This is a genomic window from Pseudomonas sp. B22(2017), from assembly GCF_002113105.1.
Taxonomy (GTDB): domain Bacteria; phylum Pseudomonadota; class Gammaproteobacteria; order Pseudomonadales; family Pseudomonadaceae; genus Aquipseudomonas; species Aquipseudomonas asiatica.
Genome location: NZ_NEJN01000001.1, coordinates 55,252 through 167,072 on the forward strand (window position 1 = coordinate 55,252; position 111,821 = coordinate 167,072).

Below are 111,821 nucleotides of genomic sequence, written 5' to 3' on the forward strand. Positions count from 1 at the left end.
ACAGCAGCCGCTTGCGCCTGCAGGTGGCCCACCCGATGGACAACGGCCTGGTCAGCGGCATTCCCGAATTCTTCCTCAACCATGCCGAGTTGCAAGGCGCGGACGGCCAGCGCCTGGCCAGCCTGGAACTGTACCCGGCGGTCAGCGAAAACCCCAACCTGGGCTTCGACATCCAGGGCCCCGGGCCGACCCGGTTGGTGTTGCAGGACAACAGCGGCAACCAGTTCGAGGCGGCAGTGCCCTGAACGCGTTGCCCGACTCCATCCCTGACCAGAGGCGCCCGTCATGCGTTGCATTCTGCTGTTGCTGCTGTGCCTGGGCCTGCCGGCCTGGGCAGACCTGGACTATCGGCTCAAGCCCCGGCAGATCGCCGAAGGCACCTGGCTGCTGGAGGGCAGCACCGACAATTTCGCCAAGGATAACGGCGGCAATATCGTCAACACCGCGTTCATCGTCACCGACAACGGGGTGGTGGTGATCGACAGCGGGCCGTCGAAGCGCTACGGCGAAGCATTGCGCCAGGCCATTGCCGCCACCACCGACAAGCCGGTGGTCGAAGTGCTGCTGACCCATCATCACCCCGACCATGTGCTGGGCAACCAGGCCTTTGCCGATGTGCCCATCGGCGCCCTGGCCGGTACCGGCGAGCTGTTGCGCCAGCAGGGGGAGGCCATGGCCGAGAACATGTACCGCCTGGTTGGCGACTGGATGCGCGGTACCGAGGTGGTGCTGCCGACCCGTGTGCTGGAGCCAGGTATTCACGAGGTGGGCGGGCACCGCCTGCGGCTGCTGGCGCTGGGCGGGCACACAGGTGCCGACCTGGCGATTCTGGATGAAAGCACCGGTGTGCTGTTCGCCGGTGACCTGGTGTTCTACGAGCGCGCATTGACCACGCCCAACAGCCCGGGGCTGGAGGTGTGGCTGAAGGACCTGGACACCTTGCAAGCGCTGCCCTGGAAGCAGCTGGTGCCTGGTCATGGCCCGCTGGCCAGCGATGCCCGGCCGTTTGCCCAGATGCGTGATTACCTGGGCTGGCTGGACGGGCTGATGCGCGACGGCGCGGCGCGTGGCGATGACATGGCCGAGATGATCCGCAGCCCCATACCCGAACGGTTTGCTGCTATCAGCCTGACCCGTTACGAGCTGATTCGCAGTGTCAGCCACTTGTACCCACGTTACGAACGCCAGCAGCTGCGGCGTGTCGACGCCAAGCCCCCAATCTGAGGGTGTAACGCGGCCCCCTGTGGGACCGCGCAAGTTCACTGCTACCAAGGAACTAGAAAACTCAGCACTGCGGGCAATTGTTGGCAAGCAGGTCGGGACCAAGAATTCCCGACACACCGGGAAGTTTTCCCGGATACAACAAAAAAACCAAAGGTAGCCGTCATGACCCGATCCACACGTCGTCCCGTGTTCGCCTTGAGCCTGGTGCTCAGCGCCATGCTGCTTGCCGGTGCAGCCCACGCCGCTGTCAGCAATGAAGAAATTCTCCAGGACCCGAAGAACCCGCAGCAGATCGTGACCAATGGCCTGGGCGTGCAGGGCCAGCGCTACAGCCCGCTGAACCTGCTCAATACCGACAACGTCAAGGACCTGCGGCCGGTCTGGGCATTTTCCTTCGGTGGTGAGAAGCAGCGCGGCCAGCAGGCCCAGCCGCTGGTCAAGGACGGGGTGATGTACCTGACCGGCTCCTACTCACGGGTGTTCGCCGTGGACGCCCGTACCGGCAAGAAACTGTGGCAATACGATGCGCGCCTGCCCGATGACATCCGCCCGTGCTGCGACGTGATCAACCGCGGCGTGGCGCTGTACGGCAACCTGGTGTTCTTCGGCACCCTCGATGCCAAGCTGGTGGCGCTGAACAAGGACACCGGCAAGGTGGTATGGAGCAAGAAAGTGGCCGACCACAAGGAAGGCTACTCCATCAGCGCCGCGCCGATGATCGTCAACGGCAAGCTGATCACCGGCGTCGCCGGCGGGGAGTTTGGCGTGGTGGGCAAGATCCAGGCCTACAACCCGGAAAACGGCGAGCTGCTGTGGATGCGCCCGACCGTGGAAGGGCACATGGGCTACGTGTACAAGGACGGCAAGGCGATCGAAAACGGCATTTCTGGCGGCGAGGCGGGCAAGACCTGGCCCGGCGACCTGTGGAAGACCGGTGGTGCGGCGCCTTGGCTGGGCGGCTACTACGACCCGGAAACCAACCTGATCCTGTTCGGCACCGGCAACCCGGCGCCGTGGAACTCGCACCTGCGCCCGGGCGACAACCTGTATTCCTCGTCGCGCCTGGCCCTGAACCCCGACGATGGCACCATCAAGTGGCACTTCCAGAGCACGCCGCATGACGGCTGGGATTTCGACGGCGTCAACGAGCTGATCTCGTTCAACTACAAGGACGGCGGCAAGGAGGTCAAGGCCGCCGCTACCGCTGACCGCAACGGCTTCTTCTACGTGCTGGACCGCACCAACGGCAAGTTCATCCGCGGCTTCCCCTTCGTCGACAAGATCACCTGGGCCACCGGCCTGGACAAGGACGGCCGGCCAATCTACAACGAGGCCAGCCGGCCGGGGGCGCCGGGTAGCGAGGCCAAGGGCAGCTCGGTGTTCGTCGCCCCGGCGTTCCTCGGGGCCAAGAACTGGATGCCGATGGCCTACAACAAGGACACCGGGCTGTTCTATGTGCCGTCCAACGAGTGGGGCATGGACATCTGGAACGAAGGCATCGCCTACAAGAAGGGCGCGGCGTTCCTCGGTGCCGGCTTCACCATCAAGCCGCTCAACGAAGACTACATTGGCGTGTTGCGCGCCATCGACCCGGTCAGCGGCAAGGAAGTGTGGCGCCACAAGAACTATGCGCCGCTGTGGGGCGGGGTGCTGACCACCAAGGGCAACCTGGTGTTCACCGGCACGCCGGAAGGCTTCCTGCAGGCCTTCAACGCCAAGACCGGCGACAAGGTCTGGGAGTTCCAGACCGGTTCCGGTGTGCTCGGTTCGCCAGTGACCTGGGAAATGGACGGCGAGCAGTACGTTTCGGTGGTTTCCGGTTGGGGCGGCGCGGTGCCGCTGTGGGGCGGTGAAGTGGCCAAGCGGGTCAAGGACTTCAACCAGGGCGGCATGCTCTGGACCTTCAAGCTGCCCAAGCAACTGCAAACGGCAAGCGCCAGTCGCTAAGCCTGCAACCTGCCGCTTGCTGCCAGGGACCCTGTGGCAAGCGGCCCTACTACCAAATGACGAGAGCCCCGCTGCCAACGATGCATTCGCCCGGCAGGCGGGGCTTTTTACCATCGGCTCATCGCCTGTCGCCGGACAGGCATCGACCCACAGAGGCTCAGCATGATCTACGCACAACCCGGAACCCCAGGCGCCGTCGTGTCCTTCAAACCACGCTACGGCAACTTCATCAACGGTGAATTCGTGCCGCCGCTGGGCGGCCAGTACTTCACCAACAGCTCGCCGGTCAATGGCCAGCCGATTGCCGAGTTCCCGCGCTCCGGCGCCCAGGACATCGAGCAGGCCCTGGACGCTGCGCATGCCGCTGCCGAGGCCTGGGGCAAGACCTCGGTGCAGGACCGCGCCCTGGTACTGCTGAAGATCGCCGACCGCATCGAACAGAATCTCGAAGTACTGGCCGTTACCGAGAGCTGGGACAACGGCAAGGCCGTGCGCGAAACCCTCAACGCCGACGTGCCGCTGGCGGCGGACCACTTCCGCTACTTCGCCGGCTGCATCCGTGCCCAGGAAGGCGGCGCCGCCGAGATCAACGAAGGCACCGTGGCCTACCATATCCATGAGCCGCTGGGCGTGGTCGGGCAAATCATCCCGTGGAACTTCCCGCTGCTGATGGCCGCCTGGAAGCTCGCCCCGGCCCTGGCCGCCGGCAACTGTGTGGTTCTCAAGCCGGCGGAGCAAACGCCACTGTCGATCACCATTTTCGCCGAGCTGATCGCCGACCTGCTGCCGGCAGGCGTGCTGAACATCGTCCAGGGCTTTGGCCGCGAAGCCGGCGAAGCCCTGGCCACCAGCAAGCGCATCGCCAAGATCGCCTTCACCGGTTCCACCCCGGTGGGCTCGCACATCATGAAGTGCGCGGCCGAGAACATCATCCCGTCCACCGTCGAACTGGGCGGCAAGTCGCCGAACATCTTCTTCGAAGACATCATGCAGGCCGAGCCCGCGTTCATCGAAAAGGCAGCCGAAGGCCTGGTGCTGGCGTTCTTCAACCAGGGTGAAGTGTGCACCTGCCCGTCGCGGGCGCTGATCCAGGAATCGATCTACGAGCCGTTCATGGCCGAGGTGATGAAGAAGATCGCCAAGATCACCCGTGGCAACCCGCTGGACACCGCGACCATGGTCGGCGCCCAGGCCTCGGAGCAGCAATACGACAAGATTCTTTCCTACTTGCAGATTGCCCGGGAGGAGGGCGCGCAGCTGCTCACCGGTGGCGCTGCCGAGCGGCTCGACGGCGACCTGGCCAGCGGTTACTACATCCAGCCGACCCTGCTCAAGGGCAACAACAAGATGCGCGTGTTCCAGGAGGAGATCTTCGGCCCGGTGGTGGGCGTGACCACCTTCAAGGACGAAGCCGAAGCGCTGGCGATCGCCAACGACAGCGAGTTTGGCCTGGGCGCGGGGCTGTGGACCCGTGACATCAACCGTGCCTACCGCATGGGCCGCGGGATCAAGGCCGGGCGCGTGTGGACCAACTGCTACCACCTGTACCCGGCGCATGCCGCGTTCGGTGGCTACAAGAAGTCCGGGGTGGGCCGCGAGACGCACAAGATGATGCTCGATCACTACCAGCAGACCAAGAACCTGCTGGTGAGCTACGACATCAACCCGCTGGGCTTCTTCTAAAGCCTGAGCTGGCCTCGGGGGCTGCCTTGCAGCCCATCGCCGGCAAGCCAGCTCCCACAGGTACTGCACAAGGTTCAAGGCCCATGCAGTACCTGTGGGAGCTGGCTTGCCGGCGATGAGGCCAGCACAGCAACACATTACTCCTCGGCTTGTCGCTGCCTTCCTACCAACGCACCCCGCAAACCTGTCCCAAAGTAGCATTCGGCCCCGCCGCCGCTCGTGCATTAATGCCTCTACCGGAATCGCCCGGCACCAAGAAGAGGAATGCCCCATGTGGACTAAACCCGCCTTTACCGACCTGCGCATCGGCTTCGAAGTGACGATGTACTTCGCCAATCGTTGATGCCTGTCCGGCCATCAGCGCGATGGCCGGTTCTTCATTGAGCATGCCCGTTGTGAACCTGATCGATCGCGAACAAGCCCTGGCCTTGCGCAAGGGCTTCCGCCTGCGCTGGGAGCCGCGCCAGGCCTGCCATGTGCTGCTGTACCCGGAGGGCACCATCGAACTCAATGCCAGTGCCGGCTGGGTGCTCGAGTTGCTGGACGGCCGGCGCAGCGTGGCGGCGGTCATCGACCGCCTTGCACAGCGCTTCCCCGGGGTGCCGGGGCTGGACGAGGACATCCTGGCGTTCCTGGAGGTGGCCCGTGCCAAGTACTGGATCGAATGAGCCGTGGCCAGGCTTTGGTCTGGTTGCTTTCGCTGCGGGATGCTTTACGCTGGCGGTTACCTTCCAGAACAATAAGAACAGGCTTCCCGATGAGCCAGAGTTTCAGCCCGCTTCGCAAGTTCGTTTCGCCCGAGATCATCTTTGGTGCCGGCTGCCGGCATAATGTCGCCAATTACGCCAAGACCTTCGGTGCGCGCAAGGTGCTGGTGGTCAGCGACCCCGGTGTGATTGCCGCCGGTTGGGTGGCGGACGTGGAGGCCAGCCTGCAGGCCCAGGGCATCGACTACTGCCTGTACAGCGCCGTATCGCCCAACCCGCGTGTGGAAGAGGTGATGCTTGGCGCCGAGATCTACCGGCAAAACCACTGTGATGTGATCGTCGCGGTCGGCGGCGGCAGCCCGATGGATTGCGGCAAGGCCATCGGCATCGTGGTCGCCCACGGGCGCAGCATCCTCGAATTCGAAGGCGTTGACATGATCCGCGTGCCCAGCCCGCCGCTGATCCTGATCCCGACCACGGCCGGCACCTCGGCGGACGTGTCGCAGTTCGTGATCATTTCCAACCAGCAGGAGCGCATGAAGTTCTCCATTGTCAGCAAGGCGGTGGTGCCGGACGTGTCGCTGATCGACCCGCAGACCACCCTGAGCATGGACCCGTTCCTGTCGGCCTGTACCGGTATCGATGCGCTGGTGCATGCCATCGAAGCCTTCGTTTCCACCGGCCACGGCCCGCTGACCGACCCCCATGCGCTGGAGGCCATGCGCCTGATCAACGGCAACCTGGTGGAAATGATCGCCAACCCCACCGATATCGCCCTGCGCGAGAAGATCATGCTGGGCAGCATGCAGGCAGGGCTGGCGTTTTCCAATGCGATCCTGGGTGCGGTCCACGCCATGTCGCACAGCCTGGGCGGGTTCCTCGACCTGCCGCATGGCCTGTGCAATGCGGTGCTGGTGGAGCACGTGGTGGCGTTCAACTACAGCTCGGCACCGGAGCGTTTCAAGGTGATTGCCGAAGTGCTAGGTATCGACTGCCGCGGCCTCAACCACCGGCAGATCTGCGCACGCCTGGTGGAGCACCTGATCGCGCTCAAGCGTGCCATCGGCTTCCATGAAACCCTGGGCCTGCACGGCGTGCGCACGGCCGATATCCCGTTCCTGTCGCAACATGCGATGGATGACCCGTGCATCCTCACCAACCCGCGTGCGTCGAGCCAGCGTGATGTCGAGGTGGTCTATGGCGAGGCCCTCTGACGAGCAGCAACGGGCGCTGGCCGGGCTGCTGGGGCTGGGCGACCACTCGGCGCGCAAGAGCCATTACCCGGAGCTGGCGGCGCGCCTGGACGAACTGGAGGCCGAACGCAACCGCTACAAATGGTTGTTCGAAAACGCCGTGCACGGGATTTTCCAGGCCAGCCTGCAAGACGGCATGCGTGCCGCCAACCCGGCGTTGGCACGCATGCTCGGTTACGACAACCCGCAAGCGTTGCTGTTTCCGCTGACGGACCTTGCCGCCAACCTGTTTGTCGGCGGGGCTGAAGAACTGCACGCCATCACCGCGACCCTCGCCCGTGAACGCAGCCTGCACGGTTATGAAACCCGCTTGCGGCGCAAGGACGGCAGCCACCTCGATGTGTTGATGAACCTGTTGCTCAAGCCAGGTCAGGAAGGGCTGGTGGAAGGGTTTGTCGCCGACATCACCGAACGCAAGCTGGCCCAGCAGCGCCTGCAGCAACTGAATGACGAGCTCGAGCAACGGGTGGCTGCCCGTACCGATGAGCTGCTGGAGGCCAACCGCAATCTGCAACAGCAGATCGCCGAGCGCAAACAGATCGCCCGCGCCCTGCGCGATGCCCGCGACGCCGCGGAAACCGCCAACCGCAGCAAGGACAAGTACCTCGCTGCCGCCAGCCATGACCTGCTGCAACCGCTGAATGCCGCGCGGCTGCTGATCTCGACTTTGCGCGAAAGACCGCTGCCAGAAGCGGAAAAAGTGCTGGTGGAGCGTACCCATCAGGCGCTGGAGGGCGCTGAAGACCTGCTGACCGACCTGCTGGACATTTCCCGGCTCGACCAGGCGGCGGTCAAGCCGGACGTAGCGCTGTACCGCCTCGACGAGCTGTTCGGGCCACTGGTCTCGGAGTTCCGCACGGTGGCCGATGCGGCAGGCCTGAAGTTGCGTGCGCGCATTGCCGACTACGCCATCAGCACCGACCTGCGGCTGATGACGCGTATCCTGCGCAACTTTCTCAGCAACGCCTGCCGTTATACCGATGAGGGCAGGATTCTGCTGGGCGCCAGGCGCCGCGGCGATCACTTGCGCCTGGAGGTGTGGGATACCGGGCGGGGCATCGCGGCCGATCGGCTGCAGGCCATTTTCCTCGAGTTCAACCAACTTGACGTAGGCCGTGCCGCCGATCGCAAGGGTGTGGGCCTGGGGCTGGCCATCGTCGAGCGGATCGCCAAGATTCTCGGCTATCGCGTCGAGGTGCGTTCATGGCCGGGGCGTGGCTCGATGTTCAGTATCGACGTGCCGATCGGCGAAGCCATGCCGTTGCCTATCCACCAGGCCGCGCCGCAGCCTGGCGCCGGCAACCCGTTGCCGGGCCGCCGCCTGCTGGTACTGGACAACGAAGTGAGCATCCTCGAGAGCATGGGCGCGCTGCTCGGGCAGTGGGGCTGCGAAGTGGTTACCGCGACCGACCAGGCCGGGGCCTTGCTGGCCTTGCAGGGGCGGGCACCGGAATTGATCCTGGCGGACTTTCACCTGGACCACGGTGTTGTCGGCTGCGAGGTGGTCAGGCACTTGCGTGAACATTTCGGCGCCGCCATTCCTGCGGTGATCATCACTGCCGACCGCAGCGATCAGTGCCGACGCTCCTTGAACAAGCTCGGTGCGCCGCTGCTGAACAAGCCCGTCAAACCGGGGAAGTTGCGTGCGGTGTTGAGCCAGTTGCTGGGCTGAAGTCTCAACCCCATGGCCTTGCGCGTACCTCTGTAGGAGCAGCCTTGTGCTGCGAAGAGGCCCGTACTGATTATGCATATCTGTTGCTTGTACCGGCCTCTTCGCAGCACAAGGCTGCTCCTACAGGGGGGGGCCGCGCAGTGCCAGGTGGCTGTTCCTGAAATGGGACTCTGTATGGCCTTTCAATACAAGCGACTGGACAAGAATAACGCCGCTTTACTGCTGGTGGATCACAAATCAGTTGTGTGCCGCCGGTGCCTTTGCCTCCAGCAGGGCGGTACCGAGCGTTTGGTGATAGTGCCCGGGGCCAAGCAGGCGCAAGATTCCGGCCTTTTCGAGCTTGCCAAGCACCTTGCCGTTGGCTTCGCACAGTTTCACAACGATCTGGCGTTCATGCAGTTGCTGGATCACTTCCTCCAGGGTCTGCAGCCCGGTGATATCCATGAAGGGCACCCGCTTCAGGCAAATTACCAGCAGTTCAGGGTCGGTATGCGTTTGTGACAGGGCGCGCTCGAAGGTTTCAGCGGCGCCAAAGAACAGCGGGCCTTCGATGGTGTACACCAGCACGCCGGGGGGCAGCGATTTCTGGCCGTTGCTGTGCAGTTGATTGGCCAGTTCCTCTTCGACCACCTGCTGGACTTCAACGGACGATGCCATGCGGCGCATGAACTGAAGCATGGCGAGGATGACGCCGATATTCACGGCGATTACCAGGTCGCTGAACACCGTCAAGGTGAAGGTGACGAGCAGGATGGCGATGTCGGCTCTCGGTGCGCGCTGCAGCATGCGCTTGAAATGCTTCAGCTCGCTCATGTTGTAGGCGACGACGAACAGAATCGCCGCCAGTGCGCAGAGTGGAATGTTCGACGCCAGTGGCGCCAGGAACAGGATGATCAGTACCAGTGTCAGCGCATGGATGATGCCGGCCAACGGCCCGGTAGCACCATTGCGGATGTTGGTTGCTGTCCGGGCAATGGCACCTGTGGCGGCAAAGCCCCCGAACAGCGGCACTACCAGGTTGGCGATCCCTTGGCCGATCAGTTCCTGGTTCGAGTCGTGCCTGGTCCCTGCCATGCCGTCGGCGACGACAGCCGAGAGCAATGATTCGATGGCCCCCAGCATGGCGATCGCAAACGCTGGCCCGATCAGTTCGATCACCCGCGCCAGGGAGACTTCGGGCCAGGTCAGTGACGGCAAACCTTGTGGGATCGCCCCGAAGGCGGTGCCGATGGTAGCCACACCGTCAAAATGGAACAGGGATTGGACGAGCGTCGCGAACACCATGGCTACCAGTGGCCCGGGCAGGCGTTTCAGCACGGGCAGCCTTGGCGCCAGGATCAGCAAAGCAAGGCTGCATGTCGCGAGCAGCGTCGTGGCAATGTGGAGGTCCGGCAGGGCTAGCAACAGATGCCACAGTTTTTCGTGGAAGTGCCCACCTTCGATTACGGGCAGGCCGAAGAAGTCACGCCATTGCCCAACCCAGATGATGATGCCGATGCCGGCGGTGAAACCCACGATCACCGGGTCGGGAATGAACTTGATGACTGCACCCAGGCGGGTAATGCCAAGCACCAGCAGTATGGCGCCAGCCATCATCGTGGCCAGTTGAAGGCCTTCCACTCCGTACTTCGCCGTCACCCCTGCGAGGATCACGATGAAGGCCCCGGTCGGTCCGGCGATCTGCAATCGACTGCCGCCCAGCAAGGAAACCAGCAGCCCGCCTATGATCGCCGTGTAGATGCCTTGCTCCGGCTTGACCCCGGAAGCGATGGCGAAGGCCATGGCGAGGGGCAGCGCAACAACCCCGACGATGAGGCCGGAGACAAGGTTGCGCATCCAGTGTTCACGCTTGAACAGGCCGGCGTTCCAGGCTTCGCGAACCGCGATCATTGCAGGCTCCTTGATAAGGTGCATGCACATAGTATTTAGCATGCCATGGGCCTGTTGTGCCTCTGAACGAACTGATCGAGCTGAACGAGGCGGAGCAGGGCAGGCGCGGCATCTGCACCCTCAAATGTGAAGGCGTTGTGCGGGTCCAGATTCACGATGTCTCGCACGCTTCCTTCCGACCGCCCGTGATGATCGGAATGTAGCTTGCCGGGCCTGACTGATGGCACTTCAGGCACGGTCACCTGCAAAGCGATAACTGCGAAACAGCGGGATAGAGCTTCCAAAGACACTTGCGAAGTTTGGATCCAGTTGTCGATAAAACTTTCCATTCGGTCAAATTACAACAACTTAGCAAACTAACTAACTTGGTTTGGCGTGCCGCCTGTCGGTCGTTTTGCTCGAGAAATGAACGATTTGGATGACGCTGACTCCTATTTGCCAGCAGGTGCCTTCAATGTGATTGCACTTCGCGCCTTTCCCCAGAACTTATGGACGTTCAACCTCATCGGCATTGCAGGGATGCTCATGGGGCTTTTTTATTCCTGAATAGTGGAGTATTGCCATGCCCAACCGAGGCTCTTCGGGTGAGCCACCGCGTGTATTGAGTGACAATCTGCTTTTTCATTTAACGATTCGAATTTGGCTCTGTCGTTGCGATTAAATCGTTCGCACACCTATTTCAAAGCCATCTAGCGCTAACGCATTGCGTGGAGAAAATGTCGTGGAGATTAATACAATTATTAGCCTGTTCGGGCAGAAAGAATCCATGGAGCTGGTGCGGTTGTCTGTTATTTACGTTCATTTATTGGCCTGTTGCATTGCCATCGGCATGGTATTCGCCAGTGACGCCGAGATGGTCAGGAACTTGTTGAAAGGTCATAAAGAAACCGGGCATGACAGTAAGCATATGACGAGCTTGCAGAAGTCCGTGGCCAATGCCCTGATATTCCTGTGGCTCACGGGTGCCGCAGTGATTGGAATTGACTACCTTGATAAAGGTATGAACTATTTTGCCAATCCTAAACTTCAAGCGAAGGTCATTATTGTCATGTTGCTGACCTTTAACGGCATGTTGTTGCATCGCTATGTATTGCCGGCCCTGCTCAAAGCAGGCAACTTGCTGGACCTTAATTTTGGCGTGCGGATGTTCGCACTGTTCTCCGGCGCACTGTCGGGTGTGTCCTGGTTGTATGCGGCGATGCTGGGTGTTGGCCGCCCACTGGCCTGGAAATACTCGCTGACCGAGTTGCTGCTGGCCTATCCGGTACTGATCCTGCTGGGCTTTGCCATGATGGCTGCCCTGACCCAGTGGGCACGCAAACGCAGCCAGGCCGAACCGGCTCCAGCGCCTGTCTGGCGACTGGCAGGCATTCCTACCTGATTGCCTGAGTAACGCTTCGGTTGCGCCGCGAACCGGGAAACCTGGTTCGCGGCGAGCTCGTTTCATGCGCAGCCTCTGGGCGGTTCGACTGGCGGCATTGAATTTGAACGTCGCCCAATGGTGGGGCTCTTAATGCAAAGGACACCGTGAGGGTTCCATCATGAGCATTGAACGCAGCATCCCCGAGCTCGAAGCCTGGTACGCCCAATACGACGACATCAGTTACCGCCGTGAGTCGCCGGATGCCTACCACCATGAACTGCTACGCACGGCCGAGGCGCTGCGTGACGATGGTGCCATTGACTGGGACGACTGGCTCGCACTCAAGGCATTGGCCGATGACGCCCATGTGCGCGCCCTGGAAGATGCCGTGCAGGCCCACGTCAGCGACCCCGACGCATGAAAGCGCTTAAGATTGCCACGTTCAACATCAACGGCATTCGTAGCCGACTGCCGGCACTGCTGGCCTGGCTGGAGCGGGAAAGGCCTGACATTGCCTGCCTGCAGGAGCTCAAGGCGGCGGATCAGCAGTTTCCTCACCAGGCGCTGGAAGCGGCGGGGTACGGCAGCCTCTATCAAGGGCAGCCTTCGTGGAACGGTGTGGCCATTCTGTCGCGAGGCAGCGAACCACTGGAAGTACGGCGTGGCCTGCCTGGCATGGAGGACGACAACCACAGCCGCTACCTCGAAGCCGCGGTGCACGGGGTGCTGGTGGCTTGCCTGTACCTGCCGAACGGCAACCCGCAACCGGGGCCGAAATTCGATTACAAGCTCCGCTGGTTCGAGAGCCTGATCGAGCATGTCAAAGGGCTGCATGACGGTGGCCATCCCGCGGTGCTGGCGGGCGATTTCAATGTGGTGCCAACCGATATGGATATCTACGACACACGCTCCTGGATGAAGGACGCGCTGCTGCAGCCCGAATCACGTGCGTGCTACCAGAAACTGCTGAATCAAGGCTGGCTCGACGCCATTCGCCATCTGTATCCGGACGAGCGCATTTACACCTTCTGGGATTATTTCCGCAACCACTGGGCACGCAACGCCGGGTTGCGTATCGACCACCTGCTGCTCAACCCCGAGCTCGCGCCTTACCTGAAGCGGGCTGGTGTCGATGCCTGGGTGCGTAACGAACCCAAGGCCAGCGACCATGCGCCCGTCTGGATCGAGCTGGGCACGCGTCGCCGGCCATAGGGCAGTTCGAGTGAACCTTCAACTACCGGAACCACCGCTGGAGCCCGAACCACCAGAGCCTCCGGTCCCGGTGCCCGTCCCGGTGCCGCGTTCCGATCCACTGCGGTCACTACCGGATCGGTCGGTGGTGCCATCGCCACCGGTATTGTCAGTGTCATTGCCATCGGTTCCGCCGGAACCTGTCCCCATGGCATCCGCAGGCGTGCCGGAGCCGGTCGCTCCGCCTTGGTTGTTCATGTGCCCGCTGTCATGCGGCTGCGTGCCAGGAGCACGCTGATCGTTCAGGTCGGTGGCTGCCAGCACCACAGGTGCGCTGAGCCCCAGGCACAGCGCGAGCAGTAACGAATGAGGCTTCATGATCTTCATGGCGATACTCCGTTGCGGGTTGGTCACCTTCTGTTCGGCCTGCGTCACCCACGGGCGTGCCGTGAAATCGACGGAATGCATGGAGCGCTGACATGCACGGGGGCGGGTTACCCCACGTGAATACTTTGAGGCCCGCGCTTCGATTCCTCTGGCAAGGCCGTGACCTTGATCGCGCGTACCGGTACGGCGAATTTTGCACCTGCCTTCGAAAAGCGCTCGAGCAGGTGGAAATTGATGGCTTGCTGGATGTCCATGTACAGGTTGTAGCCCGGGTCCTTGACGATATACACGCACTCGAATTCCAGCGCCTCCTTGCCGAAGCCGCGCAGGTGGGCACGGTCGAAGCGCACCTGCTGTTGTGCCTTGATCGCTTCCTCGACGATGGCGGGTGCCTTTTTCACGGCCTCGGTTGGCGTGTCATACGACAGGCCGAACTCGAACACGATCCGTCGTTCCTGCAGGCGCTTGTAGTTCTGGATGGTGCTGCTGATCATGCTGGCATTGGCCATGACGATCTGCTCGCCGCCCAGGCTGCGGATGCGTGTGGTCTTCAGCCCCACGTGCTCCACCGTGCCGGCCAGCGGGCCGATGACGATGAAGTCGCCCACCTCGAACGGCTTGTCGACGGCGATGGACAACGAGGCGAACAGGTCGCCGAGGATGTTCTGCACGGCCAGTGCAACAGCGATACCGCCTACCCCCAGGCTGGCGACGAAGGCGGTGATATTCACGCCCAGGTTGGACAGCATCGCCAGCAGCACCACTGACCACAACAGTACCCGCGCACCCCATGCCGACAGCGTGGCCAGCGCGCTGCCCTGGTTCAAGCCGTCGGTGCGATGCCGGGCGAAGTAGCGACTCAGGCCCAGGCCGATGGCGCGGTTGGCCCACAGCCCGATCTGCAATGCCGCGACCACGAACCACAGGCTACCGACCCGGGTCAGCCAGCGCTCGGGCAGGTCGAGCATGCTCAGGCCCACCAGCAGCGAGGCAAGGAACAGCAGAAAATTGCTGGTCCCGGCGAGCACCTTGGCCAGCACCTGGCTGAGCGCGCCGTCATGCTCGGACCAGCGCCTGACCCGATGCAGCATGAAACTGATGGCCGCCCGCGCCACGACGAATGTCAGCAGCGCTACCGTCAGTGCCAGCAACAAATTGAGAACGGAAACTCCGAACAGTGTGGTATCGGTGAACAAGGCGATGATGCGATCACTCATGAGACACTTGCCTCCTTCCATAGGATTGGGTGACTGGTGGAGCGGCATTGCCGGCGAAGCAGGCAATGCCGCTCGCCAGGTGAGCCTCAGCCGTCGGACTGCTCCTCTGGCGGCACCTGGCCTTCGGGCCAGTCGGGTGCTTCCTTCTCCTGTTCCTGTTCAGGCACAGGCTCGCCCGGGTTGTGGGGTACTTCGTCCACGTACGGGTCGGGTTGGTTGGGGTCGATCATGGTCTGGCTCCTCGCCGTTGGGCTTTCAGGCATGTGTCCGGGCGTTCAGCCCGACTCCACGGCAGTGTTTTTCTTCCAGCCCCGCAGGTTCATGGCGCACAGGCAACCCTGCAGGATGATCAGCGCCCAGGCTTGCGCCTGCCACCCCCAGGCGGCCCACAGCACGTTGCTGGCAATGAAGCAGCAGAAACCCAGCTTGCGCCGGCCTGGGCGCCGTGAGCCGATGCACCAGGCGGCAAGTACCGTCAGGGCCATGGCAGGCCATTCAAGAAAGTCGATCCAGGCTTCCATCACGCAGCACGCTGTTCGCCCTTGAGCAGTTTTTTCTGCGCTTCCATGGCCTGGCCGAGCTCATCCAGTTGCTGCTTGCCCAGCAACTTGCGGGCGGTCGGAAACAGCTCGCTTTCTTCTTCCTCGATATGGTGTTCCAGCAGTTCCTTCATCACTTTGACCCGCCCGGCGAACTCGACGGTGCCGGTTTCGGTTTGCAGCAGGTCCGGCAGCACCAGGGAGTCGACGGTGCGGTGTTCCTCCTTGGCTTCGTAGTACATCTTCGCTTCTTCCTTGCCGCCGGCCTGCTTGATGGCCGGGTACAGGATTTCTTCTTCCAGGGCAGTATGGATGCTTACCTCCTGCTTGATGCGTTCGAGCAACTCGGCGCGCTTTTTCACCGCGCGCTCAGTGGTGGAGGAGAGTTCCTCCAGCAGCTTCTTCACCAGCTCATGGTCCTGGATCAACAAATCGATAGCGTTCATGCGACACCTCTTCGGGGCTGAAAAAATCACGATTGCCTTCGATGGAGTAGGGGCCGCGCGCCAAGGTTCAAAGCGGATGATCAGCGTACTGCTGTCGCGAAAGGCGGCTCTCACCGGAATCCGTGCAGGTTGCGCCGGCCAGGCAGGGTCACTCCTGCGGAATGAAAATGCACTGCGCTGCCTGGGCCGGCGCAACACCTTCGAGAGTGCCGACATGTTCGCTGCGCAGGGTCAGGTATGAGCGGACCGTTGCCGAACAGCCCGGCCAGGCCCAGCAGCACCACCAGCACCAGCGCGTACCATCCGACCCGTTCGAATCGCCAGACCCGCTGCTGCATGCGCATGTCTTCCTCGACGGGGTAATGCCTTGAAGCCAGCTCGTCTTCGTCCATGCTCGCAGCCTCTCACGCAGCCCCTTACGTTGCCCCTCAGGCGCGCTCACCGCGCAGCCAGCGTTGGTGGTAATGGGCCAGGTGCGACAACCCGTACAGCGCGCCCTGGCGGATTACATCCGCGCGCTCGCCAAAAAAGCGCTGGCTGCGTGTGAATACCGCCAAAGGCTCGCCGGCAAAGGCCCAGGCAAAGCACACAGTGCCCGGGGCGATGCCATCCTGCGGCTGTGGCCCGGCGACACCCGTGCTGGCGATGGCGACGGTGGCGTCGCTGTCTTTCAATGCGCCGAGGGCCATCTCCCAGGCTACCGCCTCGCTGGTCAGGCCGTAGCGTTCGATAGTCTGTGGGCTGACGCCGAGCAGGCGTTTCTTGGCGCTTGGCGAGTACACCACGTAGCCGCTTTCCAGAACCTCGCCGGTCCCCGGCACTGCTGCCAACAGCGCAACCATGGCACCTGCCGTGCAGGATTCTGCGGTGGTCAGTACCAGCTTGTGGGCCTTGAGGTAATCAAGGGCCTCGAGTACGGGGTCGGTCGTCATGGCCGGTCACTCGTGCGTTGTTTTTTGGTGGACGTGTTTCCTGCGGGATTGGTTCATTGCTTGTGTGCCACCCATCAAGGGTGGGGAAAGCTTCCTGAACTTTGTTCCGTTTGCCGGCTTCCTCTAGGTAGGAGGGCGGCGGTGCGGGCCTCGCGCTGCGGCCGGACTAACAGAGGAGAAGCGATCATGACCGAGCCTGTGACATATTTCTGGATCGCTGTTGCAGCGATCATCGTGTTGCTCGATCTGTGGGCCATCGTCAGTGTTTTCCGCAGTGACAAGAGCGACGTGACGAAGGCGATGTGGGCACTGTTGCTGTTGGCGTTGCCCATTGTCGGCCTGGCCATCTGGGGCGTACTTGGGCCGCGTGGGATCAAACGCGGTACCGGGCCGTCGTCGCCTGAACATAGCAAGGGGTAGGAGGGGAGATGAAGAAAGGATCGGAGGCACCTCGCAGCGGAACCCGAGGTGAAGAGGAACGGGACAATGATGCGCAGCGTCCTGATGGGTCAACTGGCACGTCCCATGATTCCACTGCGCAGAAAACAGCTCGTGATGAAACGCGACGCAAGCGCTGAGCAGGTCGGTGTGAAGAACTGAATTCGCAAGCGGTCCGCATAGCCTGTGGGAGCGGCTTTAGCCGCGAAGAATCCAACGCGGTGCATGGCACCGGCTGCGCCGGTGTTCGCGGCTAAAGCCGCTCCCACAGGGTCCCTGCTAATGGTCAGGTCCCAATGTACCGGCAGCAGCGCCCGGCACGAGGATGACCTTGCGACAGTCGTCCTGTTTCTGGTCGAACAACTTGTAACCCAAAGCCGCTTCTTCCAGGGCCAGGCGGTGGGTGACGATGAGCTCCGGTTCCAGACGTCCGGCCTCGATATGTTCGAGCAGTTCAGGAAGGAACTTCTGCACGTGGGTCTGGCCCATCTTGAACGTCAGGCCCTTGTCGAAGGCATCACCAAACATGAAGGCGTGGATAAAACCCGCATAGACCCCAGGCACGCTGACCACGCCGCCCCGGCGCACCGCGGCGATACTCTGGCGCAGCGCCTTGCCGCTGCTGCTCTCGATCTTCAGAGTGGTCAGTACCGTTTCGGTGGTACTGCCCTTGGCCTCGAAACCGACCGCATCGATGACGGCGTCCACGCCGCGCATGCCGGGGGTCAAGCGGATGATGGTGTCGGCCGGGTCGTCATCCTGCTCGAAGTTGATCGGCACCACGCCGTAGGCATCGCGGGCAAACGCCAGGCGGTAGTCATTGTCGTCGACCATGAAGATCGTCTGGGCGCCCAGCATGCGCGCGCAGGCTGCGCTCAGCAGGCCGACCGGCCCGGCGCCATAAATCGCAACTGTCGAGCCTGAGCCGACCTGCGCATTGGTGACGGCCTGCCAGGCTGTGGGCAGGATATCCGAGAGGAACAGCACCTTGTCGTCCGGCAGGGCGGTAGGCACCTTGAACGGGCCGACGTTGGCCTTGGGCACCCGCACGAAATCCGCCTGGCCACCGGGCACGCCGCCATACAGATGGCTATAGCCGAATAGCGCGGCCCCTGGCGGGATGCCCTTCTTGTTGATGATTGCACCACGGCCGGTGTTGGTCGTTTCGCAAGCGGCGAACTGGTCGAGTTGGCAGAAGAAACAGCTGCCGCAGGCGATCACGAAGGGAATCACCACGCGGTCACCGACCTGCAGGTTGGTTACCCCGCGGCCGGTATCCTCGACGATACCCATGAACTCGTGGCCGAAGATATCTCCCGGCTCGGTCTGTGGAATCTTGCCATGGTAGAGGTGCAGGTCGGAGCCGCAGATGGCGGTAGCGGTGACCCGGAGGATTATATCGTCGTCGTCCTGGATGAGTGGGTCGGGGACATTGTCGACCCTGACGTCCTGGGTTCCGTGGTATGTCAGTGCTCTCATTGGTTCATCTCCTGCAGAGGCGGGTCCGGGTGGTCTATGCAGGGGAAGCCAAGGAGGGAGGTAAAGTTCAGGTGGAATCATCCATCGGTAATTTTCAGTGCTACTGGCCCCACCAACATCATGAAGAACTGTCGTTGAGGTGGCATGGCATCAGGTGAAGCCGGCGCCCGGAGGAAACTTTAGCTGCCCTGCGAGGCTCAACCGTGCTCAAGCCGAGCGTAAAACCATGAACAGGAATCCAGCATTGCAAACAAGCTTTGCCCCTTCGGCCACGCCACGCCAAGCCGCGGGCTTGCTGACATCGGCCATGTTGCTGATGCTTGCCTCGGGGGTTGCGCCGCTTGATCGTGCGGATTGGTGGCTCGAAAACGTTTTGCCGCTGGCGCTTCTGCTCACCTTGGCTGCGACCAGCCGTTATTGGCGCTTTTCTCGGCATGCTTACCTGGCAATCGTGGTGATGCTGGCGATTCACGAGCTAGGAGCGCATTTTACCTATGCCAAAGTCCCCTATGACGCTTGGCTGCGTGCGCTTACCGACCACTCTCTGAATGCCTGGATGGGCTGGCAGCGCAACCAGTTCGATCGTCTGGTGCATCTGAGTTACGGCCTTTTGTTCGTCCTGCCGATCAGGGAGCTGCTCCAGCGCCAGGCCCGGTTGCGAGGCGGTTGGTTGGCGTTGTGTACTGTTTCCTTCGTCCTCGCCACATCGGCGCTTTACGAGCTGCTGGAGTGGATAGGTGGCCAATACCTGGGTGATGACCAGGCACAAGCCTTTGTCGCGACCCAGCAAGACCCTTGGGATGCACAAAAGGACATGGCCCTGGCTTTGCTTGGTGCACTTGTCACCTTGTTGATCCAGCGGTTTGGGGCAAGCAAGGTCTGGGGCAGAAGGGTAGTGAGTTTGGAGGGGGAGCACGGGTGACGGGTAGAAATAAAAGGCTTCTCCACCACTGGAAAAGCTTTTTGCAATCAGCCTGTGACCGTTGAAAATCCCTTAAGTTTCCATCGGGAAAACAATAACTTGGAGAATTTTTCCAAGTCGTGTCACTCGTCGGATTTCCATTGTAAGCCCCTGTCCAGAGCCTCAGGATCGCCTCCGTATCCCTCTGAGGCTTTCACAAATGAAGTACTCCTCGATTCTGTTGTTGTCACTTGGCCTGCTGAGCGGCGTTGCGTCGGCAGGCGGCAATACCGGAGCAGGTATAGGTGGCGCATTGGGTGGAGTATTGGGCTCGGTAGTCGGCCAGTCGATCGGCGGCAGCACCGGCTCGGCAATCGGCGCCGGCCTGGGTGGCGCGGCCGGTGGTGCGGTGGGTGCCGACAAGCACAGCCGTGGCGAGGCGGCCATTGGCGGCGCACTGGGTGCAGCTGGCGGCAACGTGGTGGGTCGCAAGATGGGCGGCACCACTGGCAGCATGATCGGCGCAGCAGCCGGTGGCGGTGTGGGTGGTGCCTTGGGCAACCACATGGGCAGGGAATACGATGACGAGAGCGGGCATCGCTACCGTGATTATGATGACGATGACGACGACCGGGGCTGGCGCCGTCACCGCCACGACCGTGGCCATCATTATGGCTGGCGCAACAATCACCGCTACGACGACTGATCCCCGCGTTACTGGCCCATCGCCGGGCTGGCCGCAGCTGTCTCTCGGCTAGGCATCATGCGTGCTCTGCTGTAGCCACTCCCTCGGGCTTGCACCCACCTTGCGGCGAAAGGTGCGGGCCAACGCAGACGGGCTTTCGTAGCCGACCTCATCGGCAATCAGGGCGATGGGGCGGCCTTCGCGCAGCCGTTTCTGGGCAAGGCTGATTCGCCAGTTCGCCAGGTAATCGGCAGGAGTGATACCCACGGTCTCGCGAAAGTGCGCAGCAAAGCTCGCGCGCGACATGCCTGAGCGGTCAGCCAACTCTGCCACGGTCCAATTGTGCTGTGGCTCGTTATGGATACCCACGAGCGCACGGGACAGCTGTGCATTGGCCAGCCCGGCCATCATCCCCGAAGCAATGCTGCGGCTGGCGATCAGATGGCGAAGTAGCTGAATCACCATCAACTCGAACAGCCGATTGAGAATGACATCCCGTCCACACTCGTCGCCGAAGGCTTCTTCGAACAGCCATTCGAGGGTGCCATCGAGGCCCTGCAATTCGCCCAACGGCTTGATGATGAAGTCCGGCAAGGCCTGGGTCAGCGGATTGTTGGCGCCACCATCGAACTGCAAGGTGGCGCACACCAACTCCGCTTCGTCTGCTTCGATCGCCAGCAACTGATGCTCCTGCGGACGTACCGCAAGTATCAGGCTTGGCTCCGCCAGCTCCATGAGCTGACCACGTTTGTCACTGAAGGTCAGGCGACCCGAACGAAGCAGGTGCGCGTGGCCGGAACTTTGCTGCCCATGAAAGCGGGTCGTTCCACAAAAACCACCGTGGTGGAAGGTGGACGCATGCAGGTTGAAGTGCTTGAGCAGTGTCGATAGTCGGTCCATTGGGCGCTCAGGTTTGGACGATCGGTTGCATAGATTCGACGATCTGAAGCCGAAAGGATAGTCGTCTTCCCTAGTATTGACTCCAGGCTTGATCGACAAGCTGGTTAATCACCCTACTGGAGAAACTACCATGACTCGTATCGCTGCTCTCTCGCTGGACCAGGCCCCTGCTGGCTCGCGCACTGCCCTTGAAGGCATTCAGAAAGGCCTTGGTTTCATACCCAACGCCTTCAAGACCCTGGCTCACTCCCCAGCCGCTCTCAATGGATACCTGGGCCTCGCCCAGGCTCTGGGCAAGAGCTCACTGAGCGCCGCGGAGCGTGAAGTGGTTGCGCTTGCCACCTCGGAAATCAATGGTTGCGACTATTGCCTGGCCGCACACAGCTTTTTTGGTGCCAAAGCCGGCTTGAGCGATGAGGCCATTAGCCAGGCGCGTAGTGGCACGCTCAGCGCGGTCGCCGCGCTGGCGCATCAGATCACCGAAAGCCGCGGCCAATTGAATGACGATCAGGTCGCCGCAGCACGCGAGGCTGGTCTCAGCGATGGCAAGATCGTGGAGGTGGTGGCACAGGTCACGCTGTTGACCCTGACCAACTACCTGAACAACATCGCCACCACCGATATCGACTTCCCGCCGTCGGCACACTAGGAGGGCAACCGACATGAGCCAAGTGACAATCTATACCACCCAACACTGCCCTTACTGCGTAAGCGCCAAGCGACTGCTGGCGCACAAGGGGGTCAGTGCCGTGGAAATCGATATCGAGGCTTCGCCGAACCATCTGGCCGAGATGCTGCTGCGATCCAGGCGCAGGACCGTGCCGCAGGTCTTTGTGGGGAGTGTCCATGTGGGCGGTTTTGATGATCTGAAACGCCTCGATCAAAAGGGCGAGCTCGAAGCACTGCTCAGTGCCTGAAGGGCTGATTCAGCGATATTTGCCTTTGGCCGTTAGCCGCCCTTGGCAAGGGCAGCTAACGGTTCAAAGCGGTCACTTGCGATCCCTGTTTCACCGACGCTTCGTTGCACTCGTCGATGATCAGCACTGAGCCGCGGCAACCTGCTTGCGTTCACCCATGGGAGAGACGCCGAAGAAACGGCTGTAGCATTTGGAGAAATGCGCCGGCGAAACGAAACCACAGGCAAGGGCGATATCCCGTACTTGCGATTCGCTGTGCAGTAACAGTTGTCGGGCGCGCGACAGGCGTAATTCAAGGTAGTACTGGCTAGGGGTACTTTGCAGGTGCTTGTGGAACAGGCGCTCCAACTGCCGAACTGAGATGTCGTTCAATTGCGCCAGTTCCTCCAGGGTCACAGGGTCTTCGAGATTGGCCTCCATGATGCTGACTACCTGGCTGAGCTTGGGTTGGGACGTCCCTAGCCGCTGTCGCAGGGGCACGCGCTGGCGCTCTTGCGAACTGCGAACGCGGTCGCACAACAGCAATTCGGCCGCATGTTCGGCAATCTCTCGCCCGCCGGGTTCGCGTGCGATCAGTTGCAGGAACATGTCCATTGATGCCACTCCACCCGAGCTGGTGTACCGGTCACGGTCAAGTTCAAACAACTGGCTGGAAATGATGATCCCGGGAAAGCGCTCTTTCAGCGCTTCGATATCTTCCCAGTGGATGGTGCAACGGTAACCCGTGAGCAGATTGGCACGCGCCAACAAATGGCTACCCGTGCAAATGCCACCCAATGCCACTTGGTCATGGGCGAGCTTGCGCAGCCAGTTCAGGATGGCGCGGGTATTGTGGTCGGAGACGATGGGGTTTGGCCCTACCACAAACAGCATGTCCAGCTTGGGCGCATCCTTGATGGTGTATTCAGGCAGGATGCGCATGCCGTTGCTGGCGCTCACCGGCTCCATGTCGGCGGCGATGATCAGTGTCTGGAACATGGCCCTGCGCGCAGCCAGGTTAGCCATGCGCAAGGTCTCCACCGCAGAGGCGAACCCGATGGTGGTGAAATTGGGGATCACCAGAAACCCGACGATCTTGGGTGTGGGGGCATCGACAGGGTAACCCGTGGCCAGCGGGGAGGATCTCGGCGTAGCCATCAATACGACTCCTACAATGCAAGATGACGTGTTCAGCGCCTGTCTCCCGATACAGGCAATTTTTTGTGAAAAAGGGCTCCAAGCCTGCGGCGGCATACTACACGCAGCAATCAGTCTACAGGGTGCGCACTGGCCGATATTCGCCCCCTGTTTTCGGTTTGACGCAAAAAGGCGACACCCTGCGAACGCATAGCCTTCGCAGGGCGAAGCGGCTGAGCCAGCCTCAGGCCGATTTGGTTGCGACACGGGGCAGTGGGCGCTTCCTGGGCGAGAAGATCGAACTCATGCACACGATGGCAATTGCCAGCGCGCCGGTTGTCATTACTTCCATGCGGTGGCCGGGCATGATCAGCATCATTGCCAGAATCCCGATGATGGAGGCGACGACCAAGTAGCTCAGCCAGGGGAACAACCACATCTTGAAGGCCATGACCTCACCTCGACGAGCCATCTGCTTGCGCAGGATCAGTTGCGATACCGCGATGGCCAGGTAGACCAGCAGTGCCACGGCACCGGAACTCGCCAGCAGGAAGGAGAACACCTCGTCCGGCGCAAAGTAGTTCAACGCGGTGGTAAGGAAGCCTACAGCAGTGCTGGCCATGACCGCGACGAATGGCACACCGGCCGATGAGGTGCGCTGGAGAACGGCAGGGCCGTCGCCACGTCTGCTCAGCGAGTAGACCATGCGCGATGCGGTGTAGATTGCCGAGTTGAGGCAGCTGGCCACGGCAATCAGCACGACGACATCCACGATCATCTTGGCGTGAGGGATGTTCATCAGCTCAAGGGCCCTCTGATAGGAGCCGACCTGCACCAGCATGGGGTCGTTCCAGGGCACGATCGAGACGATCAGGAACACCGAGACGATGTAGAAGATGCCCATGCGCCACACGACCGAGTTGGTAGCGCGGGTGATCTGTCTGGAGGGGTTCTTGGATTCTGCGGCGGCGATGGTGACGATTTCGGTGCCCATGAAACTGAACACCGTGGTCAGCATGGCGCCAATCACCGCTGCCATGCCGTTGGGCATGAAACCGCCGAAGTCGTTGCTCAGCTTGGCCACGCCACTGACGCTGAGGTTTGGCACCACGCCGGTCAGGGCCAGCGCACCCAAGGCGATGAAGGCCAGTACGGCGATAACCTTGAGCATGGCGAACCAGAACTCGAACTCCCCGTAGCGCGCAACGCTGAACAAGTTGGTCAAGGTCAGCAGGGCAGTAACGGCCAGTGCGAATTCCCAGGTTTCGATCGCGGGGAACCAGGCATGCAGAATTGCCGCTGCGGCAATTGCCTCGATGGGAATGACCAGCACCCAGAACCACCAGTACAACCATCCAATGGTAAAACCGGCCGAACGACCCATTGCGCGTTCGGCATAGGTGGAAAACGAACCGGTATCAGGGGAAGCAACTGCCATTTCACCGAGCATGCGCATGACCAGCACAACCAGTGTGCCGGACATGATGTAGGCCAGGATGGCCGCTGGGCCGGCCGCTGCAATTGCATGCCCCGATCCGATGAAAAGGCCGGCACCGATAGCGCCGGCTATCGAGAGCATGGTGACGTGGCGCTGCTTGAGGCCGGGGGCCAGAGTTGAATGGCTGGACATTATCATTACCCTTGTTGTTATAGATGGCGGGTTAACAGCTAATGCGAATCGTGCTCTGGTAGATCAATGCGGTGTTGTGGCGCTTAACTGAATGCCTCGCGGACAGCGTTGCTGATGCCTTCGGTGCAGACACGCAGAATCAGTTCGCCTTTCTCGCGGCTGGCGCCTTTTGGCGATGACAAGGTTCCACACGCCGGCGTGCGCTCGGCAATGATCGGGAACACATCGTAGGGGGGGAAGGTGGCTGGCGGATGATCGATGGCACGGGCCAGGTCGACTTTCTCGGGGTGCAGGGCCAGCATCAACGAAGTCTCGAAGACGCCACCGTGTTCAATGTCCCAGCCGAGGAATCCGTCAGGGTAGAGTTCCTGGATGACCTCAGGTGCATTGACGAAGTCCCAGTAGGACAGGACCACGACCTTGAAATCGGTGATGCCGGCATAACGGAGTTCGCGCAGCGCCAGGTCGATGCCTTCCACGATGAACATGGAGTTCTCGTAGTGCCCGTTCATCATCACCAGCTGACGCGCGCCGTGCCGGGCCAGCTCCCTGATGATGTCCTGGATGGTATGTGTCAGTGTTGCGCCATCCAGGCTGGTGGTGCCGGGAAAGTGGTTTCCGCCGCCCGATTTTTGCTGCGACTTGTAGCCGTAGGCCAATGCGGGGAGCACCAGGCCGTCGACATTGCGCGCTACGGCCTTGCACAGCGCGGTCGGTAGCAGTACATCCACTTCCATGCACATGTGGTGGCCGTGTTGCTCCAGGGCGCCTACAGGCAAGAATATCGGGCTGCCGGATGCAACACGCCGGGCGTACTCGGGCCAGGTGAGTTCGCCAATTACAACGCTATCGTTCATCGGGTGGTCTCTCTATGTTCTTGTAATTGCAAAAGCTCGTCCGGTTTGCAGCAGTAGCAGATGTCCCAATTTGATCAGATCGCCATCGGCTGGAATTGTCAGTTTCCGACCTGGAATTGACAAAAGCTGCCGTGGCTCTATCCCGTAGGTCACGGCATGCGTTGATTCACGAGTTCAGGGGCGGCGGAAACGTTCATGTCGGACGAACTGATTTGCTTGCCCATTCTGCCTGGCAATTAGGGGTCGAAATCTGACATATCTGGCCAATCAACTACCGGGACAATATTACTGTTCGCAGTAGACGCTGCGTGGGTAAAGTTGGAGGTAGTACATGCAGCAATTGACCGAAGTGGGCCAGCCATTGGCAAGCACAGTGCGCATTGGTTTCCTGTTGAGTGAAGGGTTTGATTTCTATGCGTTGGCCGCCGCATTGGAGCCGTTGCGCATCGCCAATGAAATTGCCCGGTGCGAAGTGTGCCAGTGGCAGATCATCAGCCTTGGCGGCCGGCCGTTGAGGGCCAGCAACGGCATTTCCACGGCCACCGTGGAACTGAGCCAGGCAAAACCGCTGGATATACTCATTGTCTGCCCGGGTGATGAAATGCGTTCACGCACAGGCACCCAGCATCTGCGCCACCGTGTATCGGGGCCGAAGGTGCGGTGTGCGGCAAAACAGATGACGTGGTGGTTGCCCACCGTTGACGATCACGCAGACCTGCCTGTCGGCCAGATCAAATGTGTGCATGCACCGGCCAGTGTTTCGGAACAGGTCAAGAAGACCCTGGCTTTGTTCCCGCCGTCTACATCCCACCTGCTTGGAATCAGCGAACTGGCAACGCTGATCGGCGTTTCGCGGCAGCTTCTCGAGCGCTTGTTCGCGCACCGACCCCACTGAATCCTCACTATCGGTTGATTGCGCTGGCGCCTCGGATTCTGCGTCGCCTTTGCGGTGTTTGGCCTCGTTTACATGGCGACGGATCTGGTCATTTACGGGTCGGGTTCGCGCAAAAAAACATTCGGCTTATCTGGTCGAATGGTCACCAGTGGCACCGATAAACAAGTTTCTCCGCTGTTAACTACAAGGAATAAAAAACATGCAAATGCCAAAAACCATTCAGATCAAGAACGGCGAAAAAGTCAAACCGACGTTCTCGCAACAGGAATATGCCAACCGTCAGTCCAAGTTGCGCACTTACTTGGCACAAAACAATATCGATGCTGCGGTCTTTACCTCCTACCACAATATCAACTACTACAGCGACTTCCTGTACTGCTCGTTTGGCCGCCCCTATGCACTGGTTGTCACTCAGGAAGCCGTCGTGTCGATCAGTGCCAACATCGATGGTGGCCAGCCATGGCGCCGTACGGTCGGTACCGACAACATCATCTACACCGACTGGCAGCGTGATAACTATTTCGTCGCGATTCAGCAGGCACTGCCCAAGGCCGGGCGCATCGGCATCGAGTTCGACCACCTGAACCTGATGAACCGGGACAAACTGGCCAGCCGTTACCCGCAGGCCGAGCTGGTGGACATCGCCGCGCCGTGCATGCGCATGCGCATGATCAAGTCGGCTGAAGAACACGCGATCATCCGCCAGGGCGCCCGGGTAGCCGACATCGGTGGCGCTGCGGTGGTGGAGGCCCTGCGTGACCAGGTACCTGAGTACGAAGTGGCATTGCACGCTACCCAGGCGATGGTGCGTGAGATCGCCCGCACCTACCCGGACTCCGAGCTGATGGATACCTGGACCTGGTTCCAGTCGGGCATCAATACCGACGGCGCCCACAACCCGGTGACCTCGCGCAAGGTCAACAAGGGCGACATCCTCAGCCTCAACTGCTTCCCGATGATCGCGGGTTACTACACCGCACTGGAGCGTACGCTTTTCCTGGACCACTGTTCCGATGAGCACCTGCGCCTGTGGGAGGTCAACGTCAAGGTGCATGAGGCTGGCCTTGAACTGGTCAAGCCCGGCATGCGTTGCAGCGACATCGCGCTGCAGCTGAACGAGATCTTCCTGGAGCACGATCTGCTGCAATACCGTACGTTCGGTTACGGCCACTCGTTCGGTACGCTTAGCCATTACTATGGTCGCGAGGCAGGCCTGGAGTTGCGTGAGGACATCGACACCGTACTCGAGCCGGGTATGGTGGTGTCGATCGAGCCGATGATCATGCTGCCCGAAGGCCTGCCGGGAGCTGGCGGTTACCGTGAACACGACATCCTGATCGTCAATGAGCACGGTAGTGAAAACATCACCAAGTTCCCGTACGGTCCGGAACACAACATCATCAAAAAGTGACTGAACCCGCCGCACAGTCACCCTGTGCGGCTTTCTCCCTGCACCGGCGATTTGCGCGGTGCGCCTGAAGGCGTGAACCGCGGTTGACTGAGTTACGCCGGATATAACTGCTCATCTATCGAAACCGTGAGTGATGAAGTCTCTGCACCGGTGTGGAGGGTGGTATCCGTTTCGATCAGCATGACCGCACATTCTTCCTCGGCAATCGGCCGGTGTCGCATTTGCTTTGGAATCACGCAGAATTCTCCTGCGTTCAGGACAATGGTGCGGCTTTCGAGCTCGATGCGAAGCGTGCCAGAGACCACCGTAAACATTTCGTCTTCATGTTCATGGGCATGCCAGACGAACGCGCCTTTCAATTTCGCAATCTTGATGAAATGGTTGTTGACGCGGCCGATGACCTTGGGCTTCCAGTATCCGGTCAGCGTATCCAGTTCATGTTGCAGGTTGATGCTGTCTACCGTGTTGATCATGCGCGTACTCCCTTCTGCAAGTCAGTCTGAGGCTTGCAATCTAGAGCGGCGCGTGGCTTTTGCGTAGCGACGAATTACAATACCGGTATTAACACTGCTAATGGCCTGGCATGAACAAGAACCACACCCTTGATCTGGCGCTGCTCAGGGCCTTTGTCGAAGTGGCGGATACCGGAAGCATGAGTGTTGCATCGGTAGGGCTGCACCTGACACAAGGGGCTGTCAGCCAGCGAATCAAGCGACTAGAGGCATTCCTCGGCTGCCCATTGCTGATGCGTGACACTCAAGGCAGTAGCCTGACCTGGCAGGGGAGGTCGTTGTTGCCTGACGCTCGTCGCCTGCTGCGGATGCATGATGCATTTTGCTCCAGTGTCGGGGCCAGGGAATCAGACGCCCCGGTGCGTCTCGGGCTCCCGTTCGATATGGCCGGCGCGCCGCTTGCTCCCGTGCTGAAGGCGTTCGGTGATGCCTTCCCCAAGGCCGAGGTAAAGATCTTCAGTGCTTCGTCCGTGGACCTCGACCAGGTGTTCGCCACGGGCGAACTCGATCTGGTGCTCAGCCAAGGCCCGGTTGATGTCGAGTTGGGCGAACGCCTGGCTGTTGATCAGCTGGTGTGGCTGGGCAACGAGACCGCATCGGCACGGCGCCCATTGGCTCTGTGCTTCCTGACGGCGAATTGCGCCTTTCGCGACACCGTTTTCCGGTGTCTTGGCAAAGCAGGTATCGAGGCAAAGGCGGTATTTGAAAATGCGTCGGTCGATACCACGTTGACCATGGTTCGCAACGGGCTGGCGGTTACGCCATGGCTGCAAAGTCTCGTTCCTGAAGATATCAGCCTGGCTGCCCCCGAATGTGGGTTACCGACACTGCCCGCGTTCGCCGTGCGGTTGCAGACGGTCGAGGATGCCAGTCGTTCCGTTTCTGGCCTCGCGGACATTATCCGGGAACATTTCAAGCGCTGAGACGGCTGCGTTTCTCATCACTGCGAAGCCGGTCCAAAATGAGCAGGGCCAGATTGTTTGTTGACGTTGCTCCACGCCTGTGTACCCGACTGACGCAGGCCTACGGCTCTTGCGCAAGACCGTGCAGGTGCTCGCGCAGAAAGTCGATGAAGGCCATCGCCCGTGCCGAATGTCGCCGCTCGCGGCTGAACACCGCGCTGACGGGCAGTGCCGTGGCTTTGTAATCGTCAAGCACGCTTAGCACGCTGCCGCGTTCAACGTCTGCTTTGAAAAGCCATTGTGGCGAGAGGGAGATGCCCAAACCGCACCGTCTTGCGCCGCTCTCGTTCAGAAGCGCCACTTATTCGGGGGTGTTCACCCTGGCCCCGTTGCTCACGGGCCAGGGCCGCGAACACCATGGCGCAATCCTGCGCGAGGCGGCCGAGCTGGCAGATGCGGGGCAACTGACGATACGGGTGGACCGGCAACGGTTCGCACTGGACGAGGTAAACGACGCCTTCCGCCAGGTCGCAGAAGGCCGCGCCGAGGGCAAGACGATCATCCAGTTGTTGAGCGAATAGAATCGAGAACGTTGAACGCCAAGGTATCCGCCGATGGGGGCCGCTTTACCGAGCGGCCCCCTGACTTTGTCGTGCTGGAGAGCAGATTTCGGGGGCGCGATTCTATGGCACACGCTGAGTGGGTCAATTGCAATCGCTGGCATGCCTTGGCAATGCACTCGATATCAGTGCTGCCAGCAGAACAAATACCGTGGAGATCCACAGGCAGGCCTCCAACCCGTAAGCCTGGAATACCCAGCCGGAAAGCAGCGTACCGACCAGCCGTCCTAGCGCGTTGGACATGTAGTAGAAGCCCACATCCAGCGATACGCCGTCTTCCTTGGCATAGCTGACGATCAGGTAGCTATGCAGCGACGAATTCACGGCGAACAGCACGCCGAACAGCATCAGCCCGCCAAGCACCATCACCTGGGCCGACCAGCCTGCCGACAGGCCCACGGCGATGAGCGCCGGCAGCCCGGCAAGGGCGATCGCCCAGATGAAAGCCGCGCGACCGTCGGGCACATGGCCGCGTTTCTTGCCAGTGATGTGGGGGGCAAGCGACTGGACGATGCCGTAGCCGATTATCCATGCAGCCAGGAAACCGCCGACCACCCAGAAGTCCCAGCCAAAAGCCGTGCTCAGGTACACAGGCAAAGCCACGACGAACCAGACGTCACGGGCGCCAAAGAGAAACAGCCGTGCGGCCGAGAGAATGTTGATGGCCCGGCTCTTGGACAGCATGTCGCGGAACTTCGGCTTGGCCTTGGCCTTGCCCAGGTCCTTCTTCAGCAGGATCAGGCTGCCGACCCAGATCAACGCCAGTACCGTCGCCATGGCCAGCACCGCCAGGGTGAAGCCGAGCAGGGCGAGCAGGGCGCCACCAAGGAAGAAGCCCACACCCTTTAGCGCGTTTTTCGAACCGGTGAGAATGGCTACCCACTTGTACAGGGTGCCTTGCTGGCTGTCCGGCACCAGGAGCTTGATGGAGCTCTTGGCGCTCATCTTGTTCAGGTCCTTGGCGATGCCGGACAGCGCCTGTGCCGCCATCACCCAGGGCACTGTCAGCAAGGCTGCCGGCACCGTGAGCATCAGCAGGGCCAGAACCTGCAGGCCCAGGCCTATGTTCATGGTGCGATTCAGCCCCAGGCGGGCGCCGAGGTAGCCGCCCACCAGGTTGGTGATCACGCCGAACACTTCGTAGAACAGGAACAGCGCCGCGATTTGCAACGGCGTGTAGCCCAGTGAATGGAAGTGCAGTACTACCAACATGCGCAATGCGCCGTCGGTGAGGGTGAAGGCCCAGTAGTTGCCGGTAACCAGCAGGTACTGACGCACTTCCATGGACAGGGCTGACAACGCCTTCATGATTGCCGTCTACTCCGCCATGCCGACCATTCGGGCCAGTTCCGCCGCACGGTTGGCGTAGCCCCACTCGTTGTCGTACCAGGCATAGATTTTTACCTGGGTGCCATTGACCACCAGGGTCGACAGCGCATCGATGATCGAGGACCGTGGGTCGGTTCGGTAGTCGATGGACACCAGTGGCCGTTCTTCGTAGCCGAGGATTCCGTTCAACGGGCCTTCGGCAGCAACCTTCAACAACGCATTTACCTCTTCGGCCGTGGTCTCGCGTGCCACTTCGAACACGCAGTCGGTCAGCGAGGCGTTGGCCAGCGGTACACGTACGGCGTGCCCATTCAGCTTGCCGCGCAGTTCAGGAAAGATCTCGGCGATTGCGGTAGCCGAGCCCGTGGTGGTCGGGATCAGGCTCATGCCCGAGGCGCGGGCGCGACGCAGGTCCTTGTGCGGTGTATCGAGGATGCTCTGGGTATTGGTCAGGTCGTGGATGGTGGTGATCGAGCCGTGGCGGATGCCCAGGTTCTCGTGAATCACCTTGACCACTGGGGCCAGGCAGTTGGTGGTGCAGGAAGCGGCGGTGACGATACGGTGCTGCGCCGGGTCGAACAGGTGCTGGTTGACGCCCATCACCACGTTCAGCGCGCCTTTCTCCTTCACTGGCGCGCAGACCACCACGCGTTTGACGCCCTGGTCCAGGTAGGCCTGGAGCACGGCTACCGACTTCATCTTGCCGCTGGCTTCGATGACCAGGTCGCAGCCCGACCAGTCGGTGTCCGCAATGTTCTTGTTCGCGGTGACCTTGATGCGCTTGCCCTCGATCACCACCGAGTCGCCTTCTGCCCCGGCTTCACGCTGCCAGCGGCCGTGGACCGAATCGAAGTTGATCAGGTGGGCGTGGGTCTCGGCGTCGCCGGCCGGGTCATTGATCTGGACGAATTCGAATTCCGGCCAGCCCCAGGACGCGCGCAGCGCCAGGCGACCGATACGGCCAAACCCATTGATGCCTACTTTGATTGCCATGGTCTTGTTCTCGAGTTGTGACTTCAGATGGATCGTTGATTGACACGCCTGGACAGTTCCTCGGCCGACTCCTTGCGCTCGGAGTAGCGGTCGACAAGGTAGTCGGCGCGGTCGCGCAACAGCAGGGTGAACTTCACCAGTTCTTCCATGACGTCGACGACACGGTCGTAGTACGGGGACGGTTTCATGCGGCCCGTTTCGTCGAACTCCAGGTAGGCCTTGGGCACGGACGACTGGTTAGGGATGGTGAACATGCGCATCCAGCGGCCAAGCACGCGCAACTGGTTGACCACGTTGAACGACTGCGAACCACCGCATACCTGCATGACCGCAAGGGTCTTTCCCTGGGTCGGCCGTACGGCGCCCATGCTCAGGGGGATCCAGTCGATCTGCGACTTGAACACGCCGGTCATTGCACCGTGGCGTTCCGGCGAGCACCAGACCATGCCTTCGGACCACAACACCAGATCGCGCAGTTCCTTGACCATGGGGTGGTCATCGGGCACGTCATCCGCCAGTGGCAGGCCGGACGGGTTGAAGATGCGCGTCTCGGCACCGAAATGCTCCAGCAGGCGGGCGGCTTCTTCGGTCAGCAGGCGGCTGAAGGAGCGTTCGCGGGTCGATCCGTACAGCAGCAGGATGCGAGGCTTGTGGGTGGACTGTTGCGCGATTGCCAGTTTCTCGGCTGTCGGCAGATCGACCAGGTCGTTGTCGATGTTGGGAATGTGGTGTTCGGTCATGGTTTCACTCTGCAGGGTAGTGATGGATCGTGGCGCACTTCGCTCTATAGCTGGCTGCCGCCACTGAAGGCCTTCATCTCGACCGGTGCCTGGTGATTGAAATTGGCATGGGACAGGATGCTGCGGCAGCGATTGGCGGTGCAGAGGAACAGGGCTTTCAGCGTATTTCCTCGCAATGATCAGCAGCAGGCAGCGACGCGCTGAGGGCGGTCACCCATGGTGTCCAGTCGTTTGGCGCTGGTGCTCAACCATTCGCGATTGGCTTCCAGCGTGGTTACCAGGACATCGCGTACCCAGGCGGGCAGTTCTGGATGCAGGCGGTAGTAAACCCATTGGCCCTGCCTGCGGTCTTCAAGCAGGCCGCAGGTGCGCAGTTGTGCGAGGTGGCGAGAAACCTTGGGTTGGCTTTCTTCCAGGGCGCAGATCAGTTCACAGACGCACAGCTCTTCCTCACGAGTGATCAGCAGCATCATCCGAATGCGGTTCTCGTCGGCGAGGCATTTGAAGACCTGGGTCGGGGTCAGCGAGTCAGTCATGGCAGTTCTCGGTGTTTGCTTTTCATGCTTGATATATATGGTTTTTCAAATATACGATTTTTCGCATGTATTGCAAGGCCTGCCAGATTGATTCCTGCAGACGAAAAGAAGGCCTTGCAGGAGATCGCCCAGCCCTTTGGGCTGCGCTGTCGCGCAGAGAACTCAATTCGCAAGCGCGACGCGGCCTCTGCGGGAGCGGGCGTGCCCGCGAAAAATTCAACGCGGTGGTTGGCACCGGCTGCGCCGGTGTTCGCGGCGGTTCGACGCCTCGACACGCCCGCTCCCACAGAGGCCCTGCTCAATCATCCAGCTATATGCAGTTCCATGAGGGCGGGCCAGTCCGTTCCACCGTAGCGTCCTGTCGATCAAGGCTTGACCGCCCACGCTGTGCAAATACGTTTAACATGCTCCAGGCCTGCCCCCATCGTTGAAGAGATCTGTATGGAGTTACGTCAGCTTCGCTATTTCCTGAGTGTTCTGGAGTACGGCAGCCTTGGCAGGGCTGCGCTCGAGCTAGGGGTTGGCGCCTCGGCTTTGAGCCAGCAGTTGTCGAAGCTGGAGAGCGAGGTGAGTACCCGGCTTTTGACGCGTTCGAGCACCGGCGTAGCGCCGACCGCAGCCGGACTGGCCTTCGAATACCATGCGCGTCTTGCGCTTCGTCAGGCGGAACATGCTGTCCTGGCGGCACAAAGTGGTCGCATGAGCGGCTATGCCAGCGTGGGGCTGGCACCGACCACTGCATCGATCCTTGGCTTGGCGTTGATCGACAGGATGCGCGAACGCTATCCCGACATCCGGCTGCACCTGGTGGAGATGCTGTCTGGTTACCTGATGAACCAGCTCAATGCCAGGCACCTTGACCTGGCGGTGCTGTTCCAGGCTGAGACGGGGCCGCGCCTGGAGGTGCGGGGGCTGCTGACGGAGCGGCTGTTCGTGCTGGTTCCCGCACCGCTGGTCAAGGACGGCTGGGGCGAGTCGCTCACGTTGCAACAGATCGCGACGTTGCCGTTGGTGATGCCCAGCAACCAGCATGGATTGCGCACGACGTTGCGCTCGATTTTCGAGCGGGCAGGGCTGGAGGCCAGCATCGTCATGGAAGTCGATGGCCTGTCGCTGTTGATGGATTGCGTGTGTGCGGGCCATGCCGCCACCATCCAGCCCGGCGCGACGGTGGCCCGGGCGCATCAGGCGGGCCTGCGCGTGTTTGCTGTCGACGAAGCCCTGGCGCAGCGTCGCAATGTGATTGTCAGCCTGACTGATGACGAGCTCTCACCGGCGGCGCTGGCTACGCGGATCGTACTGCAGGACGTTGCCCGGGAGCTGGTGGAGCAGGGCCGATGGCCAGGCGCACGGCTGCTTTGACCCAGGCGCCGGGGGCGCTTGTTCCGACCCTTTAGAAAAACTGAATGCCTCCCCCCGACCATCGCGTTTCGCGGTCTGCGGGCGCTCATTAAAGTCCCCGGTCACGAGGAGCAGCCGAACATTCGGCTCTTCGTGATCTGGAGGCGAAATGATCGATGTGCTAGTCATCGGAGGGGGCAATGCCGCCCTCTGTGCCGCGCTGATGGCGCGAGAGGCCGGAGCCAGCGTGCTGCTGCTCGAGGCCGCACCCCGCGCCTGGCGTGGTGGCAACTCACAACACACGCGCAACCTGAGGTGCATGCATGATGGACCGCAGGATGTGCTGGTCGAGGCGTACCCGGAAGAAGAATTCTGGCAGGACCTGCTGAAGGTTACCGGTGGCCAGACCGACGAAAAGCTTGCGCGGCTGGTGATTCGCGCGTCCTCCAGTTGTCGCGGGTGGATGCGCCGCCATGGCGTGCATTTTCAGCCCTCATTGTCGGGTGCGCTGCACACAGCAAGGACCAACGCCTTCTTCATGGGCGGCGGCAAGGCACTGGTCAATGCCTACTTTCGCAGCGCCGAAAACCTTGGCGTACAGATACGCTACGACACGCCAGTAGCCGACATCGAACTGCAGGGCGGACGCTTCGTCGCGGCCCATGTGCCGGCGCGTGAGGTTCAGGGGCGACACCTGCCTGCCGAGCGCATCGAGGCGCGTACCTGTGTGCTTGCCGCCGGCGGCTTCGAGTCCAACCGTGAGTGGTTGCGCGAGGCGTGGGGGCAGAACGAGCGAGGGGAGTGGCCTTCGGACAATTTCCTGATCCGTGGCACGCGCTTCAATGACGGGGTGCTGTTGCGCCGCATGATCGAACAGGGCGCCGACACGATTGGCGACCCGACCCAGGCGCACATGGTGGCGATCGATGCTCGTGCGCCGTTGTACGACGGCGGCATCTGCACGCGCATCGATTGTGTGTCGCTGGGCGTGGTGGTCAACCGCGACGGCCAGCGCTTCTACGATGAAGGCGAGGATTTCTGGCCCAAGCGCTATGCCATCTGGGGGCGCCTGGTGGCGCATCAGCCTGGGCAGGTGGGGTTCTCTATCATCGACCAGAAAGCCCTCGGGCGCTTCATGCCACCGGTTTTTCCGGGCGCTACTGCCGATAGCCTGGAGGCGTTGGCCGGCCTGCTCGGTTTGCCTGTGCAGGCCTTCCTCGAAACCGTGCATGCCTACAACCGAGCCTGCCAGGTGGGCACTTTCGACCACACCCGGCTGGACGACTGCCACACCGCAGGCCTGGAGCCGGCGAAAAGCCACTGGGCGCGCCCGATCGATACGCCGCCTTACTACGGCTACCCGCTGCGCCCTGGCGTGACTTTCACCTACCTGGGGCTGCGCACCGATGAAACCGCCGCCGTCCATTTCGACGGGCGTCCCAGCCCGAACCTGTTCGTTGCCGGTGAAATGATGGCGGGCAATGTACTGGGCAAGGGCTACACCGCAGGCGTCGGCATGTCCATCGGCACCGCCTTCGGCCGTATCGCCGGGACCAGCGCTGCTGCGGCGGCGGGTTACGAACATCCAGAAAAAGAGAAGAGCCATGACTGCGCAACTGCCTGAGCCACGCCAGCCTGACACCGCCGGGCCGGCCCTCGAACTGATCCCGGTGTTGAACGTCGAGGAGCAGGAAGTGGACCGGCAAATGCGGATCTGCAATGCCTGCCGTTACTGCGAGGGCTTTTGCGCGGTTTTCCCGGCGATGACCCGCAGGCTGGAGTTCGGCAAGGCCGATATCCATTACCTGGCCAACCTGTGCCACAACTGCGGCGCCTGCCTGCATGCCTGCCAGTACGCGCAGCCCCACGAATTCGCGGTGAACGTGCCCCAGGCGATGGCCAAGGTGCGCGGGCAGACATACGCCGAGTACGCCTGGCCGGCCCTCTTCGGGCGGCTGTACAGGCACAACGGCACCTATGTCGCCAGTGCATTGGCCGTAGCCTTGTCGCTGTTCCTGCTGCTGACCTTGTTCGTCAACGGCACGCTGCTGCCCGGGCGGTTGGCTGGGAATTTCTATGCGGTCTTCCCGCACAACACCCTGGCACTGATGTTCGGTAGCGTCTTTGCCGCTGCAGCGCTGGCCCTGGCGGTGGCGGTACGTCGCTTCTGGCGCTCGGTCTCGCCTGCCGAGGCGCTGGCGCAACCGGCCAAAGGGGCGGTGTTCGAGGCATCAAGCGCGGTGTTGACCCTGAAATACCTCGACGGTGGGCACGGCCAAGGTTGCAACAATGCCGATGATCGCTACACGCTCTGGCGCCGTCGCTTCCATCACTTCACCTTCTACGGCTTCATGCTGTGCTTTGCCGCCACGGTGGTCGCCACCGGTTATCACTACCTGCTGGGCCAGCAGGCGCCGTACCCGCTGCTGAGTGCACCGGTGTTGCTCGGAACCCTGGGCGGAATTGGCTTGATTGTCGGGCCGGCCGGGTTGCTGGCGCTGAACCTGCGCAGGGCGCCGGAGCAGGGCGATGTGGCCCAGCGCCCCATGGACCGGGCCTTCATTCTGCTTCTGCTGTTGGTCAGCGCCACAGGCCTCGCCTTGCTGGGCCTGCGTGATACCGCAGCGATGGCGATCGTGCTGGCGCTTCACCTGGGGACGGTGATGGCGCTGTTCATCACGCTGCCCTATGGCAAGTTTGCCCATGGCCTGTTCCGCAGCGCGGCACTGCTCAAGTTTGCAATCGAGAAGCGCCGGCCCAACAAGCTGGGCCTGGGCGGGGAGTGAACCATGAACTCAGCCCGTATTTCCCCTGCGCCGTGCCGAGCCGGAAGCAAGGCATTTCGTTCAACGGTTGGGCCACTTGTCCAGCAGGATCGACACGAACTTCTCCGCTGCCGGCGACAGCGACGCCCCTCTGCGGTAGACCAACCCCAGGGTGCGGGTTACCTGGGGCTCGATCAGCGGCACGCTGACCAGGGTCGGGTGGTCGGCGCTGGGCATGGCCAGGCTGGGCATGGCCGACACGCCCAGCCCGGCCTCGACCATGCCCAGCGAGGTCGACAGGTGCTGAACCTCATAGAACCACTTGGGCCGCAGGTTGAGCCCGGACAGGGCATGGTCCAGCAGCATCCGGTTACCGCTAAGCCGGCCTACGCCGATCAGGCGGTAGTCGGCCAGTTCTGTCCAGGTGACGGCCTCACGGTTCGCCAGCTTGTGGTCCCTGCGGCAGGCCAGCACGAAGTGCTCCTGTACCAGGGAGACGAACTCGATGTCCGGGTGCTGGCCACTCATCATGTTGATGCCGAAATCGGCTTCACCCCGCAGCACGGCTTCGAGCCCGTCGTTGGCACTGAGGTCCAGCAGACGAATGCGGATCTTGGGGTATTGCTCGTTGTAGTCGCGGATCACCGATGGCAGGAAATAAAACGCTGCGGTCGGAATACAGGCGAGGGTTACCTGGCCGGTCTGTCGTTCTGCGAGTTCGCGAATGCTCAGGATCGAGTCTTCGAAGTCATCCAGCAGGCGCCTGGCCTTGGGCAGGAAGTCACGCCCGACGCTGGTCAGGCTGACCCGACGAGTAGTGCGTTCCAGCAACGAAGTGCCCAAGCCTTCCTCGAGCTTCTTGATCCGTCGGCTCAAGGCGGGCTGGGACAGGTGCAGCGCTTCTGCGGCTTCGTGGAAGCTGCCGAGTTCGGCGATTTTCACGAAAGATCGTATGTCTTGCAGCTCATATTCCATCTCGGATCGCTCTTGGCATTGGGTTCGGTATTGATGCTCAAATCGGAACAATAACTACGATATTTGCATTGGATTGATTTATCCATCCCTGTCAATCTTTTGTCCACAGCATCAATGATGTCCATTGATCAACAAGAGTGCGAAATCATGCAACGAATTCCTTGCGTACTCATGCGCGGTGGCACCTCCAAGGGCCCCTTTTTCCATGCATGGGACCTTCCTGCCAATGTGGTCGAACGCGACGAATTGCTGATCAACCTGATGGGTTCCGGGCATGAACTGGAAATCGACGGCATCGGTGGCGGTAGCCCGCAGACCAGCAAGGTAGCGATTGTCAGCCCCTCGCTGCATGCCGACGCCGATGTCGACTACCTGTTCGTGCAGGTCATGGTCGCCCAGCGCCGGGTCGATACCGCGCCCAACTGCGGCAACATGCTGTGCGCCGTTGGCCCGTTCGCCATCGAGCAAGGTCTTGTCAAAGGCCAGGACGGCAAGACGCTGGTGCGTATTCGCAACCTGAACACCGGCACTTTCGTCAATTCGCTGGTGGAAACCCCCGGCGGCATCGTGCGCTATGAAGGCCGCACGGCGATCGATGGCGTACCGGGCACTGCCGCCCCCGTACACCTGACCTTCCTCGATGCGGTCGGCAGCAAGACCGGCAAACTGTTCCCGACTGGCAAGGCCAAGGATGTGATCGACGGCGTTGCAGTCACCTGCATCGACATGGCCATGCCGATGATGGTGGTGGAGGCCAGCCAGCTGGGCGTCACCGGCTCGGAATCCCCGGCCGAACTCGACGCCAACGGCGAGCTGCTCGAGCGCCTCGAGGCGTTGCGCCTGAAGGCCGGCAAGGCCATGGGCCTGGGTGATGTCAGCGGCATGGTCATCCCCAAGCCTGTTCTGGTGTCCAAGCCCCGTTATGACGGCACGTTGCAGGTTCGCTACTTCATGCCACACAACTGCCACCGCGCCTTGGCCATCACCGGAGCGATAGGGCTGGCGACTGCCTGCGTCAGCCCAGGTACGGTGATCGGCGATCTGCTGGGCGAGGGCGCCGTGCAGTTGACCGAAGTGCGTCTGGAACATCCAAGCGGCGGTATCGATGTCGCGCTGTCGCGCAGTGGCGCAGATGGCAAGACGATCCAGGCCTCTGTGGTGCGAACTGCCCGGCGGTTGTTCTCAGGCTTCGTTTACGCGCCTACATTCCGCAGGTTGGCGGGGTAGGCCCAGGCGGTAGTCCAGACCTGTACATTCGCAACAAGCGCATCCGCACAATTTCAACAATGGGTGATGCCTCATGAGACTCGCCAAATCGCTGTACTTCCAGATCCTCTGCGCCGTCCTGCTGGGCGTGGTGGTCGGTCACTTCTGGGCGCAACAGGCCGTTGCGCTCAAGCCCCTGGGTGATGCGTTCATCAAGCTGATCAAGATGATGATCGCGCCGGTGGTCTTCTGCACCATCGTCACCGGTATCGCCGGGATGACCGACAAGCGCTCCCTCGGGCGTTTGATGAGCAAGACCTTGCTGCTGTTCCTGGTATTGACTGTCATCAGCCTGATGATCGGCCTGGCAGCGGTATACCTGTTCCGTCCTGGTGTCGGCATGAACATCGACCCTGCCACTCTCAGCACTGCGGGGCTCGGCCAGTACGCCGCATCTGCGGCGAAGCTCAGCGTGGTCGACTTCTTCATGCATATCATTCCCGACACGTTCATCGGGGCGTTCAACAAGGGTGAAGTGTTGCCGGTGCTGTTCATCGCGGTGCTCAGCGGCTTCGCCTTGTCTTCGATGGGCGAGAAGGGCAAGCCGGTACTCGATGTGCTGGAGTCTGCCTCGACCATGGTGTTTCGCATCTTTGGCTACCTGATGCGCTTCGCCCCGGTCGGCGCCTTCGGTGCGCTGGCCTTTACCGTCGGGCAGTACGGCGTGACGTCCCTGGGGGCACTGGCCAAGCTGGTCGGTACGCTCTACATCGCCTGTGCGTTTTTCGTGCTGGTGGTGCTTGGCGGCATCTGCCGTGCCCATGGCTTCAGCTTGTGGAAGCTGCTGCGCTATTTCCGCGAGGAGTTTCTGGTGGTGCTCGGCACCTCGTCCACCGAGCCTGTACTGCCGCGCATGCTGGAAAAGCTGGAGAAACTGGGCTGCAAGAAAGGTGTGGTCGGGCTGGTACTGCCAACCGGTTACTCCTTCAACCTCGACGGTACTGCCATCTACCTGTCGTTGGCGGCGGTCTTCATCGCTCAAGCTTGCAACATCGACCTGAGCCTTGGCCAGACGGTGACGATGCTGGCGATCATGCTGTTGTCGTCAAAAGGCGCGGCGGGTGTGACCGGTAGTGGTTTCGTTGCGCTGGCTTCGACCTTGACCGTCATTCACGACATCCCGTTGGCAGGGCTTGCCTTGCTGATCGGCATCGATCGCTTCATGTCCGAGGCGCGTGCCCTGACCAGCCTGGCCAGCAATGCCGTGGCCACGGTGGTCATCTCGCTGTCGGAGAATGCCTGTGAGCGGGAAACCTTGCTGCGCCGCCTGAACGGCATTCCGGCTGCACCGGACGAGGCGGATATTGCGCAGGCCGACTGGTCTGCCGAGCCCCGGCATCACGGCTGAAAAGCCTCTTCACCTTCCCTAGTTGACTTAGAATCCCACTCAGCATCCCAGCGATGCCGAGTGGGGTAGGGGGCCGTCTGCCTTGCCGATGGCCGCAATAGAATAAAAACAAGAGAAAAGACCATGCTCGCACTCCTGGGCCTGATCATGGTGGTGACCTTCACCTACCTGATCATGAGCAAACGCCTGTCGCCAATCGTTGCGCTCACCGTGGTACCCATTGTCTTTGCAGTGATCGGCGGCTTCGCCCCCGAGTTGGGCAAGATGATGCTCGATGGCTTGAAAATGGTGGCGCCCTCGGCGGCCCTGTTGTTGTTCGCCATCCTGTTCTTCGGCCTGATGATCGATGCCGGCCTGTTCGACCCGCTGATCCGCAAGATCCTCAAGCGCGTCAATGGCGACCCGGTCAAGATCGCCATCGGTACCGCGCTGCTCTCGCTGTTGGTGGCGCTCGACGGTGATGGCACCACCACCTACATGATTACCTGTGCGGCCATGCTGCCGCTGTACAAGCGCATCGGCATGAACCCGATGATCCTGGCCACGGTATCCATGCTGTCGCTGAGCATCATGAGTGGCATGAGCCCTTGGGGTGGGCCGGCCACCCGGGCCATTGCCGCGCTCGGGCTGGATGCGACCGAGTATTTCATCCCGATGCTGCCCACCGTGATCGGCGGTGCGGCCTGGGTGGTGTTTACCGCGTTCCTGCTGGGCCGCGCCGAGCGCCGACGCATCGGCAACATCGCCCTGGAGTCGGGTGGCGGCAACTGCTACATCAAGGAAATCCTCGGCGAGAGCCCACATAAGCGCCCACGCCTGGCGTATGTGAACCTGGTGCTGGTGATTGCCGTCATGGCAGCGCTGGTGATGGGCGTGATGCATTCCGCACTGTTGTTCATGATCGGTTTCGTCGCGGCGCTGATGATCAACTACCCGCAGCTGGATCTGCAGAAAGAGCGCATCCTCGCCCATTCTGGCAATGCCATGACAGTGGTACTGTTGGTATTCGCCGCAGGCATCTTCGCGGGGATCTTCTCGGGTACCAAGATGGTCGATGCGCTGGCTCAGACCCTGGTCGACTGGATTCCCGAGGCGTGGAGCCACTGGTTCCCGCTGGTGGTGGCGCTGACCAGCATGCCGCTGACCTTCGTACTTTCCAACGACGCTTACTACTTTGGCGTGGTGCCGATCCTTGCCAACGCTGCGGCCGCCTACGGCATCGACCCGGTTGAAATCGCCCGCGCCTCGGTGCTGGGGCAGCCAGTGCACCTGATGAGCCCGCTGGTGGCCTCGACCTTGCTGCTGGTGGGCATGGTCGATCGCGACATCGGCGACTTCCAGAAGGCCACCGTGAAATGGGCGGTGCTGACATCACTGGTCATCACCGCACTGGCCTTGGTCACGGGTGCCTTGTCCTTCTTCGTCTGATCTGCTTCGGGCGCCGCTGGCGCCCACCTCATCCAAGAACAACAACAGAGTATCGAAAATGTCCCGAATTGTTTTCCGCCGGGCCACCTGTGGCCTGCTTTGCGGCTGGCTGCCTGTGGCCGGCGCTGCCGGATTCATCGACGACGGCAAGCTCAAGCTGCAGCTGCGCAACGTTTACTTCAACGAAAACTTCCGCGACGAACAAGGCATGAGCGCCCGCGCTGCTGCAACTGCAAAGAGCGAGCGGGTGGAATGGGCGCAGGGTTTTCTGCTCGACTACCAATCAGGGTTCACCCAAGGCCCGCTGGGCCTGGGGCTCGATGCCTTGGGGCTTGTAGGCGTACGGCTCGATTCGGGCCGCGGCCGCAGCGGTACCGGCTTGCTGCCGGTGCATGACGATGGCCGTGCCGCGGACGAGTTCGCCAGTGCCGGGGTAACCGCCAAGGCGCGACTGGGGCAGACCATCGTCAAGCATGGCACCTTGCTGCCCAAGACACCGGTGCTGGTGTACAACGATGCACGATTGTTGCCTCAGACCTACCAGGGTACGCAGCTGACCAGTACCGATGTCGATGGCCTGACCCTGACCGCCGGCCACCTGGACCGCTTCAAGCAGCGGGACTCCTCGGACAGCACCGGTCTGTTCCTGGATGGTTATGGTGGCGGCGAGTCTGGCGATTTCAACTTTGCCGGTGCCGACTATGCCGTCAGCAAGCAGCTGCGCCTGAGCTATTTCCACGGCCAGCTCGAACACTTCTATCGCCAGGACTATGCCGGCCTGGTACACGACCTGCCGTTGGGTGGAGGGGTGTTCACCACCGACTTGCGCTATTTCAAGAGCCGCGACAGCGGAGCCGCTCATGGCGGCCAGATCGACAATGACATGTTCAGCGGGCAGTTGTCCTATACCCACTCCGGGCACACTGTCGGTGCCGGTTACCAGGTGCTCGACGGCGAGGCAGGGCTGCCGTACATCAGCGGCGCGACGGTTTACTCGTTCAGTAACGTTGGCATAGGCAAGTTCATCGAGGAGGAAGAGAAAACCTGGATGGCGAGCTACGCCTACAACTTTGCAGCGGCCGGTGTGCCCGGGCTGACCTTCATGGCGCGTTACCTGAGCGGGGACAACGGTCGTTCCGGTGAAGCCGGGCTCAGCGAGTGGGAGCGTGATGTGGAGCTTGCCTACGTGGTGCAATCCGGGCCTGTGAAAGGTCTGGGTGTGAAGCTTCGCAACTACGTCTACCGCTCTGACTTTTCCCGAGGGCGCGACAGCAACCGGATCTACCTGACCTACGATATTGCGATCTGGTAATGCGGCCGTGCGAGCATGCATGCCTCGAGGTGCTTGCTCGCACGCGTTTCATGCTTTGGACGGCTGTGGCGCTTTCCTGCCCAGTCGGATCAGCTCATTGGAGAAGCACAGGCCGAAGAGAATTAGCCCGGCCCCCAGGTACAACGTGTCCCGCGGTACTTCATTGAGCACCACGAACGCCAGCAGTGCGGCAAACAGCGGCTCGGTCAGCTCCAGCGCCTGGACTTGCGAGGGTTTCAGGTACTCGATGGCCTTGGTGGTACAGAAGAAGCCGAGGATAGTCGGCAACGCAGCCAGCGCCAGCAATGCCAGGACCGCTCCCAGCGACAGTTCACCAATGATGAACCCATCGGTTGCAGCCGGCATCAGCAGGTAGAGGCTGCCGAAAAACAAGAGTTGCCGAGTGAAATGCAGCCCCCCGGAAACGCCCATGCGCTTCATGGCAACTGAAAATGCACCGTAGCCGCAGCCCCCAGTCGCAGCGAGCATTGCGCCTTGCAGCGTGAAGCCTTGTTCCAGATCGGCTCCAAAAATCACGGCAATACCAGCTATGGTCAAACCGGCGCCTACTGTCGCATTGGCGGTGATTGGATCCTTGAGGACTATCCGTCCCAGTAATATCGAAGAAATGGAGGCGCTTGCCATCAGGATCACCACGACGCCTGCCGCGGCGTAATGGCTATAGGCCGAAGTCTCAAAGTGGAACAGCACAAAAATGCCAAGAAAGGCGCAAACGGCGGCATGGAACCATTTGGCTGTATGCAGTGGCCGCTTGAGGAACAGTAGCAGTGCTGACAGCAACAGGCAGCCGAGGACTGTTTTTATCAGGGCGATGCTGCTGGAGCTGAATCCACTGTTCATCAATACCTTGCTGAGTACACCGATCGTTGCATTCAGTGCAGCGGCGCAGAGTGCAAAGAGCAAGCCTTTGCTGAAATGAGATTGCATTTATACATTCCTTGTTATTTGGCTTTATGTCTTCGCCCGGTCGACATGCAGGCGATTGCGGCCGGCCTGCTTGGCGATATAGAGCGCCCGGTCGGCGCGCTCAATCAGTGATGGCGCGCTGTCCAGGGCCGTACCATCGGAGCAGGCGATACCGATACTGGCGGTTATGTGTCCGAATGGGCTGCCTTTGTGAGGGATGGCTTGCAAGGCCAGGCGCTCGAGCATCAGCCTGGCGACGACGGCCGCTCCATCGTTGTCGGTATCGGGCAGGATTACCGCCATTTCCTCACCCCCGTAGCGTGCCAGCAGGTCGCGAGGGCGGCGAATGCAGGAGGAGAGCAGGGAGGCTATCTGCTGCAGGCAGGCATCGCCCGCCGGATGCCCGTAGGTGTCGTTGTAGGGTTTGAAATGATCGATGTCGATCATCAGCAAAGCCAGCGTGGTGCCATTGCGATGGGCCGTGCGGATTTCCTGAGTCAGCGCTTCGTCAAAGCAGCGCCGGTTGGCAAGCCCCGTGAGCGCATCGTGCATCGCCAGGCTCTCGAGCTGCTGGTTGCTGTCGAGTAGCCGTTGCTGGGTCAGTCGAAGCTCGCTTTCGATCGCATTTCGCCGGCTCATGGCGCGAATCAACAGCCAGCCAATGGCCCCGGTCAGTGCCAGCAGCACAGCGACCACCAGCGTTGACAGCAGCGCCTCGAGCCGCCAGGCCGAGAGTGCCTCCTGCTTGCCCAGCGCGACCGTTGTCACCAAAGGTAGCTTGTCGCTCTTGCGAAACGCATAGAGGCGCTCCACGCCGTCCAGGCTGGAGGTGAACGATGCAGTGCCTGCTGACTGGTCGACGAGATACTTGGTAAAGATGGGCGACTTCGAAAAGTTGCGACCCATGTCCTGTTCCCGAAACGGGTAGCGCACCAGCATGGAACCGTCGGTATAGGCCAGCCCGATGGCACCCTCATGGCCGACATCGAGTTTGCCGAATAGCTGCAGGAAGTTCTCCACGCCAAGCGTCATGGCGACAACGCCGGCGAATTCGCCATGGTCATCGTTGAACCGTCGGCTGATGGTGATCACCCATTCCTGGTTGACGCGGCTACGGATTGGCAGGCCGATGAAAGGCTCGCGGGACGGGTCGTCACGATGGTGTATGAAAAAGGCGCGGTCGCTGCTGTTGGCACCGACGGGGGTCGGCTGGTTGGACGACATCAGCCAGCGTCCGTCCCTGGCGTAGATCATGATGCCGCTCATTGGCGGCATCAATGGTTGCTGGCGCTTGACCAGTTGATCCAGCCGCTCGATCTGCGCAGGTCCGGAGCCTTCGGTTTCCAGGCGCTCGACCAGCCCGAGCAGTAGCATTGAGCTCTGACGGACAATACCTTCCGAATAGGTGGACAATGCCTGGGTCAGGTTAAGGCCATGGACATTGACGTCTTCCAGGGCACGCTCGCGAGAAGCCATGACCTTCCACAGCGTTAGCGAGGCGAGAGAGCAACCGATGACCGATAGCAGTAGCACAACGAGGTGGATGTCACGCTTCACGTCAATTCACACGCCTTTTTCCCTAAAGACCAAGTTGAGCGTCGGCACGCTTTAACTAACCAGACGGTCAGGAAGTAACCATCCGGTTCATGTGCAACAATATAACACCGAAGTTGCTGGAATGTTCGACAGAATCACGCGTTCTATCAGAACCCGTTTGTTATCTTCCGGCAGGGTATGCAGAAGTATCAACATGACGATTGGGCAAGTAACCCTCAACGTAGCGCACCGTCTTTTCCAAAGTTCGCGTCATGTCGGGATGGGCCAACTGATACTTTCGTTCCAGTTGCTGGCTGTCGTTCATGTCGAACCGCTGCGTCTGGATGAAGTTCAGTGACTCCGCGCTGATCGATAATCGGTTGGCCAGTCCTGGAATCGCCAACAGCCACTTCAGCAACCCTATGGGTACATGGCGGCGGGGGGGCTCTATATCCAGCGTTTGTGCCATTTGCTCAAGCATACCCTGCAGGTTCGGCGTGTGCTCATACAGCGCCAGGACCTGCCGGTTGACCATTGATGGGTCGAACGCCACGCAGGTCATCATCTTTACCAGGTAATCAACGCTGACCAGCGGCAACCAGTGCCTGGCGGAGCCGGGGACAGCCTTGAACCGGCCCAGTGCCAGGTTTCTGATGAGGTCCACCAGAGGTTGACCTTCAGGGATATGCCCACTCTCGCTGTGACCACATACCGTAGCAGGATGAACGATCGAGTAATCTGCGCCTACCTCCTGCATGTAACGGACGACCGAGAAATGGGACTCCAGCTTGCTGCCTTCGTAGCCCCCGACACGGCCGTATACTGCAGGCCAATTGGTGTTTTCAGGGTGCGCGTTATCAACCCCGATACTTGCAAGATGGGTAAGGTTCTGCAGCATATAACCGCCAGCCATCAGCAAGCGGATACGCTGGCTCGCCGCAAGCCTGGCGACCCTCAGCGCCCCGTGTACGTTGACTGCGCGGGCCTGTTCCATTGTAAGGCCCCAGGTAAACTGCGCCGCGAGGTGAAAGACCACGGCGGCCGAAGTTACGCATTGCCTGTCTGCTTCGCTGAGTCCAAGCCCATCCCTGCTGATGTCTCCTTCAACTGCGTTTAAATACGCGGGATTACCTCCCAGTTGGCCTACCTGCTCTTTGAGGCGTTCGATGTTTGCAGGGTTGCGCATGAGCACCCAGGTCTTGTGCCCTGTCGCGGTAAGATGGGCCAGCAGATGTTGACCCACAAACCCACTGCCGCCAGTGACGAAGCATTCCACGCTCATATCTGAATCCTTGTCTGGATGATCGGCGCAGGCTAAGGTGTAGAGCCTACTCTACAGTCAAGGAATTTTTATCGTGAATGTCGGAGAGTTGGAGCGCCGGAGTGGGGTGGGCCGCCATACATTGCGTTATTACGAGCAACTCGGGCTTATCGTGGCCCATCGCCAAGCCAACAATTACCGCAGCTACAGCGACCAGACCGTTGTCGATCTGGCCTTTATTCAAAGTGCCCAGAGCGGCGGTTTTTCGCTCGCCGAGATTGGCGAAATCCTTGCGGCCAAGCGCGGTAACACGATCGATTGCGCCCAAGGCGCGATGTTGGTAGCCGGCAAGATGGCCGAAATTCAAGCGAAGATCACCACGCTGCAAGCCGCCTATGTGTTTCTGGATGCGGAGCGTGCAAAGCTGGAAGCCAGTGCCATTGCCAACGGTCTGACCATTCCTCGCCCTCTCTCGGTTTAGCATGGCTCGATGCTGTAGCTTGTTTATTCGCAATTATTTCTCATTTACACTTGTGTCTTGTTTTCGAGGCCTACCTCTTATCCAGGATGCATCGTGTCGTTCGATCCCGCCAAACCGTCGCTGCTGTCTACATTGGTCCGTCACTATGACGAGCTGGTGGACCACATTCGCCGACGCTTCGGCGACAGAAGCGTGGCGCGCGATGTAGTGCATGACGTGTGTGTGCAGTTGCTTGAGCGCGGTGAGAAAGAAGACGTCAGAACCCCACTGGCCCTGCTACGAAAAATCTCCCACGACACCGCCGTGAGCCGCTATCGTAGCGATCGCCGCCGAGGCGCCTGGGTAGAGGCAATTTCCGAGCTGCCAGAGGTGGCCTGCCCGGCAGCCACCCCGGTGACCAGGTATGACAGCGCGCGCGAGTTTCAACTGCTCGTCAACGCTATCGCAGACCTCCCACCACGCTGCCAGGCTGTTTTCGTCATGCACAAGATTCACGAAATCCCCCAGGCAGAAGTAGCTGCGCGCCTCGGTATTTCCCTGAAGACTGTGGAAAAGCATCTGCGCCTGGGGTTGGCGGCGTGCAGGCAACGGCTTGGGCGCGATGAGGTGCATCCATGACCAAGCAGCCCGAACAGGCGCCATTGGACGAGGCACTGGGGCGACATCGTGAAGAGCTCAAGCAGCTGTTCCCCATGCCGCCGTTCAGGCCAGCGCCCTCCAAAGCGGTGAAGTCGGCCGGCATTACACTAGCGGTTGCGATCGCCTTTGCGGCCCTGGCGTGGCTGAACCCTGCCTACAAGAGCGAGCGTTTCGCTACCGCCATTGGTGAGCGGCGCGCTGTGCTGCTGAGCGATGGAAGCAAGCTGCTGCTCGACAGTGGCACGCATGTCGATATCAGTTGGCGTCTGCTCAGCCGCGAAGTCGACCTGCGCGCAGGGCAGGCGCTTTTCGATGTGTCCTCGGCCGTGTACCGCCCCTTCGTAGTGTCCGCTGGCATGGCGAAAGTCGAGGTGCTCGGTACGCTGTTCAATGTCCGCCGGCTGGATAATGACGCGGTGCGTGTGACCCTGGCCCGTGGGCGCGTGGACGTCACCGCTGCAACTGCAGCACAGGCGCCTGTCACCCTGAGGCCAGGGCAACAGGTCGACTCGATTGGCGGGCAACTGATGCCGGTTGCAAAGGCTGGCGCCTCCAAGGCGATGGCATGGAAAGATGATCGCATCGTGTTCGAGCAGACGCCGCTGGATGAAGCGGTGTCGTTGTTGCGCCACTATCGCAAGGCCCCCATCGAGCTGAGCGACCCAAGCCTGGCCGCACTCAAGGTGACGGGGGTGTTCGAAGCGCGCAATGTCGACCTGCTACTGGATCTGCTGCCCAGCATCCTGCCTGTCGCCGTGCTGCAGGTAGGGGACGGCAGCGTCCGGATTCAACGCAAACCGACAAGAAAATAATTCTCAGGCGCAGGTAGGGTTTCTCGATCCCCATGGCGGCTACTGAAAAAGCCCAACCACAAAAAGGAACTCGAGAAGTGCATTTTCCCCTCCGCAGTCGCCAGCTACGCCTGTCATTGCTTGCCAGTAGCCTGCTCATCGCAATGTCGGCCCAGGGCCGGGAAAAGGTGAACGTGGATCTCCCCGCTGCACCGCTGGGCGAGGCCATCAACGCGCTCGCACAGCAGTCTTCGGTACAGATCATCTTCGCCAGCGATCTTGGTGCAGGCCGAAACGCGCCTGCGGTGAAGGGGCGGTTCACACCCGAGGAAGCACTTCAAACGCTGCTCAAGGATACTGGCTTGCAGGTACAGGCCAAGGATGAGCGCACGTTCGTCATCGTCGCGCAGGGGGGCCCTGCATCAAGTGCTGGAATCCAGAGCGGACCCGTGGAAATGGCCCAGACGGAAATCACCGCCTCGCGCACCAGCAGCAGCCTGGTTTCCGCGACGCGGCAATCCACCATTCTCGAGCATGAACAACTGCAGGAGCTGCGCCAGGGGTCAGAGAGCCTGGCTACGGTACTGGCCAAGGCGGTTCCCGGCATGTCCGACTCCAGCCGCACCGTCACCGAGTATGGCCAGACCCTGCGCGGGCGCAGCATGCTGGTCATGGTCGACGGGGTGCCGCTCAATACCAACCGCGACTCCTCGCGCAACCTGGCCAACATCGACCCGGCACTGATCGAACGGGTCGAAGTCATTCGTGGCAGCAGCGCCATCTACGGCAGCGGCGCCACGGGGGGCATCATCTCCATTACCACACGGCCCGCGGGTGGTGAAAACCGCGCCGAAACCAGCCTGAGCGCGACCTCGCCGCTGACCCGCCTTGGCAGCGATGGCCTGGGGGGGCAGTTCCAGCAATATTTCGCCGGCTCTCAGGGCGCGGTGGACTACTCGTTCGACTTCGGTACCCGCCATATCGGTGCCTCGTATGATGCGCACGGTGACCGGATCGCCCCGGAGCCAAGCCAAGGCGACCTGTTCGATTCGAACATCTACAACATTGGCGGCAAGCTGGGGCTGCACATTGACGAGAACCAGCGAGTGCAGCTTGCAGTCAGCCACTACGATGCCCGCCAGGACACCGATTACGCTACCGACCCAAGCGTCGCGAAACTCCCTGCTGGCTCTGTGCCGGCCAATGCGATCAAGGGCCTGGATCTTGACGAGCAGAACCGCATTCGCAACACGCTGGTGAACCTGGAGTATGAAAATCTCGACATCCTCGGGAGCCGGCTTTCTGCCCAGATGTACTACCGGGACTACTTCACACGCTTCACCCCGTTCGATGCCCGTGCCGTTGCCACCCGCGGCGGCAATGTTGACCAGATCATGCAAAACAGCGAAGTCTTCGGAAGCCGCCTGACGCTGCGCACGCCAATTGGCGACAGCGGCAGTACCGAACTGGTGTGGGGTGGTGACTATAACCAGGAGCGCAGCGACATGCCGCTCGATGTCTTCGACCCGGCGGCTTATGACGCCAGTGGCGGCCTGGTTTTCGACAAGACCGGCAAGCTCACCTACATGCCCCCGCTGAGGACGCGAAGCGCTGGCGCCTTCGCCCAGCTGCAGCATCGCTTCGATGAGCATTGGTCGGTCGACGGCGGCCTGCGCTACGAATACTCCACCGCCGAATTCGATGACTTCGTTCCGTTGTCCGAATCCACGTCTGCCTCCCCGGTGGCGGTGAAGGGTGGCGACATTCATTACGATGCGGTGCTGTCGAACCTGGGCATCGTCTACTCGCCGGTACTCGGCCAGGAAATCTACGCCTCCTTCAGCCAGGGCTTCCAGTTGCCCGACGTGGGCATCCAACTGCGCAATGCGCGCCGTGGCTTCGACATCGGCGCATCGAACCTGGAACCGGTCAAGACCAACAACTATGAGCTTGGCTGGCGAGGAGACCTGGGCAGCAACACACTCGGCACCCTGGCGCTGTTCTACACCACCTCCAAACTGGGGGATGTACAAAGTTTCAACAACGGCCTGATTCTGACCCGCACCAAGGAGCGTATCTACGGTGCTGAAGCCAGTGCCGATTGGCTGTCGGACGATGCGGTGTGGGGCGCAGGGGGGAGTGCGACCTGGATGCGCGGACGAGAAAAACCGGACGGTAAAGACTGGCAAGACATGACCGGCTATCGCGTTCCGCCGCTGAAGCTGACCGCCTACGTGCAATACAAGCCGACCCTGGATTGGAGCAACCGCTTGCAAGCCACGTTCTTCGATGCCAAGGACTACAGGCTCGATGGGTTGGACAGCTTTGGTCGACATCAGGTTAGCAGTTATACGACAGTCGACCTGGTCAGCCAGTACCAGATCACCGCAGACGACAAGGTGAGCGTCGGCATCCAGAACCTGTTCAACCGCGACTACTACCCGCTCTACAGCCAGTTGCTGCGCAATAACAACAACACCAGCCACTTGCCGGCACCCGGCACGGTATTGACTGCCAGTTACACGCACAATTGGTAAGGTAGTGAAAAACCACCGGGCTCGATGTCGGCCCCGGTGGTCATTGTCATGTTTCACACCAATAGCTGGCTTGTAGGGTAGGGAGTCTACGATGGAACGGTCTTGCACCACTTATTATCTGGAAATGGTCTCGGCATCCGAGCTGAAGGAAAAACCACAGCCTCACGAACTCCAGATCATTGAATGTGAAGTGCCTCAGGCGGAATTCAATCGGTTTCTGTACAAGCTGGTAGGCACACCTTGGGAGTGGGGCGATCTTGACACCTGGGGGATTTCTGACTGGCAGGCACTCGTCGAACAGGATTGCCACCGTACCTGGGTTGCCTATTACCGTGGTGCGATAGCCGGCTATTACGAGCTCTATCGCCCCGATGGCAGTAACGCAGAGATACGCTACTTCGGGCTGGCACCTCAATTCCTGGGTTGTGGTTTCGGCGGAGCGCTCCTGAGCCATGCTGTCCGATCTGCGTGGGGATGGAGCGGTACAGAGCGGGTGTGGGTACATACCTGCACCTTCGACCATCCTGCCGCGCTTCGAAATTATCAGGCGCGAGGGTTCCGTATCTTCAAGCAGGAGGAGACGGAAGCAAGCTAATAAGCGCTTTTTCATGAAGGCGCATTCGCCTTTGCCAGATTTTGGGGCTGTAGCTTCCGACGGGATGGTGCTAAGGCAGTCTGTGGCTGCCTATTTTCATTTTTCGATATAAAAATCCATTTTTTCATTGTTTGTAACAATAAATGTTCGCAAGTTACCGAATTGATGCTGAATAACGCAATCGAGGTAAGCCAGGTTCTGTGTAAATTGGATCCAATATTTTGGCTTGTCCATCACGGGCAAGCACAAGGTGTTACACAGGCCCAGGAGAAAGCCGCCATGATGCTTAAGGATCCATCAATCAAATATCGCCATTTCGCCACAGTCGACCTGCCAGACCGCCAGTGGCCCAATCAGGTCCAGAAGGTCGCTCCCACCTGGTGCAGCGTCGACATGCGAGACGGTAACCAGGCACTGATCGAGCCGATGAACGCCGAACGCAAGCGTCGATTCTTCGACCTTTTGGTGAAGGTCGGTTTCAAGCAGATCGAGGTTGGCTTCCCGGCAGCATCGCAAACCGATTTCGACTATGTGCGTGAATTGATCGAGAGCGGTCGGATCCCCGAAGATGTGACTATCCAGGTCATGACACAGGCCCGTACACACTTGATCGAGCGTACCTTCGAAGCGCTCAAGGGGGCGCCACGGGCCATCGTTCATGTGTACAACGCAACGGCTCCCGTATTTCGTGATGTGGTGTTCGGCGTGGATCGCGCAGGTTGCATCGGCATCGCCACGCAGGCTACCCGGGAGATCAAGGCGCTGATGCAGGCCAATCCGCAGACGCAGTGGACTTACCAGTATTCACCAGAAACCTTCTGCTTCACCGAGCTCGATTTTGGCCTGGAAATTTGCGAAGCGGTGATCGACGTATTCGAACCGTCTCCCACCAACAAGATGATCCTGAACCTGCCTACCACCGTGGAGGTTTCGACCGCCAACGTGTTCGCCGACCAGATCGAATGGTTCTGCCGCCACGTACGCAAGCGCGACAGCGTGATCATCAGTATCCACCCGCACAATGACCGTGGCACAGGTGTGTCTACCGCCGAGCAGGCCTGCCTGGCAGGCGCCGAGCGGGTCGAGGGCACCTTGTTCGGCAATGGTGAGCGCACCGGTAATGTCGATATCCTGACCTTGGCCATGAACCTCTACACCAGTGGCATCAGCCCGGAGCTGGATTTCTCTGACATCATCCATGTCCAGCGTGAGGTCGAGTTCTGCAACCAGTTGCCGACCCATCCACGCCATCCCTATGCGGGAGAGCTGGTGTTCACGGCATTTTCCGGCTCTCACCAGGACGCCATCAAGAAGGGCTTCGCCCAACGGCGGAAAAAACCCGACGGTTTCTGGGAGGTGCCGTACCTGCCGATCGACCCGGCCGACATGGGGCGCAGCTACGAGGCAGTCATCCGGGTCAACAGCCAGTCGGGCAAGGGTGGTGTGGCCTATCTCCTGGAGCAGCAGGGTATCGTCCTGCCGCGCCGGTTACAGATGGAGTTCAGCGGCCTGGTGCAGCAGGTCGCCGATAGTGAAGGGAGGGAGATCACCAGCGAAATGATCTTGTCGTGCTTCACCAGAAACTACCTGGAGCAGGGTATTCCCTACGCCTTGCTGCACCCCATGGTCACCACTGACGAAGCCTGCACTTACCTTGACGCTCAACTGCTGGTCGAGGGTGAACGCCTGGCGTTCGCTGGCAAGGGTAATGGCCCAGTGGCCGCACTGGTCCATGCGTTCGCCCAGCAGGGGCTGGTCTTCGATATTGCCGATTACCACGAGCACGCCGTGCGTGATGGTGCTGAGGCCGAAGCCATTGCCTACATCGAAATACGTGTCAAGAACCAGTTGCTGTTTGGCGTGGGCAGGGACGGCAGCACACTCCAGGCATCACTCAAGGCTGTGGTGAGTGCTGTCTGCCGGGCCACGCGCCTGGGGCTGCTCGATACAGTGAAAAGCACGGTCGCCACGGCTTGAGGGATACTGGCTGGCGCTGCTCGGCGGTGTGGTGACCAATGCTGCTGCGGCCACGGCGGAAAAGGTGAAATGCCAGCCTTGTAACCCTGAACCTCCCCGGCCGCAGTTGATCCTCACCGGCTCGACTTCGGCTCTATCAAAGGTACCGCTGAACGGTCAGTGGTTGCCAAACTGCGCACGATACCTCATGGGCGCCAACCCCACGGTCTTGCGAAATGCTGCCCGGAAACTTTCCGCCGAGGCGAACCCGCAGCGTTCGGCGATTTGCTCATTGCTCAATGGGCTGCTTTCCAGCAACTCACGCGCCACGTTCATGCGCACCTGAAGCAGCCAGGTTTTCGGCGTGATGCCTGTCGCTTCGATGAAGCGACGCAGGAAGGTACGTTCGCTCATCAGTGCCTTCGCTGCCAGCTGCTTGACCGTAAGCGGCCTGCCCACATGCAAGGTCGCCCACTCCAGCACCGCGGCAAGATCATCGCGAGGCTTCTGGGCAACGGGTGCGGGGAGGAACTGTGTTTGCCCTCCGGAACGCTGGGGTGCCATAACCAGGCGACGGGCAACGGTGTTGGCAACGTGGGTACCAAAGTCTCGACTCACCAGGTGTAGGCAGGCATCTATACCGGCAGCGCTGCCTGCCGAGGTAATCAGCTGGCCGCAGTCTACGTAAAGCACGCCAGGGTCTACTTCAATGAGTGGATAGCGTGCCGCGAGTTCGTCCGTATAGCGCCAGTGGGTGGTGGCACGCTTGCCGTCCAGAAGGCCCGCAGCCGCGAGCACGAACACCCCTGAACAGATGGAGAGCAGCCGCGCCCCGCGTTGATACGCGGCGCGCAAGGCGTCCAGCAGGACCTGCGGCGGGCGCTCATCGCGGCTACGCCAGCCCGGAATGATGATGGTATGGGCATCAACGAGCGACTCCAAGCCGAACTCGGCAATGACCTGCATGCCACCTGCCGCGTGCATTGGTGCGGGATCGACGGCGACGATGCGATGCGTGTACCAGGCGAATTCGAACTCCGGGCGTGGCAGCCCGAAGATCTCCACGGCAATGCCGAACTCGAAGGTGCACAGCCCGTCATAGGCCAGCACGGCGACCAAACCAGGGTTCGTGAGCATTGGCGGAAAACTACCGGTGACTGTCGAATGCGCCACTGTAGCGATACAGGCGTGCTTCCTACAATGAGCGCACCTTCAACCGAGGAGTGAAATCCATGCCAAGCCTGGTCAGCGAATATCCTGCCGCAAGCCCATCCGATGCCCTGCTTCATTTCAGCCGCCGTCTGGCGTTCGAGACGGATTGTTCGGATGTTGAACGTAGCCAGCGGTCGGGTGATGTCGACTATGTGCTGGTAGATGTAAGGAGCAGCGAGGCGTTTGCGCAGGGCCATGTGCCGGGCGCGATCAATATTCCTGGCCGCACCATCAGCGCAGAACGCATGGCTGACTATGCGCGCCAGACGCTTTTCGTTGTTTATTGCGCGGGGCCGCATTGCAATGGCGTACATCGGGCGGCGGTTCGTTTGACTGAGCTGGGTTTTCCGGTGAAAGAAATGATTGGCGGGGTTACCGGCTGGCTTGACGAAGGGTTTTCGTTGGAGGGTGCGGACGTTGCTGCACAGGGTAACGGCGTTTCATGTGCATGTTGAGTCGAGAGGGCACAGTTCGAGCGGCATCACCCGAGGACGTACCCAGCCTGATCGAGCACATGCGAGCATCGGAAAGTTTTTCCGAATATCGATGAGCAGCTCTCTCTGCATTGATGAGCCTTCCCACAGATAGTGTTATCTCGCTAGCCTCTGTTGAATGTCCGCAATGGGGCCAGGCTGTGTGAAAACGCTAATAAGTACGTCGAGTAGCGAAAGAAGCTGGGGCACCCTGTCAATTCAGCAGATCTGAGTGCTGATCTACCTCAGTCGGGCCCGGACGCGGCCTGCGCTATTTGGGCCGCGGCAGCAGCCCGAATAGCCGTATACGGACGCAAAAAATGCGTGGCCTCAAGTCCTGATCGCTTCAATCAGCCCAGCAATGCCAAAGATGCTCATCATTCGTTTGAGATTGTAGGCAAGCACGTGAAGGCTCATTTCGGTGCTTACCCTCGGTAGGGTTTTGGTCAGGAAGTGAGTGCTTCCCATCCAGTATTTGAGCGTTCCGAAGGGATGCTCCACCGTCTGCCGACGAACCTTCATCTTTCCTGGGTCATACTCCAATCGGATCTGCACGGCTTCGACTACCGTTTCATGCTCCCAGCGCTTCAATCGGCGTTCCTTACCCGTCGTACTCTGCTTCTGCATGGAGCAACTTTGGCAGCCAGAGAACCAGTAGGAGTGCAGCAACATGCCGTCTTCCACCGAAGAGTGCCTGCGGGTCAGTAGTTGATCCGCAGGGCATCGGTATTCATCCGATGCAGCGATGTAGATGAAGTCCTGCTTGCCGAATCGGCCTTCCGCTTTGCTGCTTGATGTCAGCGGCTTCGGGACAAAAGTGGTGTTCCTTGCCTGCTCGCAAGCAAGGATCTCCGGACCTTTGTAATTGCCTCGGTCGGCGACCACTGTCAGCGACTCAGCGCCGATCTCTTCGCGTGCCTGGTTCGCCATATTGCTCAGCTGCGTTCGGTCATTGCCAACATTAGTGACTTCATGAGCAATGATCAGATGGTATTTGTCATCGACTGCTGTTTGTACGTTGTAGCCAACCGTGCCAGTACCTCGGCCACTCGTGGCCATTGAGCGTGCATCAGGATCGGTAAGAGAGATTTGCTGATCTGGGCTGGCGTGAAGCTGCGCTTCAATGTCCTTTAGCTTTGTCATCTGCTGTTTCAGCTTTTCTATTTTTTCGCTCAGCCGTTCAGCCTTGGCCTCGGCGACCTCGGGCGCCGCCCGATCCGCCGAATCCAGCGCCGCAAGATAGCGGTCAATGCTCTGCTCGATCTGTTGCATGCGCGCCTTGATCTTGCCCTGGGTGAAGTTGCGGTCGCGGTTATTTACGGCTTTGAATTTGCTGCCGTCGATGGCAATGATCGACTGGGAGAAAAGATTGAGGTTGCGGCACAGCACTACGAATTGCCGGCACACGCCGCGAATAGCTTTACCGTTGTCTCGCCGAAAGTCGGCAATCGTTTTGAAGTCAGGAGCCAACCGGCCCGTTAACCACATCAGCTCGACGTTGCGCTCTGCCTCGCGCTCAAGCCGGCGGCTGGACTGAATCCGATTGAGGTAGCCATAGATGTAGATTTTCAGCAGGACTGCTGGATGGTAGGCCGGACGACCCGTAGCAGCCGGATCGACACCCTCGAATCCGAGCGCTCCGAGGTCGAGTTCATCGACGAAAACGTCAACTACCCGAATAGGGTTTTCTTCGGTGATGTAATCATCCAGGCACTCCGGCAGCAGCGTGACTTGCATCCGGGCCTCACCCTCAATGAACCGCTTCATGATCGTCCCCGCCACGATCTCGACGATCAGAAGGTTAGATAATCGCAGGTTTTTTTCACAGCCTGGACCCGAAGCTGCCGGTCTGTAACGTTACCTCTCGCGCATGGAGGTGTCTGTTAGCAGAGGCGTTGTTGCATATCTCTAAGTCGGATGTTCTGGTATAAAAATACCCCTACCCAAGTCACGGACGACGACCATGCAGATACGCAAGATGACTCAGGAAGACCTGCCAAGCGCCAACGCCCTGTGCTTGGAGGCGTTCATGCTAGCGGTTGCGCCATCGCTGTCGGCCCAGGGCGTGGAAACCTTCGCAAAAGTGGTTGCTCAGAAGGCGTTTGCCGAACGAATGGTAAGTGACAACCTGATGCTGGTTTGTGTCGCGGAGGGAACCCTGGTCGGGCTGATCGAGCTGAAGGAAGGGCGCCATGTGGCGATGCTGTTCGTTGCGCCGGCCTGGCAGCGCCACGGCGTTGGGAGGCGCTTGATGAATGCGGCTCTGGAGCAGGCCAGGGCCAATGTAGTAACAGTTAGAGCGTCGCTATCTTCAGTGGCCGCTTATGAACGTTACGGTTTTGCGTTGGCAGGGGAAGTGGGCGAGCTTGCCGGGCTGATCTACCAACCGATGGAGAAGCGGTTGACCATTTGAAGCGCTGTCTACGACCCAGGCTGCTGTTCTTAATGACTTCAAATGGCCGTTAGGGGCCTTGCGCCAAGGGCCGTAATGGGTCGTTAGTCGCCGTTCGTGGACAATTGCTGTCGGCCCAGAGACCGGCCGCTTCGCGGCCCCATCGCCTTCGACCCGCGCCCGGCGCGGTCGGCAAATAGGCGGCACGCTATGCCCGTTGAACGGCGGGTCAGCCCAGACTCATGGAGCGATGAGGCGAGCGAAGGTTTCGCTGTGTGTGCTAACCGGCCCCTGTTTGAAACAAGCCCCGCACCACCTCCCTGATCCAGCGATTCCCGCTGTCTTGCTGGTACCGTGCGTGCCAGTGCTGCTTGACCGTGAAACCTTCCACTGCAAACGGGCAATCGTGCACGTGCAAACCATGCATGTCGGCGAGTGTCTGGCCGATGTGCCGTGGCAACGTAGCCACCAGGTCGGTCGACCCGACAATCATCCCCAACCCCAGAAACGCCGGCAGCTCCAGCATGATCCTGCGTTCGATGCCGGCCCGCGCCAGGCCAGCCTCCAGCAACTTCTGCCCGGTCCCGGCACTGATTTGTACATGCCCCTCGGCCTGGTAACCCGCCACGCTCATGCCGTTGCTCAAACGAGGGTGTAGCGGGTTGCTCAGGCAGACCCAGTCCTGCTCGAACAACACTTGCTGATACATCCCCGCACCCAGCCAGGGCACGAAGCCGATGGCCAGGTCCGCCTCGCCCGACTCCAGCGCGCTCTCGGTATTGCCATCGATGCGTGCAGCTTCCAGGCGAATACCCGGCGCGTGGGTGCGCAGGTGGTTGAGGATGCTGGGCAGCAGGGTGATGTGGCTGGCATCACTGACGCACAGGCGAAAGCGCCGCTGCGCCGTGGCCGGAACGAACTGCGGCTCCCAGGTAGTCAGGCGCCGCAGCGATTCCAGCACCTCGCGGCATGGCCCGATCAGCTGGTCTGCCCGCGGGGTTGGCGCCATGCCGCCTGGCGTACGTACGAACAGTGGGTCGTTCAACTCTTCACGCAAGCGCCCCAACCAGATGCTCACGGTAGGTTGGCTCTGGCCGAGCTGTTCAGCACTGCGGGTGACGCTGCGGCATTGGTACAGCACATCGAACAGTTGCAGCAGCTTGGGGTCGGGCAAAGCGTCGAGCGCACTCATTATTGCGAAATCCAATAAGTGTATTGAACCCATTGTATAGCCGAAATAAGGCTCGCTGCATAAGGTAGTCGCAAACCACAGGAGGTCAGCGATTTGAAAATCTGCATTCTGGGCGCCGGCGCCCTGGGTTGTGCCATTGGTGCGGCCTTGAGCGAAGCGGGGCACGAAACCTGGCTGTTGAACCGTGGCCATGCACATGTCGAGGCGATGAACTTGTACGGGCTGCGGGTGCAGGACGAACGCGGCGAGCGGCAGGTCCGGGTGAAGGCAGCCTGCGACGCGGCAACCGTGGGCGTGGCCGACCTGGTGGTGGTGCTGGTCAAGTCATTCCACACCGGCGAGGCGATTGCCGGGGCCAAGGCGCTGATCGGGCCGCAGACGCTGGTGCTGTCACTGCAGAACGGTCTTGGCCATGAAGACATCCTGGCCGAGGCCGTGGGCCGTGAGCGGGTGCTGGCTGGCAAGACCTACGTCGGTGGCGTGCTGCTGGCGCCGGGTTCGATCCGCGCCGGTGTTGCGGGCAAGCAGACTTTCATCGGCGAGCTCGACGGCCAAAGGACGCTGCGTGTGCAGGCCATCGCCGAGGTCTTCAATGGCGCCGGGCTCGCCACCACGGTCAGTGACAACATTCTCGGCACCATGTGGGACAAGCTGCTGGTCAACGTCGCGACAGGCGCGCTCAGCGGCATCACCAGGCTCGGTTATGGCCAGTTGTACAGCGAGCCGCTGCTGGAAAGCACCGCCAAGGCAGCGGTGACTGAAGCCATTGCCGTCGCTGAACGAGCAGGCATCCGCCTGAGCCTCACCAGCCCGGATTCTGCATGGCGGCTGGCCGCCGAAGGCCTGCCGGCAAGCTTCCGTACCTCGATGCTGCAGAGCCTGGAAAAGGGTTCGGTCACCGAGATCGATTTCATCAATGGCTCCGTCGTGCGCTGGGGCCAGCGCCATGGCGTGGCCACGCCGGTCAACGCGACCCTGGTGGCCTGCATCAAGGGCATCGAACGCGCCATGGCCGATCAGCAGAAGGGGAGTAATCCATGAGCCAGCCGAAAGCCTACCTTGAACACGTGGCGTTCTGGGTGCGCGACATCCAGTGGCACATCCGCTTTTTCAGCGAGGTGTGTGGCATGACCATGCGTGAAATACAGGGTGACGTCGAGCAGCCTGCACAGTACTGGACCCTTGGTGGCCTGCAGTTCATCCACCAGCCCGACTTTGCCGGCCCGGAAGGGCGCATGGCGCACCTGGGCATCATGTGCGAGGACCTCGAAGCTACCCTGGCCGCCGCACAGCGTTTCGGCGTGAGCGAAATGCCCCAGGGCCGCAACTGGCTGCGCCTGCCTGACGGCCTTGCGGTCGAGTTCATTCAGGCATCGCCGGCGAAATGCGTCGCCCAGGCACTGGCCATCGACCCACGTGCAGAGGTGGTGGCATGAGCGTAGTGGAAAGATACTGGGACGATGCCCGCGAAGGCGATGAATGCATCAGCCCCACCTACACGGTGACCCGCGAACGTATCCTGGCCTACGCAGACCTCACCGGCGACCACACCCCGGTGCATGTCGACGAGGCCTACGCCAACGCCAGTCATTTCGGCTGCCTGGTTGCCCACGGCCTGTTCGGCCTGTCGATCGCCGACGGCCTGAAGACCCAGTGCGAATACCGCTTTGTACCGGGCATGTCGCTGGGCTGGACCTGGGACTTCGTGCTGCCGATCAAGGTCGACGATGTGCTGCACGTGCGCATGCGCGTGGGGGCGATGCGCCCGAGCAACAGCCGACCGGGCTGGGGTATCGTGGTCTTGCCGTCGGAGCTGATCAACCAGCACGGCGAAGTCGTGCAGCGTGGCGAGCACCGGCTGATGGTGCCCCGGAGGGTGCAGGCATGAGCCAGGCATTGCCATTGGCAGGTATCCGCGTCATCGACTACAGCCACTTCCTGGCCGGGCCCTATGTGGGCCGCTGCCTGGCAGCACTCGGCGCCGAGGTGATCAAGGTCGAACGGCCGGGCAGCGGCGATGCCGGGCGCCAGCATGCATTTACCCTTGATGAGCAGCAGAGCGGTTACTTCCTGCAGCTGAACATGGGCAAGCAGGGCGTCAGCGTGAACATGAAGGACCCGCGTGGCAAAGCGTTCATGCAGCGCCTGACCGACTCGGCCGATGTGTTCATCGAAAACTATCGCCCCGGCGCCCTGGACAAACTGGGCCTGGGCTATGCCGAGCTGTCGGCGCGCAACCCGCGTCTGGTGTACTGCTCCATCTCCGCCTATGGCCATACCGGGCCGGATGCCCACCGCGCCGGTTTCGGGCTGATCGCCGAGGCCAAGAGCGGGATCATGCAGATGGTCGGCGTGCCGGGCGAAGCGCCGCCGTTGCTGCGCATTTCCCTTGGCGACATGTACACCGGCATTCATGCCGTGGCGGCGATCAATGCGGCATTGCTGGGCCGGGTGAACAGTGGTCGCGGCCAGCACATCGACATGGCCCTGTACGACACGCTGGTGTCGATGCATGAATATGCGGTGCAGTGCTACACCTTGTCCGACGGCACTGTCCTGCCCGTGCAGACCGGCCATGACATGCCCACCTCCACCCTGTACGGCGTGTTTCGCGCGGCCGATGGCGACCTGGTAATCGCCGCCCAGGTCGACGATGCCTGGAAGCGCTTTGCCGCGATGCTGGAAGCCAACGGTGGCCCGGCCGGGTTCGGCAGCGACAGCCGCTACCACAGCCTCAATGGCCGCAACGCCCATCGCCAGGCGATTCTGGCCGTGGTTCGCGACTGGGTCGGCGCGCGCCAGGTGGCGGATATCCTGCAGTTGCTCGATGACATCGACATCCCCAGCGCCAAGGTGCAGCGCATCGACGAGGTGGTGGCCGACCCGCAGATTCAGGCGCGCAACATGGTCATCGAGCAGCAGCACCCGCGCTACGGTACCTTGCGCCTGCCCAACCTGCCGTTTCGCTTTTCCGACTGCGACACCACGATCCACCAGGTGGCCCCGGACCTCGGTCAGCACAATGCCGAAGTGGCCGCCGGCCTAGGTTTCACCCCTGAAGAAATCACCGCCATGCAGGCAGACGGTGTGCTGTTCACCCACGGAGATGCACGATGAGCGACCGCTATGCAGTGATCGGCCGGCCGATCAACCACACCAAGTCCCCGTTGATTCATGGCCTGTTCGCCCAGGTCGCCGGCCAGTGCCTGGAGTATGGCGCGCTGGAGGGCGAGCTCGAGGGCTTCGAGGCTCAGGTACTGCAGTTTCGCAGTGATGGCGGGTTGGGCATGAACATCACCGCGCCGTTCAAGCTGCGAGCCTTCGAGCTGGCCGACCAGCGCAGCGAGCGCGCCCAGTTGGCGCGGGCGGCCAATGCGTTGAAGTTCGAGGATGGCCGTATCTTTGCCGAAAACTTCGACGGCATCGGCTTGCTGCGGGATATCGAGGAAAACCTCGGTGAGCCGCTGGCCAATCGACGGGTACTGTTGCTCGGCGCCGGTGGCGCGGTACGCGGTGCATTGCTGCCGTTCCTGCAGGCGGGGCCGAGCGAGCTGGTGCTTGCCAACCGTGACATGGCCAAGGCGCTCGCCCTGCGCAACGAACTGGATCATCCAAGGCTGCGCATCAGCCGTTATGAGGAGCTGGAGGGACAGTCCTTCGACATCGTGGTCAACGCCACCTCTGCCAGCCTCACCGGCGAGCTGCCGCCACTGCCTGAAGGCGTGCTGGGCGCGACGCAGCTGGCTTACGAGCTGGCGTATGGCAAAGGCCTTACGCCGTTCCTGCGCATGGCCCAGGCGCAGGGGGTGGTGCGCCTGGCCGACGGTGTCGGCATGTTGGTCGAGCAGGCGGCGGAGGCTTTCGCCTGGTGGCGCGGGGTACGGCCAGAAACCCGCGCCGTCATCGATCGCCTGACTATTCCGCTGGAGTAGGACCAAGGCCACTGTGGGAACGGGCATGCCCGCTTCCACAGTGGCCCTGCCTATCAGTACGGCGGCGCTGGCAGTTCGGCCAACAGTCTTTTGAGCCCGTCGCTCCACTGCCTGCGTATCTGCTCGTAATACACATCGTCGCTGGCGATACGCTGGCGTTTCGGTGTTTCCAGGCTGTCCTTCTGATACACCAACAGGTCCAACGGCATGCCCACCGACAAGTTGCTGCGAATGGTCGAGTCGAACGAAATCAGGCCGCAGCGCAACGCTTCATCGAGTGGCATATGGTAGCCGAGGTTGCGGTCGAGAATCGGCCGCCCGTACTTGCTTTCGCCCAGTTGCAGGAACGGGGTGTCCGGCGTGGCCTGGAAGAAATTGCCCTGCGCATAGACGTTGTATATGCCCATGGGGCCGCCGGCAATCTGGCCGCCGACGATGAACGAACTGCTCAGGTCGATTCCGGCCGACAGCTTGCTGCGATCACGGCTGACCACCTCGCGCAAGGTGTCGGCGACCAGTACCGTTGCATCGTAGAGCGTCGCAACGTTCAACAGGTGGGGGCCGGGGCCCTTCGTACGTTGCTGGAGCAGGTTCACCACCGATTGCGAGGTCGCCAGGTTGCCGGCGGTCTGCAGGACGATCAGGCGCTCCCCGGGCACGCCGAACACGAACAGCTTGGCAAAGCTGGCGATCTGGTCGATGCCCGCATTGGTGCGTGAGTCGCTGATGAAGACAAGCCCGTCCGCCAGGTGCATGGCGACACAATAGGTCATGCTGTTTCCCTTGTTTTTTTCATGAACGGATGCCGCACCTGTCATTGGCGGTGCACGTGTACGCTGGCCTGCATCGATTCGGCGCCGCCCCCGCGGCGCACGCCCCTGACCGGGCAGGCATCGAGGTAGTCCAGGCCCACTGCCAGCTTCAGGTGGCGTTCTGGCCGGGTCAGGCGGTTGGTGATGTCGAAGCTGTACCAGGCGTCATCGACCCAGGCTTCCGCCCAGGCATGGCTGGCCAGGTGCTGCTCGTCTTCGGTACATAGGTAACCGGACACATAGCGTGCCGGAATACCCAGGCTGCGCGCGCAGGCGAGGAACGCATGGGTATGGTCCTGGCACACCCCGGCAGCGCCGCTGAACGCTTCGATGGCAGTTGTGCCCACCGATGTGGCACCGGGGCTGTATGGCATGTGCTCCGCCAGGCCTTGCATCAGCCCGATCAGCGCGGCCCGGTCACGGTGCTCGCCACAATGTCGGCTGGCGAAGGCCTTGAGTGTGTCATCGGCCTGGGTCAGATGGCTGCCGCGCAGGAAGGGCAGGGGTGAATGTTCGCCGGCCTCTTGCTCGCGATCCGGGTCGATTTCTACCTGGCCGCTGGCGGTCAGTGCCAGGTGGCCATGGGGTTTGTCCAGGGTCAATACATGCAGGATGTTGCCATACGGGTCGATCTGGCCGTTGACCTTGCAGGGCAGGTCGAGTTGCCATTCAGTGATGCGCTGGCGCTCGCTGCTGCGTGGCGTCAGGCGCAGGAACTGGATGCTGTTGCACACATCGCTTGCATAGCTGTAGGTAGTGTCGTGGCGAATGGACAGTTTCATACGACCTCCAGATAGGAGTGGTGGACCGCCTGGCCCAGTTGATTGATGCGCCCGATGAAGTCGCTCAACCACGGGTGCAACCCTGCTTCGAGTATTTCGTCGATCGCGGTGTAGCGAAGGCGAGCATTGAGTTCGGCGGCCATGCGCTGGGCGGCGCGCCCGGTGCTGCCCGGCAGGCTGGCAAGGATCTGGTCCAGCTCCTCGATGCAGGCATGCAGCGAGCGGGGCACATCGACCCGCAGCAATAGCAGCTCGGACACCGGTCGTGCACTGGGTGCGGCGCGATACAGTTCGTTGAAGGCTTCGTAGGAGGTCAGCGCGCGCAGCAAGGCGCTCCATTGGTAATAGCCGCGGGCAGAATCATCGCTGACTTCCTCGGAGGCCTCCCCGAACATTTCATAGCGTGCATCGAGCAGGCGCAGGGTGTTGTCAGCCCGCTCCAGGAAGGTCCCCAGGCGGATGAAGCTGTAAGCGTCGTTGCGCATGATGGTGCCTGAAGTAGCACCGCGGAACAGGTGCGAGCGTTCCTTGACCCAGTCGCAGAACTGGCTGATGCCATAACGGCCGAGACCATTGCTGGCAATGTTGCGCATCTCGATCCAGGTAGCGTTGATGTTCTCCCACATGTCGGCAGTGATGCGGCCACGCACTGCGTGGGCATTGGTCCTGGCCGCCTGCAGGCAGCAATAGATGCTGCCGGGGTTGGTCGCATCGAGGGCGAAGAAGTGCAGCATGCGCTCGGTGTCCAGCTCGGTGTGCCGGCGGCGGTAGTCGTCCAGCGTTCCGGATGCCAGCAGTGACATGGCCAGCTCGGCATGGCCGTCGCTGCGGCCAGCCTGGGGCATCAGCGATAGCGAATAACTGACCTCGAGCATGCGCGCAAGGTTTTCTGCACGCTCCAGGTAGCGCGACATCCAGTAAAGGTCGGAAGCAGTTCTCGAAAGCATGGTTCAGTCCTCCACCACCCAGGTGTCCTTGGTACCGCCGCCTTGCGACGAGTTGACCACCAGCGAACCTTCCTGAAGGGCCACGCGGGTAAGGCCGCCTGGCACCAGTCGGGTTTCACTGCCGGACAGCACGAACGGGCGCAGGTCGATGTGGCGCGGCGCGATGCCGCTGTCGACGAAGGTCGGGCATGTGGAAAGGCACAGGGTAGGTTGAGCGATGTAGGCGTGCGGGCGGGCCTTGATGCGGGCGCGGAAGTCCTCGATCTGTGCGCTGGTCGCCGCAGGCCCGACCAACATGCCGTAGCCACCGGACCCCTGGGTTTCCTTGACCACCAGCTCGGGCAGGTGGGCCAGGACATGGGAAAGCTCTGCAGGCCTGCGGCACTGCCAGGTAGGGACATTGTTCAGGACCGGCTCTTCGCTCAGATAGAAGCGGATCATGTCGTCGACATAGGGGTAGATCGACTTGTCGTCTGCCACCCCGGTGCCTACCGCATTGGCCAGCACCACGTTGCCAGCGCGGTACACCGAAATCAGCCCCGGCACGCCCAGCATCGAGTCAGGGTTGAACGACAGCGGGTCGAGGTAGTCGTCGTCCAGACGGCGATAGATCACATCCACCTGTTTTGGACCAGCGGTAGTACGCATGTAGACGTGCTCGTCACGGATGAACAGGTCCGCACCCTCGACCAGTTCGATGCCCATTTCCCGGGCCAGGAAGGCGTGCTCGAAATAGGCACTGTTGAAGCGGCCAGGGGTGAGCAACACGGCAGTGGGGTTGTCCAGTGGGCTGGCGCTCTTGAGCGTGTCCAGCAGCAGGTTGGGGTAGTGGTCGATGGGCGCGATACGCTGTGCGGCGAACAGCTCGGGGAACAGCCGCATCATCATCTTGCGGTCTTCGAGCATGTAGCTGACCCCGCTGGGGGTGCGCAGGTTGTCCTCCAGCACGAAGTAGCTGCCATCCCCGTCACGGACCAGGTCGACGCCAGCGATATGGGCATAGAGCCCACGGTGTAGGCCCAGGCCCTGCATGGCGATCTGGTAGCCTTCGTTGGCCAGCACTTGTTCCGGCGGGATGATGCCGGCCTTTAGGATGCGCTGGTCGTGGTAGATGTCCTGCAGGAACAGGTTCAACGCCTGAACCCGCTGGATACAGCCGCGCTCGACCATGCGCCATTCGCTGGCGCGAATGCTGCGCGGGATGATGTCAAAGGGGATCAGGCGCTCGGTGTCCTCTTTGTCACCGTACAAGGTGAAGGTGATACCGGCGCGGTGAAACAGCAGGTCAGCTTCGCGTCGGCGTTGCTCCAGCAACTCCAGCGGGGTGTTTGCCAACCAGCGGGCGAACTCCTGGTAATGCGGGCGGCAACTTCCGTTCGTATCATACATTTCATTGAAAAATGCCCGGGACATACCCACTCCTTGCCACCGTTGCCGGCAGCTTCATTGCGGTTCATCTACGTGTTTCAGGGTGCGGCCTTGCGGGTCGGTGGGTGTTTTGTCTGCGGTGAGCCTCGAATCCGATCAATTGCTGTGCGTTATGCACGCAAGAGGCCATTGCAATGAAGGTGCCGAAAGCCAGGCACAGTTCTGGAGTGGCAACGGGCTGGCGGTAACACCTTGAAACTCTTGGGTTTTATTGCTGCATTCGATGACTGCGCCGCATGCAGCCGTGCGGGAACGTTGGGAGGGGGGAGCAGGCGCGCCTCGAAAAAAGGCGCGCTATGCACCGAGCTGCAGCTTTTGCTCCGAATTGGAGCGAGTCCATGGCGAGGCGGCACTCCGGCCGCGCAAGCAAGGAGTAGTGCGTTTCGTTCCGAGTGTCAGGTTATGACGCAGTCACCGACGCAGAACGCTCTGGACGTCGCTTGCAGATCGAAAACGGTCACTATCATTCAATGGATTTGGCCATTTCCGACGTTCCAGTCCAGCCGGTCTGCTCATAGACCGGTTTACCCGTCTCGGTGGCATGCAGGACAGCGAAGGTGATACCTCGGCGAGCGAACTCGGCGTCAGCAGCCTGCATCAAGGCCGAAGCCAGGCCGCGGCGGCGGTAGGCCGGCTGGACGAACACATTCAGCACGTACCCACGTTTGTCCAGGGTTGGGTGCGATGGATGGGGAGGCCAGTCAATGCTCATCAGGCCGATGGCTGCAACCGGTTGGTCGCCATCCAGGAGCTTGAAACCGTAATACCGACCGTCACCGAGCCGCTCTTCCAGCCATGGGCGAAAGTGCTGAGTCATGACTTGCAGTTTTTCAGGGTCGCCACCTGCCTCAAGAAACATCTCCTGGCGATGCGAGCAGATCATTGCTGCGTCAGCGGGCCCGACTGGCCGACACTCCAGGCCTGAAGACGCTCCACATCCTTGTAGCTCGATCATCGTTTATCCAACGTAAGTGGCCGATTCATGAGAAGGCAGCCTATGGCCTCTTCAGGCCTGCTTGCAATGGCTTGGTTCAACGCCTGGCCCGCCAGACGAAACAAGACCCAATGGCTAACGATCGACCTTGGCAAGCAACTCAGCTTTTGTCATCTCTCATGGAACTGCACATAACTCATTGAATCAGCAGGGCCCATGTAGGAGCAGCCTTGTGTCGCGATGGGGCGCGCAGCGGCCCCGGCAATTTCAACTGTTGCGCATCAATCCTGGGGCCGCGATGCGGCCCTTTCGCGACACAAGGCCGCTCCTACAGGTACAGCCACAACCTCGAGAGCAACGCTGTACCTGTGGGGTTTTAGCCGCGAACACCGGCGTTGTGGGCGGAGGAGGGCTCGGCATGATGGACGAACCCTCCTCCTGAAGCCCATGGCGACGATCAGGCTTGTACCGCGTCGGCCCCGCCAGAGAGCACGTTTTTTTTGCGTACCGCTTGATAGAGAAGGCTGGACACCATGAAGCCTGCAATGGCCAGCACGCTCATCAGAATGAACACATAGTTGTAGCCCTGTTGACCAGGGAAGTGGTCGAGGATCGCGCCATAGATGACGTAGGCAAACATGCCGGGGGCATAGCCGATCAGGCAACCGATGCCGAAGGCCGAGCCGGTGATGTGCTGGGGAATGCCGACTTCGCCCATGGGGGCCCAGAACACGCCGCGCATCGAGAAAACAATCAGGGCGAAGGATAGGGTGGCCGCCATCCCCGCATAGATGAAGCCCGGGCTTTTAGGAATCAGCATGATCACGGCCATCAGCGGCAATAGCGCCAGAAATGCCCACTTCAGGTAACGGCTGGTACTCTTGAACTGCTTGTCGGCAATGAAACCGCCGGTAGGCCCGCCGAGGATTTTCAGGAAGTATTGATTGATGATGCCGTAGGCGCCTACCAACGCTACTGGCAACCCGTACATTTCCTTGAGGTAGGGGATGAAATAGGTCAGGCCGCAGTAGACGATGTAGACCATGAACACATTGAGGCTGACCAACCAGATACCGGGTACCTTGATAGCCTCCATCAGGTTTGCCAGACCGTTTTTCGGCTTGGTGGCCGATTGCGCATTACCGCCCTTGAGCAGGACCCAGGTCAGGGTGCCGGCCAGAATGTCGATGACCGAGTAGAACAGGATTGCCGATTTCAGGCCGGCTTCCCCCGAGCCCATGGCGACGAACACGCCCAGTGCGGAAAAGGCCACCAGCGTATCAACCACGCCGCGCCCGCCTTCCAGCAGGCCGAACAACCGGCCTTGCTCCTGATCGTCACCCAGATTGCGGATGGCCTTGAGCAGCGATGGCCAGAACAGGCAGTCGGCACAGACGGCCAACAGACTGAACACGATCAGCAAACTGCTGAAGGGCGGAAAGGTCGCCAGGTACAACCCCAGGCTCCCGGTCCCGATCAGGCCGAGGGGGATCAGTTTGCGCGTGTCGTAGCGATCGGCGAGCAGGCCACCAACCACGAACAGTGCAGTCGCGATGATCGCGTTGGCACTCAACAGCATGCCGATTTCAGTGTGGCTCAGGCCCATGAATTCCTGCATGGGGACATAGAAGGCGTCCTTGAGGTTCGCCAGCTTGTAAATGGTGCCGCCACCAAGGATGAGAATCAGGAATCTGAGCCATTTGGCCTTGTTTTGAGTTGTCATTATTGTTCTCCGGGCGTAATCGGGTCGTCAGGTTCAGGCGTTGGAAGGAGCGGCCCGGGTCAGTTCAGCCAAGGTGCGCAGTTCGCCCAGCAAACCTCGGACATAGGCCACCTGATTGTTCGCCCAGCGGTGTTCGTCGGCCAGCATGCGCTCGAGCGAGTAGCCTTTCGGGAGCGGCGTTTCGCTCATCTCCCGGTAAGCAATGAATGGATCGGCTGCTTCGAGGCTCTGGCGGAAGGCCGGGGCCACGTAGTGATTTTCCTGCTCGAGAATGAACGCGATCACTTGCGGGGTTGCTTCGCCCAGCATCAACAGTTCGAACAGCATGCGGGCGCTGGGCAGATCGTCTTCGTCGCTGCCTTGCAACACGCCGTAATGGCCGAAGCCGTTTTGTTCGGGGACGATGCGTACGCCCTTGAGGTGAGCCTGGCGGATGTGCGGCGCCAGGTTGTGCAGGGCCTGCAGAGGCTGTTCGCAGGCATTGATCATGTTGCCGAAGTCGAACAGGGCATGCAGGCGAGGGTGGTTGACACGGTTGAGCAGCTGCGCAATTTCGCTGCTCTTGAGTTCTTCATGCTGCTCGAAGTCAAAGTACAGATCGTTGGCATCGGCCTGTTGTGCGAGGTAGTGCAGGTCGGTCTCGATCACGTCCATGACCCGCGACAGCGGACCCTCGTAACGTGAGTAGACACGGATGTTGCGCACCCCCAGTTGCTTGGCGATGGCGATCACCTGGTCGACATCCTTTTTCAGCGTGCTGCTGATTTCCAGGTGCACATCCAGCCCCAGCGCCTTGGCCTTGCTGGCAAATGCCTGGAGCTGCTCTGGCGACATCTGGCTCAGGCTGTTTTCCTCGCCGTCGAGCAAGTGCAGGCTCAGGCCTTGCAGCTCGTGGCGATAGGCGAAGTCCAGCATGTCCGCGGGTGTGACACGACCGTGGGTGAGGTTGGTCAGTAGCGGGTAGGCGTGGGCAAACAGGCGCAATTGCCCGAGACGCTCAAGCAGCCGCTGGGCCAGTGCCGCTGTCAGCACTGGAGCAGCCACGTGTTCGACCACCTTGTGGCTCAGCAAGGCGTTGAATCGTTCCTGGATCTTGTTGTTCATTAGAGTTGTTCCTGGTTCAGGCACCGGTCTACCGGCGCAGCCTTTATCGCGCCAGCCAGGAACTCTCGATAGATCCATTATCAATAAATTGATAAGGCCACTTTCCACGCATCAAGTGGTCGGCGGAAGATAACCCAGCGTGCGCAAAGCCTGGGCCAGCTCCTCGACACGCTCCCGGGCCTGCTTTTCAGGCGTGCCGGCAAAGCCGATCAACAGGGCAGGCGGCAGGTCATGCTTGATGCGGTAGTCGCTCAAGGCGTAGGTGTGGATGTTGTGTCGGGCCAGTTGCCGGGCGATTTCAGTGTCACTGAGTTCGGGGGGCAGCCAGGCGATCAGGTGCATGCCGGCATCCGTCGGAGTGATCCTGAAAAAGCTGCCGATCTGCTTTTCAAGTTGTTCGATCAACGCCTGCTGGCGCGCCTTGTACAGTGCACGCATGCGGCGGATGTGCCCCAGGAAGTGGCCTTCGCTCATGAAGTCGGCCGTTGTGGCCTGAAGCAGTGTGGGCGGGCTGCGATCCATGACCGCGCGCAGGGTGCAGAAGGGCTCGACCAGAGCCTGCGGCAGAATCACGTAGCCCAGTCTCAGTGACGGGAAGAGCACTTTGCTGAACGTGCCGACGTAGATCACTCGGGCCATCTGGTCCATGGCATACAGTGCCGGAAGAAGTCGACCACTGTAGCGAAACTCGCTGTCGCAATCGTCCTCGATGATCCAGCTCTGATGCTTCGCAGCCCAGTCGATGAGTGCCTGGCGCCGCACATAACTCAGGGTGACACCCAAAGGATGCTGACGCGAAGGCGTACAGAATACCAGGCGCGCATCAGGGCACTCGGCAAGGCCTTGCTGGACATCGATCCCCTGTTCATCAATACGCAACGGAATGATCTGGGCCCCCTGGGCTTGCAACGCAATTCGCGCGGCGATGTGCCCAGGGTCTTCCATCCAGACACTGTCCTGCGGATTGAGCAGCAGCATGCCCAGCAGGTTGAATGCTTGCTGCGCGCCGGAAACGATCACCACTTGCCCGGCATTGCAGTCGATACCTCGCGCATCGAAGACATACTCGGCAATCGCTGTGCGAAACGCCTGCAAGCCTTGCAACTCGCCATAACCCAGGATCGCCTTGGTTGGCTTTAGCAAATGACGGTTCATCAGGCGCCGCCAGATTGCTTGCGGAAATCCTTCATAGGTGCTGTGACTGGGCAGGAAGGAGGTCGGCGTCGCCGGATCCCAGTCGGCATAGGACACCCCGCGAAAATGATCGCTGCGCAGCGACAGCATCGACTGGCTTAGTTCGGACAGGCGCGGTGGCTGGCGCGGTTGCTCGTCCTCGATACTCCGGTTTTCCCACTCAGTACCGACATACGTACCTGCACCCGTGCGCGAGGCCAGGAAACCTTCGGCAATCAACTGATCGAAAGCATTGAGGATGGTGATCCGCGACAGCCCCAGCTCGATGCTCAAGGTCCGCGTCGACGGCAGGCGCACGCCCCCCTGAATTCTGCCGTTGAGTATCTGTTTGCGAATTTGCAGATACAGTTGACGGTACAGAGGTATGGCACTGGCACGGTCCAGTTCGATAGCCGACAGCAGCAAACCTGTGGGGGATTTCATGACATGCTCGTCTGGGTGAAACGGGATTTGACCCGGAAACCGTCAGGCGACGGGATTTCAGGGTAGCGAGCGATACCCAATAAGTCATCTGTCCGGTGTTGATGTCCGGCACAGTCCGGGGCTGGATAATGAAAAGGACCGATTCACGTCAACTGGAAAGCGTTTGCTTTGGGCCAACAAACAGCCGGTTACGGCTGACCGCTATCGGCCCATTGCAGCCGTTCAGCACTGCCAGAATTGGTCCCATAACGGACGGTGGAGGTGTGTAACCTTCCGTATGCCCGACGCCTGATCAATATCCACCGTTCACTTGAGGTACTCCACCACTTTTGATTAGCAATCGAACTAAGTTTTTATGTGTTTAGGGAACCGAAATTGATCAGCACGAAAATATTTCACTAACCCCAGTAACTGCTTTTCACCTAAAATTAGCCATGCCGCTGAAAAATTGATAGCTGCTTGAATTTAATATGTTTTTCCATTATAGAGTCGCCAACCCTGTCATGCATTCAGCGTTTAATGTAATCGCCTCTTAAAGGAATGAGCGATGAAAATCAACATGTATCGGGAGCTTGAGGTTTTTCGTGCCGTAATGCTTGCCGGAAGTACAAGCATGGCCTCGAAAATGCTGGAGATTACCCAGCCAGCTGTAAGTCAGCAAATAAAGAAGCTTGAAAGCAAGTACGATGTTGTGTTGTTTGAGCGTAATCGCGGGCGTTTGGTTCCTACCCGCGAAGCACATGCCTTAATGGAGGAGGTTGAGACTTTCTTCAACGGCTTGGCGATGATTGATCACAAACTTCGGTCGCTGAAAAGCAGTGTAAAGTCGAGTCTGCGTCTTGCTGTGCATCCCGCGTATGGAAATTTCTTGGCTCCAATGGCCATTGCACGCTTTCGTCAGAAGTTTGATGTGCCGGTGTTCTTTGAGGTATGCAGCTCAGCCAGCGCTTACCAACGGGTACACTCTGGTGAGATTGACTTCGGCATAATTGCAAACGAAATCGAAACGAAAGATTGTGAGCAGTACAACTTCTGCAGTGCTAGAGGATTAATTGTTTCACCACCTGGCCTTATAGGTGGACACGTTAAGGAGCTAACGACATCTGATTTGCTAAAGTACCCATTCGTGGCCATGAACGCTGAGGATCACACGCGCCTAGAGCTTGAAGCACATATGGGCGCTGCGGCAACGCAACTTGATATTGCCGTACAAACCCCCTATGCCCTGACGGTTTGTGAGCTGGTGGCTCAAGGCGTTGGCGTCGGCTTGGCGCATCCTATTGTGGCGTCTAGCTACCTGCCTGACAAACTAGAAGCAAGGTTGCTTGATAAAGAAGTGCGTTTTACGTCAAAGTTGATTTTTCGGAAAGACTCAAGGCTGTCTTTGGAAGCAAAGGAGCTGATACGCCTACTGAGGATCCAATTGGAAGGCGATATCAAGCGCTTGGATAATCTACTTGGATTCAGCGTGTTGGATTGAAAAGGAAGTCCGTTTCCTTTTGCTGGGTTTAGTGCAGGAGGTATTTGATGATATTCTGTACGCCGTTGAACAGACAAAGCAGGCCGATGGTCAGTACGAAGTAGTTAACCAATCCGCCTCGCAGGTGTTGGATTTTTGGCGACTTGTAAAACGCATACTGTGGCAGGAAGTACACCACAAATACGCTGACCGGCACCATGAAGTATTTGATCAACATGATGATGTCGAGGTTTGGAATGGCGGGGATCACGGTAATCGCGAAGACCAGCGTCAGGATAATGGCCTTCATCATCCCACCGTCGACAAACTCGGTGCTGCTGCCGAAGTAGTTTTTCGCAATGCCCTTCAGGCTTTCTCGGGTAGCCAGGTACTGAGCCAGGTACGCCTTCAAGGCTGCAAAGAAGATGATGATCTGGGAGCTGATTGCCAGCCACGGATTATCAAATTTTCTCGCCATGTAGGACAAGGCTGTCAGGTTCTCGCCGCGAGCTGCCTGAAGCTCCTGTGGCGAGAGGGCGAAAATGCAGCTCCATGCAAAGAACACCACAGTCACCACGACCACAACGATTGCGATCAGCAAGGTACGTCCGATTCGCTGCTGAGCTTCAGAGCCATAATGCTTCTTGTAGTGCGCAACGAAGCTCGAAACGATTGGCGTGAAGCTGAATGCGTAGATCACCATCGGCAACGACGACCACACCGAGCCCATGATGCCGCTCACTCCACCATAGTCATGCGCCGTGACCATGAACGATGTGTTCCAGTGTGGAATACCCATCAGGCCAAAGAAGATGAGGGAGAAAATGAACGGGAATACGATGAGCCCGATGGCTTTAACAACGAAGGTTGTTTTGCCTTGAGCGATCAGAAGCGCCGTTAACGTAACTCCGATTACGACCAGCGGGCGGTTCAACCCAGGGATACCGAGCTGAGTATTGAAGAAGTCGATGAAGGTGTTCGACATGGTGATTGCGTAGACGACAAGTGATGGGAAAATCATCATGAAGTACGCAATACTCAGCACTCTAACGGCGCGATCCCCGAGCAATTCCCTTGTAGTGTCGACGATATTACTGGTGGATTCGGCTGTTACGGTACCACTTGAAATATACTGGCAAAGCACTCGATAGCTGTAGTAGGTAATCGGGAATGCGATTAGCGTCAGAATAAGCATTGCCCAAAAGCCCGACAGCCCAAGGCTGATAGGCCAGAACAACGAACCTCCCCCGACGGCGCAGCCATAGATGCCGAGAACCCAAAGGAAATCATCTTTCGTGAAGCTTTTCTTACGGATTTCAGGTTTTACCGCCTGCATCGTAATTTCGGTCATTTTATGTCGTCTCTTGTTCTTTTTGTGGTCATATGATCAAAGCTTTTTTGGTAAAGCTTACTGAGTTTGATTGAGTGCCTTTTCCAAATCCTCCAAGAGCACATCTACTGGCTCCAGGCCGATAGATAGCCGAATCAATGAACTGTTGATTTTATTGTGTTGCCGACCAGCCATAACTTGCTGTGGGTAATATGCAGCTAGGCTATGTGTACCGCCCCAACTTGCACCAATTGCAAAGGTGCGAAGGGCATCAAAGAAGTTGCCAATACGCTCGTCTGATTTGAGCGAGAAGGAAAACAGCGATCCTGGGCCGTTGAAGAGGGTTTTGTACAACTGGTGATCTTCAGCACTTTCCAATGCTGGGTAGTACACCTTTTCAACCAGCGGGTGGGATTCCAGCCAGTTGGCGATAGCGAGTGTGCTCTTGCCCTGGTGCTCGAGCCTCAGTGGATAAGTCTCCAGGCCCCGTAGGGTCAGATAGCAATCATCCGGACTCACGTACATACCCAGTAGGTCTTGCTGCAGACGCATGCGTTTGTAGAGCTCTGTGTCGTTGGTCGTGACGCTTCCCATCAGGAGGTCGGAGTGCCCGCTGATTACCTTCGAAAGCGCCTCGACAACCAGGTCGACCCCATGCGCAATGGGCTGGAAGTTCAGGGGGCTCGCCCAGGAGTTATCGATCAGCGTGAAGATGGAATGCTTCTTCGCAGTCCGCACGATGCTGTGAACGTCCTGCATCTCCATGGTGATCGACCCAGGAGATTCCACGAGGATCAGCTTGGTGTTGGGCTTGACAAAGTCCTCGATGGCCTGTGGCGATCCATCTGGGAGGAAAGTGACGTCGATACCGAACGAGCGAATGTTGTTGGCGAGGAACTCGCGAGTGGGCCCATAGCAGTTGTCTGGTGCGATCACGTGATCGCCAGCCTTCAGGAAGCTCAGCAGGACAAGTACCAGGGCGGCCTGCCCAGAAGGCAAAGCCACGGTATGTGCTGCACCGTGCAGCATAGAGATTGCCTGCTCCAGCTCACGGTTCGTCGGGGTTCCGGTCAGGCCGTAGCTGAAACCATCAGGCTGACGCTCGCGACGGTTTGCAAAGTCGGCGAAGTTGTCAAAGACGACTGTGGACGCCCGGTGAATGGCTGGCACGAGGCTTTTAAACGGTTGGGTTTTCATTTTTTTCATTCGTTTCGAAGGGGTGGGCAGAGGCTATTCCCCGACCTAGAACGAATCAATATTCTGTGCTTATAGGGTGATAAGCGTGGCTTATTGAATGTCGATGTTTTTGAATGAAGTCAGAAGGTAGAGTTATCCACCTGAACACTCAGGTACTACCTATGCTTCTTTACATATATCTAATGGCGATCACCGCAGAAGCGATGACAGGGGCGTTGTCTGCAGGACGGAGAGGCATGGATTGGTTTGGCGTAATACTGGTGGCTTGTGTAACAGCGCTAGGCGGTGGGTCGGTACGAGACATTTTACTCGGTCATTATCCGCTTACTTGGGTGAAACACCCCGAGTATCTGATTCTCACCAGTATTGCAGCACTTTTCACGGTCATGATCGCACCATTAATGAGACGCTTGAGATCTCTATTTCTGGTTCTGGATGCAGTTGGCCTTATTGCCTTTACTTTGATCGGATGCCAGACCGCTCTCGATATGGGGCACGGTTTATTAATTGCTTCCTTGAGTGGCGTTGTGACAGGTGTTTTTGGTGGCGTACTTCGCGATATCTTTTGCAATGATATTCCACTGGTGTTCAGGCGTGAGCTCTATGCCGGTGTTGCATTCGTTGCTTCTTGGTTCTACTTCGCCTGTGACTACTTAGGGTTTTCACATAATCAAGCGATTCTCCTCACCTTCCTGGGAGGTTTTGCTCTCCGGCTTTTGGCTATTCGCTTCCACTGGGAAATGCCAAAGTTTCAATATAGCGATGAAAGATAGTAAACATGTCCAATCTGAGGGTTTTATGCTAAAGCATTTAGTGTCAGAAAACGCACCTAGAGCCGTCGGCGCATATTCTCATGCCGTCAAGGCCGGTGACATGCTGTACCTCTCTGGTCAGTTGCCTTTGGATGCCAGCACCATGCAGCTGGTTTCGGGCATCGAAGCGCAGATCCGCCAAGCTTTCAAAAATGCCGAGACGCTTATTTTAGAGTCCGGCGCCGAGATGAAAGACGTGGTTAAAGTGAACGTTTTTTTAACTGATCTTTCATGTTTTGCGCTGGTAAACTCGGTTATGGCTGAGTTTTTTGCCGCGCCGTATCCCGCTCGTGCTGCAATAGGTGTCGCAGCTCTGCCCCTGGGGGCTGAAGTAGAAATCGAAATGATCGCGCTGGTCAGGAGCTAACATTGTGCCCTAGTTAATCCATGTATTAGGCGTAGCCACGAATCTACGCCTTTATGCCATGCTATATGCGCATCGGTAACTAATCTCAAATTTTAGAGTCTGGCGCTATTCGATACAGGCCGCATAACGGACGCACAGATGAGCATTGGCCTTCATTCCCTGCATGGCTTCAACAAAGTCTGCATAGAATGCCGTTAGGAATGAAGTTTCGCTGTGTCATATTTTTACCCTTTGCTGCCCTCAGCGAAGGGCAGCTTCGGGTCGATAGCTGCCTTACCTGACATACAGCTCCATACCGAGGCAAACCTGTTCTGATTCCGGCCATCCCGTCATGGAAGCACAGGTCGCCCCGCTTTTCGCCTCAGCAACTCCTGCAACTGCACGATCGATTCCCCAGGCATGCGCCTTTGTTCGGCCACGTGCCTCCAAGCATGGGGCGGCGTCGCACGCCGTGCTGACGGTGTTCGCCCAGAGCATGATGGGAACCGCTAAACCTGCTTACCCTGCCACCCTGTCAAAGGCGTAATCCTTGAAAACTAACCACCCGATCCCATGGGAGCACTGTAAATGTCTGTCGACTTCAGACCCGCTCAAGCCTCGGACGCGCACCATATTGCGCGCTTTTTTCAACTGACATCGGAAGGTATGGCCGATTACATATGGAGCAAGCTTGCCGCACCTGGAGAAGCATTGCTGAGTGTCGGCGCGTCTCGCTATGCCAGGGAGCAGGGCGACTTTTCCTATAAGAACTGCCTGATGGCCACTTTCGAAGGGCGCGTCATCGGCATGATGCATAGCTATGCCTTGCGCGAGACCCCTGACAGGCCTGTCGAGACAGACCCGGTCCTGGCGCCTTATTCCGACATGGAAATACCCGATACCTTGTACATATCCAGCCTGGCCCTGGACGAAGCCTGGCGCAGCCAGGGGCTGGGCGTCCAGTTTCTTCGCCACGCCCAGCAGCGCGCCGAGGAGTCTGGCCTGAATGGGCTATGCCTGATCGATTATGCAGAAAACCACGGTGCACGCCGCTTCTACGAGCGTCACGGTTTTCAAATTGTAAAAACCTGCCAGATCGTCCCGCACCCGATGCTGGGCGTGACCGGTGAAGCCTATTTGATGTACCGCCCTAACCACAACGTGCTCGAGAAAAAACCATGAACAAGAAACTGACCGTGTTCCGCGAACTGGATATCCAGCCGGTACGTGACCTTCCTTTTTTTGAAGAGGTCCTTGAAGGCACCCCTCATACGCTGACGTCCAAGTACTATCACGACGAGCAGCAAGGTCGCATTTCCGGAGAATGGGAAGCCAGCACCGGAGCGTGGCGCATCGATTACAAAGTTTGGGAGTTCTGCCATGTCCTGAGTGGACGCTGCGTCATCGAGCTTGAGGGATGCGCTCCCATCACATTGGCCGCTGGCGACACGTTCATTATCGAACCGGGCGCCAAAGGCAAATGGACCGTGCTGGAAGACATGAAAAAGAACTTCGTGATCCTCTTGCCCGCGAACTAAGACTCGCGTTTCATCGAGCGCAGCGCAGGGTCAGTTAGCATGCTTGCCTGCTGGCGGCGCTCGAATGTTCTTTGGCAGGCCACAACAGTCCTCTGAACCTCATGTCTGCGCTGTCGCGCATGGAACTGAGCCTTTGTGGGGACGGCCTTGTGTCGCGAAAGGGGCTCAGCACAGCCTCAGGACCTTGAGTCCGCCTCAAACTGCCAACCACCGATCGTCAGCTCCATCGACCTCCAGTCCTGCTGCCCGGTCAACCGGGAGACCCTAGGCCGCGATGGTGAACCAATGGACGTCCTTGCTGCAATGGGCATGACGGTGACTGCCAAAGGTGTCGAGACCGCCGAGCAATTGGCCTTGCTCTGCGATGACCAATGCCATGAAGTACAAGGCTTCCTGCTCAGCAAACCGCTGGAAAACGAGGCACTGATGGGGATGATGAAAGACCAGGTGTCGTTAGCGCAATGACACCTCGCAGAGGAGGGCAGTTTCATTCGGATGCAAACGACGGCCGTTCCGCGAACCATGCCACCGCCAGCTCCTTGAACGCCTCAGCCGAAGGCGTCAGCGGATAGCGTTGATCATGCGCCAGCACGATGCTGTGCGTTGGCAATTTCTCCTCGGTCGGCCGACATACCAGCGCTTGACCATCATAACTGCGGTCACCAAATGGCCGGGTGTAGATCAGCGCCACGCCAAACCCGTTGGCGACCAGGCTACGCTGCATCTCGAAGGTGCGCACACGGTGCACAGCGGCGGGCGAAAGATCGTAGAAGCTGAACAGATCCAGCACATGCTGCCAGCTGTGGACCTGATCGGTGACTACCAATGTGTATTCGGATAGCGCTTTGAGGCTGACGCGCGATTCCTTGGCCAACGGGTGATCGGCAGCCAGCAGTACCTGAGCGGTCAGCTGGCACAACTGGGTGCATTGAGTGTTCGGCGGCAGACCCAGATCGTAGGTGATCGCCAGCTCTATCGCACCCTCACTCAGCCGCTTGCCAACATAATCGAAGCTGCCTTCGCGCATATCGACCGTGACCCTCGGGCAGGACTCCTGCATCCGTCGCACAATTTGTGGCAGGCAATAGGGCGCCAGGTCTTCAAAACATCCGACCACCAACTCTCCGACACACTCTCCTGCATTGGCATTGATCTCGGCAAAGGTCCGAGCTTCGCTCAGAACGCGGCGGGCCTGGACCATGACGGTACGCCCGAACGGGGTCAGCGATATGCCGAGGCCACGTTGGCGCACGAAAATCGATTGGCCCAGCACCTCTTCCAATTCGCTGATGGCCGCCGAAATGGAGGGCTGTGAAACATGAAGCTCCATGGCGGCAGTCGTCAGGTTCCCGTGCTTGGCCGCTGCGAGCGCGTAGCGCAGTTGTCGCAGTGTGAACTTCATAGGTTTTTCCGTTGTGATACATCAGGACATATTATTTTATCCTTTTTTGAGGTTGTGAAATATTTCCTCTGTGCAGTGGCCACCGATCACAGGTGCCACGCCGATGCCGATTGCAAGGCTGATCAGCCAGTTTGGCGACCCTCTTTGGGCCGGATGCCCTCGACTACTGCAATCCATGTTCTTGTTTGGGAGCGTCACAATGAAAATTACAAAGGCTCTGCTGACCACCACACTATCTTTCGGGCTGCTGGCGGCCGCTGGTGCCAGCCAGGCGGCCGGCTGGTGCGAGTCTGGCAAACCGGTGAAATTCGCCGGATTGAACTGGGAAAGCGGGATGCTGCTCACGGACGTGATGCAGTTCGTGCTGAAAAATGGTTATGGCTGTGAAACCGACAGCCTGCCGGGTAACTCCATCTCCATGGAAAACGCCCTGAGCAGCAACGACATTCAGGTGTTTGCCGAAGAGTGGGTAGGGCGAAGCGAGGTCTGGAACAAGGCGGCGGCCGCCGGCAAGGTGGTTGGCGTCGGCGCGCCGGTCGTTGGCGCAGTCGAAGGCTGGTATGTGCCGCGTTACGTGATCGAAGGCGACCCCAAGCGCAAACTCGAAGCCAAGGCACCGAACCTCAAGACCATCGCTGATCTTGGGCAATACGCCCAGGTATTCAAGGACCCGGAAGAACCGGACAAGGGGCGCTTCTACAATTGCCCGGCCGGCTGGACCTGCGAGCTGGACAACAGCGAGATGCTCAAGCACTACGGCCTGGAAAGCAGCTACACCAACTTCCGCCCGGGCACCGGCCCGGCACTGGATGCCGCCGTGCTGTCGAGCTACAAGCGTGGCGAGCCGATCCTGTTCTACTACTGGTCGCCGACGCCGCTGATGGGCCTGGTCGACCTGGTCAAGCTGGACGAGAAGCCAGGCGTGGATAAATCCCTGACCATCAAGGTGGGCCTGTCGAAGGCCTTCCACGAGCAGGCGCCGGAACTGGTGGCGGTGCTGGAAAAGGTCAATCTGCCGATCGACCTGCTGAACCAGAACCTGGCACGCATGAGCAAAGATCGCATCGAGTCGCCGGAGCTGGCCAAGTTGTTCCTCAAGGAGCACCCCGAGGTCTGGCACAGCTGGGTCAGCGAAGACGCAGCCAAAAAGGTGGACGCGGCACTCTGAGCGTATGGGCTTGTCCGGCTCCTGCCGGACAAGGCACGCGACAGTCCGTTTCATGCACTTGCTCGAGAGAATTCCATGTTTCCCAAGAACTTCACGTTTTCCATTGCCGACTGGGTCAATGGCTGGGTCGATGCGCTTGTAACCAACTACGGTGACGTGTTCCGGCACATCTCCGACACCCTGCTGTGGGCCATCGTCAACCTCGAAGGCCTGCTGCGCGCAGTACCCTGGTGGCTGATGCTGGCCATCGTCGCCGGTATCGCCTGGCACGCCACCCGTAAAGTCGTGACCACTGCCGTGATCGTCGGCTTGCTGTTCCTGGTCGGCGCGGTCGGCCTCTGGGACAAGCTGATGCAGACCCTGGCGCTGATGCTGGTCGCAACGCTGATATCGGTCCTGGTCGGCATTCCGCTGGGTGTGCTGTCGGCGCGCAACGATCGCCTGCGGGCGGTGTTGATGCCGCTGCTCGACATCATGCAGACCATGCCCAGCTTCGTGTACCTGATACCGGTGCTGATGCTGTTCGGCCTGGGCAAGGTGCCGGCGATCTTCGCCACCGTCATCTATGCCGCGCCGCCGTTGATTCGCCTGACCGACCTGGGCATTCGCCAGGTGGATGGCGAGGTCATGGAGGCGATCAACGCTTTCGGTGCCAATCGCATGCAACAACTGTTCGGCGTGCAGCTGCCACTGGCGTTGCCGAGCATCATGGCCGGCATCAACCAGACCACCATGATGGCCCTGTCGATGGTGGTCATCGCCTCGATGATCGGTGCCCGTGGCCTGGGTGAAGACGTTTTGGTCGGCATCCAGACCCTGAATGTGGGCCGCGGCCTCGAAGCGGGCCTGGCCATCGTGATTCTGGCGGTCGTGATCGACCGCATTACCCAGGCCTATGGCCGACCACGGCATGGGGTGGGCAAATGAGCGCCAAACAGACAATGAACAAGATCGAAGTCAAGAATGTCTTCAAGATATTCGGTGCTCGCGCCGAAGATGCCCTGAAACTGATCCGCCAGCAAAAAGCCAAGGATCAGGTCCTGGCCGAAACCGGCTGCGTGGTCGGGGTCAACGATCTCTCGTTGTCCATCGGCAGCGGCGAGATCTTCGTGATCATGGGGCTGTCGGGCTCGGGCAAGTCGACCCTTGTGCGCCACTTCAACCGCCTGATCGACCCGACCAGCGGCCAGATCCTGGTCGATGGCGAAGACATTCTGCAGTACGACATGCAAGCCCTGCGCGAATTCCGCCGGCACAAGATCAGCATGGTGTTCCAGAGCTTCGGCCTGTTGCCGCACCGCACCGTGCTGGACAACGTCGCCTACGGCCTGAAAGTCCGTGGCGAGAGCAAGGCCATGTGCACAGAGCGTGCCCTGCACTGGATCAACACCGTGGGCCTCAAGGGTTACGAAAAGTCGTACCCGCACCAGTTGTCGGGTGGCATGCGTCAGCGCGTCGGCCTGGCCCGCGCGCTGGCTGCCGACACCGACATCATCCTGATGGACGAAGCCTTCAGTGCGCTCGACCCGCTGATTCGCGCCGAAATGCAGGACCAGTTGCTGGAGCTGCAGAAGACCCTGCACAAGACCATCGTCTTCATCACGCATGACCTGGACGAAGCAATGCGTATCGGCAACCGGATTGCCATTCTCAAGGACGGTCGCCTGGTCCAGGTCGGCACACCGAAAGAAATCCTCTACCAGCCTGCGGACGAATACGTCGATCGTTTCGTGCAGCGTCGCGTAGCTTCGCTTTAAGGAACGCGTGTATGTCGTTTGCCGAAAGAATCATCATCGCCGAGGCGCCAGTGCGTTGGCAGGACGTGGTGGCAGTGGCCCGGCATGGCGCGAAGCTTGAGCTGGCCCCATCGGCCTGGGCGCGGATCGAGAACGCCCAGGCCATTGTCCAGCGCATCGTTTCCAGCGGTGACCGCGCCTATGGCGTCAACACCGGGCTTGGCGCCTTGTGCAATGTCTCGTTGCAGGACGAACAACTCAGCCAGCTGTCGCACAACACTTTGCTCAGCCATGCCTGTGGCGTGGGTACGGCGCTGTCGGACGAACAGACCCGGGCGATCATGTGCGCGGCGATCATCAATTTCTGCCAGGGCCGTTCCGGCCTGCAGCGCAAGGTGGTCGAGGCGCTGCTGACCTTGCTCAACCAGCACATCACCCCGCAGGTGCCGAAGCAGGGGTCGGTGGGGTACCTGACCCACATGGCGCATATCAGCATCACCTTGCTGGGCGTCGGCCAGGTCAGCTATCGCGGCCAGATCATGCCGGCGCAGCAGGCCTTGGCCGAGGTCGGCCTGGCGCCGGTCAAACTGGGTGCCAAGGATGGCCTGTGCCTGGTCAACGGTACCCCTTGCATGACCGGCCTGAGCTGCCTGTCCCTGGACGACGCCACTCGGTTGAGCCAATGGGCGGACGTTATCAGCGCCATGAGTTTCGAGGCCCTGCGCGGCCAGCTCGATGCCTTCGACCCTGAAATCATCGCGATGAAACCGCACCCCGGCATGCAGCGCGTGGGCAGTAACCTGCGGCGCCTGCTCGACGGCAGCGAAATCATTGCCAGCAGCCAAGGCATTCGCACCCAGGACGCCTTGAGCATTCGCTCGATTCCGCAGGTTCATGGCGCCGCGCGCGATCAGTTGGAACACGCTGCGCGGCAGATCGAAACCGAACTCAACTCCACCACCGACAACCCGATGCTGCTGGGTACACCCGAGTCGTATAGGGTGGTTTCCCAGGCGAATCCGCACGGCCAGTCGGTGGCCATGGCGGCCGACTTGCTGGCCATCGCGGTGGCCGAGATCGGGGCGATTGCCGAGCGTCGTCTCGATCGCCTGATCAACCCGTTGGTCAGCGGCTTGCCGGCCTTCCTGGTCAGCCAGCCGGGGGTGAATTCGGGCATGATGATTGTCCAGTACGTGGCCGCTTCACTGTGTGCGGAAAACCGTCAGCTGGCACAACCGGCAGTCGTCGACAACTACGTCACCTCCGGCCTGCAGGAGGACCATCTGAGCATGGGCACCAATGCCGGGTTGAAGCTGCACCGCGCCCTGGAGAACTGCACGCAGATTCTCGCCATCGAGTATCTGTTGGCGGCCCAGGCATTCGAGTTCCTCAAGGAGCAGCGCTTTGGCGCGGGTACCAACGTTGCCTGGCGGTTGTTGCGCGAACGGGTCCCGGCGTATGCCCAGGACCGTTGGCTGGCCCCGGATATCGCCAGCAGCGCATCGATCCTGAAGGATCCGGGCCTGCTTGGCGCTGCATTCCCCGAGCTGTTATGAGCGATGCAAGGGCCGCTCATGGCTTCGGCTCCTGAGGCGCAAGACCTGTGCAATCGGGGGGCAAATGCCCCCTTGATTGTGAACGACCAATATTCAGAAAAAAGGCCAGGGTGCCATGCACCCTGGCCGAGCTCATTTCAAGTTAGCGATTTTCGCTACCACGACCGCCGCCGTGGCTGTCCTGTCCGCCTTTACGTCCAGCCTCAGAGTCGCGTTCATCACCTCATGTCGTCACACAGGAAAGTCTGTGTTCAACTCGGACGTCAGGCAGAGGGGCGTTTGCTCTAATGCATTTTGCTCGGCCCGACGGGTTGCGCGAACGAACCCGTGCGGGCGCCTGTGGTGCAGCAGAGCTTTGTTCGCCAACCTTTGGGAAGGATCGGGCTTGCATCGACTTTGACGGCACGGTCGTTCAGCTCCTGCGTCGTGAATGGGTGATTGCAAAACCTACGATCATTCCAAGCGCCGCTGCGCCGATCAGTAGAGGCGTCTTGTCTTTTGACTTCCTCCAACCCCCGTCGATACTCCTCCTGCCACTCGGCGGCTCAAAGAGGTTGCCTGATGATGTTTCGGCTTTCGGGCTGCGGTTTATCCCGCGACGCGTCAGCCACCCCGATAACAGAGGCAGGCCTGGTACCAGGTAACTGGCCAGATGCGCCAGGCGGGCCGTGGCACCGACCGTGGTGTGAGCGCGTGGTGAGATTGCACAGGCCACCATGGCCTTCGCCACAAGTTCGGGATCATATACAGGGCCCGGAGGCGTCAGCGCATGGCCTGTGTAGTTGCCGCCGTCTCGGAAGCCCGGTGTGTCCATGACGGCCGGATAGATATCGCAAACATGGATATCGGGAAACTCCGTCAATTCCCCCCGCAGCGCCTCGGTCAGGCCACGCAAGCCGAACTTGCTCGCCGAGTACGCGGCTGCATAGGGTTGGGCCACCCAGCTGCCCAGTGACAGCGTGTTGATCAGGATGCCGCTGCCCTGGGCTTTGAAGAGGGGGAGGGCTACGAACGCACCGCGCAGGTAACCCATCAGGTCGGTCTGAATGACCTGCTCGTGGGCCTCCAGCGGTGTTTCCTCGAAATTGCCGACCGCCCCAACGCCGGCGTTGTTGATCCAGATATCGATTCGCCCGTGGCCGAACTCTGCTGCCTGTGCGGCCAGCGCTTGCACCTGGTCGTTGCGGGTGACGTCGGTCGTGATTGCTATGGCATCGGTACCGCAGTCGGTGCATTCATCCAGTACCTCGAACAACGCCTCTTCATCGCGCGCAGCGAGCACCAGGCGAGCACCCTTGCAGGCAAATGCGTGCGCGGCGGCCCGGCCGATACCGCTGGAAGCGCCAGTGATCACCACGACTTTGCCGCGCAGTGGCCCTCTGCTCTGAACGCCCCCGCGGGGCGCTTCCTGTTCTGTGCCAGATTTCTTGTGGTCGTCAAGTGGCGCGATCGTTTCGCTGGCCTCGATCCGAGAAAGCTCAAGAGCGGTGCCATCGACCAGGGTCAACCTCAGCCCTTCAATCGTGCCAGCCTCCCGGTTCGGAAACACGGGTTCACCCTCGGCATCCACGCTGTCGTAGATGAAGCGCGTGCCTTCGATCCACCCTACGGCGGTCAAAAGCTCAGGGCCGAGATAATACTTCCCGTCTTGAAAGAAGCCAGGGAACTGATGAGCCCGCTCCACGTTTTCCACGCGATAGCGTTCACCTGGTTTCATACCTGTCGCTTGATCGATCATTTTGCGAACCCCTGTAGTTGGACCTCGGAAATGCCAGCCTTTGCTGTGCTAGTCAGAAGCAGGCCCGGTGCGCTTGACGCCGCGCGGGCCAGCAACGCTCCGGATACCAAAGCGCTCGTTGGCACCTGCCCCGGCAGGCGCATCTTTGCGTGTTGGATATGCAGGGGAAGCCAGGGCGGACGGCAAAGTTCAGACCAACAAGTCCGGTGGTACCAAACGGTGCTTCGCTGCATCCGTGTGTCACAGGATGATGTCCTGAACCGCCGCGCCCGTATTTCCGCTGGTTCCTCAGCCCTGAGCAGTAAACGCTGTGCTATCACTACCTGCATGGTTTTCGCCATAGGGGCCCGGGGATTTCATGATGAAGCGCCTTTATTGCCTGCTGTTGATTCTTTTCACCCTGCAGCCCATGGCCGGGCACGGTATCGACGTTGCAGGCAGTGCCACAGATGGCGTGCCCGGTGAACCGGCCGAGCTGACCATCGCCAATCGCAGCATCTTCATCTTCCACGCCACCTTGCTGGGGGAAACGCCGGCGGCGCGGGTGCAACGGGCCACAGCCGTGATCGACGAGGCCTTGCGCGGGACTGATGAGCTGAAGGTCAGCGTCGACCCCATCCTGAATAGCCACCTGGTGCTATTGGGAGGGCGGCGTGCCTTCATCATTGCGCCGCAGGACCTGGGCCTGGCCGGTGGCGATACTCGCGAAGCCGCCGAGCAGGCAGCCGCTATGCTGCGCCTGGTGGTCGACGAGACCGGTCAGGCCCGCAGCCTGCGCTTTCTGCTCAAGGCAGCAGGCTACTCGGTGCTGGCCACGTTGATCTACGTGGTGCTCATCAAGGGCACCAACCTGGCTCGGCGCAAGCTCCAAGGCCTGTTGCCGCAGCTGATGCGCGAGCGCGCCCGGCAGATACGGCTCGGGCAGATGCCGCTGTTGGACATGCAGCTGGTCTACACCGTGATCGAACGCCTGTTGCGGCTGCTGCACTGGGGCGTAGTACTGTTGCTGAGCTATCAGTGGCTGAGCTTCGTGCTGTCGCAATTCCCCTACACCCGGCCTTGGGGGGAAAGCCTCAACGTCCACTTGATCGACCTGTTACGTTATCTGCTCGACGGCATTTTGCAGGCAATTCCCGGCATCGCCGTGGCTATCATCATTTTTTTCATCGCCCGCGGTATCAGTGGCTTCAGTCGGCGCCTGCTGGAGCGCATGGCTCGGCCGGGCACCCTCAAGTGGCTGACCGAGGAAACCCTGCAGCCAACCACACGCCTGACCTCACTTGCCATCTGGCTGTTCGCCCTGGTGATGGCGTACCCGTACCTGCCGGGTTCCGGCACCGACGCCTTCAAGGGGCTGTCGGTGCTGCTCGGGCTGATGATTTCTCTCGGCGCCTCCAGCATTGTCGGGCAGGCGGCAGCGGGCCTGATCCTGACCTATTCACGCACCTTGAAGGCTGGCGAGTATGTGCGGGTAGGTGACCACGAGGGCACGGTGACCGAAGTCGGCATGTTCAACACCACGATCCGCACTGGACTGGGCGAAGTGTTGACCTTGCCCAATTCGATGATCACCGGCTCGGTGACACGCAATTTTTCACGTGTTGTACAGGGGCAGGGCTACATCGTCGATACTGTGGTCACCATCGGTTACGACACGCCGTGGCGCCAAGTGGAGGCGATGCTGGTGGAGGCGGCCAAGCGTACCGACGGCATACTGGAAAAACCCAGGCCGCAGGTGTTTCAGACCGGGCTTTCGGATTTCTACCCCGAGTATCGCCTGGTGGCGCAGGCGGTGCCGAGTGAGCCACGGCCACGGGCAGAACTGCTGAGCCTGTTGCACGGCAACATTCAGGATGTGTTCAACGAGTACGGGGTGCAGATCATGTCGCCGCATTACCTGGGCGACCCCGCGCAGGAAAAGTGGGTGCCGCACGAGCGCTGGTTCACGGCACCTGCGCGGAAACCTGAGGTTGGCCAGCCGGGGGAATAGCGTCATAACCGGCGATCACAGGGTCGCCATGCTGCCGACGGTGCTCCAGTGGCGTCATGTCGAACCAGCGCAGATGGGCGCGGCACCAACTCTTGAGCAAGGTTGATTGGATATGTCGTGGTCATGGTCCCTGTAGCTTTTCAGTTCCTCAAGCTTGTCCTCATCCAGGGGGTAGAGGTTGCCGATACAACCTCATATCAAAAGCCCCAGCCACATTGCACCGAGGATGACCAGTTGGCCGGGAACAAGGTATCTCCCGAAGCTGCAGCCGCCGCTACCGAGGGACAGAATGCATTTGGTCAAGGTGTTGCCGGTCAGGGCGACGGTGATGATCAGCGCTGTGAAGAGATCGAAGGCACCATCGCCCTGATGCGCTGTTGAAGTGCCTTGGTCGCTGCGCCAGGGCGCAAGCAACAAAGTGCCGTAAACCACCGTACCCACGGTACCGAGCCCGATCGAGGCCACGAAAGGCTTCAACAGGTGTCGGTCGACGATGCCTAGCACCAGGGCGAATTGCGCGATGCTGGCGAGGTTCGACAGTACGGCAGCGGCGGCCAAGGGCCTCACGGCTGTGACTTGCCGACGTGCCTCATGGGCAAGCAGCGCAATGGTTGCCGTGCCGGAGGCGAAACCGGAGGCGATCGCGCTCAGGGGCAAGCCGTAGCGTGGGCCCACCAGACGCATTGCGATTCGCCCCAGTGCACCGACGGTCATCAGCAGGACGACCAGCGTACAGATGGTGCGAGGGTTGAGTGCGCCATACGGCCCCATGAACCTGTCCGGTGTCAACGGCAGCACCACCAGCGCTACCGTCAGCAGCATCAAACCATCGCGCAGCTCTTCCTCGCTCAGCTGCTGGAGCACGAAATGGTGCAGCTCGCGGCGCAGTGCCAGCAGCACGGTCAGCACCACGCCGACCGCCGTGGCAAGTTCTGGCTCGTCCGTGGCTGACATTTACCGCGTCGAGCATGGCGCCTTCGGGGTGTCCTTGGGGCTGACTTCCGCGCCGCCTTGCTCAAGGGCTATCAAGGCTGGCAGATCGAGTATCTCGACAAGCCTGCCACGCATGCTGACGATGCCCAGCGCGCGCATGCGGGCGACTGAGCGACACACGGTTTCCAGGCGCAGGCCCAGGTACGAAGCCATGTCTTCCCGGGACATGCGCAGCATGAAGCCGTGGGCAGAGTAGCCGCGGCTGACGAAGCGCTGTGACAACCCAACCAGGAAGCTTGCCAGGCGCTGTTCGGCGGTGAGGTTGCACAGCATCAGCACCCGCTCATGCTCACGCACGATTTCTCGGCTCATCAAACGGTTCAGGCTTTGCTGCAGGACGGGAAAGTCACGCGCCAATGCCTGCAGCCGGCGATAGGGGACAGGGCACACCTCGCTGTCTTCCAGGGCAATGGCATCGCATACGTGATGTTCGGTGGCGATGGCGTCGAGCCCAAGTACATCGCCCGGCATCCAGAAATTGATCACCACGCCCTGGCCTTCGGCGCTGTTCAGGCTGGTCTTGAAGCTGCCACAGCGCACGGCATAAAGCGTCGTCAGCGGATCGTTGGCGTTGAACAGCGCGGCGCCTTTGCGAATACGCATGCGCGGGCCGATCAGTGCGCCCAGGCAACTGTTGTCATGCACGGGCAGACCGGTGGGCAGGCACAGCCCGCTGACACGGCACTCTGTGCACAGGGTCGTCAGCGGTTTCAGGTGAATCGGGGTTGCCGGGCTCGACGCTGCAGGTTGGTCGAGCAAGGTCACTTTCAGTAGGCCAGTCATTTTCAGGCCTCCTTCGGGCATCGGAGACCTGCCTGGGCTGCCATCCCTGCATTGGCTTTGCCAACGCTGCCCATACCTGGGCGTGGTGACCAGTCGGCGAGCATGTCCCGCGAGTGGGGCGCGTTGAGGCGCGCATTCAACCGGTCGACAAAGGCTTGCGCTTCGGTGGACGTAACGAAGCTCACCCGGCAGTCGTCCATGCGGACCCACCAGCGGTTCTGCTGAGGGCTATTTTCGACGTAGATGTTCATGGAAGCCTCCAAAAGCATGCATGAGCAAACCAACTGCAAATCCATGCGAAAACGAAGGCATCCCTGCCGGCAACAGGGGTGTTCAGGGTGTGATTGCCATTTTCATCGCGCTATCGCGCTGGTTGGCGAACGACCATAGGCGACGTTCGATGGTTTTCATGAGCGCCATGGCACGCCTCCGGGGCATTCGATGATTGTTGTTGGTGTAGGGTCAGATTGCGCCGTTAACGGCCAGGAGCTTTGACCAGCATCAAATTTTCGCCCAGCGGGCGTTGCCGTTTGTCCGCCCAGTGGTTCAGTTGATAAACATCAAATCCGCCAGGTGCGGGTGATGGATGATCCAGAAACACTTCCCAACCGCTGAGGTGCGCCATGGACAACCCGCAAAGACTCTTGCTGATCGCCTCGCCCCTGATGCGGCGCACCCCGGTCTACGACCGTGCGGCTGCGCTGGCCAAGGCCAAGGGCATGGCCCTGCATATCGTTGCTTTCGACTATCTCGAAGGCCTTGCCACGGCGGGCCTGGTCAACGACCAGGCACTGGCTGTGATGCGTGAAGGTTATGTACAGCAACACCGTGGATGGCTTGAAACCCAAGCGCTTTCGATGCGCCGTAACGGGGTCACGGTCACCACCGAAGTGGTATGGGTGCAGCATCCGCTGGACGAGATCCTCGTCCACCTGCGCGAGCAGCCGTTCGCCATGCTGATCAAAGCTTTCGAGCATGAACCCTGGTGGGCGCGGGCGATGTTCACCTCGCTCGACATTCAGTTGCTGCGGGAAACCCGCATCCCCCTGCACCTGGTGCATCAGGCCAGCCACGCGCTGCCGCGCAAGATTCTGGCTGCCGTGGACCTGTCCCGCCCCGAGGACCAGTTTGAGGGGTTCAACGACCAGATCATCAGTGAAGCGCTGAAACTGGCATTACAGTGCAACGCCCAGATCGAACTGCTATATGCCTACGACCTGGGGTCCATGTACCTGGACTCAGGCGGCAGCCGCGAGCATTCGTTTCTGTTCGACTCCAACCTCGCCCAGACACTGCACGAGGCGCAAAGCGAGGCATTTCAGGCACTGGCCGAACGTAACGGTATCGCCGCCGAACACCGCCACCTGCGGCTGGGAGACCCGGCCAAGGTGTTGGCGCTGTTCATGGAGAACAATGATATCGATGTGCTGGTCATGGGCAGTTACCACCATCGCGGCATTGGCTGGTTCATCGGTAGCACTGCGGAGCGGGTATTGCATCGGTTGTCCAGCAGCGTGCTGGTGATATCACCAGAGCATTCCCAAGGCTGAGAGACAAGGCCCGAAAGGGCCTTGCTTTCAGGCGTGAAGATCGAGTTCGTGAAGGATTTCGCTGACATCGCCACCCAGGTAGCGGGAGGTGAACCCCAGGGTCTTGGTAAGCCGGTGCATGGCGTAGTTGTTCGCCAGGTCCCTGGAGATCATGCAGTGGAAGCCATTGCGCTTCGCGGCCGCGATCAGGTGCTGCATCAGCAGCCGGCCCAGCCCCTTGCGTTGCCATTCTTCATTTACGGCTACCGCGCATTCGCACTGGAGGCTGCCGGGAACACTGGCATACCGGCTGACCCCGATCTGGCGCAACTGGCCATCTGCATGGACCAGGGCAACGTAGGCTTCGCACTGGTGATGATCCACTGGCATATGCTGCGCATCCAGGCTCGGCACACCGCCACTGAGCCCGGCAATGAAGCGGAAACGCCGGGCCTCGTAGGCGATCGTGCTGAGAAAGCGGCGGTCCCTTTCGCGGTCTTCCTCGCGCAGGGGGCGGATCAGTACGGCAGAGCCATCAGAAAGCTTGTCGATCCAATGCTCGCACGCGTCTGGCTTTTCAGTCTGCTGCCTGTTCATGTCGCCTCCCGGTCACCTGGTCGATGCTTGCCAGAGCTGTTGTACCGTGCTGGGCGGCGCCGGTTCTGACAATCGTCAAGTTCCGGCTCGGATGGTGGTTTTCTGATCTGCATCAAGCGCGAACAGGCCTGCTTTCGGACAATCGCCTACATCATCACGCCAGCCGCGCAAGCCCGGAGGTTCGCCATGGGTCAATATCGACAACTGCTGGTGCTGCTCACCGAGCTCGATCCGCATTCGGCCGCGCTGCGCCGGGCCCTGGCGCTGGCGCATGTCAGTGGTGCCAGTGTGCATGTACTGGGCTTGTTCGAACCGACGCAGGAGCACCTGCTGCGCGAAGAGCGATTGAACGAGGCCGATATCCAGCGTCAGTTCGACCACTACGGTTTGCGGCCGGCGGGGTTGGTCGAGCGTCACCGTGGCAGCGGCATCGCTCTGACGGTCGACACCTTGCAGGCAGATGACATCCGCAGCCAGGCCATCGACTACATCAGCGAACTGCACCCCGATATGGTCATCAAGGACAGCGAAGTGACGCCAACCATGGTGCGCCTGTTCAGCACGCCCCTGGATTGCGCGTTGATGCGGGGCTTGAAGGGCATCACGCACTTCGTACCGGAGGCGGCGGTGTCGCTGCCCCGGCGCGTGCTGGTCGCCGTGGACACCTCCTTCAGCGAAACCCCCGAGGACCAGGCGTCCTTCAACCGCAGGCTGATTCGTGCCGCGCAGGCGCTGGCACTGCAATGTGATGCACAGCTGCACCTGCTCTCGGCCTACAACCTGGCGGGCGTGTTCGCCTCGGACATGAACGTTACCCAGGCGTGGATCGATGAGATGCGCAATGCCTTGAAGGAGCCGTTCGACACCTTGGCGGATGCCGAGGGGGTCCCGGCCGATTGCCGCCACTTCCTGGAAGGTGGCCCGGTTCAGGTGATTCGCGAGCAAGTCGCTGTGCTGGATATCGACGCCGTGGTCATGGGCGTCGTGCAACCAAAGGGCCTGGACAAACTGCTCGGCGACACCACAGAACGCATCGTCAGCCGCCCGCCGTGCAGCGTCCTTGCGGTTCACCCTCAAGCGGCCGAAACCTTGGAGCCCTAGCCATGCAACTGACATTCCTCGGTGGTACCGGCACCGTGACGGGCAGCAAGTTCCTGTTGACCCGCGACAGCAGCCGCGTGCTGATCGACTGCGGGCTGTTCCAAGGCTACAAGCAACTGCGCCTGCGCAACTGGGAACCGTTATCGGCGGCGCTGCGCGCGCTCGATACCGTGGTGCTGACCCACGCCCACCTCGACCATAGCGGTTATCTTCCGGTGCTCGCGAAGGAAGGCTATACCGGGCCGATCTACGCAACACCGGCCACCTGTGCCTTGGCCGAAATCCTGTTGCTCGACAGTGCCCGGCTGCAAGAAGAGCAGGCAGAGCATGCCAACCGGCACGGCTACTCGAAGCATTCGCCGGCACGCCCGCTTTACACCGAACAGGATGCAAAGCGTGCCTTGGCATTGTTGCGCCCTGTGGAGTTGCATCACCCGACCATGATTGCGCCAGGGATGGAGCTGCTGTTGCGCACGGCTGGGCACATACTCGGCGCGGCGACGATACAGATCAAGGTCGACGGCCAGACCTTGGTCTTCTCTGGCGACCTGGGCCGGCCACAAGACCCGATCATGCGCGCGCCGGAACTGATCAGGACGGCAGACGTGCTGCTGGTGGAGTCCACCTATGGCGATCGCCAGCATCCAAGCGAATCGACCGAGCAGTTTCTGGCCCAGGTCATCAACCAGACTCTCCTGCGCCACGGCATCACCTTGGTGCCCTCATTCGCGGTTGGCCGGGCCCAGTTGCTGATGTATTACCTGTACAAGCTCAAGCGCGATGGCCTGATACCGGACATTCCGGTCTACCTCAACAGCCCGATGGCCACAGACGCAACCACCCTTTACCAGCAGTTCCGGAGCGAGCATCGCCTGACGTTGGCGGAATGCGCCGACATGTGCAGGGGCACGCATATTATTCGTACCGTCGATGAATCCCGGCATCTGGATCAGCTGCGTGAGCCCGCGGTCATTATCGCCGCCAGTGGCATGGCGACCGGTGGACGAGTCTTGCACCATCTCAAGGCGCTGGCCCCCAACCCACGCAACAGCATTCTATTCTCTGGTTTCCAGGCCGGTGGTACGCGCGGTGCCGACATCGTCGCCGGTGCGCGCAGTGTCCGCCTGCACGGTGAAGACGTGCCTATCCGGGCCCAGGTGCATGCGATGGATAATCTCTCTGCGCACGCCGATGCCGACGAGATCATGGAGTGGTTGCGCGGTTTCGCCCGCCCGCCACGCCAGACCTATGTCATCCATGGTGAGCCGCATGCCGCCGACACGTTGCGGCGGCGGATCAGCATCGAGCTCGGTTGGCAGGTGTACGTACCCGAGTACCACGAAACGGTTGCTATTGACCCAGTGCGCTAGCCTGGGCCGGGAGGCTGTCATGGATACACAAGCAAGGGCGAAACTCCGGGCCTGGATGCATCGGCCACGGGGTAGCCTGGGGTTTATCGTGGCAATCTTCGCACTGCTCGTCGTGGTCGCTGCCTACCGGTCGTTGAACCCGAACTGGCGCCTGCCGATGCAACATCCACTTATGCTGCTGGCCTTGCTCGCCTTGTGCGTGGCGTTGGGGTGGGTGGTGCAGCGGGGCGTGAAACGCACGGTAGGCAAGACCATATTCAACGGCCAGGCCACGGGCTGGCAGGCTCGGCTTGCCTTCCTGCGCTCGGTAACCCAGGAGTCGAACGTGCTCTTGGGCATGTTGCTGTTCCTGGCGTTGCTCGCTGGCGGCACGGTTTGGCTAGCGGGGCGCTCGGTGGACCGAATCGTGGAGAATTGCACAGACAGCCTGCAGGCCCGGGTGAACACCCCTGAGGATGAAAAGCTCACGGCATTGGTCGGCAAGCCGGTGTGTACCTGCCTGGCGCAAACGTTTCTGGACCGTAATGGGGTGATACGCCTGGCCTTGTTCGAAACGCCGATGCGGGAAGTGAGCGCATACAAGGCGTTGACGGCAGACGATGAACAGCGCTGCCTCGAGCAGTTCGACCTGCTGCCTGAAGAGGCCCGGGCGACGCTGCCTTGAATGGCAGTAGTGCTTGCCAGTAGCTGAAACGACAGGCGCCCGTCGCGGCGCGGGAGGTTTCCATGTCGCATGATCTTGCTCCTTGTTCATGGATACCTCCTTGTGCGGATAGGGCCGGAGGTCGTGGGCTTGCAGCGGGCGGGGCAGCACGGTGGCTGCCCCAGGCGCTGGCGCAGCGGCGCTTCAGGTCAGGTTGAGGCGATGGATGACCTGGGCCGGATCATCCGGATCGGTAGTGGTGGTGAATCCTGCCGCCTTGGCCAGGTCGCGCATCGCCAGGTTGGCGGCTGAGTCGATCGAGTACATCTGCCGCAGGCCCTTTGCCCGGGCATGATCGGTCAGGTGCTTGAGCAGCAGGCGGCCCAGGCCATGGTGCTGCCAGCTGTCGAGTACTGTCACGGCGCATTCGCATTCATCCTTGCCGGCAATGGCGGCATAACGCGATATGCCCACCTCCTGCAGCTCGCCGTCCACATGGGCGAGGGCGACATAAGCGGCTTGTCGGTCCTGGTCGACCGCCATCAACTGGTCGAGCATCGCCTCACCGGGCTCTTTGATCTGGCACAGCAAGCGAAAATGCCGCGACTGCGGTGACAGCCGTTCGATGAAGGCCCTCTCGCGCTCCCGGTCCTTGGCTTGCAGCGGCCTGATCAGTACATGGGTGCCATTGTCGAGGGCTTCGATCCAATGTTCGCCCGCAGGCTTGGGAAACGAGGGCGCGGTATGTTGACGGGAAGTATCAGCAGAAGCCATGGCAGTATCCTCGTGTGATTGAGATGGGGCGGTTGGGCGCTTGAATTTGCACTCCAGTTAATGCCATTGATGTTTTATTTCCAGCCATTGACTGTTTGAAAGCCATTTGTCTGCAGCTGGAAAGAATATGTTTTCCTCCGACTCCATGTGGTCGTAATATTTTTCGATATAGTCATCGACAGTGTCAGCGATTACTTTCGTGTCTTTTGTCGTAGCCGCTAATGTCTTCAATTGCCCAGCAATGCGCGCAAATGCCTGGTGATCTCGCTCGATATCCAGGATCCGCGGGTGGATCGGCGCCTCCGTGGCCAGCAAGGCTCGCCGAATGATTTCTTCATTCTCATGGTGGTGCCGCTCTGCATTGCTGTGCAAGGCCTCCAACATTTCGAACAAAAGCTTACAGTCATCAGTGGCATCGGGTTCATGCTTTAGCTTTTTCAGCAACTTCCTGATCTGGCTTATCTTATTGCCCATGTCATGATGATAGGCGTGAAGTTCGTTCAGTAAGGTATTCATGACACATCCTCTTCACGTTACCAGACAATGCAGATTTATAAGGCCCAGGGGCCTTCAGACAGGAACACGGGTTGAAGGCTGTCTAAGTCGAGCATGAGGGCAGCGCACTGGCCTGACTTGATCTTGATCAAGCTTTAGTGGGGCACAGCCATGACCCTTGGTCAGTTGCCTCAGAAACTTCGGGCGAAGCGGCTAGCGTTTATAGAGCCCGCAAGAAAAAGCGGAGACATCGTCATGTCAGGCCCTGAAGATATGGGTATAAAGCCCCAGGTAAAGTGCCTTGCGTGCTCTTTGAGCCGACTTTGCCTGCCCGCCAGCCTAAGCGTCGATGAAGTGGAAAAGCTGGAGCGTATCATTCGCCGTAACCGCCCTTTGAAGAGGGGCGAGTATCTGTTCAAGGCCGATGAGCCCATGGAGCATGTGTTTGCCCTGCGCTCAGGGGTCATCAAGAATTTTCTGATTGATACCGAGGGCAACGAGCGGGTCACCGGCTTCGTTCTGCCGGGCGAAATCTTGGGGCTGGACGCTATCGGGGCAAGTCATTATCGGAGCTATGCGTTGGCGCTGGACGTTTCGCTGGTCTGCTCGATCCGGCTGGACCAGTTGGTTGATCTGTCGGGGCAGATACCCGGATTGCGCTATCAACTGTTGCACATGCTCAGCCTGGGTATTCAAGGCAAGGACGAACACCTGCGCTGCTGCCACGGGCGAGCCGAGCAGCGCCTTTCGCTTTTCCTGTTGGGCATGGCGGCGCGTTATCAAGAAAGAGGTTTGCGTGCAGACGTCCTTAATCTGCCCATGTCGCGAGGAGATATCGCAAACTACCTGGACCTTACCCTGGAAACTGTCTCCCGGCTGTTCAGCCGGTTCAATCAGGCTGGGCTCCTGCAATGCGTTGGCCGGGAAGTCCGACTCATCGATCAACAAGGCCTGCTCAAGCTCAGTCGGATGGAGGAGCCGAATTGAGGGCCTCGAGAATCCTGTCATAACGTTGCACAGGCCCATTCAGAGGAAATTGACAATTCCAGGATGGACGCGACACATGGTCTGCCCGCAACCAGATACGCTGTATCGGGACCCCTTTTTGCCAACAGATGCGCGCGGCATGCCTTGCCACCAAGGATGGCGCGCAGCAGTAGACAGTGTCCGGCTTGAAATCCTCCAGCTGTTCAGTCAGTTGACTCCAAACGCTTCTGCTGTTGCGCGGCACCGAGGTAAACGCTGAGATCCATGGCTTACATTCAGCGGGCAGGTGCTCCTGCTCAAAGCTTTCGTGCAACAGCCTCACCTCTACCCAAGGTAGCCAACAGCGAACCTCATCCAGTGTGCAAAGTAGCGCCAAAACCCCCTCACCGTGAGTGATAGCCAGCAGTCGCACACTCTGCAAGGGCACCGGCCATGCGCTGCCCAGAGGGCCTGAGTACTCGAGCAGATCTCCGACCTTCAATGCCAGGACGCTGCGGGTGGCGACAATGAACCGACCTGCTGCGCCAGGCATGCTGATGTAGTTGCAGGTCCAGCGCTGGGTTTGATTCGTCAGTTGGCAATACTGGCCTGGCATCGCCTCGCTGCGTTGCGGGTTGCACAGCATCAGGCGAAGGTACTGTATGCCGGGCCCCGGCAATGTTTCCAGCAAACGGACACACTCACTGTCATCCTGGTCCATATGCGCCTCGAACAGGTTTGGGCGGGCCACGTTCCATATAAGCTAAGCCCCTGCGATGGCAACACTTTGATCAGGATCAAACCGACAGAGGATGGTGGCCGCATCCTGATTGATAAAGGTCAAACGGGGGCTTGCCTGCCAGCGCAATATCGAGGCGTCTCCCAGGGAGGCATTACTTATTAGAGGAGGTCGCCATGTCCGAAACAGCGAAGAAAGTACCTGTCACTTCCGCAACCACCCAACCTGCCAAGGCTACGCCACCAAGTACCGAGGCATCGGACCTGTGGCGCCCATTCCAGCAGTTGCGGCGTCAGATCGACAGCCTGTTCGACGATTTCGGTCGCCGGCCATTGCGCATGCCGTTCAGCCATACCCCGTTCGATGTCGAGCCATTCTGGCGCCGTGAACTGTTCAGCCATGGCATGCCGGCGATGGATATCAGCGAACTGGCCGATGAGTTTCGCATCAGCGCCGAACTGCCTGGAGTGGACGACAAGGACATCGAGATCAAGCTGGTCAATGGCAACGTTGTGATCCGCGGCGAGAAACAGGAAGAGGTTGACGAAAAACGCAAGGAGTACCACCTTTCAGAGCGTCACTACGGCAGCTTCGAGCGGGTCTTCCAGTTGCCCCGTGAAGTCGACGCTGAAAAGATCACTGCCCAGTTTGCCAAGGGCGTGCTGCTGGTGCACTTGCCCAAACGCGCCGAAGCGATTCACCCTGAAAAAGTGATTCCCATCACCAAATGAGCGACCCGGCCGCGTTCAGGAGCATGGACGCTCCCTTCTCGTGTTACAGCGCAACGGTGCTCCAACCAACTGCCCCAGGTGACCTTCGCAAGCCGTCTGTTTGTGGCACTGGACGCCACACCCAGACGCCTGAACAGGCGCTATTTGGCTTTCCAGTATTTCTGCATTTCGAGGAACAGGAACGACGCGGTCCAGGTGATCAGCACCAGGCCTGTCAACGCTTGCAGGCCGGTGAGGTACTTCAGATGGCCGTTAGGCGCTATGTCGCCAAAGCCTATCGTGGTGTAGGTGGTGAAGGAAAAGTACACGCAATCCAGGAAGCTGCCGTCGAAGTTGCCACTGAGCGTGCCCCAGCCTTCGGCGTGAATCATCCGGTAATACACCAGGGCGAAACACCAGACCTCCAGCGCATGAGCCAGCAGCGCGCCGAATACGCCTGCGACGATCCGGAATCGGTTCCACAGTTTCAACCGCGGTAGCCAGTCGTTCAGGCGCAGCAGGCATTCGTAGTGGATGATCACCACCAGGATCACCACCAGCATGTTGATCAATGTGACGGTGAGCATGGTCGGTACTCGGACTGGATCGGAGTGTCATTTGGCCGCATCGACCAGATTATAGGTGGCAGGGTCCTTGGCCACCGGCAGCAGCGCCGGGAATTCTTCCGGGGTGATGGTTTCCCTGGCCAACAACAGGCGTGCCCCAGTGTCCAGGTCGGCGCGTCGTTGCTCGAGCAAGGTCCGGGCACGGGCGTAAGCGTTTTCCACCAGGCCTCGAATACCCAGGTCGATTTCGCGCGCGGTCTGCTCTGAGTAGTCCTTGCGCTCCTGGCGCAACAACGATTCGCCCAGGTAACTGGCCTGTTGGCGCTCCAGCACTGCCTGGCCCAGTTCCGTGCTCATGCCGAATCGGGTGATCAACTGGCGGGCGATGTCGGTGGCGCGTCCCAGGTCGTCGGCAGCCCCGGTGGACACCTGGCCGAATACCAGGCTTTCGGCGGCTCGTCCGGCCATCAGCACGACGATCCGGTCGCGGAGCATCTGCGCGCTGATCAGGTAGCGGTCATCGGTCGGCCGTTGCAGGGTGAACCCCAGCGAGCCAGCGGCCCTGGGGATGATCGACACCTTGTGCACCGGGTCCATCGCCGGCAGGCTGCTTGCGGCCAGCGCGTGGCCCATCTCATGGTACGCCACGACCTGGCGTTCATCGTCGCGCAGCACGTTGCCCTTGCGCTCCACGCCTGCCACCAGGCGCTCGACGGCAGCGGTGAAGTCCTGCAGCTCGACCCATTGGCTGGCACGTCGGGTGGCGACGATGGCGGCTTCGTTCACCAGGTTGGCCAGGTCGGCGCCGGTCAGGCCGGGGGTGATGTCGGCGATGCGTTCGCAGTCCAGGTCGTTCTTGTAGACGATCTTGTGCAGGTGCACCTTGAGGATCGCCAGGCGACCCTTGCGGTCAGGCCGGTCGATCAGGATCTGCCGGTCGAACCGTCCGGCTCGCAGCAGCGCGGGGTCCAGTATCTCAGGGCGGTTGGTCGCCGCCAGCAGCACGACGCCTTCGCGTGGGTCGAAGCCATCCAGTTCGGCCAGCAGTTGATTGAGCGTCTGTTCCTTCTCGTCATTGCCACCCAGGCTGCCGATGCCACGCATCTTGCCCAGGGCGTCCAGTTCGTCGATGAAAATGATGCAGGGCGCGGCGCGTCGGGCCTGGTCGAACAGGTCGCGCACGCGCGCCGCGCCCACGCCGACGAACATCTCGACGAACTCGGACCCGGAGATCGAGAAAAAGGGTACCGCCGCTTCGCCGGCGATCGCCTTGGCCACCAGGGTCTTGCCGGTGCCCGGCGGGCCGACCAGCAATGTGCCCTTGGGCACATGCGCCCCCAGACGGGCATAGAACGCCTGGTTCTTGAGGAAGGACACCACTTCGGTGAGTTCGCCCTTGACGTCGTCTATGCCCGCCACATCGGCGAAGGTGACCTTGATGTCACGCTCGACGTAGACCCGGGCGCGCGACTTCCCCACACCCATCAGACCGCCCAGGCCTTGTTTATCGGTTACCCCACGAAACAGGAAGAACTACAGTGCCAGCATCATTATCAGCGGCATGAGCCAACCCACCATGGCAGCCAGGTTGCTGTCCTCGGCTACTCCGGTGAAGGTCACGCCCGTGCGGCCCAGTTGCTCGCTCAGTTGCGGGTCGATCCGCACCGTGGAGAACATCGAGCGGCCTGCGATGGGTTCCTGCAGCTTGCCCAGGATACGGTCGTGTTCGACCCGAAGGTCGCTGACCTTTTGCTGCTCCAGCAATTGCAGGAACTGGCTATAGGAGATGGTCTGCACGGCCGCACGGTCGAATAGGCCGAACTGAATGGCGGCGAGCACGGAAAGCCCGATCGCCAGCAAGTACAGCTTCCAGGGCTGATCTTTGTTCATGACCATATCTCGTGGTGGGCAGCCGGGTCAGGCGATCAACAAGTAGTCTTCGACCTTGCTCACGTCCAGGCAGCGCGCTCGACCAATTTCCGTTCGCGAAGCAAATGCACCTTGGCTTCCAGCCCACCGTTGACGGTGTCGCGCAAATCAAGGTCGTTCGGGTGGTCTTCGCTATCCGTTGGAAAGGTGGGCTGAGATGTTCTCAGCCCATGTTTTTACCCCCCAGCGGTATTACGTGATTGACAAAGGTCAAAACCGGCGCGCTATCGCACGCTGGGCGAGATTGATAAATGTCAGGCTGCGCTGAGTGGCGATGCCGATACTGAGGGTGTCTTGGGCATGCGCGAGGGCACCAACATGCAACGCTATCTGCTTGCCGGATTGTCCAGTCTGCTGCTGGCATCGGCTTCGGGCTGTACCCCTTGGCACGCTGAAGAATACGACGCGCGCCTGGAGTCGGCCGAGAACAACGCGGCTACGTCAACGCCTTGCGTGCGCTGGGCCCCTTGACGGCCGGGCGACGCAGCGGGCTTGCCGTCGAGGACCTGGATCGGTTGCAGGATGAGCATCGGCAACTCGACGGGTTGCTGACGGAGCTGAGCCAGATGGCCTGCGATTTCGCCAAACGCCCCATCGAGCAGGCGCGGGACGACCTGGGCAAACTGGTCACCGGCCTGCATGACCTTCTGGAGCGCCACGAGCGCGATGACGAGCGTCGTTTGTATCCGCTGCTGAGCCGCTTCATGCAGGGCGAAGATCCGCTCTCGGCGATGAGCCATACCCACCGGGAAATCTTCCGCCTCATCCATCTTCTTTCCTGCATGAGCCAGGATTTCAACCGGGCGGCAGCGAGCCCGAGCCGTGATGACATCCAGCACCAGCTGATACGCCTGGACACCTTGGCCAAGTTGCATTTCGACCAGGAAGAAGCCCTTTACCGGTATTTGGATCACCGCTGAGAGCATTCAGCGCCTGACAGGGTTGATAAAAATCAAGCGTTCAACTCCCCCCGAGGCAACCATGACCGATATCCCGGAAAAGCCAGTACCTTTGATGCAACCCCCGATCCCGATCATTGGAGGCTACCATGAGCCACTATCAACGCCTGTTGCTGATCCTGCGCCCGGCACTGTGCCAGTCCTGTGCCTTGGAACAGGCTGCCGCCCTGGCCAGGTCAAGTTCGGCAAGCCTGCACATAGTGGGTTTGCTGGAGTCGCTGGACAAGCTCAGGTTCCTGGAGACAGGTGACCCTCGGAGCGAGCGGCAGGCTTACCTGCAATCCCAGCAAGACCAGCTCGAGGCCCAGGCCAAGGTGCTACGAGCCTCGGGTGTGCAAGTGACGACGGAAGTCGCCTGGAGCAGCGATCTGCAGGCGGATATTCTCGAACATGCCCTGGAGATGCAGCCGGATGTACTGCTCAAGCAGGTCGAGCACGAGCCGGTGCTCAAGCGGGCCTTCTTTACCCCGTTGGACTGGCAGTTGCTGCGCCATTGCCCGATCCCGGTCTACCTGTTGGGCGCCGCCAGACCGGCCTTGCCTCGCCAGATCGTCGCGGCGGTGGACGTGGCCGATCAATCGCCCGAGGGCCAGGCGCGCAATAACAGCATCGTCCAGCAGGCCAATGCGCTGGCCTTGCAGACCGGCGCGCAACTGGACCTGCTGTTCGCCTGTGACCTGACCATGGCCTACATGGGCGACATGGGATATGGCGCCTGGGCCATTGGCGACGTCGGCGAGTCCTTGCGCCATGCCCTGGAGGACGATTTCAAGGCGCTGGCCGACCGCTACGGTGCGCCGGCCGAACGCAGGCACTTCCTGCTGGGCCGCCCGGTCGCGGTGCTGAGTGAATATGTCGAGACCCACCCGGTGGACGTGATCGTCATGGGCAGGCCGCTTGCCCGTGGGCTGGACCGACTGTTCGGCAGCACCACGGAGCATGTGTTGTACCAGATACCCTGCAATATCCTGGCGGTGTAGGGCCATGCCTGGGGTTCATGCGCCCCAGCCCCGGCGGTTGGCAAGCAACTCGGCGACCAGGGCGCTGGTATCGACGATATCCAGCTGCTGCAGGCATCGCACGGGCAGGCGAAAGGGCGCGATGCTGTCGGCCACCAGTACCCGTTCGAATACCCCGCTGTCGAATAGCTCGCCACCAGTGGTGAACAGGCCATGGGTGGCAGCGGCCAGCATGCGGCTGGCTCCGGCCTGCCGGCAGGCCTGGGCTGCGCGCAGCAGCGTCTGCCCCGTGCTGATCAGGTCGTCGAACACGATGACAGTGCTACTTGCCACGTCACCCACCAGGTGTTCGCCGCTCAGGCCCGCCTGCTGGCGGTGCTTTTCCATCATGGCCACAGATACCGGGCGCCCGAGCAGGTCCGCCAGAACCTGGCGAAACTGCTCGGCGCGTTTGATGCCGCCAATATCCGGCGACACGACCGTGACTGTCTGCTCACCGAGCAGCGGGGCCAGGTGTTGGGCGAACAGCTCGGTGCATTGCAGGTTCCAGCTCGGGATTCGGTAGGCGTTGTCGAAGGCGCTGGGGTTGTGTACGTCCAGCGCCACCACGCGGTCGACACCGATGCTTTCCATCAGGCAAGCCACATGGCGGGTGATGGTCGCATCCTGAAACTCCACCTTGCGGTCCTTGCGGCCATAACACAGGTAAGGCGTGACTGCTGTCACCTGGCTGGCACCGGCGTCCTTGAGCGCACCACAGAAGAACAGCAACCGGCACAGCTTGTCGTGTGCGCTTTGGTGCGCGTCGCCATAGAGCGAGTGAAAGACGATGACCGATCGACCGTCGACCGATTCGCCAGGCCAGCATTTGTGTTCTCCATCCTCGTAGTCACGCTCTTCATGTGCTGACAGTGTCCAGCCCAGGCGTTGCGCCACGGCATTCCCATAGGCCTGGCTGCCTCGCAGGGCGAACAGTAACGGCGGTGTGTCATTCATGCCCTGCGCTCCATTGGTCGTACATAGCAACATAAGCTGAGTTGGACTGTGGGGTTTGACGTTTATCAAGTCGAGCATAGCCAGCAGGCGGACACTGGGCAGTGTCAGAGCATGCCAAGGTCTGCGCACCTATACCCTGCACGGAGAGTGGAGAAGGTGAAACCAGGCAGGTGATGGTTCAACCGTGGATCGCCAGAATGCTGGAGTGAACCTTGTACAGGGTTTGCTCTGTAGTACTGCCAACGACCTTGCTCACCCCCTCGTGGTAGAGCGTACCCATCACCACCACATCGAAGCCATGCTTGTTCGCGTAGTCGCTGACCACGTTACGGGCAGCGCCTCGCACCAGGTGCAGATTATCTGGCTTGATGCCGTAGCGGCCGCCGAACGTCGCCATGCGCTCGCGCGCGCGACCAGATATTTCCTCTACCAGCCTGTCAGTCCAGGCCACGGGTGCGGCGGCATAGGCAACGAAGCTGGTGCTGGGTTCATAGGCCTGCAGCAGGTGCAGTTGCGCCTTGCATCGCTGTGCCAGTGCCTGTGCCGATTGCAGGATGTGGTCGTTGAGCCTGTCGATCACCGGGTCGTGCTCGACAAGATCCACGGCGACAAGGATGCGCGCTGGCAGCTTGGTTTCAGCCTGGGCCACCAGATGCATCGGGATCGGGCAACCGCGCAGCAGTTGCCAGTCCAAGGGGGTGAGCAGGGCACGGCTCAAGGCGGTTTCGTGCCTGATGTCCTTGATTACCATCTCCACCCGGTGCAGTTGGGCCAGCCGGATCAAGTCCTTGAGCGGGTCTTCATCGTCCAGTGTCTCGGCGTAGGCGGTAATGCCCAGTTCGCCCAGCGCCTTCACCTGGTCGGCGAGCCAAGCCTTGCGGTGCTCGGCGTCCTGCTTGCGGGCATTACTGCGCAGCACCTGGTCCAGGGTGGCCAGGCGTGAGGGCAGTTGACTGAGCACCACCAGGTGCAAGGTGGCGCCTGCCGTACTGGCCAGCGCCTGAGCACGCGTCAAGGCAGGCGAGGGGTGCAGGTCTGGATGGCAGATCAGTAGCAGTCGCGAGTAAGCGTTCATGATGGCCTCCACGGCGATGGCAGCCTCGATGAAGGCCCACCGGTACAGGCCAAGGGTGACGCACTGGGGCTTGATGGCCTTGATATTTATCAAGATTGGCTGAGCGGCAGCTTCGATAATGACAGCGGTGCGGCACCCCATATTCGCGCCAGGAGGTGGCTGATGAGCCCGTACCGCCGGATTCTTCTGGTCATGACCAAGGTCCAGGCCCATGCCGCGATGCATCGGGCCATGGCATTGGCTCGAGCGTCAGGTGCCTTGTTGCACGTACTGGGCATCCACACCACCACTGAGCCTGGCCTGCCCGAGCCAGGGCAGCAAGCTTCACAACCTTCAGCCGCGTTCGCGCACTTCAGTGCCGGGCTCAAGGCATTGCTCGACGAGCAGGCGCCCGCAGGGTTGCACACCACCTTCGAAGCGCTGGAAAGCTCCATGGCGCGTGACCTCGTACCGGCATGTATTGCACGCTTTGCGCCTGACTTGGTGATCAAGGGGCTCCCCGCCAGTCCGGTACCTGGCCTGAACGACAAATCCTCGGTTGACCATGTGTTGCTGCATACCAGTAAGGTGCCATTGCTGCTCGTGCCTGCCGAGGCCAGGGCCATGCCCGCGAACATACTGGTGGCCGTGGATGTGGCCAAGGCGGACCTTGCGCAGCAAGCGCTGAACCACGCACTGGTGGAGGCAGGCCGGCAACTGGCGAGCCCATGCAACGGCCAGGTCCATCTGCTGTCGGTTTACGATCTGCCGTTGGCCATGCTGGCCAATCCCGACATGGCAGCGCCATGGGCGGAGCAAGTGCGCGAGTCACTCCAGCTACCATTCGATGAACTGGCCGATATCCATGGCATTCCCTATGCGCAGCGCTACTTTATCGAAGGTGCGCCGCTGTGCGTCATTCAGTCTCTCGTCCCCACGCTGAAGGTCGATGTGGTGGTGGTCGGCGTGGTGCAGCCCAGACGTTGGGCCAAGCTGATCGGCGATACTACCGAACGGCTCGTCAATCATGCCCCGTGCAGCGTTCTGACAGTCAGGCCCCCGTCAGCCGATTGATTCAGGCGGTGTCGCCGGCTCGGCCGTGGCGAATCACTTCCACGCTGAAATCCGCTTCGAAAGGCGGCACATGACATTCGACGATGTCCTGCTCGGCGACTTGCAGGTGTATGCCCACGATGTGTGCATGCACGGGTTGGCGGCAGGCGTGACGGTCAACGAGCACCGCGCTGAGTACCCGTCGCGCCCCAATCTCAGCCAGGTAAGCGCAGGTGCGCAGCAGGGAGTGCCCTTCGTACAGCACGTCATCGACCACCAGCAAGGTGGTTTCGGCCAGATTCAGGTTGGCCAGCTCAGGGTTCTCGGTGAGCTGCGTATGGGCATGCAGGAGGCTGAGGTCGTCGGCGTAGCGCTTGACCTTGATCGGGTAGAGCGGCAGTGGCGCGGCAGTTCCGGTCAGTTGCTGCAAGTGCAGTTGCAGGCGCCGCGCCAAAGGCTCACCTCGGCGTTGAATTCCCACCAGTACCAGGGGCTGCGCAGGCATCAGCGCCAGGGCCTGATACGCCATTGTACGCAGCACGCTATCGAGATCTTGTTCGTCATACAGGCGAACGCGTGAGGGAGCGGGGCGGTTCATGATTCTTGTCCGTAGCCGGGCAATGTTCATTGGCAAATTACGCTGCCACCGCCAATTGGACTTGATAAAAGCCAAGCACAGGTCAGTTCCATGACGATGCTTGCGGTCGATGTCGAGGGCATTGGGGCTGGCACCGCCCGATGCGCAGCGGTCTTGCAGGTTAATGACTTCAACTGTTGACCTTAGATAACTTCTGCCGCCTTTGGGATCGCCGCGCCACGGACGCAGTGGTAGCGTTTGTATACAGTCGTGTCGATCACGGTGGGTTGTCATGTGCTCAGTTACGCCGCAACCGGAGCCTGCCGCTGCGCCTGCTGGCGATCGGCTTGCCGCTGTCCCTGGTCGCCGGTTGGCTAGCTGCGTGGCTGATGTTTCCACGCATGCCCTGGCTGGAAATGGCCCTGTTGTCGACAATCCTGGCCCCCACCGATGCTGATGGTGGGAGGGTTGTTGCGTCTTTCGCAGCGCCGCTGCCTGCAGGTGGAGTCATGGCAACAACTGGTAATGCCCGCCCTGGCGTTGCTGAGTTTCGCCAGTGCCCAGGCAATGGGCGGAAGCGGTTTCATCGCGGCATTCTGCGCAGGATTGCTTACGGGGTACCTGTTCAATCGGGAAACGCAACTGCTGCTCAAGACCGGCGAATCCTGCGGTGAAGCGCTTTCGCTGCTGACCTGGGTGGTGTTCGGTGCCTACGCTGCGCCCAAGGCCTCGCAAATCCTGTCGCCCTCGGTATGGTTCTACGCGCTGCTGAGCCTGTCGCTGGTGCGTATGGTGCCTGTCTGGGTCAGCCTTGCCGGGAGCGAACTGACTGCCGATAGCCGTCTGTTCATTGGCTGGTTCGGGCCGCGTGGTCTAGCGTCTATCGTTTTCGCTGTGCTGGTACTCGATGCACGGTTGCAAGAGGGCAGCACGATCATCGCCACGACTATCGCTTGCGTCGTGCTCAGCGAGGTATTGCACGGCATAAGCGCTGCACCTGGGGCCCGTCGGTTGGGACGCAGCGTTGGAAAGTGACGATCGGTTCTTCGACAGGCTTTCGCGGAGGTTGCCGCCATGCGTGAAAAAGCAAAGAAAATGGGCCTGGTCGGACTGACGACACTGGTCACGGTGAACATGATGGGGTCCGGCATCATCATGCTGCCGGCGAGCATGGCGCAGATCGGCGCTGTCTCGCTGTTGTCCTGGGTGATCACGGCCATAGGCTCGATGGCTATCGCCTACTGTTTCGCGCAATGCGGCATCTACTGCACGCAATCGGGTGGCATGTCTGCCTACAGTGAACAAGCCCATGGCAAGTCTGCTTTCTTTCTGTGCTCCTACCTTTACTTTCTGTCACTGATGATTGGCAACGTGGCCATCGCCATTTCCGCCGTGGGCTACCTCACGCCTTTCATACCCTGGCTTGGCAGTGGCGGCGGGCCGCTACTGGCAGGAGCGGTGACGTTGATCTGGTTTACCACCTTGTCCAACCTGGGTGGCGCCGAGGTTACCGGTCGTATTGGCGCGGTCAGCGTGTGGGGTGTCATCGTCCCGGTTGCCGGCTTGAGCTTGATCGGCTGGTACTGGTTCAGCCTCGCAACCTTCCAGGACGCCTGGAACCCAGGTCAAATGCCGGTGGCTCAGGCCATAACCAACAGCATTCCACTGACCTTGTGGGCGTTTCTGGGTATGGAATCAGCTGCGCAGAACTCCGACGCGGTGGAAAATCCGAAGCGCAATGTGCCTCTGGCATGCTTGCTCGGCACCCTTGGCGCGGCGGTGATCTATATCCTCTCGACCAGTGTCATCCAGGGCATCGTGCCGAATCCGGAGCTTGCCAACGCCAGCGCGCCCTTCGCCATGGTCTATGCACAGATGTTCAACGACTCCGTCGGCAACGTGATCATGGCATTGGCGGTGATCGCTTGCGTCGGTTCGTTGCTTGGCTGGCAGTTCACCTTGGCTGAAACCGCCAGGGTCACCGCCGGGCAGGGGCTTTTCCCAACGCTGTTTACACGCACCACGGCCCGTGGCGTGCCACTGGCGGGCATGCTGACCTGCGCGGTGCTGCAGAGCCTCATTGCCCTGTCGACGCTCTCGCCCAATGCCAGCGCCCAGTTCAGCAAACTGGTGAACCTGGCTGCCGTGACCAACATCATCCCCTACATCACCTCGCTGACCGGGCTGTTGGTGATCATGTACAAGGCCCAGGTACAGGCAGCCATTTTTCGCCGTAACAGCGCAATCATGGTGGTCGCGGTTTGCTATTGCTTCTACGCACTGTACGCCTCGGGCCTGGAAGCCGTATTCGGTGCGGCACTGATCATGGCGCTGGGTTACCTGCTGTTCGGCTTCATTGCCAAACGTTTCGTCAAGGCGCTGGACATGATCGGAGGTGCGCCATGAAGCGCGGATCGAAAGTGACCGGTTGGTTTCTTGTCAGTTTGCTGTCGTGCGCGTCAGCGGACAGCACCGTCGCCGCTGCCGACACGTTGGGCCGGTTACGCCAGGAGCAGGTGCTGAACCTCGGATTCATGGAGGGGTTCGCACCCTTCTCATCAGGCAGCGATCAGGCTCCGGAGGGGTATTCCATCGACCTTTGCCAAGCAGTCGTCGCACGTATTCGGGAATTGCCAGGGCTCGCTGGCTTGCAGGTGCGCTGGCACTCACTGGCAGAGCCAGAGGCTGTTCGGGCCGTGGGCAACGGGCAGGTCGACCTGCTGTGTACACCTATTGTGGAAACCAAAACCAGACGAGGCACGTTGGATTTTTCCATTCCGGTGTTTACCTCCGGCCTCGCGGCTTTGGTCAGGCGCGATGCACCTGCCAGCTTGCTCAGCCCCCTCAGCGGTAGCACGGACAATACCGGCCCGCGCTGGCGCGCGACGATCAATGCAGGGCTGAGCAAGCACAGTTTCGCCGTATTGCGTGGCACCTTGAGCAGCCGCTGGGCCCATGAGCGGATTCGCCAGCTTGGCTTGCAATCCACGCTCGAGGAAGTGTCGACGTACGAGGAGGGGGTGCAACGGGTGGCCGACCGCAAGGTCGACGCATTCCTCGGAGACAGGGTGGTCCTGCTGGCCCACCAGGCCCGGCAAGCCGAACGCGACCAGCTGTGGGTTCCGGATCACCTGTTCGTCATGAGCCGGGTGGCGTTGTCGATGCCAAGGGGAGATGCAGATTTTCGCTTGTTGGTGGATACCGCCTTGAGTCAGGCCCTTTCGGGGCCGCAAGGTGAGGCGCTGTTCGTTCGCTACCTAGGTCCACAGTCCGCACAGGACCTCTTGCTGCAAAGCCTGTATCCGCTGCCGGACTAGTTGGCGGGGATGGTGATGACTGGTGTTTCCGGCGCGACGCCGGTTTCGCAAGGGACAAGAGCACAAGGATGAACAGAAACTCGGACTTGGAGCCATGCGCTGACCTTGATTGGCAAATTCGCTCTTGCCGGCATAGGGCGCCAGCACTGATGGGCAGGCTTCCTTGAATTGCAGCAGCAGCGGATGGTTTTCAGCCGAAAAGAACAAGCCAACGAAGCAGAACGTGCCCACGCTGCCGATGCCTACGGCTTTTACTGCAAAGTCCTCGAGGCGATAACGGTCGTAGAGAAATCTGCGCTCGGGTAGCAATGAGCTGCGGTAATCCTCAAGAGCCAGCTTCACGCGCTTGGCAAAACCGGCTTCATGGATATGGAACAGGATTGGCGGCTGGTCGACCAAGCGCCGCCTACCGCCCACTTCA

At 60.3% G+C, this 111,821-nt stretch carries 110 protein-coding genes and 6 pseudogenes (2 of these 116 only partly in view); 64 read left to right on the top strand and 52 right to left on the bottom strand.

Annotated features, from left to right (window positions below):
• The 8 genes from CAG18_RS00280 to CAG18_RS00315 all read left to right on the top strand — a co-directional run.
• Window positions 1-245 carry the 3' portion of a quinoprotein dehydrogenase-associated SoxYZ-like carrier gene (locus CAG18_RS00280; protein ID WP_085719687.1) on the top strand. The gene continues 523 nt to the left of window position 1, outside the view, so the window shows 245 of its 768 coding nt (coding positions 524-768); its start codon lies off the left edge, out of view; its stop codon occupies window positions 243-245.
• Window positions 246-285: 40 nt separating this feature from the next.
• Window positions 286-1,224: a quinoprotein relay system zinc metallohydrolase 1 gene (locus CAG18_RS00285; RefSeq protein WP_015270053.1), complete on the top strand. Its 939-nt coding sequence runs from the start codon at window positions 286-288 to the stop codon at window positions 1,222-1,224.
• 162 nt (window positions 1,225-1,386) lie between these two features.
• Entirely contained in the window at window positions 1,387-3,171 is a 1,785-nt protein-coding gene (gene pedH, locus CAG18_RS00290) for a PQQ-dependent alcohol dehydrogenase PedH (protein WP_024086834.1), read from the top strand.
• A 162-nt stretch (window positions 3,172-3,333) separates the two neighbouring features.
• Window positions 3,334-4,854 (top strand): aldehyde dehydrogenase family protein, encoded by a 1,521-nt coding sequence (locus tag CAG18_RS00295; protein ID WP_024086835.1) that lies wholly within the window; start codon window positions 3,334-3,336, stop codon window positions 4,852-4,854.
• A gap of 271 nt (window positions 4,855-5,125) precedes the next feature.
• Entirely contained in the window at window positions 5,126-5,197 is a 72-nt protein-coding gene (gene pqqA / locus CAG18_RS00300) for a pyrroloquinoline quinone precursor peptide PqqA (protein WP_003253598.1), read from the top strand.
• 52 nt (window positions 5,198-5,249) lie between these two features.
• Window positions 5,250-5,522: a pyrroloquinoline quinone biosynthesis peptide chaperone PqqD gene (pqqD, locus tag CAG18_RS00305; RefSeq protein WP_061302426.1), complete on the top strand. Its 273-nt coding sequence runs from the start codon at window positions 5,250-5,252 to the stop codon at window positions 5,520-5,522.
• Between the two features lie 89 nt (window positions 5,523-5,611).
• Window positions 5,612-6,775 (top strand): alcohol dehydrogenase-like regulatory protein ErcA, encoded by a 1,164-nt coding sequence (gene ercA / locus CAG18_RS00310; protein WP_013972181.1) that lies wholly within the window; start codon window positions 5,612-5,614, stop codon window positions 6,773-6,775.
• A complete protein-coding gene (locus CAG18_RS00315) occupies window positions 6,759-8,486 on the top strand; it encodes a NahK/ErcS family hybrid sensor histidine kinase/response regulator (protein ID WP_015270056.1) in 1,728 nt (575 codons plus the stop codon). Before ercA ends, CAG18_RS00315 begins: the two co-directional genes overlap by 17 nt.
• A 237-nt stretch (window positions 8,487-8,723) precedes the next feature.
• Here the strand turns inward: CAG18_RS00315 and CAG18_RS00325 are convergent, their stop codons facing one another.
• Window positions 8,724-10,376 (bottom strand): SulP family inorganic anion transporter, encoded by a 1,653-nt coding sequence (locus CAG18_RS00325; protein WP_085719689.1) that lies wholly within the window; start codon window positions 10,374-10,376, stop codon window positions 8,724-8,726.
• A gap of 405 nt (window positions 10,377-10,781) precedes the next feature.
• Between CAG18_RS00325 and CAG18_RS27150 the strand changes: the two genes are divergently transcribed.
• The 4 genes from CAG18_RS27150 to xth all read left to right on the top strand — a co-directional run bounded on the left by CAG18_RS27150 (window position 10,782) and on the right by xth (window position 12,951).
• On the top strand, window positions 10,782-10,922 hold the full coding sequence (locus tag CAG18_RS27150) for a hypothetical protein (protein ID WP_158239712.1): 141 nt from the start codon (window positions 10,782-10,784) through the stop codon (window positions 10,920-10,922).
• 220 nt (window positions 10,923-11,142) lie between these two features.
• A complete protein-coding gene (locus tag CAG18_RS00330; RefSeq protein ID WP_015270058.1) occupies window positions 11,143-11,757 on the top strand; it encodes a hypothetical protein in 615 nt (204 codons plus the stop codon).
• 160 nt (window positions 11,758-11,917) lie between these two features.
• Complete coding sequence (locus CAG18_RS00335) at window positions 11,918-12,160, top strand: hypothetical protein (protein ID WP_003257678.1); 243 nt, start codon at window positions 11,918-11,920, stop codon at window positions 12,158-12,160.
• The gene (gene xth / locus CAG18_RS00340) at window positions 12,157-12,951 is read left to right on the top strand and encodes an exodeoxyribonuclease III (protein ID WP_085719691.1); all 795 of its coding nucleotides are present in this window, start codon (window positions 12,157-12,159) and stop codon (window positions 12,949-12,951) included. The genes CAG18_RS00335 and xth overlap by 4 nt, the downstream gene beginning before the upstream one ends.
• Before the next feature lie 18 nt (window positions 12,952-12,969).
• On the opposite strand, the gene CAG18_RS00345 is transcribed toward xth, so the two are convergent.
• The 7 genes from CAG18_RS00345 to CAG18_RS00370 all read right to left on the bottom strand — a co-directional run bounded on the left by CAG18_RS00345 (window position 12,970) and on the right by CAG18_RS00370 (window position 16,451).
• The gene (locus CAG18_RS00345) at window positions 12,970-13,398 is read right to left on the bottom strand and encodes a hypothetical protein (protein ID WP_085719747.1); all 429 of its coding nucleotides are present in this window, start codon (window positions 13,396-13,398) and stop codon (window positions 12,970-12,972) included.
• Window positions 13,399-13,424: 26 nt separating this feature from the next.
• Window positions 13,425-14,534: a mechanosensitive ion channel family protein gene (locus CAG18_RS00350; RefSeq protein ID WP_085719748.1), complete on the bottom strand. Its 1,110-nt coding sequence runs from the start codon at window positions 14,532-14,534 to the stop codon at window positions 13,425-13,427.
• 86 nt (window positions 14,535-14,620) lie between these two features.
• Entirely contained in the window at window positions 14,621-14,764 is a 144-nt protein-coding gene (locus tag CAG18_RS27000) for a hypothetical protein (protein ID WP_024086842.1), read from the bottom strand.
• Window positions 14,765-14,809: 45 nt separating this feature from the next.
• Window positions 14,810-15,055, bottom strand: coding sequence for a hypothetical protein (locus CAG18_RS00355; protein ID WP_015270062.1), 246 nt, complete (start codon window positions 15,053-15,055; stop codon window positions 14,810-14,812).
• Window positions 15,055-15,519 (bottom strand): hemerythrin domain-containing protein, encoded by a 465-nt coding sequence (locus CAG18_RS00360; protein ID WP_004376291.1) that lies wholly within the window; start codon window positions 15,517-15,519, stop codon window positions 15,055-15,057. The genes CAG18_RS00355 and CAG18_RS00360 overlap by 1 nt, the downstream gene beginning before the upstream one ends.
• Before the next feature lie 110 nt (window positions 15,520-15,629).
• Entirely contained in the window at window positions 15,630-15,911 is a 282-nt protein-coding gene (locus tag CAG18_RS00365; protein ID WP_085719750.1) for a hypothetical protein, read from the bottom strand.
• Between the two features lie 36 nt (window positions 15,912-15,947).
• Complete coding sequence (locus CAG18_RS00370; RefSeq protein WP_013972207.1) at window positions 15,948-16,451, bottom strand: CinA family protein; 504 nt, start codon at window positions 16,449-16,451, stop codon at window positions 15,948-15,950.
• A 186-nt stretch (window positions 16,452-16,637) separates the two neighbouring features.
• Here CAG18_RS00370 and CAG18_RS00375 point away from each other — a divergent pair, with 186 nt between their 5' ends.
• On the top strand, window positions 16,638-16,871 hold the full coding sequence (locus CAG18_RS00375; protein WP_004376302.1) for a PLDc N-terminal domain-containing protein: 234 nt from the start codon (window positions 16,638-16,640) through the stop codon (window positions 16,869-16,871).
• Window positions 16,872-17,168: 297 nt separating this feature from the next.
• Here the strand turns inward: CAG18_RS00375 and CAG18_RS00380 are convergent, their stop codons facing one another.
• Window positions 17,169-18,368, bottom strand: a complete 1,200-nt coding sequence (locus CAG18_RS00380; protein ID WP_085719752.1) for a zinc-dependent alcohol dehydrogenase — start codon at window positions 18,366-18,368, stop codon at window positions 17,169-17,171.
• A 226-nt stretch (window positions 18,369-18,594) separates the two neighbouring features.
• On the opposite strand from CAG18_RS00380, the gene CAG18_RS00385 reads away from it, so the two are divergent.
• Complete coding sequence (locus CAG18_RS00385; protein ID WP_085719754.1) at window positions 18,595-19,290, top strand: DUF2238 domain-containing protein; 696 nt, start codon at window positions 18,595-18,597, stop codon at window positions 19,288-19,290.
• 199 nt (window positions 19,291-19,489) lie between these two features.
• Window positions 19,490-19,975, top strand: a complete 486-nt coding sequence (locus CAG18_RS00390; protein WP_013972210.1) for a glycine zipper domain-containing protein — start codon at window positions 19,490-19,492, stop codon at window positions 19,973-19,975.
• A gap of 48 nt (window positions 19,976-20,023) precedes the next feature.
• Here the strand turns inward: CAG18_RS00390 and CAG18_RS00395 are convergent, their stop codons facing one another.
• Window positions 20,024-20,854, bottom strand: a complete 831-nt coding sequence (locus tag CAG18_RS00395) for an AraC family transcriptional regulator (protein WP_085719756.1) — start codon at window positions 20,852-20,854, stop codon at window positions 20,024-20,026.
• 130 nt (window positions 20,855-20,984) lie between these two features.
• Here CAG18_RS00395 and CAG18_RS00400 point away from each other — a divergent pair, with 130 nt between their 5' ends.
• A complete protein-coding gene (locus tag CAG18_RS00400; protein WP_003256746.1) occupies window positions 20,985-21,503 on the top strand; it encodes a carboxymuconolactone decarboxylase family protein in 519 nt (172 codons plus the stop codon).
• A gap of 13 nt (window positions 21,504-21,516) precedes the next feature.
• A complete protein-coding gene (grxC, locus tag CAG18_RS00405) occupies window positions 21,517-21,771 on the top strand; it encodes a glutaredoxin 3 (RefSeq protein WP_085719759.1) in 255 nt (84 codons plus the stop codon).
• A gap of 120 nt (window positions 21,772-21,891) precedes the next feature.
• Here grxC and CAG18_RS00410 read toward each other — a convergent pair whose 3' ends face one another.
• The 3 genes from CAG18_RS00410 to CAG18_RS00420 all read right to left on the bottom strand — a co-directional run bounded on the left by CAG18_RS00410 (window position 21,892) and on the right by CAG18_RS00420 (window position 25,374).
• Complete coding sequence (locus CAG18_RS00410; protein WP_085719761.1) at window positions 21,892-22,908, bottom strand: GlxA family transcriptional regulator; 1,017 nt, start codon at window positions 22,906-22,908, stop codon at window positions 21,892-21,894.
• Between the two features lie 223 nt (window positions 22,909-23,131).
• Complete coding sequence (gabP, locus tag CAG18_RS00415) at window positions 23,132-24,517, bottom strand: GABA permease (RefSeq protein ID WP_039612831.1); 1,386 nt, start codon at window positions 24,515-24,517, stop codon at window positions 23,132-23,134.
• Window positions 24,518-24,600: 83 nt separating this feature from the next.
• Entirely contained in the window at window positions 24,601-25,374 is a 774-nt protein-coding gene (locus tag CAG18_RS00420) for a creatininase (RefSeq protein WP_023660546.1), read from the bottom strand.
• 331 nt (window positions 25,375-25,705) lie between these two features.
• On the opposite strand from CAG18_RS00420, the gene CAG18_RS00425 reads away from it, so the two are divergent.
• Complete coding sequence (locus tag CAG18_RS00425) at window positions 25,706-26,269, top strand: hypothetical protein (RefSeq protein ID WP_085719763.1); 564 nt, start codon at window positions 25,706-25,708, stop codon at window positions 26,267-26,269.
• A gap of 199 nt (window positions 26,270-26,468) precedes the next feature.
• Complete coding sequence (locus CAG18_RS00430; RefSeq protein WP_013972218.1) at window positions 26,469-27,680, top strand: M24 family metallopeptidase; 1,212 nt, start codon at window positions 26,469-26,471, stop codon at window positions 27,678-27,680.
• 92 nt (window positions 27,681-27,772) lie between these two features.
• On the opposite strand, the gene CAG18_RS00435 is transcribed toward CAG18_RS00430, so the two are convergent.
• Window positions 27,773-28,153 (bottom strand): cupin domain-containing protein, encoded by a 381-nt coding sequence (locus CAG18_RS00435; protein WP_085719765.1) that lies wholly within the window; start codon window positions 28,151-28,153, stop codon window positions 27,773-27,775.
• 110 nt (window positions 28,154-28,263) lie between these two features.
• On the opposite strand from CAG18_RS00435, the gene CAG18_RS00440 reads away from it, so the two are divergent.
• Complete coding sequence (locus tag CAG18_RS00440; RefSeq protein WP_085719768.1) at window positions 28,264-29,115, top strand: LysR family transcriptional regulator; 852 nt, start codon at window positions 28,264-28,266, stop codon at window positions 29,113-29,115.
• A gap of 100 nt (window positions 29,116-29,215) precedes the next feature.
• Here CAG18_RS00440 and CAG18_RS00445 read toward each other — a convergent pair.
• Window positions 29,216-29,419, bottom strand: a pseudogene (locus tag CAG18_RS00445) (LysR substrate-binding domain-containing protein); the annotation flags it as partial.
• Between CAG18_RS00445 and CAG18_RS00450 the strand changes: the two are divergent.
• A pseudogene (locus CAG18_RS00450) lies at window positions 29,355-29,675 on the top strand (zinc-binding dehydrogenase); the annotation flags it as partial. The pseudogenes CAG18_RS00445 and CAG18_RS00450 overlap by 65 nt on opposite strands.
• Window positions 29,676-29,798: 123 nt before the next feature.
• Here CAG18_RS00450 and arsJ read toward each other — a convergent pair.
• From arsJ to CAG18_RS00475, 5 genes and pseudogenes are all read right to left on the bottom strand, one after another.
• A complete protein-coding gene (arsJ, locus tag CAG18_RS00455; protein WP_085719771.1) occupies window positions 29,799-31,022 on the bottom strand; it encodes an organoarsenical effux MFS transporter ArsJ in 1,224 nt (407 codons plus the stop codon).
• Between the two features lie 9 nt (window positions 31,023-31,031).
• Window positions 31,032-32,036 carry an ArsJ-associated glyceraldehyde-3-phosphate dehydrogenase gene (locus CAG18_RS00460; protein WP_085719773.1) on the bottom strand — a complete coding sequence of 335 codons (1,005 nt, stop codon included), beginning with the start codon at window positions 32,034-32,036 and terminating at the stop codon, window positions 31,032-31,034.
• Window positions 32,037-32,059: 23 nt separating this feature from the next.
• Window positions 32,060-32,776: an arsenical resistance protein ArsH gene (gene arsH / locus CAG18_RS00465; RefSeq protein WP_054573825.1), complete on the bottom strand. Its 717-nt coding sequence runs from the start codon at window positions 32,774-32,776 to the stop codon at window positions 32,060-32,062.
• Between the two features lie 50 nt (window positions 32,777-32,826).
• Window positions 32,827-32,937, bottom strand: a pseudogene (locus CAG18_RS27200) (arsenate reductase ArsC); the annotation flags it as partial.
• Window positions 32,938-32,955: 18 nt separating this feature from the next.
• Window positions 32,956-33,312 carry a metalloregulator ArsR/SmtB family transcription factor gene (locus CAG18_RS00475; protein WP_075045497.1) on the bottom strand — a complete coding sequence of 119 codons (357 nt, stop codon included), beginning with the start codon at window positions 33,310-33,312 and terminating at the stop codon, window positions 32,956-32,958.
• Window positions 33,313-33,753: 441 nt separating this feature from the next.
• Here CAG18_RS00475 and CAG18_RS00485 point away from each other — a divergent pair, with 441 nt between their 5' ends.
• The 3 genes from CAG18_RS00485 to tcuB all read left to right on the top strand — a co-directional run bounded on the left by CAG18_RS00485 (window position 33,754) and on the right by tcuB (window position 37,439).
• Window positions 33,754-34,674, top strand: coding sequence for a LysR family transcriptional regulator (locus CAG18_RS00485; RefSeq protein WP_054573823.1), 921 nt, complete (start codon window positions 33,754-33,756; stop codon window positions 34,672-34,674).
• Between the two features lie 148 nt (window positions 34,675-34,822).
• A complete protein-coding gene (tcuA, locus tag CAG18_RS00490) occupies window positions 34,823-36,277 on the top strand; it encodes an FAD-dependent tricarballylate dehydrogenase TcuA (protein WP_015270080.1) in 1,455 nt (484 codons plus the stop codon).
• A complete protein-coding gene (gene tcuB / locus CAG18_RS00495) occupies window positions 36,258-37,439 on the top strand; it encodes a tricarballylate utilization 4Fe-4S protein TcuB (protein WP_054573822.1) in 1,182 nt (393 codons plus the stop codon). Before tcuA ends, tcuB begins: the two co-directional genes overlap by 20 nt.
• Before the next feature lie 60 nt (window positions 37,440-37,499).
• On the opposite strand, the gene CAG18_RS00500 is transcribed toward tcuB, so the two are convergent.
• Complete coding sequence (locus CAG18_RS00500; protein WP_013972231.1) at window positions 37,500-38,393, bottom strand: LysR family transcriptional regulator; 894 nt, start codon at window positions 38,391-38,393, stop codon at window positions 37,500-37,502.
• 147 nt (window positions 38,394-38,540) lie between these two features.
• Between CAG18_RS00500 and CAG18_RS00505 the strand changes: the two genes are divergently transcribed.
• The 4 genes from CAG18_RS00505 to CAG18_RS00520 all read left to right on the top strand — a co-directional run bounded on the left by CAG18_RS00505 (window position 38,541) and on the right by CAG18_RS00520 (window position 43,747).
• A complete protein-coding gene (locus CAG18_RS00505) occupies window positions 38,541-39,620 on the top strand; it encodes a 4-oxalomesaconate tautomerase (protein WP_015270082.1) in 1,080 nt (359 codons plus the stop codon).
• A gap of 73 nt (window positions 39,621-39,693) precedes the next feature.
• Window positions 39,694-41,007 carry a C4-dicarboxylate transporter DctA gene (gene dctA, locus CAG18_RS00510; protein ID WP_003256769.1) on the top strand — a complete coding sequence of 438 codons (1,314 nt, stop codon included), beginning with the start codon at window positions 39,694-39,696 and terminating at the stop codon, window positions 41,005-41,007.
• Window positions 41,008-41,130: 123 nt separating this feature from the next.
• Window positions 41,131-42,435, top strand: a complete 1,305-nt coding sequence (locus CAG18_RS00515) for a CitMHS family transporter (RefSeq protein WP_013972233.1) — start codon at window positions 41,131-41,133, stop codon at window positions 42,433-42,435.
• Between the two features lie 58 nt (window positions 42,436-42,493).
• Complete coding sequence (locus tag CAG18_RS00520; protein ID WP_038409385.1) at window positions 42,494-43,747, top strand: OprD family porin; 1,254 nt, start codon at window positions 42,494-42,496, stop codon at window positions 43,745-43,747.
• Between the two features lie 48 nt (window positions 43,748-43,795).
• Here CAG18_RS00520 and CAG18_RS00525 read toward each other — a convergent pair whose 3' ends face one another.
• The 3 genes from CAG18_RS00525 to CAG18_RS00535 form a co-directional block, all read right to left on the bottom strand.
• Complete coding sequence (locus CAG18_RS00525) at window positions 43,796-44,695, bottom strand: DMT family transporter (RefSeq protein ID WP_039612845.1); 900 nt, start codon at window positions 44,693-44,695, stop codon at window positions 43,796-43,798.
• Between the two features lie 24 nt (window positions 44,696-44,719).
• Entirely contained in the window at window positions 44,720-46,231 is a 1,512-nt protein-coding gene (locus CAG18_RS00530; RefSeq protein WP_085719775.1) for a sensor domain-containing diguanylate cyclase, read from the bottom strand.
• Window positions 46,232-46,391: 160 nt separating this feature from the next.
• Window positions 46,392-47,492: an SDR family oxidoreductase gene (locus CAG18_RS00535; RefSeq protein WP_015270086.1), complete on the bottom strand. Its 1,101-nt coding sequence runs from the start codon at window positions 47,490-47,492 to the stop codon at window positions 46,392-46,394.
• A gap of 73 nt (window positions 47,493-47,565) precedes the next feature.
• Between CAG18_RS00535 and CAG18_RS00540 the strand changes: the two genes are divergently transcribed.
• From CAG18_RS00540 to leuA, 6 genes are all read left to right on the top strand, one after another.
• On the top strand, window positions 47,566-47,952 hold the full coding sequence (locus tag CAG18_RS00540; protein WP_061302409.1) for a MerR family transcriptional regulator: 387 nt from the start codon (window positions 47,566-47,568) through the stop codon (window positions 47,950-47,952).
• Between the two features lie 93 nt (window positions 47,953-48,045).
• Window positions 48,046-48,570 carry an RNA polymerase sigma factor gene (locus tag CAG18_RS00545; protein WP_015270088.1) on the top strand — a complete coding sequence of 175 codons (525 nt, stop codon included), beginning with the start codon at window positions 48,046-48,048 and terminating at the stop codon, window positions 48,568-48,570.
• Complete coding sequence (locus tag CAG18_RS00550; protein ID WP_085719777.1) at window positions 48,567-49,403, top strand: FecR family protein; 837 nt, start codon at window positions 48,567-48,569, stop codon at window positions 49,401-49,403. The genes CAG18_RS00545 and CAG18_RS00550 overlap by 4 nt, the downstream gene beginning before the upstream one ends.
• A gap of 77 nt (window positions 49,404-49,480) precedes the next feature.
• Complete coding sequence (locus CAG18_RS00555) at window positions 49,481-51,919, top strand: TonB-dependent receptor (RefSeq protein WP_054573813.1); 2,439 nt, start codon at window positions 49,481-49,483, stop codon at window positions 51,917-51,919.
• 91 nt (window positions 51,920-52,010) lie between these two features.
• On the top strand, window positions 52,011-52,514 hold the full coding sequence (locus CAG18_RS00560; protein ID WP_085719779.1) for a GNAT family N-acetyltransferase: 504 nt from the start codon (window positions 52,011-52,013) through the stop codon (window positions 52,512-52,514).
• A gap of 279 nt (window positions 52,515-52,793) precedes the next feature.
• A complete protein-coding gene (gene leuA / locus CAG18_RS00565) occupies window positions 52,794-54,491 on the top strand; it encodes a 2-isopropylmalate synthase (protein ID WP_085719781.1) in 1,698 nt (565 codons plus the stop codon).
• Between the two features lie 156 nt (window positions 54,492-54,647).
• Here leuA and ftrA read toward each other — a convergent pair whose 3' ends face one another.
• Window positions 54,648-55,607 (bottom strand): transcriptional regulator FtrA, encoded by a 960-nt coding sequence (gene ftrA, locus CAG18_RS00570; RefSeq protein WP_085719783.1) that lies wholly within the window; start codon window positions 55,605-55,607, stop codon window positions 54,648-54,650.
• 95 nt (window positions 55,608-55,702) lie between these two features.
• On the opposite strand from ftrA, the gene CAG18_RS00575 reads away from it, so the two are divergent.
• The gene (locus tag CAG18_RS00575; RefSeq protein ID WP_085719784.1) at window positions 55,703-56,137 is read left to right on the top strand and encodes a rhodanese-like domain-containing protein; all 435 of its coding nucleotides are present in this window, start codon (window positions 55,703-55,705) and stop codon (window positions 56,135-56,137) included.
• 348 nt (window positions 56,138-56,485) lie between these two features.
• Here CAG18_RS00575 and CAG18_RS00580 read toward each other — a convergent pair whose 3' ends face one another.
• A complete protein-coding gene (locus CAG18_RS00580; RefSeq protein WP_085719786.1) occupies window positions 56,486-57,922 on the bottom strand; it encodes an IS1182 family transposase in 1,437 nt (478 codons plus the stop codon).
• A 196-nt stretch (window positions 57,923-58,118) separates the two neighbouring features.
• Here CAG18_RS00580 and CAG18_RS00585 point away from each other — a divergent pair, with 196 nt between their 5' ends.
• The gene (locus tag CAG18_RS00585; protein WP_085719787.1) at window positions 58,119-58,568 is read left to right on the top strand and encodes a GNAT family N-acetyltransferase; all 450 of its coding nucleotides are present in this window, start codon (window positions 58,119-58,121) and stop codon (window positions 58,566-58,568) included.
• A 259-nt stretch (window positions 58,569-58,827) separates the two neighbouring features.
• On the opposite strand, the gene CAG18_RS00590 is transcribed toward CAG18_RS00585, so the two are convergent.
• Window positions 58,828-59,739: a LysR family transcriptional regulator gene (locus tag CAG18_RS00590; protein WP_015270098.1), complete on the bottom strand. Its 912-nt coding sequence runs from the start codon at window positions 59,737-59,739 to the stop codon at window positions 58,828-58,830.
• A gap of 93 nt (window positions 59,740-59,832) precedes the next feature.
• Between CAG18_RS00590 and CAG18_RS00595 the strand changes: the two genes are divergently transcribed.
• From CAG18_RS00595 to aroE, 5 genes are read left to right on the top strand one after another with little or no spacing between them, the layout of a single operon-like run.
• Window positions 59,833-60,780: a ketopantoate reductase family protein gene (locus CAG18_RS00595; protein ID WP_085719788.1), complete on the top strand. Its 948-nt coding sequence runs from the start codon at window positions 59,833-59,835 to the stop codon at window positions 60,778-60,780.
• Window positions 60,777-61,175, top strand: coding sequence for a VOC family protein (locus CAG18_RS00600; RefSeq protein ID WP_015270100.1), 399 nt, complete (start codon window positions 60,777-60,779; stop codon window positions 61,173-61,175). The genes CAG18_RS00595 and CAG18_RS00600 overlap by 4 nt, the downstream gene beginning before the upstream one ends.
• The gene (locus CAG18_RS00605) at window positions 61,172-61,627 is read left to right on the top strand and encodes a MaoC family dehydratase (protein ID WP_003256790.1); all 456 of its coding nucleotides are present in this window, start codon (window positions 61,172-61,174) and stop codon (window positions 61,625-61,627) included. Before CAG18_RS00600 ends, CAG18_RS00605 begins: the two co-directional genes overlap by 4 nt.
• Window positions 61,624-62,856, top strand: coding sequence for a CaiB/BaiF CoA-transferase family protein (locus CAG18_RS00610; RefSeq protein ID WP_085719789.1), 1,233 nt, complete (start codon window positions 61,624-61,626; stop codon window positions 62,854-62,856). The genes CAG18_RS00605 and CAG18_RS00610 overlap by 4 nt, the downstream gene beginning before the upstream one ends.
• A complete protein-coding gene (aroE, locus tag CAG18_RS00615) occupies window positions 62,853-63,671 on the top strand; it encodes a shikimate dehydrogenase (protein ID WP_054573807.1) in 819 nt (272 codons plus the stop codon). The genes CAG18_RS00610 and aroE overlap by 4 nt, the downstream gene beginning before the upstream one ends.
• Window positions 63,672-63,724: 53 nt before the next feature.
• Here aroE and CAG18_RS00620 read toward each other — a convergent pair whose 3' ends face one another.
• From CAG18_RS00620 to CAG18_RS00655, 8 genes are all read right to left on the bottom strand, one after another.
• Window positions 63,725-64,444, bottom strand: a complete 720-nt coding sequence (locus CAG18_RS00620) for a proteasome-type protease (RefSeq protein ID WP_015270103.1) — start codon at window positions 64,442-64,444, stop codon at window positions 63,725-63,727.
• 41 nt (window positions 64,445-64,485) lie between these two features.
• Window positions 64,486-65,265 carry a transglutaminase family protein gene (locus tag CAG18_RS00625; protein WP_085719790.1) on the bottom strand — a complete coding sequence of 260 codons (780 nt, stop codon included), beginning with the start codon at window positions 65,263-65,265 and terminating at the stop codon, window positions 64,486-64,488.
• Complete coding sequence (locus tag CAG18_RS00630; protein WP_015270105.1) at window positions 65,262-66,212, bottom strand: alpha-E domain-containing protein; 951 nt, start codon at window positions 66,210-66,212, stop codon at window positions 65,262-65,264. Before CAG18_RS00630 ends, CAG18_RS00625 begins: the two co-directional genes overlap by 4 nt.
• Window positions 66,213-66,215: 3 nt before the next feature.
• Window positions 66,216-67,625, bottom strand: a complete 1,410-nt coding sequence (locus tag CAG18_RS00635) for a circularly permuted type 2 ATP-grasp protein (RefSeq protein ID WP_015270106.1) — start codon at window positions 67,623-67,625, stop codon at window positions 66,216-66,218.
• A gap of 478 nt (window positions 67,626-68,103) precedes the next feature.
• Window positions 68,104-68,595, bottom strand: coding sequence for a GNAT family N-acetyltransferase (locus tag CAG18_RS00640; protein ID WP_061302399.1), 492 nt, complete (start codon window positions 68,593-68,595; stop codon window positions 68,104-68,106).
• Between the two features lie 436 nt (window positions 68,596-69,031).
• Window positions 69,032-70,297: an MFS transporter gene (locus CAG18_RS00645; protein ID WP_085719791.1), complete on the bottom strand. Its 1,266-nt coding sequence runs from the start codon at window positions 70,295-70,297 to the stop codon at window positions 69,032-69,034.
• A 33-nt stretch (window positions 70,298-70,330) separates the two neighbouring features.
• The gene (locus CAG18_RS00650) at window positions 70,331-71,401 is read right to left on the bottom strand and encodes a sugar phosphate isomerase/epimerase (RefSeq protein WP_085719792.1); all 1,071 of its coding nucleotides are present in this window, start codon (window positions 71,399-71,401) and stop codon (window positions 70,331-70,333) included.
• Window positions 71,402-71,512: 111 nt separating this feature from the next.
• Complete coding sequence (locus CAG18_RS00655; RefSeq protein WP_085719795.1) at window positions 71,513-73,018, bottom strand: PLP-dependent aminotransferase family protein; 1,506 nt, start codon at window positions 73,016-73,018, stop codon at window positions 71,513-71,515.
• A gap of 547 nt (window positions 73,019-73,565) precedes the next feature.
• Between CAG18_RS00655 and CAG18_RS00660 the strand changes: the two genes are divergently transcribed.
• Window positions 73,566-74,498, top strand: a complete 933-nt coding sequence (locus CAG18_RS00660; RefSeq protein ID WP_085719797.1) for a LysR family transcriptional regulator — start codon at window positions 73,566-73,568, stop codon at window positions 74,496-74,498.
• Between the two features lie 28 nt (window positions 74,499-74,526).
• Here CAG18_RS00660 and CAG18_RS00665 read toward each other — a convergent pair whose 3' ends face one another.
• Both CAG18_RS00665 and CAG18_RS00670 read right to left on the bottom strand, forming a co-directional pair.
• On the bottom strand, window positions 74,527-75,828 hold the full coding sequence (locus tag CAG18_RS00665; RefSeq protein ID WP_085719800.1) for a hypothetical protein: 1,302 nt from the start codon (window positions 75,826-75,828) through the stop codon (window positions 74,527-74,529).
• Between the two features lie 57 nt (window positions 75,829-75,885).
• Window positions 75,886-77,004 carry a PLP-dependent aspartate aminotransferase family protein gene (locus CAG18_RS00670; RefSeq protein WP_218188725.1) on the bottom strand — a complete coding sequence of 373 codons (1,119 nt, stop codon included), beginning with the start codon at window positions 77,002-77,004 and terminating at the stop codon, window positions 75,886-75,888.
• Window positions 77,005-77,165: 161 nt separating this feature from the next.
• On the opposite strand from CAG18_RS00670, the gene CAG18_RS00675 reads away from it, so the two are divergent.
• From CAG18_RS00675 to CAG18_RS00695, 5 genes are all read left to right on the top strand, one after another.
• Complete coding sequence (locus CAG18_RS00675) at window positions 77,166-77,777, top strand: trimeric intracellular cation channel family protein (RefSeq protein ID WP_061552119.1); 612 nt, start codon at window positions 77,166-77,168, stop codon at window positions 77,775-77,777.
• A 25-nt stretch (window positions 77,778-77,802) separates the two neighbouring features.
• On the top strand, window positions 77,803-78,183 hold the full coding sequence (locus tag CAG18_RS00680) for a Rid family detoxifying hydrolase (RefSeq protein ID WP_085719801.1): 381 nt from the start codon (window positions 77,803-77,805) through the stop codon (window positions 78,181-78,183).
• Between the two features lie 567 nt (window positions 78,184-78,750).
• On the top strand, window positions 78,751-79,344 hold the full coding sequence (locus CAG18_RS00685) for a GNAT family N-acetyltransferase (RefSeq protein WP_085719803.1): 594 nt from the start codon (window positions 78,751-78,753) through the stop codon (window positions 79,342-79,344).
• On the top strand, window positions 79,341-79,700 hold the full coding sequence (locus CAG18_RS00690; protein WP_039612879.1) for a cupin domain-containing protein: 360 nt from the start codon (window positions 79,341-79,343) through the stop codon (window positions 79,698-79,700). The genes CAG18_RS00685 and CAG18_RS00690 overlap by 4 nt, the downstream gene beginning before the upstream one ends.
• A gap of 285 nt (window positions 79,701-79,985) precedes the next feature.
• The gene (locus CAG18_RS00695; RefSeq protein WP_223998159.1) at window positions 79,986-80,165 is read left to right on the top strand and encodes an EAL domain-containing protein; all 180 of its coding nucleotides are present in this window, start codon (window positions 79,986-79,988) and stop codon (window positions 80,163-80,165) included.
• A 22-nt stretch (window positions 80,166-80,187) separates the two neighbouring features.
• Here CAG18_RS00695 and CAG18_RS00700 read toward each other — a convergent pair whose 3' ends face one another.
• Window positions 80,188-81,102 (bottom strand): LysR family transcriptional regulator, encoded by a 915-nt coding sequence (locus CAG18_RS00700; protein ID WP_015270113.1) that lies wholly within the window; start codon window positions 81,100-81,102, stop codon window positions 80,188-80,190.
• Between the two features lie 199 nt (window positions 81,103-81,301).
• Between CAG18_RS00700 and CAG18_RS00705 the strand changes: the two genes are divergently transcribed.
• The 4 genes from CAG18_RS00705 (at window position 81,302) to hutH (ending at window position 85,562) form a co-directional block, all read left to right on the top strand.
• Window positions 81,302-82,270, top strand: a complete 969-nt coding sequence (locus tag CAG18_RS00705) for an ABC transporter substrate-binding protein (RefSeq protein WP_015270114.1) — start codon at window positions 81,302-81,304, stop codon at window positions 82,268-82,270.
• Window positions 82,271-82,345: 75 nt separating this feature from the next.
• On the top strand, window positions 82,346-83,197 hold the full coding sequence (locus tag CAG18_RS00710; protein WP_015270115.1) for a proline/glycine betaine ABC transporter permease: 852 nt from the start codon (window positions 82,346-82,348) through the stop codon (window positions 83,195-83,197).
• A complete protein-coding gene (locus tag CAG18_RS00715) occupies window positions 83,194-84,027 on the top strand; it encodes a glycine betaine/L-proline ABC transporter ATP-binding protein (RefSeq protein WP_085719805.1) in 834 nt (277 codons plus the stop codon). The genes CAG18_RS00710 and CAG18_RS00715 overlap by 4 nt, the downstream gene beginning before the upstream one ends.
• Before the next feature lie 11 nt (window positions 84,028-84,038).
• Window positions 84,039-85,562 (top strand): histidine ammonia-lyase, encoded by a 1,524-nt coding sequence (hutH, locus tag CAG18_RS00720; RefSeq protein ID WP_085719807.1) that lies wholly within the window; start codon window positions 84,039-84,041, stop codon window positions 85,560-85,562.
• 412 nt (window positions 85,563-85,974) lie between these two features.
• On the opposite strand, the gene CAG18_RS00725 is transcribed toward hutH, so the two are convergent.
• On the bottom strand, window positions 85,975-87,300 hold the full coding sequence (locus CAG18_RS00725) for an SDR family oxidoreductase (RefSeq protein ID WP_085719809.1): 1,326 nt from the start codon (window positions 87,298-87,300) through the stop codon (window positions 85,975-85,977).
• A gap of 361 nt (window positions 87,301-87,661) precedes the next feature.
• Here CAG18_RS00725 and CAG18_RS00730 point away from each other — a divergent pair, with 361 nt between their 5' ends.
• Window positions 87,662-89,290, top strand: a complete 1,629-nt coding sequence (locus tag CAG18_RS00730) for a mechanosensitive ion channel family protein (protein WP_085719811.1) — start codon at window positions 87,662-87,664, stop codon at window positions 89,288-89,290.
• Between the two features lie 192 nt (window positions 89,291-89,482).
• Here CAG18_RS00730 and CAG18_RS00735 read toward each other — a convergent pair whose 3' ends face one another.
• The 3 genes from CAG18_RS00735 to CAG18_RS00745 are packed head-to-tail and all read right to left on the bottom strand — an operon-like array spanning window position 89,483 to window position 91,317.
• Entirely contained in the window at window positions 89,483-90,199 is a 717-nt protein-coding gene (locus tag CAG18_RS00735) for a DUF4010 domain-containing protein (protein WP_256573326.1), read from the bottom strand.
• Between the two features lie 45 nt (window positions 90,200-90,244).
• Window positions 90,245-91,066, bottom strand: a complete 822-nt coding sequence (locus tag CAG18_RS00740) for a helix-turn-helix domain-containing protein (protein ID WP_015270120.1) — start codon at window positions 91,064-91,066, stop codon at window positions 90,245-90,247.
• A gap of 2 nt (window positions 91,067-91,068) precedes the next feature.
• A complete protein-coding gene (locus CAG18_RS00745; protein ID WP_241523222.1) occupies window positions 91,069-91,317 on the bottom strand; it encodes a hypothetical protein in 249 nt (82 codons plus the stop codon).
• Window positions 91,318-91,689: 372 nt separating this feature from the next.
• On the opposite strand from CAG18_RS00745, the gene CAG18_RS00750 reads away from it, so the two are divergent.
• Complete coding sequence (locus CAG18_RS00750; protein ID WP_047932520.1) at window positions 91,690-92,616, top strand: universal stress protein; 927 nt, start codon at window positions 91,690-91,692, stop codon at window positions 92,614-92,616.
• A 27-nt stretch (window positions 92,617-92,643) separates the two neighbouring features.
• On the opposite strand, the gene CAG18_RS00755 is transcribed toward CAG18_RS00750, so the two are convergent.
• The gene (locus CAG18_RS00755) at window positions 92,644-93,192 is read right to left on the bottom strand and encodes a GNAT family N-acetyltransferase (RefSeq protein ID WP_085719816.1); all 549 of its coding nucleotides are present in this window, start codon (window positions 93,190-93,192) and stop codon (window positions 92,644-92,646) included.
• A gap of 186 nt (window positions 93,193-93,378) precedes the next feature.
• Between CAG18_RS00755 and CAG18_RS00760 the strand changes: the two genes are divergently transcribed.
• From CAG18_RS00760 to CAG18_RS00770, 3 genes are read left to right on the top strand one after another with little or no spacing between them, the layout of a single operon-like run.
• The gene (locus tag CAG18_RS00760; protein ID WP_085719818.1) at window positions 93,379-94,293 is read left to right on the top strand and encodes a universal stress protein; all 915 of its coding nucleotides are present in this window, start codon (window positions 93,379-93,381) and stop codon (window positions 94,291-94,293) included.
• Window positions 94,294-94,295: 2 nt separating this feature from the next.
• Window positions 94,296-95,663 carry an MBL fold metallo-hydrolase RNA specificity domain-containing protein gene (locus CAG18_RS00765; RefSeq protein ID WP_085719820.1) on the top strand — a complete coding sequence of 456 codons (1,368 nt, stop codon included), beginning with the start codon at window positions 94,296-94,298 and terminating at the stop codon, window positions 95,661-95,663.
• 55 nt (window positions 95,664-95,718) lie between these two features.
• Complete coding sequence (locus tag CAG18_RS00770; protein ID WP_043935573.1) at window positions 95,719-96,327, top strand: hypothetical protein; 609 nt, start codon at window positions 95,719-95,721, stop codon at window positions 96,325-96,327.
• Between the two features lie 183 nt (window positions 96,328-96,510).
• Here the strand turns inward: CAG18_RS00770 and CAG18_RS00775 are convergent, their stop codons facing one another.
• Together CAG18_RS00775 and CAG18_RS00780 are read right to left on the bottom strand one after the other, a co-directional pair.
• Window positions 96,511-97,080 (bottom strand): GNAT family N-acetyltransferase, encoded by a 570-nt coding sequence (locus CAG18_RS00775; protein WP_085719822.1) that lies wholly within the window; start codon window positions 97,078-97,080, stop codon window positions 96,511-96,513.
• A gap of 57 nt (window positions 97,081-97,137) precedes the next feature.
• Entirely contained in the window at window positions 97,138-97,596 is a 459-nt protein-coding gene (locus tag CAG18_RS00780; RefSeq protein WP_085719824.1) for a hemerythrin domain-containing protein, read from the bottom strand.
• Between the two features lie 234 nt (window positions 97,597-97,830).
• Here CAG18_RS00780 and CAG18_RS00785 point away from each other — a divergent pair, with 234 nt between their 5' ends.
• Entirely contained in the window at window positions 97,831-98,562 is a 732-nt protein-coding gene (locus tag CAG18_RS00785) for a helix-turn-helix domain-containing protein (RefSeq protein WP_024086875.1), read from the top strand.
• Here CAG18_RS00785 and CAG18_RS00790 read toward each other — a convergent pair.
• Window positions 98,537-99,262 carry a hypothetical protein gene (locus CAG18_RS00790; RefSeq protein WP_085719826.1) on the bottom strand — a complete coding sequence of 242 codons (726 nt, stop codon included), beginning with the start codon at window positions 99,260-99,262 and terminating at the stop codon, window positions 98,537-98,539. The genes CAG18_RS00785 and CAG18_RS00790 overlap by 26 nt on opposite strands.
• A 194-nt stretch (window positions 99,263-99,456) precedes the next feature.
• Here CAG18_RS00790 and CAG18_RS00795 point away from each other — a divergent pair, with 194 nt between their 5' ends.
• Window positions 99,457-100,011, top strand: a complete 555-nt coding sequence (locus tag CAG18_RS00795; RefSeq protein ID WP_054572917.1) for an Hsp20/alpha crystallin family protein — start codon at window positions 99,457-99,459, stop codon at window positions 100,009-100,011.
• A gap of 140 nt (window positions 100,012-100,151) precedes the next feature.
• Here the strand turns inward: CAG18_RS00795 and CAG18_RS00800 are convergent, their stop codons facing one another.
• Together CAG18_RS00800 and ftsH are read right to left on the bottom strand one after the other, a co-directional pair.
• A complete protein-coding gene (locus tag CAG18_RS00800; RefSeq protein ID WP_085719828.1) occupies window positions 100,152-100,577 on the bottom strand; it encodes a potassium channel family protein in 426 nt (141 codons plus the stop codon).
• Window positions 100,578-100,604: 27 nt separating this feature from the next.
• A pseudogene (gene ftsH / locus CAG18_RS00805) lies at window positions 100,605-102,446 on the bottom strand (ATP-dependent zinc metalloprotease FtsH).
• Between the two features lie 479 nt (window positions 102,447-102,925).
• Between ftsH and CAG18_RS00810 the strand changes: the two are divergent.
• Window positions 102,926-103,405, top strand: a pseudogene (locus CAG18_RS00810) (hemerythrin domain-containing protein); the annotation flags it as partial.
• A gap of 128 nt (window positions 103,406-103,533) precedes the next feature.
• The gene (locus CAG18_RS00815) at window positions 103,534-104,424 is read left to right on the top strand and encodes a universal stress protein (RefSeq protein ID WP_023662712.1); all 891 of its coding nucleotides are present in this window, start codon (window positions 103,534-103,536) and stop codon (window positions 104,422-104,424) included.
• A gap of 15 nt (window positions 104,425-104,439) precedes the next feature.
• Here CAG18_RS00815 and CAG18_RS00820 read toward each other — a convergent pair whose 3' ends face one another.
• Window positions 104,440-105,399: a ribose-phosphate pyrophosphokinase gene (locus CAG18_RS00820; RefSeq protein WP_085719830.1), complete on the bottom strand. Its 960-nt coding sequence runs from the start codon at window positions 105,397-105,399 to the stop codon at window positions 104,440-104,442.
• Between the two features lie 178 nt (window positions 105,400-105,577).
• Window positions 105,578-106,567 (bottom strand): universal stress protein, encoded by a 990-nt coding sequence (locus CAG18_RS00825; protein WP_085720411.1) that lies wholly within the window; start codon window positions 106,565-106,567, stop codon window positions 105,578-105,580.
• Window positions 106,568-106,636: 69 nt separating this feature from the next.
• Here CAG18_RS00825 and CAG18_RS00830 point away from each other — a divergent pair, with 69 nt between their 5' ends.
• Complete coding sequence (locus tag CAG18_RS00830) at window positions 106,637-107,527, top strand: universal stress protein (protein WP_085719832.1); 891 nt, start codon at window positions 106,637-106,639, stop codon at window positions 107,525-107,527.
• 1 nt (window position 107,528) lies between these two features.
• On the opposite strand, the gene CAG18_RS00835 is transcribed toward CAG18_RS00830, so the two are convergent.
• Entirely contained in the window at window positions 107,529-108,104 is a 576-nt protein-coding gene (locus CAG18_RS00835) for a phosphoribosyltransferase family protein (protein WP_085719834.1), read from the bottom strand.
• Between the two features lie 429 nt (window positions 108,105-108,533).
• Here CAG18_RS00835 and CAG18_RS00840 point away from each other — a divergent pair, with 429 nt between their 5' ends.
• Genes CAG18_RS00840 through CAG18_RS00850 form a run of 3 tightly spaced genes read left to right on the top strand, consistent with a single transcriptional unit; the run spans window position 108,534 to window position 111,400 of the window.
• Window positions 108,534-109,118 carry a cation:proton antiporter gene (locus CAG18_RS00840; RefSeq protein ID WP_256573327.1) on the top strand — a complete coding sequence of 195 codons (585 nt, stop codon included), beginning with the start codon at window positions 108,534-108,536 and terminating at the stop codon, window positions 109,116-109,118.
• A 39-nt stretch (window positions 109,119-109,157) separates the two neighbouring features.
• Complete coding sequence (gene potE / locus CAG18_RS00845) at window positions 109,158-110,489, top strand: putrescine-ornithine antiporter (protein WP_039612910.1); 1,332 nt, start codon at window positions 109,158-109,160, stop codon at window positions 110,487-110,489.
• Complete coding sequence (locus CAG18_RS00850; protein WP_085719836.1) at window positions 110,486-111,400, top strand: transporter substrate-binding domain-containing protein; 915 nt, start codon at window positions 110,486-110,488, stop codon at window positions 111,398-111,400. The genes potE and CAG18_RS00850 overlap by 4 nt, the downstream gene beginning before the upstream one ends.
• Window positions 111,401-111,493: 93 nt before the next feature.
• Here CAG18_RS00850 and CAG18_RS00855 read toward each other — a convergent pair.
• Window positions 111,494-111,821: pseudogene (locus CAG18_RS00855) on the bottom strand (DUF2252 family protein) (its annotated part continues 287 nt past the right edge of the window); the annotation flags it as partial.

Bases quoted from the DNA above. Each gene is read 5' to 3' on its own strand.
- CAG18_RS00620 (WP_015270103.1), bottom strand. From the start codon at position 64,444: ATGACCTATTGTGTCGCCATGCACCTGGCGGACGGGCTTGTCTTCATC.
- CAG18_RS00550 (WP_085719777.1), top strand. From the start codon at position 48,567: ATGACCAAGCAGCCCGAACAGGCGCCATTGGACGAGGCACTGGGGCGA.
- CAG18_RS00485 (WP_054573823.1), top strand. From the start codon at position 33,754: ATGGAGTTACGTCAGCTTCGCTATTTCCTGAGTGTTCTGGAGTACGGC.
- CAG18_RS00775 (WP_085719822.1), bottom strand. From the start codon at position 97,080: ATGGCTTCTGCTGATACTTCCCGTCAACATACCGCGCCCTCGTTTCCC.
- CAG18_RS00380 (WP_085719752.1), bottom strand. From the start codon at position 18,368: ATGAGAGCACTGACATACCACGGAACCCAGGACGTCAGGGTCGACAAT.
- CAG18_RS00315 (WP_015270056.1), top strand. From the start codon at position 6,759: ATGGCGAGGCCCTCTGACGAGCAGCAACGGGCGCTGGCCGGGCTGCTG.
- CAG18_RS00655 (WP_085719795.1), bottom strand. From the start codon at position 73,018: ATGAAATCCCCCACAGGTTTGCTGCTGTCGGCTATCGAACTGGACCGT.
- CAG18_RS00795 (WP_054572917.1), top strand. From the start codon at position 99,457: ATGTCCGAAACAGCGAAGAAAGTACCTGTCACTTCCGCAACCACCCAA.
- CAG18_RS00745 (WP_241523222.1), bottom strand. From the start codon at position 91,317: ATGAACATCTACGTCGAAAATAGCCCTCAGCAGAACCGCTGGTGGGTC.
- CAG18_RS00800 (WP_085719828.1), bottom strand. From the start codon at position 100,577: ATGCTCACCGTCACATTGATCAACATGCTGGTGGTGATCCTGGTGGTG.
- CAG18_RS00460 (WP_085719773.1), bottom strand. From the start codon at position 32,036: ATGGCAATCAAAGTAGGCATCAATGGGTTTGGCCGTATCGGTCGCCTG.
- CAG18_RS00425 (WP_085719763.1), top strand. From the start codon at position 25,706: ATGCAGCAATTGACCGAAGTGGGCCAGCCATTGGCAAGCACAGTGCGC.
- CAG18_RS00390 (WP_013972210.1), top strand. From the start codon at position 19,490: ATGAAGTACTCCTCGATTCTGTTGTTGTCACTTGGCCTGCTGAGCGGC.
- CAG18_RS00590 (WP_015270098.1), bottom strand. From the start codon at position 59,739: ATGAGTGCGCTCGACGCTTTGCCCGACCCCAAGCTGCTGCAACTGTTC.
- CAG18_RS00520 (WP_038409385.1), top strand. From the start codon at position 42,494: ATGTCCCGAATTGTTTTCCGCCGGGCCACCTGTGGCCTGCTTTGCGGC.
- CAG18_RS00515 (WP_013972233.1), top strand. From the start codon at position 41,131: ATGCTCGCACTCCTGGGCCTGATCATGGTGGTGACCTTCACCTACCTG.
- tcuA (WP_015270080.1), top strand. From the start codon at position 34,823: ATGATCGATGTGCTAGTCATCGGAGGGGGCAATGCCGCCCTCTGTGCC.
- CAG18_RS00500 (WP_013972231.1), bottom strand. From the start codon at position 38,393: ATGGAATATGAGCTGCAAGACATACGATCTTTCGTGAAAATCGCCGAA.
- CAG18_RS00755 (WP_085719816.1), bottom strand. From the start codon at position 93,192: ATGAACAGGCAGCAGACTGAAAAGCCAGACGCGTGCGAGCATTGGATC.
- CAG18_RS00715 (WP_085719805.1), top strand. From the start codon at position 83,194: ATGAGCGCCAAACAGACAATGAACAAGATCGAAGTCAAGAATGTCTTC.
- CAG18_RS00850 (WP_085719836.1), top strand. From the start codon at position 110,486: ATGAAGCGCGGATCGAAAGTGACCGGTTGGTTTCTTGTCAGTTTGCTG.
- CAG18_RS00295 (WP_024086835.1), top strand. From the start codon at position 3,334: ATGATCTACGCACAACCCGGAACCCCAGGCGCCGTCGTGTCCTTCAAA.
- CAG18_RS00605 (WP_003256790.1), top strand. From the start codon at position 61,172: ATGAGCGTAGTGGAAAGATACTGGGACGATGCCCGCGAAGGCGATGAA.
- CAG18_RS00365 (WP_085719750.1), bottom strand. From the start codon at position 15,911: ATGGACGAAGACGAGCTGGCTTCAAGGCATTACCCCGTCGAGGAAGAC.
- gabP (WP_039612831.1), bottom strand. From the start codon at position 24,517: ATGTCCAGCCATTCAACTCTGGCCCCCGGCCTCAAGCAGCGCCACGTC.
- CAG18_RS00790 (WP_085719826.1), bottom strand. From the start codon at position 99,262: ATGGACCAGGATGACAGTGAGTGTGTCCGTTTGCTGGAAACATTGCCG.
- CAG18_RS00560 (WP_085719779.1), top strand. From the start codon at position 52,011: ATGGAACGGTCTTGCACCACTTATTATCTGGAAATGGTCTCGGCATCC.
- CAG18_RS00785 (WP_024086875.1), top strand. From the start codon at position 97,831: ATGTCAGGCCCTGAAGATATGGGTATAAAGCCCCAGGTAAAGTGCCTT.
- CAG18_RS00505 (WP_015270082.1), top strand. From the start codon at position 38,541: ATGCAACGAATTCCTTGCGTACTCATGCGCGGTGGCACCTCCAAGGGC.
- CAG18_RS00535 (WP_015270086.1), bottom strand. From the start codon at position 47,492: ATGAGCGTGGAATGCTTCGTCACTGGCGGCAGTGGGTTTGTGGGTCAA.
- CAG18_RS00740 (WP_015270120.1), bottom strand. From the start codon at position 91,066: ATGACTGGCCTACTGAAAGTGACCTTGCTCGACCAACCTGCAGCGTCG.
- pedH (WP_024086834.1), top strand. From the start codon at position 1,387: ATGACCCGATCCACACGTCGTCCCGTGTTCGCCTTGAGCCTGGTGCTC.
- CAG18_RS00585 (WP_085719787.1), top strand. From the start codon at position 58,119: ATGCAGATACGCAAGATGACTCAGGAAGACCTGCCAAGCGCCAACGCC.
- CAG18_RS00710 (WP_015270115.1), top strand. From the start codon at position 82,346: ATGTTTCCCAAGAACTTCACGTTTTCCATTGCCGACTGGGTCAATGGC.
- CAG18_RS00610 (WP_085719789.1), top strand. From the start codon at position 61,624: ATGAGCCAGGCATTGCCATTGGCAGGTATCCGCGTCATCGACTACAGC.
- CAG18_RS00695 (WP_223998159.1), top strand. From the start codon at position 79,986: ATGGACGTCCTTGCTGCAATGGGCATGACGGTGACTGCCAAAGGTGTC.
- arsH (WP_054573825.1), bottom strand. From the start codon at position 32,776: ATGACCGAACACCACATTCCCAACATCGACAACGACCTGGTCGATCTG.
- CAG18_RS00475 (WP_075045497.1), bottom strand. From the start codon at position 33,312: ATGACTGACTCGCTGACCCCGACCCAGGTCTTCAAATGCCTCGCCGAC.
- CAG18_RS00635 (WP_015270106.1), bottom strand. From the start codon at position 67,625: ATGTCCCGGGCATTTTTCAATGAAATGTATGATACGAACGGAAGTTGC.
- dctA (WP_003256769.1), top strand. From the start codon at position 39,694: ATGAGACTCGCCAAATCGCTGTACTTCCAGATCCTCTGCGCCGTCCTG.
- CAG18_RS00680 (WP_085719801.1), top strand. From the start codon at position 77,803: ATGCTAAAGCATTTAGTGTCAGAAAACGCACCTAGAGCCGTCGGCGCA.
- CAG18_RS00730 (WP_085719811.1), top strand. From the start codon at position 87,662: ATGAAGCGCCTTTATTGCCTGCTGTTGATTCTTTTCACCCTGCAGCCC.
- CAG18_RS00820 (WP_085719830.1), bottom strand. From the start codon at position 105,399: ATGAATGACACACCGCCGTTACTGTTCGCCCTGCGAGGCAGCCAGGCC.
- grxC (WP_085719759.1), top strand. From the start codon at position 21,517: ATGAGCCAAGTGACAATCTATACCACCCAACACTGCCCTTACTGCGTA.
- CAG18_RS00395 (WP_085719756.1), bottom strand. From the start codon at position 20,854: ATGGACCGACTATCGACACTGCTCAAGCACTTCAACCTGCATGCGTCC.
- CAG18_RS00670 (WP_218188725.1), bottom strand. From the start codon at position 77,004: ATGAAAACCCAACCGTTTAAAAGCCTCGTGCCAGCCATTCACCGGGCG.
- ercA (WP_013972181.1), top strand. From the start codon at position 5,612: ATGAGCCAGAGTTTCAGCCCGCTTCGCAAGTTCGTTTCGCCCGAGATC.
- CAG18_RS27150 (WP_158239712.1), top strand. From the start codon at position 10,782: ATGAACGATTTGGATGACGCTGACTCCTATTTGCCAGCAGGTGCCTTC.
- CAG18_RS00650 (WP_085719792.1), bottom strand. From the start codon at position 71,401: ATGAACAACAAGATCCAGGAACGATTCAACGCCTTGCTGAGCCACAAG.
- CAG18_RS00665 (WP_085719800.1), bottom strand. From the start codon at position 75,828: ATGACCGAAATTACGATGCAGGCGGTAAAACCTGAAATCCGTAAGAAA.
- CAG18_RS00815 (WP_023662712.1), top strand. From the start codon at position 103,534: ATGAGCCACTATCAACGCCTGTTGCTGATCCTGCGCCCGGCACTGTGC.
- CAG18_RS00385 (WP_085719754.1), top strand. From the start codon at position 18,595: ATGAACAGGAATCCAGCATTGCAAACAAGCTTTGCCCCTTCGGCCACG.
- CAG18_RS00375 (WP_004376302.1), top strand. From the start codon at position 16,638: ATGACCGAGCCTGTGACATATTTCTGGATCGCTGTTGCAGCGATCATC.
- CAG18_RS00420 (WP_023660546.1), bottom strand. From the start codon at position 25,374: ATGAACGATAGCGTTGTAATTGGCGAACTCACCTGGCCCGAGTACGCC.
- tcuB (WP_054573822.1), top strand. From the start codon at position 36,258: ATGACTGCGCAACTGCCTGAGCCACGCCAGCCTGACACCGCCGGGCCG.
- CAG18_RS00525 (WP_039612845.1), bottom strand. From the start codon at position 44,695: ATGCAATCTCATTTCAGCAAAGGCTTGCTCTTTGCACTCTGCGCCGCT.
- CAG18_RS00355 (WP_015270062.1), bottom strand. From the start codon at position 15,055: ATGGAAGCCTGGATCGACTTTCTTGAATGGCCTGCCATGGCCCTGACG.
- CAG18_RS00685 (WP_085719803.1), top strand. From the start codon at position 78,751: ATGTCTGTCGACTTCAGACCCGCTCAAGCCTCGGACGCGCACCATATT.
- CAG18_RS00360 (WP_004376291.1), bottom strand. From the start codon at position 15,519: ATGAACGCTATCGATTTGTTGATCCAGGACCATGAGCTGGTGAAGAAG.
- CAG18_RS00400 (WP_003256746.1), top strand. From the start codon at position 20,985: ATGACTCGTATCGCTGCTCTCTCGCTGGACCAGGCCCCTGCTGGCTCG.
- hutH (WP_085719807.1), top strand. From the start codon at position 84,039: ATGTCGTTTGCCGAAAGAATCATCATCGCCGAGGCGCCAGTGCGTTGG.
- CAG18_RS00580 (WP_085719786.1), bottom strand. From the start codon at position 57,922: ATGAAGCGGTTCATTGAGGGTGAGGCCCGGATGCAAGTCACGCTGCTG.
- CAG18_RS00325 (WP_085719689.1), bottom strand. From the start codon at position 10,376: ATGATCGCGGTTCGCGAAGCCTGGAACGCCGGCCTGTTCAAGCGTGAA.
- CAG18_RS00345 (WP_085719747.1), bottom strand. From the start codon at position 13,398: ATGCATTCCGTCGATTTCACGGCACGCCCGTGGGTGACGCAGGCCGAA.
- CAG18_RS00630 (WP_015270105.1), bottom strand. From the start codon at position 66,212: ATGCTTTCGAGAACTGCTTCCGACCTTTACTGGATGTCGCGCTACCTG.
- CAG18_RS00675 (WP_061552119.1), top strand. From the start codon at position 77,166: ATGCTTCTTTACATATATCTAATGGCGATCACCGCAGAAGCGATGACA.
- arsJ (WP_085719771.1), bottom strand. From the start codon at position 31,022: ATGAAGGCGTTGTCAGCCCTGTCCATGGAAGTGCGTCAGTACCTGCTG.
- ftrA (WP_085719783.1), bottom strand. From the start codon at position 55,607: ATGCTCACGAACCCTGGTTTGGTCGCCGTGCTGGCCTATGACGGGCTG.
- leuA (WP_085719781.1), top strand. From the start codon at position 52,794: ATGATGCTTAAGGATCCATCAATCAAATATCGCCATTTCGCCACAGTC.
- CAG18_RS00640 (WP_061302399.1), bottom strand. From the start codon at position 68,595: ATGATCGAGCTACAAGGATGTGGAGCGTCTTCAGGCCTGGAGTGTCGG.
- CAG18_RS00410 (WP_085719761.1), bottom strand. From the start codon at position 22,908: ATGGCTACGCCGAGATCCTCCCCGCTGGCCACGGGTTACCCTGTCGAT.
- CAG18_RS00625 (WP_085719790.1), bottom strand. From the start codon at position 65,265: ATGAAACTGTCCATTCGCCACGACACTACCTACAGCTATGCAAGCGAT.
- CAG18_RS00350 (WP_085719748.1), bottom strand. From the start codon at position 14,534: ATGAGTGATCGCATCATCGCCTTGTTCACCGATACCACACTGTTCGGA.
- CAG18_RS00600 (WP_015270100.1), top strand. From the start codon at position 60,777: ATGAGCCAGCCGAAAGCCTACCTTGAACACGTGGCGTTCTGGGTGCGC.
- CAG18_RS00645 (WP_085719791.1), bottom strand. From the start codon at position 70,297: ATGACAACTCAAAACAAGGCCAAATGGCTCAGATTCCTGATTCTCATC.
- potE (WP_039612910.1), top strand. From the start codon at position 109,158: ATGCGTGAAAAAGCAAAGAAAATGGGCCTGGTCGGACTGACGACACTG.
- CAG18_RS00370 (WP_013972207.1), bottom strand. From the start codon at position 16,451: ATGACGACCGACCCCGTACTCGAGGCCCTTGATTACCTCAAGGCCCAC.
- CAG18_RS00435 (WP_085719765.1), bottom strand. From the start codon at position 28,153: ATGATCAACACGGTAGACAGCATCAACCTGCAACATGAACTGGATACG.
- CAG18_RS00760 (WP_085719818.1), top strand. From the start codon at position 93,379: ATGGGTCAATATCGACAACTGCTGGTGCTGCTCACCGAGCTCGATCCG.
- CAG18_RS27000 (WP_024086842.1), bottom strand. From the start codon at position 14,764: ATGATCGACCCCAACCAACCCGACCCGTACGTGGACGAAGTACCCCAC.
- CAG18_RS00285 (WP_015270053.1), top strand. From the start codon at position 286: ATGCGTTGCATTCTGCTGTTGCTGCTGTGCCTGGGCCTGCCGGCCTGG.
- CAG18_RS00835 (WP_085719834.1), bottom strand. From the start codon at position 108,104: ATGAACCGCCCCGCTCCCTCACGCGTTCGCCTGTATGACGAACAAGAT.
- CAG18_RS00660 (WP_085719797.1), top strand. From the start codon at position 73,566: ATGAAAATCAACATGTATCGGGAGCTTGAGGTTTTTCGTGCCGTAATG.
- CAG18_RS00330 (WP_015270058.1), top strand. From the start codon at position 11,143: ATGGAGCTGGTGCGGTTGTCTGTTATTTACGTTCATTTATTGGCCTGT.
- CAG18_RS00335 (WP_003257678.1), top strand. From the start codon at position 11,918: ATGAGCATTGAACGCAGCATCCCCGAGCTCGAAGCCTGGTACGCCCAA.
- CAG18_RS00750 (WP_047932520.1), top strand. From the start codon at position 91,690: ATGGACAACCCGCAAAGACTCTTGCTGATCGCCTCGCCCCTGATGCGG.
- CAG18_RS00830 (WP_085719832.1), top strand. From the start codon at position 106,637: ATGAGCCCGTACCGCCGGATTCTTCTGGTCATGACCAAGGTCCAGGCC.
- CAG18_RS00725 (WP_085719809.1), bottom strand. From the start codon at position 87,300: ATGATCGATCAAGCGACAGGTATGAAACCAGGTGAACGCTATCGCGTG.
- CAG18_RS00770 (WP_043935573.1), top strand. From the start codon at position 95,719: ATGCATCGGCCACGGGGTAGCCTGGGGTTTATCGTGGCAATCTTCGCA.
- xth (WP_085719691.1), top strand. From the start codon at position 12,157: ATGAAAGCGCTTAAGATTGCCACGTTCAACATCAACGGCATTCGTAGC.
- CAG18_RS00430 (WP_013972218.1), top strand. From the start codon at position 26,469: ATGCAAATGCCAAAAACCATTCAGATCAAGAACGGCGAAAAAGTCAAA.
- CAG18_RS00765 (WP_085719820.1), top strand. From the start codon at position 94,296: ATGCAACTGACATTCCTCGGTGGTACCGGCACCGTGACGGGCAGCAAG.
- CAG18_RS00575 (WP_085719784.1), top strand. From the start codon at position 55,703: ATGCCAAGCCTGGTCAGCGAATATCCTGCCGCAAGCCCATCCGATGCC.
- CAG18_RS00440 (WP_085719768.1), top strand. From the start codon at position 28,264: ATGAACAAGAACCACACCCTTGATCTGGCGCTGCTCAGGGCCTTTGTC.
- CAG18_RS00840 (WP_256573327.1), top strand. From the start codon at position 108,534: ATGCTGATGGTGGGAGGGTTGTTGCGTCTTTCGCAGCGCCGCTGCCTG.
- aroE (WP_054573807.1), top strand. From the start codon at position 62,853: ATGAGCGACCGCTATGCAGTGATCGGCCGGCCGATCAACCACACCAAG.
- CAG18_RS00780 (WP_085719824.1), bottom strand. From the start codon at position 97,596: ATGAATACCTTACTGAACGAACTTCACGCCTATCATCATGACATGGGC.
- CAG18_RS00705 (WP_015270114.1), top strand. From the start codon at position 81,302: ATGAAAATTACAAAGGCTCTGCTGACCACCACACTATCTTTCGGGCTG.
- CAG18_RS00690 (WP_039612879.1), top strand. From the start codon at position 79,341: ATGAACAAGAAACTGACCGTGTTCCGCGAACTGGATATCCAGCCGGTA.
- CAG18_RS00700 (WP_015270113.1), bottom strand. From the start codon at position 81,102: ATGAAGTTCACACTGCGACAACTGCGCTACGCGCTCGCAGCGGCCAAG.